Source organism: Kitasatospora sp. NBC_00240, from assembly GCF_026342405.1.
Classification (GTDB): domain Bacteria; phylum Actinomycetota; class Actinomycetes; order Streptomycetales; family Streptomycetaceae; genus Kitasatospora.
In genome coordinates this window covers 398,674-512,036 of sequence record NZ_JAPEMU010000001.1, presented here as the reverse complement: position 1 = coordinate 512,036, position 113,363 = coordinate 398,674, and the positions used below count along the sequence as shown (strand labels likewise).

Here is a 113,363-nt window from a genome sequence, read left to right as displayed (position 1 = left end):
GCTGCCGGTCCGGCTGAACGCCGGGGACAACATCGTGGTCGCCGGCCCGCGGGCCACCGACGGCTCGGCCTGCTGCATCTGGACCAGCTACTTCCACGAGAACTACGGTTCGCAGACGCTGTTGGACGCGGTGAAGGCGCGGGCGGCCAAGGCCGGGGTCAACGTGTACCAGGACACCGGCCCGGCGCCGAAGCTGGCCGTGGTGGCGGTGGGTGAGCCCACCTACACCCACGCCACCGCGTGGACGAAGGAGCAGCCCTACCTGCCGGCCGACCAGCTGGCGCTCATCCAGAAGTTCAAGCAGCAGGGCATCCCGGTGGTCGTGGTGCTGACCCTGCCGCGGCCGATCGTGATCAGCGAGTGGAACAACCTGGCCGACGCCGTCGTGGTGACCTACCGGGGCGGTGAGGAGGTCGGTCCGGCCACCGCGGGCCTGCTGTTCGGCGACTTCACGCCGTCGGGCAAACTGCCGTGGCAGCTGCCACGGAGCCTGGACCAGGTGCTCAAGCCGGGCGGCACCGATGTACTGGCCGACGCCAACGAGAGCTGGGACCTGCCGTACGACCTGGGGGCCACCGCCGCGGAGCGGGCGGACATCCGGGCCAGGATCGATGCCGGTCAGCCGGTGCCGACGACCTACGGCAATCCGCTCTACCCGTACGGAGCCGGTCTGACCGGCTGGAACTGACCGGCCCGGCCCACCGGGCAGGCGCCCCCGTCCCCTTGCCGGGGCGGGGGCGTTCCAGCTGGTCGGCGTCGCCGCCGGTCAGTGCGCTGCCCGGTTCCGCAGCAGGGCGTCGAGGGAATCCAGGATCCACTCCCAGGACTCCTGGGGGTCGACGGCGGTGTGGCTGAAGCCCCCGGCGCTCTCCAGGCTGACGTAGCCGTGGAAGACGCTGCCGAGCATCCGGACGGCGTGCGTCTGGTCCGGCTCCGCCAGGTCGTAGCCGCGCAGGATCGCCCGGGTCATCTGTGCGTGCCGGACGCCGGCACTGGCGGCCGCCGTCTCGGGGTCGAGCCTGAGCCGGGCGGCGGCGTAGCGGCCGGGGTGCTCCCGGGCGTAGTCGCGGTAGGCGTCCGCGAAGGCGGCCAGCGCGTCCTTGCCGGCCCGCCCGGCCAGGGAGGCGGTGACCCGGTCGGCGAGTTCCTCCAGCGCGAACAGGGCGATCCGGGTCTTGAGCTCCTGGGAGCTCTTGAGGTGCGAGTACAGGCTCGCGACCTTGACGTCGAACCGCCGGGCGAGCGCCGAGACGGTCACCTGGTCGAAGCCGACCTCGTCCGCCAGTTCCGCCCCGGCCCGGGTCAGGCGCTCCGGTGTCAGTCCTGCTCGAACCATGACCTTCCTTCCATAGCCTTCACCTCATTCGGCGAGAACAATTATGCATTTGCCTAAAGCCTATAGGCAAATTAGCGTAGTGGTCATGAAGCCGCTGACCGAGCAAGAGATCCGCACCGCGTTCGTGAACTGCACCAAAGGTGAGGCGAAGCGCCTGTCCGTCCCCCGGGACCTGGCCGATCGGCCCTGGGACGACCTGGACTTCCTGGGCTGGCGGGACCCTCAGGCCCCCGGTCGGGCCTATCTCGCCACCGAGCTGGACGGCCGCACGGTGGCGCTCGCCCTGCGCTGCCCCGGCGCCGCCTCCTGGCAGCTGCGGCGCAGCATGTGCTCGCTGTGCCTGACCACCCACACCGGCGGTGTCTCGCTGATGGTTGCCGCGAGGGCCGGCAAGGCCGGGCAGCACGGCAACTCCGTGGGCGCCTACATGTGCAGCGACCTTGCCTGCCCGCTGTACGTACGGGGCAAGGGTGACGTGGGCGTCGGCGCGCGGATCCCGGAGTCGCTCACCTTGGAGGAGAAGATCCGGCGGACGTCCGCGAACCTCGCCGCGTTCATCGCCAAGGTCACCGCGTGAACCGTCCGGCCGGGCATGCCGCACCCGCCGGAGCCCCACCGGGCTGGTGCCGAGGCGGCGAACCGCAAGGCCGGGGCGCCCTTGACGGCGTCGGCTGGGCCGATCTTCGGCCATGAGCATCCGCCCGAACCGCTCGGCCGTGAGGGGGGATCGGCCCGTCGGGCCAGGGCCGTGCGGCCGGCGCGCGCGGCCCGGCCGGTCGTGGATCACCTCTGCCGGGACGCTGCAGTACGTACGCACCACCACCTCGCGGCCTGCGGCGTGACAGGTAACGGTGTGGACCCGGCCTTCGCGGAGGAGGGGCGGGCCGCGCCGTCGACGCGGAGGTGGAGGGTGTCCATCGCCATCGCGAACCGGACGCCGTGGTTGCGCAGTTCCCGGCAGCCGAAACAGCGGTGGACGGTGACCTCGCCGAGCGGCGCCGGCTGATCGGCCAGGTGCTCGGCGAGGCTGCGGGATCCGCTCAGGCGGGGAGGAAGAACCCGGTGATGTCGGCGAGCCGGCCGTCGCGGTGGAGCGCGGTGCTCACGCCCGCCATGGCGGGCTCGCCCTGCTCGCCGAGCTGGGTCCACCGGGCGAGCGACCGGTCGTGGTGTTCGAGCACCTCGTCGATGCGGAACCGGTGACCGGGGAAGGCCCCGGCGAAGCCGGCCATGTAGGCGGCCAGCTCGGTCAGCCCGCCGACCTCCGTGCCCGGGTCCCGGTAGGTGACGTCCTCGACCGCGACCGCGCCGAGCGCGGCAGGCCGCTCGCCGGGGTCGGCCGACCAGCAGGCCGCGTAGTTCTCCCAGAGCTGCTGTGAGTCGCTCATCGCTGTCCCTCTTTCTCGGAGTCGATCGACGCCATCGCGCCGTCGGTGATCATGTGCAGTTTGCTGGCGGGGGTGCCGGCCCGGACCAGCACCAGCAGGCCCTGGTAGAGCGCCAGCAGGTGGGCCGCCGAAACCTCGACGTCCAGATCCGCGGGGAGCAGGCCCAGGGTGCGGGCGCGTGTCAGGGCTTCGGTGAAGCCGGACTCGATCGTCTCCAGGCCCCGGCGGACCCCGTCGGCGGCCTGCGGAACGGTGAAGGACTCCACGGCGGTGTTGGTGAGCAGGCATCCCGGATCGGGGTCGAGGCCGGTCTCGAAGGTCGAGGTGAAGAACGACCGGATGCCTGCCACCGGGTCCGCCGGCTCCCGGAGATGGGCCTGGACGCGGCCCTGCACCACCTGGTCGTTGTAGGCGTCCAGCGCCGCGCGGAACAGGCCGTCCTTGCTCCGGAAGACCCGGTACAGGCTGCCCGGATGCAGCCCGGTCGCCTCCTCGATGTCCCGCAGGGAGGCCCCGAGGTAACCGCGGCGACGGAACAGTCGCATGGCGGAGGTGAGGACCTCCGACTGGTCCCAGAGCTGCTTGCGTCCCATCGGCACTCCCGTAGTTGAACGATTGCTCCCAAAAAATAGCACGCCGGTCCGACCGGTCGCTCCGATGGTTCGGCCGGCCTCCGAAAGGCGACGGGGCCGCACCGCCCGGGTCGGACCGTGGCCCGTGCCGCCGGGGCTCGGAATTCGGGGCCCGGGCGCGAGGATCACCGGCAGTGTTCGAATCAAGGCGGTGCGTCCTTGCAGGTGAAAGCTGGGATGTTCGATCGATTTCTATTAGCTCAAATGTTCGAACAGGCTCTAGGGTGGGTGACAGGTGGGGGCGCCGGAGATCAGGACATGGGGGTCGTGGAGCTGGGAGGCGACCACCGTTGTTCACACGTCCGCAGGTCCCCCCGGGCCCTGCCGCCACCCCCGGGAGCGCAGGATGACCGGTGCCGCCCCCCGGGCGATCCTGCAGGTGCGCGTCGCGGGGGCGTCCTTCGAGCGCTACCAGGAGCTGTTCGCCGTCCTCGCCGACATCACCCCCGTCGTGCAGGCCCTGCCGCCGGACGGCGCGCTGCTGGACGTCACCGGCGCGCTGAAGTTCTTCCGGCGCACCCCGGAAGGCCTGGCCGATCTGCTGCAGACACGGCTCGCCGCCCGGTACGGCGTCCAGGCCGCGATCGGCGGCGGCGGGACCCGCCAGCTCGCCGCGATGGCCTGCGACACCTGCCGGCCGGGGGAGACCCGCATCCTCGACCCGCAGGACGCCCACGCCGCCCGGGCCTTCCTGCGCTCGCGCCCGGTCGAGGCGCTGCCCGGCGTCGGCCCGGCGCTCGCCCGCGGCCTGCAGCGCTACGGGGTCCGCAGTGTCGGCGACCTGGCCGATCTGCCGCTCGCCACCGTGCAGCGGATCGCCGGGGCCGGCACCGGACGGCTCCTGCACGACCGGGCACAGGGGCGCGACCCGCGCCCCGTCGCCGCCGGCGGCCCACCGGCCGGGATCGCGGCCACCCGCCGCTTCGAGCAGGACGTCCTGGATCCCGACGAGGCCCGCCGGGCGCTGCTCGCCCTCGCGGTCGACCTGGGCGCCAGGCTGCGGGCCGGCGGCAAGATCGCCCGCGGCGTCGAGCTGCAGGTCACCTACGCCGACCGCTCCCACACCTCCCGCTCACGGACCCTGCGGGAACCCACCGCGCACACCCCGGCGATCACGGAGGTCCTGTACGCGATGTTCGCCTCATTGGGCCTGCAGCGGGCCCGGATCCGCGCGCTCACCGCCCGCGTCGGCGCCCTCGCCGCCGCCGAGCGGGGCTACGTCCAGCTCACCTTCGACGCCGCCACCGAGGACCGCCGCCGTCTGGAGCCCGTCCTCGACAAGGCCGACCTGCGCTTCGGCACCGGCGCCGTCCGGCCCGCCGCGCTGGCCGGCCCGGGCCCGCACCGGCCGGGGCGGGCGCCCCACTTCGGCCGCGCGCCCGGCCGGGGGCGGGCCTGACCGCACCGGCCGGGGAGGCGCAGGGCCGGCCGAAGCGGCGAGCTCCCGTCGGTCACGGACAGCGGCTGTCCTCGCCCGGGCGCCCCACCGGGGGCGGCCTACGGACGGGACGGGCATGGCCAGAATCACCTATGACGCCACGACAGCGACTTCCTTCCGAGCCGTTCGCGAGATCCCACGCGACGGGCTGGCGGCCTGGGAGGACGCCGTGCGACGGCATCTGGACCCGTCCCCGGGCATGACCGTCGTGGACATCGGCGCGGGCACCGGAGCCTTCGCCGCGGCCTTCTGCGACTGGTTCGGCGCGCGCGTGGTCGCGGTCGAGCCCTCGGAGGCGATGCGGGCCCTGATCCCGGGCCGCCCGGACATCCAGGTCCGCGCGGGACACGCGGCGTCCCTGCCCCTGCCGGACGCGGGCGCCGACGCGGCCTGGCTGTCCACGGTGACCCATCACGTCCCCGACCTGCCGGCGGCCGCCCGCGAGATCCGCCGCGTGCTGCGGCCGGGAGCACCGGTACTCGTCCGCAACGCGTTCGCGGGCCGCTACGAGCGTCTGCGCATCGTGCGCTGGTTCCCCGAGACGGCCAGGGTGCTCGACACCTACCCGTCCGTCGAGGAGACCTGTGCCGCCTTCGCGCAGGCCGGCTTCGCACCGGCCGCCCTGGAACCCGTCCCGCAGGCCGACATCGCGAGCCTGGCCGAACTCCTGGAGCGTGCGGATGCTCTCCGGGACGCCGACACGCTGATGCGCAGCCTCTCCGAGGAGGAGTTCACCCGCGGCAAGGAGCGGCTGCGCGCGGCCGTGGGAGCTCAGGACCCGGCGGCGGACCTGACGTCGTCGCTGGACCTGCTTGTGCTGCGTTGAGCCCGACTCCCGTCCCGGCTCCGCGCCCGGGGGCAGCGACCAGCGGACCGCTTCCCCGGGACGACCGGTGACACGCCCTGGTACGGAAGTCCCTCGGACGCGGCGCACAGGGCCGCCGGCGGTATCGGCCCGCCCGGCGGGCGTACGGACCGCACGTCATCGGTCGCGCGGCTGACCCTGGCTCAGGGCCGTCGCCCGTCTCCACCGCTGAACGCCCATCCGCCCGCAAGGGGCCGCCCCGACGGTGGAGTTGAGGGGGCGTGCCGTATGCGAGAACGTCACGGAAAGTCCTCCTCCCGGTTACACGGCCGACTCCGCACGCATGTCATGCTCCCGGTAACCACTGGTCAACACGCGTAGATCACGGCCCTGTCGAGCACCCGGCCGGGTTCCGGCGCGTGCTCGTCCCCCGGGAAGGGGCACCCCCATGTCCGTTGCACAGACAAGCAGATGGAAGATCCTGGCGGCGACCGTGTCCGCCGTCCTGGTCGGCCTCGCCCTCCCGACGGCAGTCGCGACCCCCGCGAGCGCCACCACCACCGCGTACGACAGTACGTACTACAAGAACGCGATAGGCAAGACCGGTACGAGCCTGAAGACCTCGCTGCACACGATCATCAGCAGCCAGAGCAAGATCTCGTACGACGCGGTCTGGAACGCCCTGAAGGTCACCGACCAGGACCCGAGCAACACCAACAACGTGATCCTGCTGTACAGCGGCACCTCGCGCGCGAAGTCCCTCAACGGCGGCGACCTGGGCGACTGGAACCGTGAGCACGTATGGGCCAAGTCCCACGGCAACTTCGGTGAGGTGACCGGCCCCGGCACCGACCTGCACCACCTGCGTGCGGCGGACGTCCAGGTCAACAGCATCCGCGGCAACAAGGACTTCGACAAGGGCGGCAGCGCGGTCGGCGGAGCGCCCGGCAGCTACACGGACTCCGACTCGTTCGAGCCGCGCGACGCCGACAAGGGCGACGTGGCCCGCATGATCCTCTACATGGCCGTCCGCTACGACGGCGGTGACGGCTTCGCCGACCTGGAGCCCAACGAGAGTGTCAACAACGGCAGCAACCCGTACATCGGCAAGCTCTCCGTCCTGAAGCAGTGGAACGAGCAGGACCCGCCGAGCGCCTTCGAGGAGCGACGCAACCAGGTCATCTACGACACCTACCAGCACAACCGCAACCCGTTCGTCGACCACCCGGAGTGGGTCGAGGCGATCTGGTGACCGCTCGCCCGCAGGCCGGCGGGGCGCGAAGTCCCTTGCGGGGATGAATGGTCGGCGTCACCGGGGGGCTACGGACGGACCTCCCGGGCCGGTGACCTCCCCGGCGGACGGTGCGACGTCGCCGCGCCCCGGGCGGTGCGCGGGCGCCGGGCCGGTCCCGATCCCTGGCCAGGATCGGGGCCGGCCCGCGGTTCGACTCCGGGCCGAGGCGTGAGGGGTCGGAGCGACCGGGGCCGCTGGTGGACATTCCCGAGAATGCGGCCGTATTCTGCACGCGATCTCTGCGTGTGACCAGCACCGCAGGCATGTCGGCGGGGGCGCAGTGAAGTCCGAAGCAAGTCTCAAGGCGCTGCGTCCGCAGGCCATGGCCTACAGCGGGCCGGTCGTCGTCCCCAGGCGCCTCGCCGTGGCCGCGCAGCTGCTCATCGCCGCGCTGACCGCCCTTCAGCTGGCCCTCGCGGTCGCCGGGGGCACAGGGTCCGAGCTCTTCGCCCGGAGCGTGCCGGTCCTGGGGCCGCTGTTCGTCGTCACCGTCGTGGTGTTCCTCTGCTGGTTCCGCCGCTGCCGGCTCAACGCCCAGTGCATCGCCCCCGGGACGCAACACCACTCGGCGGGACTCGCCGTCGGTGCGTGGTTCGTCCCGCTGGCGATGTGGTGGATCCCGCGTCGGATCGCGTTGGACATCTGGCGCGCCGGCAACCCCGCCGGCGGGACCTGGCTGATCGAGGCGTGGTGGGTGGCGTGGCTGGCCAAGACGGTCGGCAGTGTGGCGGTAGGCCGGTTCGGGGTGCGGCCCGCCGGATACTCGGTCTATGACGAGGTGGTCGGCGTCATCGCCGCGGTGCTGGCGATCCTGGTGATCCAGCGGATCACGGACCGTCAGGGCGTCGGTGCCGCTGCCCGTCAGGCGGCCCGGAAGTAGGTCCGGTTCCCGCTCCGCCGGGCCGAACCGCAGCAGCCCGCCGGGCCGAACCGCAGCAGCCCGGCCGGCAGCAGCAGCGCGCCTGGCCGCCGTCGGCCCCCCGGCCGTCGTCCCCGCCCGTCCGAAGATTTTGCCGAACGGTCGACCAACGCGAGGTCGCCCGCGGCTAGCGTCAGGGACATCCATCCCGACGCGAACAAGGTGGTCCGGTGCGCCCGCCGGGCCGCCGGAACGAGGTATGCCGTGACGCTCGTCGACCTGGCGGCGGTCGCCGCCGCCCTCCCCGGCCCCTGGTCCTCCCGGGTGCTCGGCGAGGTGGGCGACACGCAGGTGAAGGTGCTGCGGATGGACGGGACCGGGCTGCCGGCGGAGAGCCATCCGACGGCCGAGGCCCTGCTGGTCCTCGACGGCCGGCTCGAACTGGAGGTCGCCGGCTGCCTTGTCCCCGTGCCGGCCGGCCAGCTGTACGTGCTGCCGGCGGACACCCCGCACGCCGTCCGGGCCGGCAGTCACGGCACTCTGCTGATCGTCGAACGGGGCTGAGGCATTCCCTTTGTCAGTCCGGCGGGTTACAGTCCGAAAGCAGGGAAGATCATCAGGAGGGGCCATGGCCGACAACGGCAACCCGGCGGGCACAGGGCCTGGCCGGCCGCGCGGAGTGCGGGTCGGGGACGACGGGCTCACCGACCGCCAGCGGGCGATCGTGCTGGCGATCCGATCGGCGGTCACGCGCCAGGGGTACCCGCCGAGCATGCGTGAGATCGGCGCTGCGGTCGGTCTGACCAGCACCTCCTCGGTGGCCCACCAGATCCGGACCCTGGAGAAGAAGGGCGTGCTCTACCAGGACCCGCACCGCCCGCGCGCCTACCGCCTGTGGGAGGACGAGCTCCCGGCGCCCGCTCCGGCCCGGACCTCCGGCGCCGGCGTGCAGGTGCCGCTGGTCGGCCGCATCGCCGCCGGGGCCCCGATCACCGCCGAGCAGACCAGCGAGGACATGCTGTCGCTGCCGCGTCTGCTGGTCGGTGGAGGGGACCTGTTCGCGCTCACCGTGCACGGCGACTCGATGATCGGGGCCGCCATCTGCGACGGCGACATCGTGGCCGTCCGCCGGCAGCCGGTCGCCGAGAACGGCGACATCGTCGCCGCCATGATCGACGGCGAGGCCACCGTCAAGCGGCTCAGGAACAGTGACGGCCGCAGCTGGCTCGCCCCGCACAACCCCGCGTACGAGCCGATCCCGGCCGACGGCGCCACCATTCTCGGCAAGGTCGTGGCCGTGCTCCGCAGTCTCTGACCGCACGTCCGTCCCCGAGGGGCGCCCACGCCACGGCGTAGCAGTCCCCTCGGGGACGGGCGGCGCCCCGGCTCGACGCGGCCGCGCCGCCCGGCTCAGGCCCGTACGGTCAGCCACGCCCCGAGGCCGCTGCACCCGCGCGCGTCGTAGCTGGTGCTCCGGTAGCCGGCCGGGACGGGCGAGTAGGGGCAGGTCCAGATGCCGTTGCGGACGAGCTGGTGGTACCAGGCGCCGACGCCGCTGCAGCCCCTGGGGTCGTAGTTGGTCAGGACGTACCCGGAGACGATCGGTGAACCCGAACAGGTCCAGATGCCGTCCCGGACGGGCTGCTGCAACCAGGCGCCGTACCCGTTGCAGCCGGAGATGTCGAACATGGTGATGACGTACCCCGCCGGGACGGCCACGCCCGGGCAGGTCCACCCGCCGACGGCGGCCGAGAGCGCGGCGGGTGCCGGCGGGTCAGCCGCCACCTGTACCGACGGGGCTGCCGACACGCGCGCGGGCACGGGCGCGGCGGTGGCCGTCGCGGTGGCCGTACCGGTGAGGGCGGCCGCGAGCAGGGCCACCACGCCGGCCGCGCGGGCGAGCCTTCGGTGGAGGGGGTTCGTCTTCACCCGGGTCCACCCGGGGCGGAGGTCGCTGGTCATTGCACACCGGTCCGATCGGTAGGTCCCGTCGGCACGTTCCGACGGCCGGCGGGTACGAAACAGCGGGACGAATCGCACCCTAGACCGGACGCTCCGTGGATGGTCGGCGCGGCTGGAATGATCAATGAACTTGACCGGAAACCGATCTGACATGCCATCACAGTCGCTGTCCCGGGGCCCGTCGGCTCCGATTCCGGTTCCGTTTACCCTGGCCCCGCCGCTGCCGGCCCCGCCGGCTCCGGGCCGGCGGGGCCGAACCGGTCAGCCCTCGACCGCGGCCGCGGCGCGCTCGCCGGCCGGGGCGCCGGGGGCGTCCTTCGGCCCGCCCGGGGCCGCGTCGGCCCGGACCGCGGGGATGACGGCCGCGACCGCCGCGGCCACCAGGGCCACGCCGAGCCCGACGAGCAGGCCGGTGCGGAATCCGCTCTCGGAGGCGAAGGTGTGGCCGCCCATGGTGGTGGTCATCTGGGAGAGGACGGTGCCGATGACGGCGGCGCCGACCGAGGTGCCCAGTGCGCGCATCAGCGTGTTGAAGCCGTTGGCGGCGGCGGTCTCGGCGGGCGGGATCGAGCTCATGATCAGGGCGGGCATCGCGCCGTAGGCGAGGCCCACACCGCTGCTGGTGACCATGGTGACCACCATCAGGCCCCAGGCCGAGCCCATCAGCGCCTGCGACAGTCCGTAGCCGGCGGCGATCACCAGTACGCCGCTGATCAGGGTGAACTTCGGGCCGCGGGCGTTGGTGAGCTTCCCGCCGAAGGGGGAGACGATCATCATCATGATGCCGCCGGGCGCCATCCACAGGCCCGCCGCGAGCATCGACTGGCCCAGGCCGTACCCGGTGGCCGCCGGGAACTGCAGCAGCTGGGGAACGATCAGCATGCTGGCGTACATGCCGAAGCCGACGAAGACGGACGCCAGGTTGGTGAACAGCACCCGTGGGCGGGCCGTGGTGCGCAGGTCGACCAGCGGGTCCTTGGTGCGCACCTCCCACACGCCCCAGCCGAGCAGTACGACGACGGCGGTGGCGAACAGGCCGATCGTGGTCGCGGAGGCCCAGCCCCAGTCGGCGCCCTTGGACACCGCGAGCAGCAGGCTGACCAGGCCGACGCCGAGGCCGATCGCGCCGGGCAGGTCGAAACGCTGGCCCTTGGCGGTGGCCGGGACCTCGGGGACCAGGAACCAGATCAGGGCGGACACCGCCATCGCCAGGACGGCCGCGCCCCAGAAGAGCACCCGCCAGTTCGCGTACTGGGCGACGGCCGCGGCGATCGGCAGGCCGAGGCCGCCGCCGATTCCCATCGAGGCGCTGACCAGTGCGATCGAGGAGCTGAGCTTCTCCTGCGGAACGACGTCCCGCAGCAGGGCGATGCCGAGCGGCACCATGCCCATGCCGACGCCCTGCAGTCCGCGTCCGACGATCATCGGGACGACGGAGGAGGCGAGCGCGCACACCACCGAGCCGGCCACCAGCGGCACCGAGCAGACCAGCAGCATCCGGCGCTTGCCCAGCATGTCGCCGAGCCGTCCGGAGACCGGCACGCAGACCGCCGAGACGAGCAGGGTGACGGTGATCACCCAGGCGGCGTTCGAGGGCTTGGTGTCCAGGATCTGCGGAAGTTCCGCGATGAGCGGGGTGACCAGGGTCTGCATGATCGCGGCCACGGTGCCGGCGAAGGCCAGAGTGGCGACGACACCGCCTGATGATGCTGGTCGTTGAGGGGCGGCCATGGGGCACTCCTGATGGTTGGTCGGGGGGCAGAGGAGTGCAGCATACATGCGACATGCATCATGCATATGGCATGCCTGATGCATAATGGTGGAGGGAGGCAGCGGGCATGGCGGAACCAGCGCGGTGCACGCCGGCCACCGGCGTTTGGAGGCGGCAGCACGATGGACAGACCCACCCATGAGGTCGAGTACGAGCAAATGCTCCTCGGTCGCCACGGCCTGCCCGGGCAGGGCGGCGGCCGCCGCCGGGACGGCCTGCTGGAGCGCAGCGCCTACATCCTGCTGAGCCGCATCCGGGTGCAGGGGCCGATGTCGATCGGCGAACTGAGCGAGGCCTTCGACCTCGACGTCTCCACCCTCAACCGCCAGACCACCGCCGCCCGGCGGGCCGGTCTGGTGGAGCGCATCCCCGACCCGGCGGGCGGGATGGCCCGCAAGTTCCGGATCACCGAGGAGGGCGTCCGGATGCTCGACGAGGAGCGAGCCGGGACAATCCGGGCGCTGGACCGGGTGATGGCCGACTGGACGGACGAGGACATCGCCGTCTTCGCCGCCTGCCTGCGGCGCTTCAACGCGGGCATCGAGCGGCTGGGCGGCCGCCCCTGGCCGCGCCCCTGACCCGGTCCGTGCCGACCGCGCGCCTGGCCCGCCCGCCCCTGGCCCGCCCGCGCCTGGCCCGCCCGCCCCTGGCCGCGCCCCTGACCCGGTCCGTGCCGACCGCGCGCCGGCGGACCGTCCCGGGGGTCGTCGAGGGTGCCGGCCGGGTCGCGGGTGGGCGGGAGCCGTCGCCGGGCCTGGCATGATCGATGCATGGTCGAACGAGTCATCGCAGCCTGTGACGGAGCTGCCAAGGGGAATCCCGGTCCAGCGGCATGGGCCTATGTGGTCGCCGACAGCGCCGGGGTCCCCGCCCGTTGGGAGGCCGGCCCGCTGGGGCACAGCACCAACAACATCGGGGAGCTGACCGCGCTGGAGCGGCTGCTGACCGCGACGGATCCCGCGGTGCCGCTGGAGGTCCGGCTGGACAGCACGTACACCCGGGACGCGGCGACGAAGTGGCTGGCGGGGTGGAAGCGCAACGGCTGGAAGACCGCCGCGGGCAAGCCGGTGGCCAACCGCGAGCTGATCCAGCGCATCGACGCGCTGCTGGAGGGCCGCGAGGTCACCTTCGTGTACGTTCCCGCCCACCAGGTGGACGGCGATCCGCTGAACGCGATCGCCGACAAGGCCGCCAGTGACGCGGCCCGTACCCAGGAGGCCGCCGCCGGCACCGCCGCCGACCTCCCCGTGCCGGACCCGGTGTCGGCCTCGGCGTCGCGCAGCGGCCGCCCGGCGGCCGCGTCCGGTGCGGCACGGAAGACCTCCACGTCCTCCTCCGGCGGTGGCGGGCGGACGCTGTCCGCGCGGTTCGCCGGCACCTGCCCGTGCTCCCGTCCGTACGCCAAGGGCGACAAGATCACCAAGGTCGGCAGCAGCTGGGGGCACCCGCAGTGCGCGGGGGCGACAGCCTGACCCGGTAGCCGGTAGCCGGTAGCCGGTAGCCGCGTAGCCCGAGCCGACAGCCGGACACCGCCGGACCGACGGCCGGGGCGGGAGAGTTCCCTGATCACTCTCCCGCCCCGGCCGTCCCGCGTTTCCGACGGGGCATCAGGTCATTTGTCCCGGACTATTGACTCGGATTACAACAGTCGGGATTCTCGTCACATCGTGGACGCGGGACATGACAGGCGGCCGGGCGGCGGTGCTGCCGCCCGGGCGGTCTGCCTCCTCGACCGCGTCGTCCGTCGACGGGAGACGTGAGTGGTGACCATGGCCCGACCCTCGCACAGCAGGCGCAGGCTCATCGCGGTGCTGTCCTTACTGCTCGCCCTGGTGGCGATGGCGCTCGCCCCCGCGCCCCGCGCCTCGGCCGAATCCGGCTGGTGGATCCCCTCCGCCCGGCCGGCGCCCGACTCCGGGATCAACGTCACCGGGGAGCCCTTCAAGGGGACGGACGCCCAGGGGCACGTGCGCGGCTTCGTCGACGCGCACGACCACCTGATGGCCGACGAGGGCTTCGGCGGCCGGCTGATCTGCGGCAAGCCGTTCTCCGAACTCGGCGTCGCCGACGCGCTCAAGGACTGTCCCGAGCACTACCCGGACGGCACGCTGGCGATCTTCGACTTCATCACCAAGGGCGGCGACGGCAAGCACGACCCGGTCGGCTGGCCGACCTTCCAGGACTGGCCCGCCCATGACTCGCTGACCCACCAGCAGAACTACTACGCCTGGGTCGAGCGGGCCTGGCGCGGCGGGGAGCGGGTGCTGGTCAACGACCTCGTCACCAACGGTGTGATCTGCTCGGTCTACTTCTTCAAGGACCGCGGCTGCGACGAGATGACCGCGATCCGCCTGGAGGCGCAGAAGACCTACGACATGCAGGCCTACATCGACCGGATGTACGGCGGGCCGGGCAAGGGCTGGTTCAGGATCGTCACCGACTCCGGGCAGGCCCGCGAGGTGATCCAGCAGGGCAAGCTGGCGGTGGTGCTCGGTGTCGAGACCTCCGAGCCGTTCGGCTGCAAGCAGATCCTGGACGTCGCGCAGTGCAGCAAGGCCGACATCGACCGCGGCCTGGACGAGCTGTACGGGCTGGGCGTGCGCAGCATGTTCCTCTGCCACAAGTTCGACAACGCCCTGTGCGGGGTCCGGTTCGACGAGGGGGCGCTCGGCACCGCGATCAACGTGGGCCAGTTCCTGTCGACGGGCACCTTCTGGCAGACGGAGACGTGCGCCGGCCCGCAGCACGACAACCCCATCGGCCTGGCGGCGGCGCCCACGGCGGAGCAACAGCTCCCGAAGGGCGTGGCGGTGCCCGCGTACGGCGGGGGCGCGCAGTGCAACACCCGCGGTCTCACCGATCTCGGCGAGTACGCGGTGCGCGGCATGATGCAGCGCAAGATGATGCTGGAGGTCGACCACATGAGCGTGAAGGCCGCCGGGCGGGCCTTCGACATCCTGGAGTCCGCGTCGTACCCCGGTGTGCTCTCCTCGCACAGCTGGATGGACAGCGCGTGGACCGAGCGGCTCTACAAGCTCGGCGGGTTCGCCGCCCAGTACATGAGCGGGGCGGAGGCGTTCAGCGCCGAGGCCCGGCGCACGGACGCGCTGCGCGACAAGTACCAGGTCGGCTACGGCTACGGCACCGACATGAACGGCGTCGGCGGCTGGCCCGGGCCCCGTGGCGCGGACACCCCGAACCCGGTGAAGTACCCCTTCCGCAGCACCGACGGCGGCTCGCTGATCGACCGGCAGACCGCCGGGCAGCGGACCTGGGACCTCAACACCGACGGCGCCGCGCACTACGGCCTGGTCCCGGACTGGATCGAGGACATCCGACAGGTCGGCGGCCAGGACGTGGTGGACGACCTGTTCCGCGGCGCCGAGTCCTACCTGCACACCTGGGGGGCCTCCGAGAACCATCGGGCCGGCGTCAACCTCGCGGCGGGGGCCTCCGCCTCGGCGTCCTCCGCGGAGTGGTGGAACCCGTTCGTGAGCTTCGCGCCGGGCAAGGCCGTGGACGGCGACCCGGGCAGCCGCTGGGCGAGCGAGTGGAGCGACGACCAGTGGCTCCGGATCGACCTCGGCTCCTCCCAGCTGGTGCGCCGGGTCACCCTCGACTGGGAGCGCGCGTACGGCAAGGCGTACCGGGTCGAACTCTCCGCCGACGGTGTGAACTGGACGACCGCCTGGTCCACCGACGCGGGTGACGGCGGACTGGACACCGTCCGGTTCGCCGGGACGCCGGCCCGCTTCCTGCGCGTCCACGGGCTGCAACGCGGCACCCAATGGGGGTACTCGCTGCGCGAGGTGGGCATCTACAGCACCTGACGGTGCCGGCTTCGACCCCGGCCGGGGCGGGCGGACCGGTTCGCCGGCCGTCCGCCCCGGCCGTCCCGCTGCTCCCATCGACCCGGGGGAGCCGGTGCGGGCACCGCACCGACCGGAGGGAAGGGATCACCCATGGCACGGATGCCGTCGGCCGAGCGACGCAGACAGCTGACCGAGGCCGCGATCCGCGCGATGACCCGTGACGGCGTCGCCCGGACCACGACCCGGTCGATCGCCGCCGAGGCGGGCGTGTCGCTGAGCGTCTTCCACTACTGCTTCGACTCCAAGCAGGTGCTGCTGGAGTCCGTCATCGCCACGCTCACCGAGCACTACGTGGGGGTGGTCAGGGAGGCGATCCGGCCCAGGGACACCCTCCGGGAGACCGTCCGGGCCGGCTTCCAGGCGTACTGGGACCACGTGGCGGCCAACCCCGGCGAGCACATGCTCACCTACGAGCTCACCCAGTACGCCCTGCGCCAGCCGGGATTCGAGCCGCTGGCGAGACAGCAGTACGAGCGGTACTCCGCCACCTACGCCGAACTCCTGGAACAGCTCCGCCGCGCCATGGGTTTCGAGCTGCGCGTCCCCGTCCCGGTGCTGGCCCGCCACCTGGCCGCCATGACGGACGGGCTGACGCTGAACTTCCTGGTCCTCGGTGACCAGGCGGCCGCGGCGGAGATCCTCGACATGATCACCGACCATGTGACCGGACTCGTCCGCCACGAGGTGCCCGGCGAGGCCGCCCCGCCCCCGCCCTGACGACGCCGGCCCCGCCCGGCCCCGCCCGCTCCGGCCGGCCCGCCGACGCCCCGCCCGGGCCACCTGCCCGGTCGGGCGGTCCGGGCGCCGGCCCCGCCCGGGAGGCGGTACCCGGCCCCGCGGGCAGAGAATCGGTGGTGAGCGAGAGGTGGAGCGCAGTCCGGGGCACCGCCGACGTGAGCGGCGTCCGGAACAGGCAGGGGACAGTGATGGCGGAGAACGGCGAGGCGCCGCGAACGGTGATCCTCACCGTCGACGACGACCCCGGGGTGTCGCGGGCCGTCGCCCGGGACCTGCGCCGCCGCTACGGGGGCTCGCACCGGGTGGTCCGGGCCGAGACGGCGAGCGCCGCCCTGGAGGCGCTGCAGGAGATGAAGCTCCGCGGCGACCTGGTCGCCGTGATCGTCGCCGACTACCGGATGCCGCAGATGAACGGCATCGAGTTCCTGGAACGCGCGATGGACGTCTTCCCCGGCGCCCGCCGGGTGCTGCTCACGGCCTACGCCGACACCGGCGCCGCGATCGACGCGATCAACCTGGTGGACCTCGACCACTACCTGCTCAAGCCGTGGGACCCGCCGGAGGAGAAGCTCTACCCCGTGGTCGACGACCTGCTGGACAGCTGGCTGGCCTCCGACCACCGCCCGGTGCCGGAGACCAAGGTGGTCGGGCACCGGTGGTCCGCCCACTCCTCCGAGGTCCGCGAGTTCCTCGCCCGCAACCAGGTGCCCTACCGCTGGTACCCGTCGGACGAGCCCGAGGGGCAGCGTCTGCTGGCCGCCGCCGGCGAGGACGGGCTGCGGCTGCCGCTGGTGATCACCCCGGACGGCCAGGTGCTGGTCGAGCCGGACGCCCGGGAGCTGGCCGCGCGGGTGGGGCTGGCCACCGCGCCGTCCGCCGACTTCTACGACCTGATCGTGGTCGGCGGCGGTCCCGCCGGCCTCGGCGCGGCCGTCTACGGCGCCTCCGAGGGCCTGCGGACCGTCCTGGTCGAACGCACCGCGACCGGCGGCCAGGCCGGCCAGAGCTCCCGGATCGAGAACTACCTGGGCTTCCCCGACGGCGTCTCCGGCGCGCAGCTGACCGACCGGGCCAGGCGCCAGGCGGCCCGGTTCGGCGCCGAGATGCTGACCGCCCGCGAGGTGGTCGGCCTGGAGGTGAACGGTCCGTCCCGGACGGTGCGCTTCGCCGACGGCTCGGCGATCGCCGCGCACACGGTGATCCTGGCGACCGGCGTCACCTACCGGCAACTGGACGCACCGGGCGTCGCCGACCTGACCGGGCGCGGTGTCTTCTACGGCGCGGCGCTGACCGAGGCGGCCGGCTGCGCGGGCAAGGACGTGTACATCGTCGGCGGCGCGAACTCGGCCGGCCAGGCCGCGGTGTACCTGGCCAAGGGCGCCCGCTCGGTGACCATCCTGGTGCGCGCCGCCGATCTGACCCGGTCGATGTCCCACTACCTCGTCCAGCAGATCGCCGAGCTGCCGTCGGTCACCGTCCGGGCCCGCACCGAGGTGGCGCGGGCGCACGGGAGCGACCACCTGGAGCGGCTCACCCTCCGGGACACCGAAACCGGCGCCACCGAGGAGGTGGACGCCCAGTGGCTGTTCGTCTTCATCGGCGCCGCGCCCCTCACGGACTGGCTGGAGGGCGTGGTGATCCGCGACGACCGCGGCTTCGTGGTCGCCGGGCCCGACCTGGCACCGGGCGGCGAACCGCCGAAGGGCTGGCCGCTGGACCGGGTCCCCTACCACCTGGAGACCAGCGTCCCCGGCGTGTTCGTGGCCGGCGACGCGCGGTCCGAGTCCGCCAAACGGGTCGCCTCGGCGGTCGGCGAGGGGGCGATGGCCGTGATGCTGGTGCACCGCTACCTGGAGAGGCTGTGACGCCATGACCCGACCGGTGGTCCTCTGCAGCCCGGACGAGCTCCGTACGCTCTTCCTCTTCGAGCGGCTGACTCCCGAGCAGCTCGGCTGGCTCTGCCGCGAGGGCCGGGTCGAGCGCTACGATCCCGGCCCGGTGTACGCCGAGGGGGACCCGGCGACCTGCTTCTACGTGCTGCTCGACGGCACCATCGTGCTCTCCCGGCGGGTCGGCGTCGACGACGTGGAGGTGAACCGGACCTCGCAGCGCGGCGTGTACTCCGGCGCCTTCCAGGCCTACCTGGGGGACCGGGTGCCGCAGGTGTACAACAGCTCGCTGCGCGCGGTCGAGCCCTCGCGGTTCTTCGTCCTGTCGGCGGACAACTTCGCGGGGCTGATGCGGGACTGGTTCCCGATGGCGGTGCACCTGCTCGAAGGGCTCTTCCTCGGCGCGCAGGTCGCCAAGGAGGCGATCGGCCAGCGGGAGCGGCTGCTCGCCCTGGGATCGCTGTCCGCCGGCCTCACCCACGAGCTCAACAACCCGGCCGCCGCCGCGCTGCGGGCCACCGCCGCCCTGCGCGAGCGGGTCGCCGGCATGCGGCACAAACTGGGCAAGATCGCGGCCGGCCCCTACCCGCAGGAGGGCCTGGACACCCTGATCACCCTGCAGGACGCCGCCGTGGAGCAGGTGGCGGCCACCAAGGCCGTCTCGCTCGGCCCGCTGGAGGCCGCCGACCGCGAGGACGCCGTGGACGAGTGGCTGGAGGAGAAGGGCATCGCCGAGGGCTGGGAGCTCGGACCGGCCTTCGTCCAGGCGGGCCTCGACCTGGACTGGCTGCGCCGGGTCGAGGAGACCGTCGGCCCGCAGAGCCTGGAGGGCGCCCTGCGGTGGCTGCACTACACGGTCGAGACCGAGCTGCTGATGAACGAGGTCGAGGACTCCACCACCAGGATCTCGGACCTGGTGGGCGCGGCGAAGCAGTACTCGCAGCTCGACCGGGCCCCGCACCGGGTGGTCGACGTCCACGAGCTGCTGGACAGCACCCTGATGATGCTCTCCGGCAAGATCCCGCCGGAGGTGACCGTGGTCCGCGACTACGACCGGGAGCTGCCCAGCGTGCCCGCCTACCCGGGCGAACTGAACCAGGTCTGGACCAACCTGATCGACAACGCGCTGTCGGCGATGGCCGGTTCCGGCCGGCTCACCGTCCGCACCGCCGTCGACCACGACCATGTGCTGGTGGAGTTCGGCGACACCGGGCCGGGCGTGCCGGAGGAGATCCGCAGCCGGATCTTCGAGCCGTTCTTCACCACCAAACCGGTGGGCGAGGGGACGGGCCTCGGCCTCGACATCTCCTGGCGCATCGTGGTCAACCGGCACCACGGCGACCTCCGGGTCGAGTCGGTGCCCGGCGACACCCGCTTCCGGGTCCTGCTGCCGATCACCGATCGAGAGGCGCCGCCGGCCGGGTGACCCGCTCCCGTCCGCCCGGTCACCGCGTCCCGGCCGCCGAACCCACGTCGGCCCCGGCGGGCCGAGGCCTCCGCACGGATCAGATTTCGGCCAGTTGGCCCGGGCCCCACCTGGCCGGCGCCGCTCCGTGGTTGGATGCGAGCACAAAATCACACCACGCGCATGCGCGGTCCGGAATCCGAAACTGTGCGGCGGACAACGGGAGGTCGGCCTGTGACCAACATGGAGGATCCAGCAGCCAACGACAGTGCCGGGCCAGTCCTCTACCAGTGGTTACGGGCGAACGAGGCGGGCAGCCTCACCCAGGCCACCACCGCGCTCGGACTCGACCCGCGTGAAGCCGCGGCGGCCTGGGCCGAGTTACGCGCGCTCCGGCTCGTCCGGCCCGGCACCTCGACCGGCGAGAGCGACCTGGTGGACCCGGACACGGCCCTGCTGAACCTGCTGCGCCACAAACAGGAGATGCTCCGCGCGCAGTGCGAGGAACTGACCACCATCGTCGCCGCCACCGAGTCCCTGCTGGACCGCTACCGGCCCGCCGTCGCCCGGCCCACCGAGCAGGTCCAGGTGGAGGTGATCGTCGGCGCCCGCAACCAGCGGCGGGTGATCCGGGACTTCTCCGACGTCCCCCGGACCGAGAGCCTGACCCTGCACGCCGACCGGGTGCCGTCCCGGACGGTCAGCCAGGCCCTGAACAGCTTCCTCACCGAGAAGAGCCGGATGGTCCGGCGCGGGGTGACCGTCCGCGCCATCTACCCGCAGGGCTTCAACTCCGCACGCTGGCAGTGCAAGTACCTCGCCGAGGTGCAGCGGGTCGGGGTCGAGCTGAGGCTCGCCCCGCAGGTCCCGTTCAGCCTCATCGTCGGCGACCACGACGTCGCGCTGCTGCCGCCCTACTCCGACCAGCCGGACGACGCGCTGATCGTGATCCGCGGCGCCTCCCTCGTCCGCACCTACGTCGCCCTGTACGAGGACTACTGGCTGCGCTCCTTCCCGTACCAGGGGCCCGTGTCCGAGGCCGGCGACGCCGAGACCGACTGGCTCACCGAACAGCACCGCACCTCGCTGCGGCTGCTCGCCAACGGGCTGACGGACGAACGGATCGCCCGCTCGATGGGCGTGTCCGTCCGTACCGTCAGCCGGCTGGTGTCCGAGGTGGCCCGGCACCTCGGGGCGCACAGTCGCTTCCAGGCCGGCGTGCTGGCCTGCGCCCGGGGCCTGGTCTGAGCCGGCCCCCGCCGGGTCGCCCCGAAGGCGCCGAGACACCCCGGGCCGGCTGCTCAGTGCTGCAGAGCGAGCCGGATGCCGAACGCGATCAGCAGCGCCCCGGTGGAGCGTTCGATCCGCTGCCGCACCACCGGACGGCGCAGGAAGGCCCCGAAGCGGTCCACCGTGACGGTGTAGAGGCTGAACCACATCAGGTAGAGCAGCACGAAGACGACGGAGAACTTCAGCGCGCTGCCCAGCGTCCGACCCGTCTCGGGCAGGAACTGCGGGAGGAAGGTGACGAAGAACAGCGCCACCTTGGGATTCAGGGCGTTCGACAGGAACCCCTGCCGCAGGCACTGCCCCCAGGAGAGCGATCGGGCGGGATCCGTGCCCCCGCCCTGCTGCGCCCGCTGCCGGGCGCTGCGCAGCGTCGAGATGCCCATCCACACCAGGTACAGCGTGCCGATCACCTTGAGCGCGGTGAAGGCCGTCGCGGAGGCCACCAGCAGGGCCGAGACCCCCAGCGAGGCCGCGCTCACGTGCACGCTCAGGCCGAGCATGCCGCCCACCATGGTGAAGAGCCCGGCGGACCGGCCGCCGACCAGAGCGTTGCGGGTGATCAGGGCCTGGTCGGGGCCGGGGATCATGATCAGCAGCAGGGCCGCCGCCGCGAAGGTCAGCATGCGGCCGCCTCCACCGTCCGCAGCACCGCCGCGCGCTGCCGCTCACGGAAGTAGAAGTGGCCCCCGGCGAAGGTGCGCTGCTGGATCGGGCCGCGCGTGGTGTGCGCGGCCCAGGCCGCCGACTGCTCCTCGGACACCACGTCCTGCCGGCCGCGCAGTACCGTCATCGGCACCGGCAGCGGTGGCCGGGGGAGCCAGCTGTAGGTCTCCAGGACCCGGTAGTCGGACCGGACGCAGACCGCCGTGAGCCGGCACAGCTCGGGATTGCCCAGCACCTCCTCCGGGATGCCCCCGTGCAGGCGGGCGACCTCCGCCAGCAGCTCGTCGTCGGGCAGCCGGTGCAGCCTGCTCCGCTCCCGCGGCAGGTGCGGCGCCGGGTAGCTGGAGAGGATCAGCCGCTCGGGCAGCGTCCGGCCCGCCGCGTGCAGGGCCTGGGTCAGCTCGTAGGCCAGCAGCGCCCCGAAGCTGTGCCCGAACAGCACGTACGGCGGGGCGAGTTCCAGCTCGTCGACCAGCGTGCCGACGAGCTCGGCCATGCCGGTGTGCGGCGGCTCCTCGTACCGGGAGCCGCGGCCCGGCAGCTGGACCGCGCAGACCGAGACCTTGCGCAGGTCCCGGGCCCACCGGACGTACTCCGCGGCGGAACCCCCGCCGTGCGGAAGGCAGTAGAGCGTCCGGGTGGCGCCGTCCGCGCCGGGCGCGCGGATCGTCCAGCGGGGCGGGGCCGGGGGAGTGGAGAGGGCGTCCACCGGGCTCACCCGACCCGGGCCGGCTCGTCGGAGCCGCTGAGATGGGCGGCGAGCCGCTCGATGGTGGGGTGGTCGAGGATCTCGCCCGGCCGGGTCTCCCGGCCGGTCTCCGTGCTCAGGTCCGCGCTGAGCACCAGGGTGGTGGCCGAGTCGACCCCGAGGTACTCCAGCGGGATGTCGGTCCCCACCTCCTCGGGCGTGATGTCGAGCAGGTCCGCCAGGTACTCCCGCAACCAGTCGGTCAGTTGCTGCCGGGTCATGCGTTTCCCTCGCTTTCGACGGTGCCGGTCGCCGGCTGGTCGTCCAGTGCGGTGGCCGGGCCGAGGATCGGCTCCAGCCAGCTGTCCAGGGCTGCCACCGTGGGGTGCTGCAGGATGATCCCCACCGGTACCTCGGTGCCGAAGGCCCGCTGCAGCGCGGCCGAGATGCGTGCGGCGAGCAGTGAGTCGCCGCCGGCCTCCAGGAAGTCGTCGGCGAGGTCGACCTGGCTCAGGCCGAGCACCGCGCGGTAGATCTCGACCAGCTTCAACTGGCGGTCGGTCTGGGGTGGTTGAACGGCTCGGCTGCGTCCGACCCGGCGCGCCCCGGCCTTGGCGAGGGTGCCGCGGTCGACCTTGCCGGTGCGGCTCAGCGGGAGCCGGTCCAGGGCGAGCAGCCGGGTCGGGACCATGTGCTTGGGCAGCCGCTCGGCCGCGTACTCCCGCAGCGCCTCCCGGTCGAACCGGCGCCTGGTCAGCGGTCCTTCGGCGGTGATCACGTCGAAGCCGACCGAGGCCGGGCCGTCCTCGTCCCGGGTCAGGACGGCGCTGCCGGCGAAGCCGGTCGCGTCGAGCAGGTCCGCCCACTGCGACCGGTCGAGCAACGGGTGCCCCCAGCCGCGCAGTTCGGTGTCCTCGTAGCCGTCGAAGCCCTGCTGCAGGCCCATGGTGAGGTCGAACCACGGGTGGAAGGCGGTCTGTTCGACCATCAGCAGGGTGCCGCCGGGGGCCAGCGCCGAGCGCAGGGTGTCCAGCCCGGGGCCGATCCGGCGGATGTCGTGCAGCACGCTGGCCGCGATAACCAGGTCGGCGGACAGGCCCTCGTGGCCCTGGAGTTCCGGCGACTGGTCGAGGTTGAACAGGCCCGGCCGGAGGAACCCGTACTCGCCGAACACCTCCCGGGCCCGGTCGGTGAAGTAGGGCGAGATGTCGGTGAAGAGGTAGTCCGTGCGGTCGGCCGGCAGCAGCGGCAGCAGGTGCCGGGTGAGGGTGCCGTAGCCGCCGCCGACCTCCAGGATCCGCAGCGGGCGGTCCGCGGGCCAGTCGGCCACGAAGCGGCGCACGGCCTCGGTGGCGACGTGGTAGGCGGGCCCGAACAGCCGGGCGTAGACCTCCGGGGTGCGGTCGGAGGCGTACAGCTCCGCCGAGTGCATCGACTGGGTGAGGATGTCGGCGAGGCCGCCGGCCAGCGACAGCATCCAGTCGATCAGGTCGTCCGGGACGCCGAGGGTGCTGCGCAGGGCCTGCCGGGCGCTCTCGGCGACCGGGTCGGAGATCAGCGCGGGGAAGCTCCGGGCCACCTCCAGCCCCTGCGGCGAACGGCGCAGCAGGCCCCGGTCGCAGAGCACCCCGACGGCGCGGGCCACCCACCGCTCGTAGCGCGGGGCGACCCCGGCGGCCAGCGCGGCGGCCGGGTCGAAACGCGCGCCGGGCGTGTGCGGCAGGCCCAGCGCCCGGAAGGCGGTCGCGGCGGCGGCGACGTACACGTCGTCCATGGCGGCCCAGGCGGTGCGCAGTTCCGCACTGCCGGGGCCGGGCGCCGGCACCCCGGCGGCGTCCAGCAGCGCCTGGCGACATCGGGCGGTCTCGGCCGGGTCGGCGACTTCGGTGTCCAGCAGCGAGCCGTCGGAGCGGTCGGGGACGACGAAGCCGAGCAGCTTGGCGCCGGCCCCCTCCTCAACGGACTTCACGACCACGGCGGATTCCACGCCGGGGTGCCTGGCGAGCACCGCCTCCACCTCGCCGCACTCGATCCGGTGCCCGCCGATCTTGACCTGGCCGTCCCGGCGGCCGAGGAACTGCAGCGCGCCGTCCGGCAGGTAGCGGCCGAAGTCGCCGGTGCGGTAGAGCCGTTCGCCGCTGACGGGGTGCTGGACGAAACTCGCGGCGGTGCGCTCGGGGTCACGCCAGTAGCCGCGGGCCAGCCCGGCGCCCTCGATGTACAGCTCGCCGGCCACCCAGACCGGGCAGGGCCGCATCGCGGCGTCCAGGACGTGGAAGGCCTGGTTCCGCAGTGGCTTGCCGTACGGGATGCTCGGCGCGTCCGGGGCCACGTCGTCGGCCGGGTGCCAGTTGGACCAGATCGAGGCCTCGGTGGCGCCGCCCAGGCTGATCACCTCGGCGTCCGGCCAGAGCGCGAGGATCCGGTCGGGCAGGTCGAGGGGGATCCAGTCGCCGCTGAGCAGCACCAGCCGCAGCTCGGCGGGCACGCTGTCGGCGGGGGCGTCCTCCAGGTGCTCGACGAGCATCTGCATCTGCGCCGGCACCGAGTTCCAGACGGTCACGCCGTGTCGGGCCATCAACTCGGCCCAGTGGGATGGCTCGCGGCGCTTGTCCTCGTCGGGGAGGACGAGCGCGGCGCCGGCTGCCATGCTGCCGAAGACGTCGTACACCGACAGGTCGAAGCCGAGGTCGGCCAGCCCGAAGAGCCGGTCGTCCGGGCCGACGCCGAATCGCTCGTTGATGTCGGCGACGGTGTTGAGCGCGGCCCGGTGCTCGATCATCACGCCCTTGGGGCGGCCGGTCGAGCCGGAGGTGTACAGCACGTAGGCGAGGTCGGCGGGGTCGGCGGCGGCCCGCACCCCGGGGAGCGGGGCGGCCAGGGGGCCGTCCCCGGCGGCGGAGCGGATCCGGGGGAGCCCGGCCGGCCACTCCAGCCGGTCGTCGTGCTCCCGGTCGGTGACCACGGCCAGCGCCTCGCCGCTCTCGAACAGCTCCGCCCGGCGGCGGGTCGGCAGGGCCGGGCCCACCGGGAGGTAGGCGGCCGAGGCGAGCAGCACGCCGTGCGCGGCCGCCACCTGGCCGGGGCCCTTGGGCAGGGTGATGGCGACCAGCCGGTCGCGCAGCGGCTCGTCGGTCAGCCGGCCGATGCCCTCGGCGACGGCGGCCGCCCGGTCGGCGAGTTCGCGGTAGCTGACGGTGCCGGCGCCGTGCAGGACGGCGGGCCGGTCGGGGTGGGCCAGCGCACCCTGGAAGAGGGCCTCGTGCAGCAGGCCCTCGGGGGCGGGGCCGGCGGTGGTGTTGGCGGCCTCGCGCAGCGCGAGCTGGTGTTCCGGCAGCGGGATGTCGAGCCGGTCGTCCCAGGCGGCGGCCCGGGTGAGCCGCTGGACGGTGCCGCAGTAGGCGGCGAACATGTCGTCCAGGACGCCCTCGGGGAACAGCTCCTCGACGGCGTCCCAGGTGAGGTCGAGCGAGCCGGTGACGTCCAGCACCTGGTGGTCGAGCCAGATCTGCGGGGTCTGGCTGAGGCGGTAGGTGATGTCGCCGAAGTAGGCCATCGGGCCGGAGGCGTCCGAGACGGTGCCGAGGCCGCTGGTGAAGACCACCGGCATGCCCTCGAAGCCGGTCTGCAGGCCGCGCCGGCGGCGCTCGCGCAGGGTGTGCAGGGCGCTCACGTAGCGGTGGCGCAGGTCGTGCTGGAGCTGGGTCTGGGTCCGGGCGGCCAGGTCGGCGACGGGGAGGTCACCGGTGGTGTCCATCTCCAACAGGCAGATCGAGGTGAAGTCGCCGACCACGCGCCGCAGATGGGGGTGGACCGTGCGGTGCCCGCGTTCGTTCTCGGCCAGCAGCAGCGGCAGCCGGTTGAAGATGGTGAGGTTGAGGCTGAAGCGCGGGGTGCCGCTCCAGGCCGCCAGCACCTCGGCGAAGACGGTGGCCAGCACCGCGGTCGGTGTCAGGCCGCGCTCCTCGGCGAGCTGCTGGAAGCGCTGCCACTCGTCGGGCGGCAGGTGGAACTCGCGGTGGGTGAACCGGGGTTTGTGGATCTGCACCGGCGGGCGGGCGAGCGGGAGTTCGGGGGGCGGGGCCAGGGTCTCGGCGCGTGAGGCCCAGTAGTCCAGGGACCTCTTGTAGCGGGGTGCGTCGGTGCCCGCCTCGAGGGCCGTCACGTAGTCACGGAAGGTCACGTCGATCGGCGGCAGTTCGACCGTCTCGTCCTGGCACAGCGCACTCCACTCGGTGAACAGCAGGGTGATGCTGGCCAGGTCGACCATCAGCAGGTCGAGGCTGACGTGCAGGCGGTCGTGGTCCGGGAGCCGGCTGATCCGGATGTCGAAGAGCGGCCAGACGGCGGGGTCGTAGACCCGTTCGGACATGTCGGCCCGGATCTCGGCGAGCCGCTCCGCCATCGTGGCCGGATCGGCGTCCGAGAGGTCCTCGAAGCCGACCTCGAAGGGCGGCGCCTCGGGCAGCACCTGCTGCCGGCCGTCCTTGTGGACCACGGCCCGGAGCATGCCGTGCCGCTCCAGCAGGCGGCGCCAGCCGCGGGTGAGCAGCGCGTGGTCGAGCCGCCGGCCCTCCATCTCGAAGTAGGCGTGCGGGGCGACGTTCCCGAGGACGAAGTTGGGCCCACGGCCTACCCAGTACGCGTACTGGATCTCCGTCAAGGGGAAGGCCGCGTGGGCGTCTGATGCTGTCATGCGGTGGCCCGCCTCCAATGATCAGTGGTTGGACACAGTCAAGTGAAGCAACCCGCTGGTTGCGGTTCAATGAATCGGATCTGCAGGAACGCGCCATGACGGAAGCACGCCAACAGCGGGCGGGCGCCCCGCTCCGGGCCGGCCCGGTCGGGCGGACGAGCCCGCGCCACCCCACCGGGATCCGTAGGATCGCCGAGGTGGAGAGGCCCGATTGCCTTGCCGCGATCAGGACTTCGTACGACGAGGTCGCCGACACCTACCTGCGCCGCGTTCCGCGCCGGAGCAGCTGAGCCCGGCGGTTCGTGCGATGCCGACGGCCTTCGCCGAGGGCGTCCGCGGTCCGGGCCGGCGGCCGGTGGCCGATCTGGGATGCGGGCCCGGCCAGGTGACGGCCCATCTCGCCGCCCTGGCTGCCCGGCCCGACCCCGGTGGCCCCGGTTGGCCGAGCGGCCCGCCCACGGACGGGTGACGTGGAGGCACCTGAGGGCGCCGTCCTGCTAGAAGTCTGGCAGCGGAGGAACGACACGGAACGGATCGAGGCCGCAGTGAACGCCCTTGCCGAGGCCAACCTGCGACTGGACGCCGGGCCGGTCGACTACGCCCTGCTCGCCGTCTACTTCGCCCTGGTGCTCGGGATCGGCTCGCTCGCCCGGAAGTCGGTCTCCTCCAGCCTGGACTTCTTCCTGGCCGGGCGGTCGCTGCCCGCCTGGGTCACCGGGCTGGCGTTCATCTCGGCCAACCTCGGTGCGGTGGAGATCTTCGGGATGACCGCCAACGGTGCCCAGTTCGGCATCCCGACCGTGCACTACTACTGGATCGGCGCGATCCCGGCCATGGTGTTCCTCGGCCTGGTGATGATGCCGTTCTACTACGGGTCCAAGGTGCGCAGCGTCCCGGAGTTCCTGCGGCTGCGGTTCGGCCGTTTCGCCCACCTGGTGAACGCGCTCAGCTTCGCGCTGGCCCAGGTGCTGATCGCCGGGGTCAACCTCTACGCGCTCAGTACGGTGGTCAACGCGCTGCTCGGCTGGCCGCTCTGGTCCTCCGTGCTGGTCGCGGCGCTGATCGTGCTGGCGTACACGACGCTCGGCGGGCTGTCAGCCGCGGTGTACAACGAGGTGATGCAGTTCTTCCTGATCGTCGCCATGCTGGTGCCGATCACCCTGGTCGGGCTGCACAGGGTCGGCGGTTGGAACGGGCTGAGCGACCGGATCCGGGCGGTGAACCCCGACGCGGCGGAGCAGTTGAACGCCTGGCCGGCCAGCAACCTCACCGGGATCGCCAACGCCACCCTCTCGGTGCTGGGCATCGTGTTCGGCCTCGGGTTCGTGCTCTCCTTCGGCTACTGGACGACCAACTTCGCCGAGGTGCAGCGCGCCCTCGCCGCGAGGAACATGTCGGCGGCCCGGCGCACGCCGCTGATCGGCGCGTACCCGAAGGCGCTGATCGCCCTGGTCATCGTGATTCCCGGGATGCTGGCCGCGGTCCTCTCGCCGGAGCTGGCGGCGTACAAGGCCGCCGGCGGCACGTCGACCGAAGGTGTGACGTACAACAACGCGATCGAACTGCTCATCCGCGACCTGCTGCCGAACGGCATGCTGGGGGTGGCGATCACCGGGCTGCTGGCCGCTTTCATGGCGGGCATGGCGGCCAACGTCAGCTCGTTCAACACGGTCTTCACCTACGACCTCTGGCAGGCGTACGTGGTGAAGGGCCGGCCGGACGCGTACTACCTTCGGGTGGGCCGCGCCGTCACGGTCCTCGGCTGCGTGATCGCGGTCGGCACCGCGTTCATCGCCAGTGGCTACAACAACATCATGGACTACCTGCAGACGCTGTTCTCCTTCTTCAACGCCCCGCTGTTCGCCACCTTCATCCTTGGGATGTTCTGGAAGCGGACGACGCCGCTGGCGGGCGGGATCGGGCTGATCGTGGGGACGGCGGCCGCCGTGACGGTGGATCAGCTCGTCCGGCACCACGTCCTGCACCTGGCGGGCCAGGGGCCCAGCTTCGTCGCGGCGAGTGCGGCCTTCGTCCTGGACATCCTGGTCAGCGTGGGGGTCTCGTTGGCCACCCGGCCCAAGCCGGACAGCGAACTCGTGGGTCTGGTCTGGTCCTTGACGCCGAGGGACCGGATCAAGGCGGACGACACCGCCGAGGACGCGGGCTGGTACCGCAACCCGGTGATCCTCGGGGGCGGAGCCCTGCTGCTGGCCACCGTTCTGAACGTGATCTTCTGGTGAGAGGGGCGAGGACATGACGGACCGGCCGGCCGGGGACGAACCGGCGGGCGCGCGGGCGGGGCTTTTCGACCTGCGCCGGATCCTCGCCCTGCTGTTCGGCGTCTACGGCACCGTGCTGACGGTGATGGGTGCCACCGTCACCTCACAGGCCGACCTGGACCGGGCGGGCGGGGTGAACGTGAACCTCTGGGTGGGTGTCGGCATGCTGCTCGGGGCGGCGGCCTTCGCCGGCTGGGCGAGGCTGCGGCCGATCCGGCTGCCCCCGGCGTCGGATCCGGGGCTGTCGGATCCTTCAGGGCCGGGTCCGCACTGAGGGGGCACCTGGTTACGAGGTGGCGCGACCGGCGCCGCCTGGCGTCGAAGCGGCCCTCGACAGGCCGGCCGGCCCGGGGCTACCACCAGGACGGGCGTCGCCAGGGCTCCACGGTCACCTGGTCGGCGAGCACGATCACGGCGTTCCGGCGGTGCCGCAGGGCGTCCGGGGTGCCTGCCTTGCGGATGGCCTCCTCCCGGGCCTGGCTGCGACTGTCGGCCCACTCGACGAAGGTCTGGGTGCCGGGCCGGCCGTCGGGGAGGGTCACCGGGACGGTGACGTACCAGGGACTGCTGATCCGCCTGGTCCAGTTGGCGACCGGGCTCGTGCCCGGGGCGGCGCCGAGCGCGGGCGCCGGGGCGGACTCCGGGGACAGGGCGAAGGCGGACGTGTACATGGCTCTCTCCGGGTGTGACGTGCCCGCGGAAGCAGTGCTGCCTTCCGGGTGGCGGGTGCCGTCGCCGAGCGGCCTTTCGGGCCGGTGCTGCTGGGACGGGGCTGGGACGGGGGCCGGTGCCGATACCGGTGCGGGGGCTTGGGGACTCTCGCGGACGACGGTCCGGGTCGGTGGGTCGGGGTGCGTCGACGGGTGGTCCCGTTGGAGCGGCTCGGTTCTCACGGGGGAACCTCCGAGCTTCGGGGCCGTCCGGCTTGCGCCGACGGGCCGAGGGGCGTGCGGACCGGTGGGGTGCGTGGACCGGTGGGTGGCTTCGCCGGTGGATGCCGCCGGGCGGGGCGGCCGACCTGCGGGTGGCCTTGAATCGTGCGGCCGACCTGCGGTGCCGGGAATTCGGCGGATGATGCGGGGCGGCTTCCTCGCGTTTCAACATGTTCAAACGTTCATAAGCAACATAAAACGCCTATTCCGCGCGGGCGTCAAGGGCCTACCTGAGGGAAATGTTCGATTGTGCGCCGGTCCGCCCGGGGTGTGCCGAAAAAGCCGGGAAAGCCGTGTCGGAGAGTGGTGCCGCGATCACCGGGGGAGTGGTCGCGGGGCCGGGTTTCGGCGGGCCTTCCGGAGGTCGCGGCTGCCGGGCGGCCCGGTCCGGGCCTGCCCAGGCGCTCATGAGGCGACCTCGCGCAGGCGGCGGGCGGCGGCCTCGGGCAGTACGTCGTTGACGAATGCGTCCTGGCCGGATTCGACACCGGCGAGGAATTTGAATTTGTTTGCCGCGCGTCGAATTGTGAAGAGCTCCAGATGGAGCGAAAGCTCCTCGCCGCCGTCGCGGGGTGCCTGGTGCCAGGCCGCGATGTACGGGGTCGGCGAGGAGGGTCCGGGCTCCGCGGCGTCCTCGCCGTCTGCGGGGGTGTCGAAGAGGCGGTCGAAGCGGCGCAGCAGTTCGAGGTAGATCCGCGGGAACTCGGCCCGCTCGGCCGGCCCGAGGGCGGGCAGGTCCGGGACCCGCCGGACGGGGTACAGGTGCACCTCGTACGGCCAGCGCGCCGCGAAGGGGACGAATGCCGTCCAGTGCTCGCCGGTGAGCACCAGGCGCCGGCGGTCCAGGCGTTCGGCGGCGAGCAGGTCCTCGGACAGGTTGCGGCCGGTCCGGCGGCGGTACTCGGCGGCGCGGGCGATCATCTTGTCGGTCCGCGGCGTGGTGAAGGGGTAGGCGTAGATCTGGCCGTGCGGGTGCGGCAGCGTGACGCCGATCTCGGTGCCCCGGTTCTCGAAGCAGTACACCTGCCGGACGGCGGGCAGGGCGGTCAGCTCCCTCGTACGGTCGATCCAGGCGTCCAGCACCAGCGCGGCCCGCGACTCCGAGAGGTCGGCGAAGGAGGCGTCGTGGTCGGAGGTGAAGCAGACCACCTCGCAGCGGCCGGTACCCGGTTCGGACCGGAAGAGCGGTGACCCGGAGTCCGGTACGCGGCCGGCCCGGTCCGCGGACAGCGAGGGGAAGCGGTTCTCGAACACCACGACCTTGTAGTCGGCGGCCGGGATCTCGGTGGACCGCCCGGCCCGGGAGGGGCAGAGGGGGCAGTCGCCGGCCGGCGGCTGGTAGGGCCGTCCCTGCCGGTGCGCGGCCACCGTCACCCGGTCGCCCAACACGGGGTCGAGGCGGATCTCCGACCGGACGGCTACCGGCCCCAGGGTGCGCAGGTCGGTGGCGTCGCGGAGCACGTCGCCGTCCGGGTCGTAGTAGATCAGTTCCCGGCCGTCCGCGAGCTTGGTCACCGTCTTCTGCACCGGGGCACCTCCCTTGTGCCGGGCCGCCGATGCGCTGCGCCGGGAGGGCCCTGTGCGGCGCCGGGCTCACAGCCTCAACACAACCGCACACTGACTATCATGATAGTGGACGGGTTCCGACGTGCGCGGGGTCGTCGCGGCGCCACCGCACCCGCGTCCGCCCCGCCGGCCGGCCCCGGGCGCCGCCCCGCCGTACGGCAGGCCGGCTGCCATGATGAAGGTTCGCGGGAGCAGTCGCGAGCGGGCCACGTACAGCCGGAGGACGCCGGATGACCGAGAATTCCCAGCTGCTGGCACCGCAGCGGCGGGCACTGATCCTGGAACGGGTCCGCCAGCACGGCGGGGTGCGGGTGAACGAGCTCACCCGGGAGTTCGGTGTCTCCGACATGACCATCCGCCGCGACCTGGACGCGCTGGCCGGGCAGGGACTGGTGGACAAGGTCCACGGCGGTGCCGTGTCCGCCGAGGAGACCCGGATCCTCGAACCCGGCTTCGAGGCCAAACTCGCCTGGGAGCTCGCGGCCAAGGAGGCCATCGCGGGTGCCGCCGCCGACCTGGTGCGCCCCGGCGCGGTGGTGGCCCTGGGGGCCGGCACCACCACGTACGCGGTCGCCAAGGCACTGGTCAAGGTGGAGCGGCTGACCATCGTCACCAACTCGATCCGGATCGCCGAGGTGTTCGAGCAGGTCGGTGACCAGCAGCGGCGCGCGCCGACCGTGATGCTGACCGGCGGGATCCGGACCCCGTCGGACGCCCTGGTCGGGCCCCTCGCGGACCAGGCGATCCGGGCACTGCACGTGGACATCCTCTTCCTCGGCTGCCACGGCCTCACCGCGGATGCCGGCCTCACCTCCCCCAACCTGGGCGAGGCGGCGACCAACCGGGCCTTCGTCCGGTCCGCCGGCCAGGTGGTGGCCGTGGTCGACCACACCAAGTGGAACGTGGTGGGCCTGTCCACCTTCGCCACGCTGGACGAACTGGACTACCTGATCACCGACCGGGCCGTGCCCGAGTCGGAGGCGGCCGCCGACCGGGTGGGGCGGATCGTGGTGGCGGAGAGCACCCGCCCCGCTCCGTAGGGCGGGCCCGGCCGGACCCGGACCCGGACCGAGGGGAAGGACGGGCCGGCGCCCCGGCTTCACACGGCGGCGGCCTCGTCGGTCCAGAGCCCCTTCGGGTGCTCGTCGACCGGGAGCGACAGGTCGGGCTGGGCGCGGCAGCCCGGGCCGGCCAGCGGGTCCGACGGCCAGCGGTGCTCCCGGTCGGGCCAGAGCAGTTGGACCACGGGGACCGGCACCCGCCGGTAGAAGCCGACGGCCGTGCCGAACAGCGGTCGGTGCCAGCAAGCCTCCACCGGCTGGAGCCGGAGCCGGTATCCCTCGACGACATCGGGGAGCAGGGTGCCGGGCTCGGTCGACGCCCCGTCACGCAGCAGGGCGGCGACGTCACCGACCCAGTGCATCAGCCCGTGCAGTTCCAGGCCGAACATGGCGACCTCCGGGATCCGGTAGGAGTGCCAGAGGCCCACCGTGAACGCCCAGTCGGGGAGCTCCCCGCCGCCGCCCACGCCGACCACCTGCCAGCCCTGTTCGCGGACGCGCGCCATCGTCGGGCCCCAGTGCTTGCGCCGCAGCCGCCGCGCACGAAAGGTCGCGGCGGCGGCCGGATCGCAGAGCACACAGGGGCAGGGGGAAGCCTCGGGCAGGTCGGTCACCCGGGTATCCAAGCAGATCAGAGCCGATGGCCCAGCTGTAGGGGCGGCCGGCGGACGCTCCGCCGGGGGCGGCTCAGCTGCCGCAGGCGCAGCCGGCCTCGGCCCCGGCCGGGGCGGCCTCCAGGTCGCCGCCGCTGCAGCAGGTCTCGCCGGCTTCGGCGCCGGTGGCGCTCCGGCCGAGCCGGTCGGCGTCCGCCTTGACCACGTAGACCTCCCAGGGCTCCTGGCCGGGGCCGGTGACCCAGACCTTGTCCTGCAAGGCGTAGCAGCAGGAGGTGTCGTTCTCCGCGAAGGTCGCGAGCCCGGCCTCCTTGAGGCGGTCGGTGGCGGCGGTGACCTGCTCGGTGGACTCGACCTCGACGCCGAGGTGGTCCAGGCGGGTGTCCTCGCCCGCCGGGCCCTCGATCAGGACGAGCTTGAGCGGCGGCTCGGCGACGGCGAAGTTCGCGTAGCCGGGGCGGCGCTTGGCGGGCTCGGTGCCGAAGAGCTTGGAGTAGAAGGCGACGGAGCCTTCGAGGTCCGCGACGCGGAGGGCGAGCTGAACACGGGACATGGCGGTCTCCCCTTGATCCGGTTGATCCGGGCTTATATCGACGGCTGTCGATATGGCCGAGGTTGTCACCCACATAGATGACTGTCAACATAGACGCATGTCGAATTTGGAACTGCCGGTACTCGGCCAGGACGACCCGGCGGCGTGCTGCTCGCCGATGGTGCGCCAGCCGCTGGGCGAGGAAGCCGCCGTCGACATGGCGAAGATGTTCAAGGCGCTGTCCGACCCGGTGCGGCTCCGGCTGCTGTCCCTGATCGCCTCCCACGAAGGCGGCGAGGCCTGCGTCTGCGACCTGACCGGTCCCTTCGACGTGTCCCAGCCGACGATCTCCCACCACCTGAAGGTGCTGCGCCAGGCCGGCCTGGTCGGCTCCGAGCGGCGCGGGACCTGGGTCTACTACTGGGTGCTGCCGGCCGCGCTGGCCAGGCTCTCCTCGCTGCTGGACGCCCCCGCCCGGGCGGGAGGCTCCCGGTGACGGATCCTGCTCCGGCGTCGACCCCCGTCCCGGCACACCCCCTGGGTCGCCGGACGCTGTCGAGTTCGTCGGGCCGGTCGCCCTCGACGCAACCGGGCGGGTCCTCGGCTGGGCCGCCGTCACCCGGGTCGCGGACCGGTGCGCGTACGCCGGCGTCGTCGAGCACTCGGTCCACGTCCACCCCGGTGCCCGGGGCCGAGGGGTCGTCGCCGCCCTCCTCGCCGCGCTGGTCGCGTCCACGGAGGCCGCGGGGATCTGGACCATCCAGTCCGGGATCTTTCCCGAGAACACCGCCAGCCTTGCCCTGCACACCCGGGCCGGGTTCCGGGTGATCGGCACCCGCGAGCGGATCGGCAGGCACCACGGCCGGTGGCGCGACGTCCTCCTGGTCGAACGCCGCAGTCCCACCGTGTGGTGACCACGCGCGGGCCGCGCCGCCGTCCGGCACGGTGTGCGGCAGTCGGCCGACCCGTGCGCGGGATCGCCCCCGGGCATGCATGCCCCCGGCCCCGGCCCGCCGGTGGTACCGCGGTACCACGCGCCGCGCGATGATCAGCCCGGGGTACCACGGTTCGGGCCGCCGTCGGACCTAGCGTTGCCGGTGAGGCGGTCGGGACGGTCCGGCCCCCGAGGACGTAGGGGTGACCGATGATCGAGGCACACCAGCTGACGAAGCGGTACGGCGAGAAGACCGCGGTCGACGGCCTGGACTTCACCGTCCGGCCGGGGACGGTCACCGGCTTCCTGGGGCCGAACGGCGCCGGCAAGTCCACCACCATGCGGATGATCGTCGGTCTGGACGCGCCCACCAGTGGCTCGGTGCGGGTCAACGGCCGCCGCTACGCCGGGCACGCCGCGCCGCTCCAGGAGGTCGGGGCGCTGCTGGAGGCCAAGTCGATCCACCCCGGCCGGTCGGCCTTCAACCATCTGATGGCACTGGCGCACACCCACGGCATCCCGCGCCGCCGCGTCGACGAGGTCGTCGAGCTCACCGGCCTGCAGTCCGTCGCGGGCAAGCGCGCCGGCGCGTTCTCGCTGGGCATGGGCCAGCGGCTGGGCATCGCGGCGGCGCTGCTGGGCGACCCGGCCACCGTGATGCTGGACGAGCCGGTCAACGGGCTCGACCCGGAGGGCGTCCGGTGGATCCGCAACCTGCTGACCGGGCTCGCCGCCGACGGCCGGACGGTCTTCGTCTCCTCGCACCTGATGAGTGAGGTCGCGCTGGTCGCGGACCACCTGATCGTGGTCGGGCGCGGCCGCCTGCTGGCCGACACCACCGTGCGGGAGCTGGTCCGCCAGGCCGGCGGCGACGTGGTGAAGGTGGCCACGGCCGACCCGGCCCGCCTGCGCGAGGCCCTGGCCGGACCGGGCGTGGAGGTCACCGGCCAGGCCAGCTCCGAGGAGCTCCTGGTCACCGGCCTGACGGCGCGGGCGATCGGTCTCACGGCCGCCGAGCACGGGATCGCCCTGTTCGAGCTGGCCACCCGTACGGTCTCCCTGGAGGAGGCGTTCATGGACCTGACCCGGGACGCCGTGGAGTACCACGGCTCCACCACCGGCATCGAATCCCAGGAGCGTGCCGCATGAGCACCGTCGCACCGAGCCAGGCGCCCGGGCCCACCACCGAGCGGCCGGCCCGCCCGGTCTACAAGGTGACCGGAGTGCGCGTGCTGCACTCCGAGTGGGCCAAGATGTGGTCGCTGCGATCCACCTGGATCACCCTCGGCCTGGGCCTGCTCTTCCTGGTCGCGTTCGGCCTGATCGCGGCCTACCAGTTCAAGTCGCGGGTCACCTCCGGCCGGCCGATGGAGCGCGATTTCGCCGCCGCCACCACCCTCGGCCTCTCGCTGTTCGGCACCAACTTCGCGCAGCTGGCGCTGGGCGTCCTCGGTGTCCTGGTCGCCGCCGGCGAGTACTCGACCGGCATGATCCGCTCGACCCTGGCCGCGGTGCCGCGCCGGCTGCCGGTGCTCTGGTCGAAGGCCGCCGTGTACGGTGCGGTCGCGCTGGTGCTCGGTACGGTCGGGGTGTTCGTCGCCTTCCTCGCCGACAGCCGCATCCTCGCCGGGACCCGGGCCGCGATGACGATCTCCGACGCGGGCGTGGTCCGCAGCCTGCTGGGGGCCGGCCTCTACCTGGGGCTGGTCGGGGTGATCGGCGTCGCGCTGGGTGCCCTGATGCGGTCGGTGGCTGGCGGCATCTCGGTGCTGGTGGCGTCGTTGATGCTCGTCCCCGGCCTGGTCTCGCTGCTGCCGAGTTCCTGGCAGGACGGCATCAGCCCCTACCTGCCGAGCCACGCCGGTGAGGCGATGTTCGCCCTGCAGCACGACGCGACCACACTGTCCCCGACGGCGGGTCTGCTGGTCTTCGCCCTGTGGACGGTGGCCGTGCTGGCCGGTGCGGCCGTCCGCCTGGTGCGCACCGACGCCTGAGCCGCAGCCGCCCGTCCCTCCCGCTCCACCTTTCCTGCCGGCCCCACCCTTTCCGCCAGCCTCTCCCTGCCTCGCGGCGCCCCGTTTCGGTGGGCGCCGCGACGGCCGTTCCCCCGACCACGACGGACAGGTGAGACCCGTGCACCACCAGGACACCGCCGGCCCCGGCCCCGCGCCGGCCCCCGCTCCCGGAACGGCCACCGCGCCGGCCGCCGCCCTCGCCACGGCCACCGCGCCGGCCCCCGCTCCCGGAACGGCCGCCGAACCGGCCGGGGGCGGCGACCCGCTCTCGGGGCACCCGTTCCTCGTCCACCTGGCGCGCGCGGGCCAGCGCCTACGGCAACTGGACCGCGCCCACCCGTGGATCCTCGACGCCGCGGTGGTCGCCGTGATCTTCCTGGTGTTCTGCCTCCCCGACCTGGTGCACGGCGGCGAGGGCCCGCGCGAGCACCGGATCGCCTTCACCCGGCTCCCCCCGGCGGTGATGATCACCCTCCAGGTGGGCCTGCTGCTGCCACTGCTGTGGCGGCGCCGCCGGCCGACCGCGGCGTGTGCGGCGGTCATCGCGGTGTTCACGCTGCAGTGGGCCGCCGGCACGGCGCTCCGCGCGGACGTGGCGCTGCTCGTCGCCCTGTACAGCCTGGCCCTGCACGGACGGCTGCGGCACCTGGCCTGGGCGTGCGCGGCGGTGGCCGGCGCCATGGGCGTGGTGGCCGTCCGGCTCTCCGCCGCGGTGTCCGTCTGGGACGCCCTGTTCTTCCTGTTCAGTGCGGCGACGGCGGCCGTCGCCCTGGGCATCGCGGTCCGGGTCCGCCGGGCGCAGCTCGCCGGGTTGCGGGAGCGTGCGGCCCGGTTGGAGATCGAGCGGGACCAGCGCAGCCGGCTGGCCGCCGCGACCGAGCGCACCCGGGTGGCCCGGGAGATGCACGACATCATCGGCCACAACCTGTCCGTGATCATCACCCTCGCGGACGGTGGCGCGTACGCCGCCGAGGCCTCGCCGGAACGGGGCCGGGAGGCGCTGGTGCTGATCGGCGACGCCGGGCGCCAGGCCCTGGGCGAGCTGCGGCGGATGCTCGGCCTGCTGCGGGTGCGCGGCGACGGCGGCCCGGAGCTGAACCCGCAGCCGGGCGTCGCCGACCTCGACGGGCTGTGCGCGCGGATCCGGGCCGCCGGACCGGAGGTCGTCTACAGTTCCGAGGGTGACCTGGACGGGCTCGACCGCGGGGTGCAGCTGATGGCCTACCGGATCGTGCAGGAGGCACTCACCAACTCGCTCAAGCACGCGGGCCCGGCGACCCGGGCGCGCGTCACGGTGGCGGCCGACGGCGCCCGGCTCAGGGTCCGGGTGGACGACAGCGGGCCGCCCGGCGGATCCGCCGGACCCGGTTCGCCCGGCGAAGGGCACGGGCTCGCCGGGATGCGTGAGCGCGCCGCGCTGTACGGCGGCAGCGTCGCCGCCGGCCCCGGACCGGGCCGGGGATGGTCCGTGCTGGCCGATCTCGACCTCTCGCCCGATCTCGACCTCTCGCCCGATTCCGACCTCTCGCCCGATTCCGACCTCGTGCCCGGTCCCGACCTCGTGCCCGATCTCGGCCTCTCGCCCGATCCCGACCTCGTGCCCGGTCCCGATCTCTCGCCCGGCCTCGACGCGGTGGGTGGTCCGGCGTGACCACGGTCCTGATCGTGGACGACCAGCCCTTGCAGCGGTACGGCTTCCGGATGCTGCTGGAGAGCCAGCCGGGCACCGCCGTGGTCGGCGAGGCCGGGCACGGGGCCGAGGCGGTGCGGCTCGCCGCGCACCTGCGGCCCGACGTGGTGCTGATGGACATCCGGATGCCCGGGATGGACGGCATCGAGGCCACCCGGCTGATCGTCGCCGCCGGCGGGCGCTCGCGCGTCCTCGTGCTGACCACCTTCGACCTCGACGAGTACGCCCATGCCGCGCTGCGCGCCGGAGCCAGCGGATTCCTGCTCAAGGACGCCCGCCCCGAGGAACTGCTGGCGGGGATCCGCGCGGTGGCGGAGGGGGACGCCGTGGTGGCCCCCGCGGTGACCCGGCGGCTGCTCGACGCCTATGCCCGCCACCTGCCCGGGCAGCCGCCCGGCGGCGCCGCCGAGGACCCGCGGATCGCCGCCCTGACCGACCGTGAGCGGGAGATCCTGGTCGCCGTCGGGCGGGGCTGGACCAACGGCGAGATCGCCCGGCGCCTGGTGCTGTCCGAGTCGACGGTGAAGACCCACGTCGGCCGGGTGCTGGCGAAGATCGGGGCCAGGGACCGCGTACAGGCCGTGATCTTCGCCTACGACCTGGGGCTGACCCGGCCGAGCCCGCCCGGCTGAGCGGCTCGGGGCAAGGAAGCCGCACGACGGCTCCGACGCCTGCGGCCCGGCCGGGTACGACCGAAGTCCCGCACTCCGGGGAAAGTGCGGGACTTCGGCGCTACGTCGGCCGGGCGTGGGGCGCCGGCCGACGGGCCTCTGCGTGAACGCCGGGGCCGCCTGGCGCAGCCGACGGCCGACGGCCGACGGCCGACGGCCGTCGGCGTCGGCGACCGCGACGGGTGTCAGGTGGCCAGCCACCGGTGCAGCGGGCCCGAGCGGACGCGGTCCACCAGGCCCCCGCCGTACCCGGCCAGCCGGCCGAGGCCGTAGCCGGCGGCGACGCCGACCACCGCGCCCAGCGCCACGTCGTGCGGGTAGTGCACGCCGACCAGCACCCGGGAGACGCCCATGGCCGCGGCCAGGACGAGGGCCAGTGCCCCGATGCGGCGGTCCACCAGCCACAGCGCGGCCGCGCCGGCGAACACGATGACGGTGTGGTTGCTCGGCAGCGACCAGTCGCCCGGCACCGGACAGGCCTCCAGGGTCGGCGCGGCAGGCAGTACCTGGCAGGGCCGGGGCTCCCGCAGGACTTCCTTGAGCAGGGTGTCGGCCGCGAACGCCGCGACCACGCAGAGCGGCACGGCCAGCGCCCGGGCCATCGCCGTCCCGTCGCCGCGGCGGGCGCGCCACCACGCCGCGAGCATCAGCACCGCCAGCAGGCCCAGGCCGTAGGCGGAGAACGCCGCGACCGCGCTCCGCAGCACGGGCGGCAGGTGCTGCGCCCAGTGGTCCACGGTCAGGTACAGGCCGCCGTCGACGCCGCGGCCGTCGAAGGCGAGGCGGACCGGGCCGGCCGTCATCGCGCCCTCGCCCGACGGCGGGAGCGCAGCAGCTCCAGCGCCAGCGGCAGCAGCGACACCGCGACGACCAGGGCGACGATCGGCAGCAGGTACCGGTCCACGTTCGGCACCGAGGAGCCGAGCCCGAAGCCGGCGAGGACCAGGCCGAAGGTCCAGACGAGGCCGCCGACGACCTGCCAGAGGGTGAAGGTCCGCGCGCCCACACCGAGCGCCCCGGCCAGCGGGTTCAGGACGGTCCGTACGACGGGCACGAAGCGGGCCAGCACGACGGCCTTGCCGTGCCCGTAGCGGTCCAGCAGCTCCTCGGCGCGCACGGCGCCCTCGTGGAGGTGCTTGTTGCGGGAGCGGGCGAGCAGTGCCCGGCCGCCCCGGCGGCCGAGGAGGTAGCCGACCTGGGCGCCGGCGAGGGCGCCGACGGCGGCCGCGGCGAGCACCTGGGCGAGGTCGAGGTGGGGCCCGCTGCCCGAACCGGTGGTGCACAGCAGGCCCGCGGTGAACAGCAGTGAATCGCCGGGCAGGAAGAAGCCGACCAGCAGGCCGGTCTCCGCGAACAGGACCACGGCGATGCCCAGCGCGCCGAACGCGCCGAGCAGTGATCCCGCGTCCAGCGGGTTGACGGCCAGCAGGCTGGACGAGAGGTTCATCGTGTCTGCGCCTTTCCTTGGGATGGGGTGCGGCCCGGGGCCGACGGGAGGACGGGCGGGCACCGGGAGGACGGGCGGGCGCCGGGAGGAGCGGCCGGACGGCCCCTACCGGGGAACGCCGCCGCCGGGGCCGACGGCGGGATCCCGACGACCCGGGGCAGCGTGGCCTCCCGCGCGCCGCCGCTCCGGGGCGGCCCTGCCGGGCCCGCCCGCCGGGTCAGCCGCCGAGGACGGTGTTGCCGGTCACCGTGCCGCTCGCGCCGTCCACGGTCACCACGTGCCGGACCCCGTCCGGCCCGACGACCACGGCCCGCCAGGCCCGGCCGCCGCCCTGCTCCGCGACCGCGGTCAGCGACTCGACCCGGCCGTCGGCGACCGCGGCGGAGGCCTTCGCCACCGCGTCCGCCGCCCCGAGGGACGGCAGCGGCGCCGGTGCGGCCTTCGCGTCGAGGCCGTCCGCCTGCCGTCCGCCGAGTGTGTTCGGGCCGTCCGCCCGCTGCCCGGCGCGGCCGTCGGCCCGCTCGCCGTCCCGGCCCTGGTGCGCCGACCGGCCGTCGAACCGCTCGCGGTCGCCCGCGGCCGACACCCGGTGGTCGCCGCGGCCCTCCTCCTCGTGGTGGATCGCCGCCGCGGCCGCGCCGCCGCCGATCACCACCACCGCCGCACCGGCCGCGACCCAGCGCGCCGACCGGCCGCGCACCCACCGGCCCGCGCGCCCCTTACCCGGACGCTTCGCGCCCGGCTGCTCCTGCGGTTCCCCGACGCCAACGGGCTCGCTCACGCCACCCACCCCGATCTCCGGCAAGGCCCGGGCCTTCCCCGGGCGACACGGCCAGCATGGACGGGCGTTGCTGAAGACCCGCTGAAGACCTGAAGACGCCTTCAGCTTCCCGGCGCGGTGACCTGCCACCCTGGTGGGTATGCGAGTACTGGTGGTGGAGGACGAGCGCCGACTGGCCCTGGCGCTGCAGCACGGGCTGACGGCCGAGGGCTTCACCGTCGACGTGGCCCACGACGGCCTGTCCGGCCTGGCCAAGGCCACCGACCACCCGTACGACGTGGTGGTGCTCGACATCATGCTGCCCGGCCTCAACGGGTACCGGGTGTGCTCGCGGCTGCGGGCGGCCGGCAGCGACGTCGGCATCCTGATGCTCACCGCGAAGGACGGCGAGTGGGACGAGGCCGAGGCGCTGGACACCGGCGCCGACGACTACCTGTCCAAGCCGTTCTCCTTCGTCGTCCTGGTCGCCCGCCTCAAGGCGCTGGCCCGTCGGATCGGCAGCCGCGCCCCCCGGCGGACCGTCCTCGGCGACCTCGTGATCGACTCAGCCGCCCGCACCTGCGCCCGCGCCGGCGCCGCGATCGCGCTGACACCCCGCGAGTTCGCGCTGCTGGACCACCTCGCCCGCCGGGCCGGCGAAGCCGTCCCCAAGCGCGAGATCCTCGACGAGGTCTGGGACAGCGGGCCCGACGGCGACCCCAACACCGTCGAGGTCCACATCAGCGCCCTCCGGCGCAAGATCGACACGCCCTTCGGACGAGCCGCCGTGCAGACCGTCCGCGGCGCCGGCTACCGGCTGGCGGCCGACGGTGGCTGACCCGACCACCTCCCGCACCCGCCGGGCCCGGGCCCAACTGCACAGGCTCACCCGGCACCCCAGGGTCGCCGCGCTGATCGACCGGCTCGCCCCGCGCTCGGTCCGCACCCGCACCACCCTTGCCGCCTGCGCCGGCGTCGCGGTCGTCCTGCTCTGCGCCTCGGCCGCCGTGCTGCTGCTGCTGCGCGTCAACCTCGAACGGACGGTGGGGACGGCCGCGCGCGACCAGGCCGCCACCGTCTCCCGGCTCGCCGCCGAGGGGCACCTCGGCGCGCGGCTCCCGATCGGCCCCGGCGCCGACTTCATCCAGGTCACCGACGCCGCCGGCGCGGTCGTCGCCGCCAGCGAGAACCTCGCCGGCCGCCCCGCCGTCGCCCCCACCACCGAGGACGGCCACAACAGTTTCAACCTGCACGCGCTCGGCGACGAACACCACCAGCGCGTCATCACCGTGACCACTGACACCCCCACCGGCCCGGTCACCATCCACGTCGGGTCCTCGCTGCGCACCGCCGACGCCGCCGAGGACCTCACCACCGCCGCCCTCGCCGCCCTCAGCGGCGTCCTGTTGCTCACCATCGGCGTCCTCACGTGGCGCGCCACCGGCCGGGCCCTGCGCCCGGTCGAGGCGATCCGCGCCGAAGTCGCCGCCATCGGCGACCGCGACCTCGACCGGCGGGTCCCCGAGCCCCGTAGCGACGACGAGATCGCCCGCCTGGCCCACACCATGAACGCCATGCTCGAACGACTGGAAGCCGCCGGGGCACGACAGCGCCGCTTCATCGCCGACGCCTCCCACGAACTGCGCAGCCCGCTGGCCGTCCTGCGCACCCAGCTGGAGGTCGCGCGCACCCACCCCGACCCGGCCGTCCGGGAGGACCTGGTCGCCGGCGCCCTCCAGGACACCGAACGCCTCCAGTCCCTCACCACCGACCTGCTGCTGCTGGCCCGCCTCGACGCCACCGGCCACGACCTGCCCGACCGGGAGGTCGACCTCACCGAGCTGGTGCACACGGCCGTGCACGCGCACGGCTCCCGGCCGCACCCCGTCGCCGTGCACACCGCGCCCGGCCTCACCGTCACCGGCAACGCCCTGTGGCTCGGACGCCTGTTGACGAACCTCCTCGACAACGCGCAGCGCCACGCCCGCGGCACCGTCACCGTCACGCTGGAGCTGGACGGGCCGACCGGCGAGGCCGTCCTGGACGTCAGCAACGACGGGCCGAGGATCGACCCGGCGGACCGGGAGAAGATCTTCGAGCGTTTCGCCCGCCTCGACGACGCCCGCAGCCGCGACGACGGCGGCACCGGCCTCGGCCTGCCCATCGCCCGCGACATCGCCACCATCCACGGCGGCACCCTCACCGTCCTGGACACCCCGGACGGCACCACCTTCCGCACCCGCCTGCCACGCGCGGGGCATCGGCCGGAAGCCTCGTCGCACCCCTGAGGGTCCGGCGCGGCCGGCCGGGCGCGAACAGGGCCCGGCCGGTGACGATGCGGGATCGTCGGGGGCGGGGCCGCGGGGAACGCATTCGCCGCGGCCACCGGCTTCCCCGTGGCCGCCCCGGTCAGCGCGCCAACGATCCTTGCAACGCGGCGAAGAGGTCGCCGAGCTCGGCGGCGTCGACGGGATCCAGCTCCATCTGCAGGTGACACACGGTGTCGTCACCGTTGGGAGTCAGAAACACGAAGAAGGCGAAACCGTCCTCGACAGGTTCCGCGTCCAGCGTCAGCGGGTTGTTGCGGCCGGGCGTCACTCTGGCGGAGAAGCGGGCGCCGGTGGGAGCGCGTAGACCGGAGCGCATCCGCGCCGCGAAGTCCGCGACCTCGTCGTCGTCGAGGTAGGCGGGGAAGTCGGCCGTCAGGGACGAGTACAAGTCGGCGGTGACCCGCCAGTTCCCTTCGCCGGTCCGCAGCAACTCCACCCACGCATGGACACCGCCGAGGCGTATTCGCGCCTGCTCCATGCTCATATCCTCCGACCCGCACATCCTGGGGTGATGATCGTACCGGTCCTGGGCCGTTCCGGTAGGAGGAACCCAGGTCGATCCCGGCGAGGGCCGGCTGCCCTCCGCGCCGGAGCCGGTAGGTCGGTGGGGTCATGACGCGGCGGAACGACACGGACGCTCCGGCCCGCGTCGCTCCGCCGTACCTCGCTCTCCGTCGCACCTCGCGCTCCGACCCCGGCGGCGGCCGCCGCCCGGGCATGGCTCAGGAGTTCAGCCCGACCGCCGTCGCGCGGGGCGGTGTCCGGGGTGCGAGCCCGGCGGCGGCCTCGCTCTTGACCAGCCAGGCCAGGCCGAAGGCGAGCACCGCCACCGACTCGCCCAGGTACGGCAGCGTCAGGGGGGAGTCCCAGGCGAGGTGGAGGACCTCCGAGACGGCGATCGTCGCGATGCAGGCGACGATCACCCAGCCGCTGACGAGGTAGACCCGGTCCCGGCCGGGCCGCGGCCCGGATTCCGGTCGGGAGTCGGTGAACAGCCGCAGGCAGAAGAACGCCAGGACGCCGAACAGGGCGGCCGCGAAGCACAGATGGAGGACGCCGACGACCACCTGGACCCGGCTCGGGTCGGGGACCAGTGACCGCGGCGGTTCGGTCGGGAACAGCGCGACGAGCACGGCGAAGACGCCGGCCACCGTGCTGAGGCGGTCCTCCCGCCGGTCGTAGCGGTAGCAGATGAGGAAGACGCCGATGGCGCAGAGGCCGCCGACGAAGATGTTGCGCATGTGCGTGTAGTACGAGGCGCTCATCGACGCCAGCAGGGCGACCCGGGCGGAGGTGATGCTGTTGCCGATCGGCAGGACGATCGGCAGCAGTGAGCCGATCACCCCGATACCGAGGCGCAGCCGGCGTACCGTCCGGCGGTCCTGGTCGGGTGTCAGGTCAGGTGTGCCCCGGTCCGGGGGGATGTGGTGGGAGTTCAGGTCGGCCATGTGCGGGCCCCTTCAACGAGCTGCGGCGCCGGGCCACTTCGGTCGAGGTGGCAGGGCGGCACCGGTCGCGTACCGTCCGAAATGGGCGGTGACCTGCGATGTACCCGCGCACACGGAGTGTGAAACCGGGCGCGGGCCGGGAGAGGGGTCCGGCGGATGCCGGCCGCCGCGGACCCCCAGGTCCACCCCCGCGCCGCGCGTCCGGCCGGCATCGGCCCGGTGCCCGATGCCGGGTCGCCGGTCGTTGACGGTCCGTCATCGCCGTGCCCCGGACGTCGGACGTACCGGCAGTCGCGCTAGCGTCCCTTGGACGTCATCGTCATCGTCATCGTCGGCGCCGGCCCCCACGCCTGCCGTCACCATCACCAGCACCGTCACCGACCGGGCCGGCCACCGGCCCCCGCACCCGTGAGGAACCGAACCCATGCCCCTCGTCCTGCCACCCGGTGCGACCGTCCTCTTCCAGGGCGACAGCATCACCGACGCCGGCCGCGACCGCTACGCGGACACCCACCTCGGTGACGGGTACGCCGCCCTGGCCGCCGAACGGCTGCGCGCCGCCCGGCCCGGTGTGACCGTCCTCAACCGGGCCGTCTCCGGCGATCGCGTGCGCGATCTGCGGGCCCGCTGGGAGCGCGACACCCTCGCCCACCGCCCCGCGCTGCTCTCCGTGATGGTCGGCGTGAACGACACCTGGAGACAGTTCGACCTGGGCGAGCCGAGCCCGGTCGAGATCTGGGAGAGGGACTACCGGCAACTGCTGACCGGGCTGCGCGAGCGCTACGACACCCGGCTGGTGCTGATCGAGCCGTTCGTCGTCCCGGTCATCCCCCAGCAGTGGGCCTGGCGCGAGGATCTGGACCCCCGGATCCACGCCGTCCGCCGGCTGGCCGCCGAGTTCGACGCCCGGCTGCTCGCCGCCGACGGCCTGCTCAACCAGGCCGCCCGCGCCGCGGGCGGTCCCGAGGCGATCGCCGACGACGGCGTCCACCCGACCCCGCTGGGCCACCGCGTGCTGGCCGACGCCTGGGCCGACCTCGTCCTGGGGTCCTGACCGCACCGATGGGCCGGGCTCCGCGCCGGTGATGGTGGCGGAGCCCGGCCGTGCCCGTCCGTGCGCCGGTCAGGCCCCCGGGTGCAGGGCCGCGCGCAGGGTCCGGACGGCGAGTGCGACGGCGGCCTCGGCGGCGTGCGTCTCGCGCAGCGCGTTGAGCATCACGAAGTCGTGGATGATGCCCTGGAACCGGACGGGACGTGGTCCACGGGCACGTTCTCCACCTCGGCGTCGGTCGGGTGCGGGGCGGCCGGTGCCTCGACCCTGACGGGCCAGCCTTACCGCCGGGCGACCGCGCGGAACGTAGCGACAGGGAACGCGCACACCGTGTCCGCGACTTTCACCTGCCTGCGCCGTTCGGGGCCGGCACCCCGGGGCAGTCGGCGCGCGCCCGGGTCAGACCCGGCCGAGGCGGGCGACCAGCAGCGTCGCGTCGTCGCCGGAGTCGGCGGGCCGGGCCGTCATCAGCGCCTCGCACAGCTCGTCGAGCGGAGCGCCCGGGTCGTGGACCGCGCGGCCGAGCACCGCGATGCGGTGGTCGAGGTCCTCGTCGGTGCCGCGGCCCTCGACCATCCCGTCGGTGTAGCAGATCAGCAGGCTGCCGGCCGGCACGCGGTGCTCGGTGTCCGGGTACACCTGCTGGAGCCCCATGCCCAGCGGAGGTCCGGGCTCGGCGTGCAGCACCCGGACGTCCCCGTCCGGCGTCACCAGCAGTGGTGGCGGGTGACCCGCCAGGGCGAGCCGGCAGCGGCCGGTGCCGGCGTCGTGCACGAGGCACACGCAGGTGGCGGGGAGTTCCTCGTCGTGGCCGAACATGCCGTCCAGGCGGGTGAGCAACTGGCCGGGCGGCAGGCCCAGGGAGAGCAGCGCGTGCACCGAGGAGCGGTAGCGGCCGACGGCCGCCGCGGCCCCGAGGCCGTGCCCCATCACGTCCCCGACGCCGAACCCGACCCGACCGCCGGGGAGGAGCACCGCGTCGTACCAGTCGCCGCCGACCAGGGTGCCGTCCTCGGCGGGGCGGTAGCGGTACGCCGCCCGGAACCAGCCCGCCGACGGCAGGCCGGCGGGCAGCAGGTGCCGCTGCAGCGCCAGCGCCGCGAGCCGTTCGCGGCGGTAGAGCAGCGCGTTGCCGATCGCGGTGGCGGCCCGCGCGGCGATCTCCCGGGCGAGCAGCAGATCCTCGGCGTCGAAGGGCGCCGACCGGCGGAAGGTGACGGCCCCGAGGACGCGTCCGATGGTGGCCAGCGGGACGGCGGCCCCGTACCCGGCCGCAGCCCCCGGCCCGGCCCCGTACCCGGCCCCCTCACCGCCGCGGGCCGCTGCCGCGCCGGTCTCGAACAGCTCCGTCCGGGCGGACCGGACGCAGGCGCCGACCGCCGCCGGTACCGGTCGGGCCGGCGCGAGTTCGTCCTCGGGACGCGGCCGGCCGGGGCCCTTCGGCGGGAGCAGCGGGTGACAGCGCAACGGGCCGGCGTCCCGGTCCCGGGCGGCGCGGGGGTCGCCGGCGCCCGGGACGGCCGTGGCCGCGCCGTCCAGGAGGTCCACGGCCAGGTCGTCGGCGAAGCCGGGCACGCAGGCGGCCCGTAGCTCGGCCGCGATCGTGCGCGGGTCGAGCGCCCGGCCGAGCCGGGTGCCGATCCGGTCGAGCAGCTCAAGCCGCCGCTGCCCCCGGACGGTGTCCAGCAGCTCGCCGTCGGCCTCGCCGAGCGGCTGGACGTAGCCGCCGACGCCGGTCACCGCACCGTCGGCGTCCCGGAGCGGGAACAGCGTGCCGACGACGGCGTACGGCTCGCCGTCCGGCCGGATCGCGGCGGCCCGCAGCCCCTCGACGGTCTCGCCCTCGTCCACCACCCGGCGCAGCACCCGCTCGTAGGCCTGCGGATCGGGCAGGTCCAGGACCTCCAGCACGGAGCGGCCCAGGTGGCCCTCGACCGGGCGGCCGTTCAGGCGGGCGAGCGCCTCGTTGACGAACCGGAAGCGCAAGTCGGTGTCCAGTACGGCCAGGCCGATCGGCGCGGACCGTAGCATGCGGTGGACCGTACCCGCATCGCCGACCCCGTCCGGGTCGGCCGGGTCGCCCGCGACGGCCGTGCCGCCGGCCGCGCCGTCAGCCCGTCCCGGGGTCGCCGCGACGGCGAGCACGCCGGGGCCGGCGGCGGAGTGCACCGCGACCGGGAACCACCTGACGCTTCGGCAGGTGCCGTCGCGGTGCCGCAGCCAGTCGCTGCGCAGGCCGTCGCCGGCCCGGAGCAGCGCGCGGACGAACGCCGGGCCCCGCAGACCCGTCCGATCGCCGAGCAGGGAGGCGTCACGGCCGACGATCTCGTGGGCCGGGTAGCCGGTCAGGGCCCGGGCGCCGTCGCTCCAGAGCTGCACCCGGCCGTCGGCGTCGATGAGCGCGGTGGCCGGTGCGGTCGTCCCGCGGTCGTTCCGTCCGTCGCCCGGGGGCGAGGGAACCTCCATGCGCACCGTCCCGTCCGCTCGGGCACCGGCTCCGGCGGGCGGCGCGGCGGGCCCGGCGCCCCGGTCGGTCTCGTCCCCTCAGGATAGGGCCGCGGGCGGGACGCTGCGTACGCGGCTGATTTCCTTGTGTGATCGTGGCGGCGGCCGTAGTCCTGGCTGCGGCCGGTGCTACCGGCGCGGGTGCGGAACCGGCCGTGCGAGCAGCGGGGCGAGGGCCGGGCGGAGGTCCGACGCCGTGCGGAAGTGCACCGTCGTCATGCCGACGGCCGCGGCGGCCTCGACGTTGGCCAGGCGGTCGTCGACGAAGAGGCAGCGCTCCGGCGCGGCGCCGGCCCGCTCGGCGGCGTGCAGGAGGATGCCCGGGTCGGGTTTGGCGATGCCCACCCGGGCGCTGTTGACGATCCCGTCGGCGAGGCCGTCCAGGTCGATGGTGGCGAGGTCCTGGTCCAGCCACGGGGTGCCGTTGGTGACGATCCACACCGGGCAGTGCGCCCGTGCGGCGCGCAGTAGTTCCACCACCTCCGGGTCGGTCCGGAACGGCGCCCGGGCGAACGCGGCGGCCAGCTCCCGGGCGCGGTCCGGCGGTACCCGGTCGGCGAGGCCGCTCGCGGTCGACTCGACCCAGGCGTCCCTGGTGAGCTGCCCGAGGACCAGCGGCTCTCCGCGGCCGGGGCCGAAGGCGGATCCGGCCGTGCTGCCGACCGGCAGGCCGGCCGCTCGCTCCAGCCGGGTCACCTCGGTGGAGTCGAAGCGCCGGATCACGTCGTCGAGGTCGGAGAGCACGGCGTCGAAGGGCGCCGCGGTCCGCGTGGTGGAGATCGTCATCAGGCCCGTCCGTCCGGATGATCGGCCGCGCCCGTGCGCTCGGCCGCCCGCCGGGACCAAGGGCCCTGGCGGGGCACCAGGGTAGCGGTCCGGGGGGGCCGGGCTCCGGTCGGATCCGGCCGTTCCACTCGAGGGCCCACTGCCCGGCGCCCTGGCCACGGCCTCCCGGGGCCGGTCGGGGGGTGGGTGAACGGTCAGGGCTGATAAGGGAGTTGCCGAACGTCGTAGCAGGTGGTGTACATGTCCGGGACTTGGCTGACCCAGCCGCCGCGGCCGCCGTCGGCGTCGTCCTGCCAGCGGGCGGCGTTCAGGCAGGCGCGGGTGAGACCGGTCGGCGGCGGCGTCGGGACGAAGGAGGCGGGCAGCAGCAGGCCGCCGGCGTCGTAGGGCTGTGAGCGGTGCATGAAGTGCTCGACGCAGGCCCGGGTCGGCCCGCCACCGCAGGACGCCATCGCGTCGGTCAGCCACCTGGCCGCCGCCCAGCCCTCCAACTCCCAGGCCGAAAGCTTCTGTTCGCGGTCGGGGAAGTAGCGGGCCATGGCTTCGCGGAACTCCCGGACGGCGGGTTTCCCGGTGTCCGCGTAGTTCTGGCTGGCGGAGGTCGCCCAGAGGGCGTCGCGACAGGTGGGGGAGGACCGGTAGTCGGTGCGCACCGACTCGGACCAGTTCTGCACAGTGGTGACCTTGGCCGTCAGCCGTACCCCGGCCGGCTCCAGGGCCTGGCAGAGGGCCGAGTTGCCGCGGGCGTCCATGGCATCGAAGAGCAGTTCGCTGCCGTCGGCCTTGATCGCCGCCGCCACCGCCTGGAACCCGGGGAGCGCCAGGTCCACGCTCTGGCTCAGCACCCGGTAGCCCTCGGCGCGCAGTCCCTGCTCCAGCTGCCGTGCGTAGCGGGCGGAATCGGCCTGGTTGTAGGAGACCACGGCCGCGCTGCGGGCCCCGAGTCGCTCCTTGAAGAACCGGTACACCTCGGTGCCCTGGTACAGCGTGCCGTCCCAGCCGACGGCGCGCCCGTCGCGCGGGGCGCCGCTGCCGTAGATCCCGAAGAGGTGCGGCCAGCGTTCGTAGGCGGTGCCGATCGGCTGGCCGCCGATGTCCGGCACGCCCCGGGAGTTGACGTACGGGGCGCCCGCGTAGTCCAGGCTGCTGCCCGCGACCAGGGCGAACACCTGCTCGCGGTCGACGAGGCGGTGGACGCAGTCCTGGTTGCCGATCCCGCTGCCGCCGTCGTCACAGGTGATCACCCGCACGGTGCGGCCGGACAGCCCGCCCCGGTCGTCGAGGGCCTGGAACCAGGCCTGGGCGCCGTAGCGCGGGCCCGCGAAGGTCTCGCTGCCGACCGGGCTGGTGAGCGAGGTGATGATGCCGATCCGGATCTCGCCTGCCGTGACGCCGGTGTCGGTGACCCCGCCGGTGGCGGCCGGGGTGCCGGCGTCGGTGAACTCGCTCTCGGGCAGCCGGCTGCCGCAGCCGGTCAGCGCCAGCAGCAGGGCCGCCAGGCCGGCCGCGCGGCGCAGGCGCCGGGCGGCCGGTCCGCGCGTCCGGGTCAACTGCACCCGGGGATGGCCGTGGCGCCGCTCTGCTGGACCAGGCCGCAGAGCGTGGAGCGGGAGACCTTCCAGGTGCCGTTGTCGAGCACGGCCTGCCCGGTGGCGTCGGGCTGGACCACGGTGCCCTGGAGGGAGAGCGCGTAGGTGACGGTGGCGTCGGTGGCCGAGGTGAACTGCACGTCCGTCACCTGGGCCTTGACCTGGCCGACCCGGGGGTCGCCGGCGAATCCCTGCAGGGCGGGGGCGAGTTGCTCGCCGCCCTGCAGCAGGGCGGCCTTGTCGGCGATCGGGGTGGCAGGGTCGAAGAACTTCTCCCAGTTGGTGGTCACGGCGGTCTTGGCGGCGGCCGGGTCCGCCGGCGCCGTCCCGCTCGCCGCGGCCGTGGCGGACGCGGAGCCGGACGCCGAGGGGGAGGCCGTCGCGGAGGCCGCGGCCGACGGGGAACCGCTGGACGTGCTGCTGCCGCCGCTGCTGCCGCAGGCCGCCACGACGAGGACGGCCAGCAGGGTGCCCGTCAGCCGGACGGTGGTTGCCCGCCGGTGCGGCCGGTTGGGCGCCGGCGCTGCGCCGGGCCGGTGCGGCCGGCCCGATCCGGTCTCGCGGTACTGGTCGGTGTGTGTGCTGGCCATGGCTCTCTCACCGCGTTTCCCGACCGAGGGCCGCACCTCGTCCGTGGCCCCGGTCGCTCGCTCCTGCTGACGGTTCGGTGTCCAGCTGCGGTCCGGTGTACCGCAAGTGAGACTATGAGGGACGATATGCGATCAAAGCGCAATATAGCCGACAGAACAGGAAATTCCGGGCAATGAGCCGGCTCCATGTGCCCCGGACCAGCGGGGCGCTGCAGGCCCTCGGCCGGGCGCTGCGCGAGTGGCCCGGGTGGTTCACCCTGGCGGCCGGAGCCCTGCTCTGCGTGCTCGGCTGGTACGGCGTCTCCGGCGAGCGCCTGGCCGCCCGGCAGCTGCCCTACCTGGCCTCGGCGACCGTGCCCGGGGCGGCGCTGATCGTGGCCGGGGCGGTGCTGATCGCCGCCCGGCAGTCCGACGGGGGCGGCGGCGCCGGGACGGCCCGCCGGGTCGAGCAGCTGCACTCCCTGCTGGTGGGCGAGCCCGGACCGGTGGTCCCGGCGTCCGGGCCGCCCGGCCCGCCGCTCGCGCTGCCCGACGGCACCCTCCACCACCGCCGGGACTGCCCCCTGGTGGCGGGCAAGACCCTGGCCACCCCGGTCGACGCCGCGGCGATCGCCCGGCGGGGCCTGGCCCCCTGCCCGGTCTGCGAACCCGACCCGCCCGACCCGCCCGCCGCGCCGCGTACGGACCCGCCGGCCGCCCCACCCGACCAGCCCACCCCGCCGCGCACGGACCCGCCCGCCGCCCCACCCGCACCCCCCAGCGGCGGCTGACCCCCGTGCCCGGCACCCTGGACCTCAGCGTCGACCTGGCCCTGGCCGGGCTGGCCGTGGGCAGCGCGGCCGCGCTCAGCGGCGTCGGGCTGGTGGTCACCCACCGGGCCACCGGGGTGCTCAACCTCGCCCAGGGCGCGCAGGCGACGGCCACCGCCTACCTGCTGCGCGAGCTGGTCGTGGTGCGGCACTGGCCGCTCGCCCCCGCCGCCGCGTTCTGCCTGCTCGTCGCCGCGCCCGCGCTCGGTGTCCTGCTCGACCTGGCGGTCTTCCGGCCGCTGCGGCGACGCGACGCGGGACCGGCCGAGAGCATGGTCGCCGGGATCGGCGTCTTCGTGCTGCTGATCGGCGTGATCGTGCTGATCTGGGGCACCACCCCGTTCGGCGACGCGCCCGCGCTCGTCCCGGCCACCGTGATGGCCCGGCCCGCCGGGCACCCGCTGCGGCTGGACACCGTGGTCCAACTCGCCGTCGTGCTGGGCCTGGCCGGCGGGGTCGGCCTGGTCGAGCGGCACACCGCGTTCGGGGTCAGGCTCCGCGCGGTCGTGGACGACCGCCGCCTGGCCCGGCTCGCCGGCATCGACGCCGACCGGATCTCCGCCGCCGGCTGGGCCTTCGGCTCCTTCACCGCGGGCCTGGTCGGCGTCCTGCTGGCGCCGCTCCTGCTGCTGGACCCGTACGGGCTCCCGCTGCTGGTCACGGCGACCATGGCGGTGGCCGTCGCGGCCCGGCTGCGGAGTCTGCCCGTCGCGGTGGCCACCGGCCTGGCGCTCGGCGTCGCGCAGAGCGAGCTGGCCCGACTGCGGCCCGGCGGGCAGCTCCTGCCGCTGGCCCAGGCCGTGCAGACCAACCTCTTCGTGGTCGCCCTGCTGGTCGCCGCGCTGCTGCCGTGGGGCCGCGGCCAGGACGGGCCGGGCCTCGCCGCCCCCGGCGGCCGGGCCGGCCGGCGGGGTTCGTCCGCCGCCCGGACGGCCTGCGCGGTGCTCCTGCTGCTGCCGCTGGGCTTCCGCCCGGAGGACCTGCGGCACGCCCTGCTGGTGCCCGCGCTGGCGCTGGTGCTGCTCTCCCTCGTGGTGGTGACCGGGTACGGCGGCCAGGTGTCGCTCGGTCAGGCCGGGTACGCCGGGCTCGGCGCGCTCGGCACGGCGCTGCTGATGTCCGGCCAGGTCCCGGGCGTCCCCATGCTGCCCGCCGTCCCCGCGCTGCTGCTGGCGGTGGCCGCGACCGTACCGCTGGGTCTGCTCACCGGTTGGCCGGCCGTCCGCCGCCGCGGTCTGGCCCTGGCCCTGGTCACCTTCGCGGTGGGGACGGCGCTCAGCCGGCTGGTGTTCGACCAGCCCTACGCCACCAACGGCCTGACCGTCTCCCGGCTCGGGCTGCCCGCCGACGACCGGGGCTTCTACCTGGTCGAACTCGTGCTGCTCGGGGCCGGCCTGCTGCTGGTCCGGACTCTGCACCGGGGCCGGCCGGGCCGCTCGCTGACCGCGATGCGCGACCACCAGGCGGGCGCCTCGGCCGCGGGGGTCGACGTGCCGAGGCTCAAGGTGCTGGTCTTCATGGCCGGCGCCGGCCTGGCCGCGCTCGGCGGCGGGCTGACGGCACTGGCGGAGCAGGGCTTCGACGCCACCGCCTTCGACCCGGTCCGGAGCCTGCTGTGGTTCGCCACCGTGGTGGTCGCCGGGGCGGACAGCGCGACCGGCGCCGTGCTCGCCGCCGCCCTGCTGACCGGGCTGGACGCCGGTACGCTGCCGGGTGTCTCCGCCGTGGTGGTCGGGGCGCTGGCCACGGCGATCGGCCGGCTGCCGGGCGGCCTGGCCGGCCTCGCCCGCCGGCTCGCCGACCGCCCTGCCCCCGGCCTCACCCCGCTCGGCGAGAGGCTGCGGCGGCGGATCGCGGAGCGGTCGCGATGACGGCGGGGGAGCCGCTGCGCCGCCGGGGCCGTGCCGTCGCCGGCGGGCGGCCCGCCGCGGTACCGGGCACCTCGCCACTCGTCCCGGGCGCGGCCGTCCCGCATCCTCCCGTCCCGCGCACCGCCGTCGGGTCCGCTCCCTTGCCGCGCACCGCCGTCGCGCCGGAGGACCGCTGCTCGGACCTTCGGCGCCCCGCCGGGCGGCCCCGGTGAGCGCGGGCCTGACCGCGCGTGGCGTGGTCCGCGGCTTCGGCGGCATCAGGGCCGTCGACGGGGTGGACCTGGCCGTCCCGCCGGGCCGGATCACCGCGCTGGTCGGGCCGAACGGGGCCGGCAAGAGCACCCTCTTCGACTGCCTGGCCGGCGCCACCCGCCCGGACGCCGGGCGGGTCCTGCTCGCGGGCCGCGACATCACCCGCCTGCCCGACCACGCCCGGGCCCGCCTCGGACTGGCCAGGACCTTCCAGCAGGTCGCCGCGTTCCCCGGGCTGACGGTGGCGGAGAACGTCCGGGTGGGGGCCGAACAGCGCCACGGCGCCGCCGCCCGTGCCCAGCTGGGCCGGCCCGCCCCCGCCGCTGCTCACGCCGCCGCCGGCGCCGCGACCGAGCGGGCGCTGCGCCTGCTGGACCTCGACCTGGTCCGCGACTGGCCGGCCGACCGCCTGCCCCCCGGCGCCCTGCGGCTGCTGGAGCTGGCCCGGGCGCTCGCCGCGGCGCCCCGGGTGCTGCTGCTGGACGAACCGGCCGCCGGACTCGACCTCGCCCAGACCGCGCGGCTGGCCGCCGTCCTGCGGGCCCTGACGGCCGAGGGGATGGCGCTGCTGCTGGTCGAGCACGATGTCGAACTGGTCTCCCGGCTCGCCGACACCGTGTACGTGATGGCCGCCGGGCGGGTGGTGGCCTGCGGCCCCACCCGCGAGGTGCTGGCCGACCGGCGGGTGGCGGCGGCCTGGGGCGAGCTGTGAGGCGGCTCCGACGGCTCGCGCGGCGGACGACCGGCCCGGTGCCGCGATGGCCGTAGCCGTGGAGCTGCGGGGCGTCCGGGTCAGGTACGGGCTGCTGGAGGCCCTGCACGGAGTGGATCTCGCCTGCCCGGCGGGCCGGGTCACGGTGCTGCTCGGCCGCAACGGCTCGGGCCGGACGACGGTGCTGCGGGCGCTGGCCGGCGACGTCCCGGTGTCGGCCGGGCAGGTGCTGTGGGAGGGGCGGGACGTCACCGAGCTCGACGCCCACCGCCGGGCCGGGGCGGGGTTGGCGTACGTCCCGGCCGGGCGCGGGGTGTTCGGCTCGCTGACGGTGGCCCAGAACCTCGCGCTGTCCGGTGACGGCCGGGTGGACCGGTACTTCCCCGAACTGGCCGGGCTGCTCCACCGGCGGGCGGGCACGCTCTCCGGCGGGGAACAGCAGATGGTGGCGGTCGGCCGGGCGCTGGCCGCCGGGCCGCGGGTGCTGCTGCTCGACGAACCGGGTCGGGGGCTCGCTCCGGCGGTGGTGGCCCGGCTGCACGGCGCCCTGTTCGAGCTGGCGGCGGCCGGGCCGGCGGTGGTGCTGGCCGAGCAGGCCCCGCTGCCGTCCCTGCGGCGGGCGGCAGTGGTGCACGTACTGCGGCGCGGCCGGGTGGCGTTCAGCGGGGAGCCGAGCGAACTGGGCGCGGCGGGGAGTACGGGTGGGCCGGGCGGTGCCGACGGGACGGACGGCCCTTGGCCGGTCTGAGGGCGTCGGCCCCGCCCCGCTCGGGCCGGCCCGCAGCGCGTCCGCGGCCGGGGCGGGGCGTGCGGGTCAGCCCTGCGGCGGGCCGTCGTTGTCGGCGATCAGCAGCCGGAACCCGTAGTCCACGGTCTCCTGGCGGAGGAGGTCGGCGTGGCGACGGGCCCAGACCCCGGACTCCAGGTCGGCGCGCAGCCGGGCCACGGCGGGTTCGACGACCTCGTCGGGGAGGGTCGCGAAGGTCGAACTGGCCCGGCGGACGGTCGCGTCCAGGTACTGCTCGGGCCGGCGCCAGAAGGCGACCTGGAAGCCGTCCGTGAAGTCGTGCGGGATCGGGAAGGGCAGCACGGTGTGCGCGCCGAGCTCCCGCGCGACCTCGGCGACCGGGAGGAACCGGGAGTTCTCCAGGTCGCGGATCTCCGGCACGTACTCCGAGACGATCCACAGCTCCAGCGGGTGGGTCGGGTCCCAGGTGAGGACCACCTGCCGGCGGGCCACCCGGCGCAGTTCCCGCAGGCCCTGGCGCAGGTCGGTCCAGTGGTGCACGGTCATGATCGCCATCGCGGCGTCGAACTCGCCGTCCGCGAACGGGAGATCCTCGGCCCAGGCGCGGACCTTGCGACTGCCCGGGTGCTGGTCGAGCATCACCTGGGACGGGTCGACGGCCGTCACCTCGGCCTCCGCCGGCTCGTAGGACCCGGTGCCCGCACCGACGTTGAGCACCGTGCCGGCGCCCGCCAGGGCCTGGGCGATCAGCGCGGCCAGCCGCGGGTCCGGGTGCCGGACGTTCCGGTAGCCGGCGCCGATGCGGTCGTAGGTGACCGGCGTGCCGCCGGCGGGGAGAGTGCTCATGATCCCCATTACAGCCGATCCGTCAGGTGCATGACGGTGTTTCGCCGATGCTCCGCGCTCCCGGCTCCCGAGGAGGGAACGCCGACGGACGGCGGGTCAGTCCGCGGCCAGCGAGACCTCGGTCGACTTGATCAGGGCGACGACCTGCGATCCGACGGCCAGGCCGAGGTCGTCGACGGCGTCCCTGGTGATGGCCGCGGTCAGCTCCCCGCCGCCCACGGTGACCTTGACCGCCGCCATCGCGCCGCCGGCCGCGATCTCCGAGACCGTCCCCGCCAGCTGGTTGCGGATGCTGATCCCCTGGACCGGGCCGGTGGCCAGCGCGACCTCGGTGGACTTGACCCTGGCGCACCGCAAACCGGGACAGCTCTCCGGCGGCCAGGCCCAGCGGGTGGCACTGGCCCGGGCCCTCGCCACCCGGCCCCGGCTGCTCCTGCTGGACGAGCCGCTGGCCGCCCTCGACCAGACCACCCGCGCGCACGTCCGGCACACCCTGCGGCGCCACCTCTCCGGGTTCGGCGGGGTCTGCCTGATCGTCACCCACGACCCGGTGGAGGCCGTCTCGCTGGCGGACCGGGTGCTCGTCCTGGAGGACGGCAGGCCGCTCCAGTACGCCCCGCCGGCCGAGGTCGCCCGTGGTCCGAGGTCCCCCTGGGTGGCCCGGATGCTCGGCCGCAACGCCTGGCCCGGGACGGCCACCGGTGAGGGTCTGGCACTGCCCGGCGGCGGCCGGCTGATCGCCGCCGAGGTGCTGGCCGCCGGCACCGAGGCGATCGCGATCATCAGCCCGGAGGCCGTCGCCCTGCACCGGGAGCGCCCCGCGGGCAGCCCCCGCAACGTCTGGCCGGGCCGGATCGGCGAAATCACCGCGCTGGGCAGCCGGCTGCGGGTGCTGGTCACCTCCGACCAGGTGCCGGACCTGGTCGCCGAGATCACCCCCGAGGCCGCCGCCCGGTACGGGTTCGCCGACGGCACACCGGTGTGGACCAGCGTCAAGGCGACCGAGACCACCCTCGTCCCGCTCTGATCCGCCGTCGACAGGACACCCCCCCCGCACGCGCCGGCGCGCCGGTCCGCGCGGGCGTGCTGCCCGAGCGGACCGGCGCTCCCCGGTGCGGGGTTCAAGGCCGGGGCGTCACCCCGGGCGGACTCAGCCGATCGTCCAGCGCTGCAGGGCCGAGCCGGTGTCCGGCTGCTGGGTGACCAGGGCGCCGTCGGTGGCGGCGGCCGCCGTCAGCAGCAGTCCGCTGCTGCGGGAGGCCACGGTCCAGCCCCCGCCGGTGGTGGCGTTCACCAGCCAGCGCTGGTTGCCGCCGCCGGTGCAGGACCACTGGATGATCTGGGCGCCGGCGGCCGTGGAGCCGCCGCTGACGTCCATGCACAGGGTGGAGAGGGCGTTGGCGATCTGGTAGCTGCCGTCCGTCTGCTGGGTGAAGACCCAGCTCTGGTTGCTGCCGCCGTTGGCGCTCCAGACGACGAACTGGGTGCCGGGGGCGGTGGAGTGGTTCGGGTCGTCCAGGGCCTTGCCCGAGGTCAGCATCGTGTGGGTGCCGCTCAGGGCGGGGTTGACGGCCCAGCTGAAGGAGACCGAACCGCTCGCGGTGCCCGAGGACGCGATGACCGTGACGGTGGAGGAACCGCTGGTGGTGGGCGTGCCGGAGATCAGGCCCGAGGAGCTGATCGACAGGCCCGCCGGCAGTCCGGTGGCGGAGAAGGTCAGGGCCTTGCCTGCGGAGTCGGTGGCGCTCAGCTGGAGCGAGACGGCCGTGTTGACCTTGCCCGACTGGTTGCCGGGGCCGGCGACCGTGACGACCTCCGGCGCCGCCCCGGCCGGGGTGAGGGTCAGGACCTGCTCGGCCGCGCCGCGTGTCCCGCCGACGGAGCTGCCGGTGGTGTTGGTCCAGCTGCGGGTGGGGGTGGTCTCGGCGAGCCGGGCGGAGTCGGCGGACAGGCCGATCACCAGGCCGCTCCAGCGGTTGACCAGCCGGTGGCCGCCGGAGCCGGCGATGACGAACCACTGCTGGGCGACGCTCGGACCGCCCGCCCCGGCGGCGGTGACGGTGGGCCTGGCGCCCCAGGCGCGGCCCGCGGTGGAGCCTGCGTCGACGCCCAGCAGCTGGCCGGTCGCGGAGTTGGCGATCCGGTAGGAGCCGTCGCCGTCGGCCGCGAAGGTCCAGTTCTCCAGGCCGGAGCCGGTGGAGGCTGCGGTGGAGGTGGTGGCGGAGCTGCCGGAGACCTGGGCCAGCACCCGGCCGTTGCCGTTGGCGATCCGGTAGGCCTTGCTCAGGTCGACCGGAGGCGCGGCCGGGGCGGAGGAGCCGATGGTGACGTCCACGTACTCGCCGGAGGCACCGTTCGAGCACCCGAAGGAGCAGTAGGAGCGGAAGGACTTGCCGACGATCGTCGAGTTCGTCCGGTTGGCACCGTCCAGGAACCAGCGGTACCAGGAGGCGGTGTGGTAGCTGCCGGTGTCGCCGATCGGGTACCACTTCTGGGTCGACAGGTCGTCGGTGGCGTAGTACCGCTGCGGGGCGTTGCCGCTCTGGTCGACGGCCTGCGGCTCGCCGATGTACAGCCCCAGATAGGCGTTGTAGGTGATGTCCATGACGAACAGCGGCGAGGTCGCGGGCATCTTGCCGGCTGCGATCTGCTGGGCCGCCGTCCCGGTGTTCGCCGGGTTGTACTCCTTGGCCACCGGGGTGTACCCGGTGGTGCTGGAGCCGTCGACGGGCACCATGTTGCTCTCCTGGCCGCCCACGCCGGGCTGCGACCAGGCGCCGTCGTACCACTTCTGCCAGGAGGAGGGCGCCATCTTCTGCGCGATCGGGGCCCGGGCCACGTGCTCGTAGAAGGCCTTCCAGCCACCGCTCTTGTCGAGGATCCGGGAGCCGTAGTAGACGTAGAAGTAGCCCGAGGCGGTGTCCACGAAGAGCCGCTGGTCGCCGTCGCCGTAGGAGTACGTCTGGTTCGGGAACGCGGCCGTGTCCCCGCGGGCGGTGCTGTACGGCGAGGTGAGGACGTGGCTCTTGACGGTCCAGGTGCGGCCCTGGTCCTTGGAGACCGTGTAGTCGATCGCGTCGTAGTGCAGGCCGTCGCCGAAGGGCTGCGGGGTGAACTCGTTGTGCACCAGGCCGTACCAGTCGCCGGTGTCCGGGTCGACCCAGACCCCGGCCAGGTCGCAGTAGTTCTTCTGGGCGTAGCCGGAGCCGCTCGGCGCGTACGTGGCCTCCACCCCGGTCGGGCTGTTGTTGCACCGCCAGGTGGTGTCGTTGTTGCGGTCGTTGCTGTTGGCGGGGTTGACCGCGTTGCTGACCGCGGCCGACCGGGCGGCGGTGTCGAAGTCGGTGCCGGTGAAGAAGTCCCAGTACCGGGGGTCGGTGGCACCGTAGAGCGCGGCGGACTGCTGGAACCAGAACGTCCCGTCCTTGTCGGTGTACGGGGACGCCTGGGTGTCGGTCGGGTGGGTGTACGGCACCGGGGTGCCCACGCCGATGGTGTAGGTGGCGGAGGGCGGGGCCGCCGCCGAGGCCGGCGTGGCGACGCCGCCGGAGAGCGTCAGCAGGGCCGCGGCGAAGGCCGTGGCGATCGATCTGCGCGGAGGGGAGGACATGGGACTCCTTCTGCTCGGCACGCCGCTCGCGCGGAGCGGCGCGGTGGGGGATCGGCGGGAAGGGAACGGCAGGGTGGTGCGCCCGGCGGCCGGCCGGGTGGCAGGCCGCCGGGGAACGGCTCGGGATGTGGGCCCGGGCCGTCGTCGGTGGGGGTCCTCGTCAGTGCGGGGCGTCGGCGCCGAGCATCCGGAAGTCGTACGCGCTCGGCAGCTCCGCCTCGGGCGCGCTCCGCTGCGCGGCGCGATGGGCGAACCAGAGCTCGTGCAGGGAGCCCTCGCCCTCGCGGATGTCGGCGACCTCGATGCCCTCGTGCAGCAGGCGTCCGCAGCGCTCCACGTCCCCGGCCTGGAGGGCGGCACGGGCCTCCGTCCAGCGGACCCGGCCCGTCGCGCGCTGAGCCGCGTCCAGCGCTTCGAGGCGCTCCAGCACCTCCCGCGGGTGCCCGGCGCGGAGCAGCACGCCGGCGCTCTCCAGCACCAGCGGCAGCAGGGCGGGGGCCAGCCGCAGAGCCTCCCGGTAGGCCCGGGCGGCCTCGTCGAGGTCGCCGCTGTGCGCGGCCAGCGCGGCCAGGCTGCGCCAGGCCCAGGCAGTGGGGTGGAGCTCGACGGAGTGCAGCCAGGCCTTCCGGGCGGCTTCGTGGTCGCCGGTGTGGGCGTGCAGGGTGCCGAGGTGGAGCTGGGCGAGCCAGCCGTCCGCCGCGCCCAGCGGTTCCTGCCAGGCGGGGTCGATCTGGTAGGAGGCCGGTGCGAGGCCGGGGTCGGCGGCGGTGATGCTTCCGTGGTCGAGGAGTTCGAGCCAGGGGGCCTGCTCGGGGCCGAGGGCGCGGTCGGGGAAGGGCGCGCCGGGGGTGGTCAGCGGCGCCTCCCCGGCCCGGTGGCGGCGGTGCTGTTCGAGGGCGCCCCAGCCGGATCCGGCCTGCAGCAGTTCGTCCGGCCGCTGGTCCACCCAGCGGGCGGCCGCTTCGAGTTCGGCGTCCAGGACACTCTGCGGGACGAGCCGGTCCAGCCCGGTGCGGGCCGCGTCCTGGGCGGCCGTCCAGTCGTCGCCGTGGACGGCGCCGGGGTCGGCCTCCAGCAGGCCGTAGGCCTCCACCCAGGACCAGCGGGCGCCGGCCGGCATCGGCAGGTGTTCCAGCTGGGTGCGGGCGAGGCCGGCCTGGATCTCCAGGTAGGCGTGGCCGGGTTCGGCGAGCCATTCCTGCCAGTGCCGGCCGCCCTCGCCCTGCCCCCAGAGGAAGAGCTTGCGGCCGCGGAGCCGCTCGGTGGAGGCCTGGACCAGGCCGCGGCCGCCGGCGTCCAGGGCGGTGACCCAGCGCCGCCGGCCGGCCGGGACGTCGAAGAAGTAGTCGGCGGCGTCCCGGGAGAGGGTGGTGCGGCTGAGGTCGGTGCCGTCGGGGGCGGGCAGGCCGACGTGGCGGATCCGGCGGTCGTAGGAGAACTGCCAGGCCGCGTCGGCGGGGGCGAGCACGCGTACGTCGGGGGCCTCGGGGACGGCGATGTTGGACCACCAGTACATCGGGACGGTGCGGTCCAGCGGGTTGGTGATCCGGATGTGCACCAGCAGGACCTGGGAGTCGTCCGGCAGGTAGGCGTCGATCTGGAAGACCACGCCGCGGATCCGCTCGAACTCCCACATCCGCAGCACCGGGGTGCCGTCCGGACGGGTGACGCGGGCGGCGTGCAGGGGCTCGCAGGTGGTGGGGGTGTGGCCGATGGTGCCGATGTTCCACTCGACGCCGCCGGCCAGCCAGGCCCCGCGCAGGGCGAGGTTGGCGGGCTGGAACACCGGGTTGCGGAAGAGGAGTTCGCGTCCGGTCGGCTTGTGGACCAGCGACCACAGCCGGCCGCCGGCGCCGAGCAGGAAGGTGGCCCGCAGCGTCGCGTTCTCCAGCACCGCCACCGGGTGTTCGGCCGGCGCGCGCTCGCGGGTGTAGCCGTCCTGCATCAGGTACGGCATGACGGAGGGCACCCGGCCGTAGCCGATGTTGTGGCGCATCTCCTCGTCCGCCAGGGTGGTGTCCTCGACCTGGTGCAGGTCGGCGCCGCCGAACAGCGGGGGGAGGGGGTTGACCGGGCCGACCGGTGCGGTCGGCAGGGTCAGGGTGGTCAGCCGCAGCTCACTCATCTGTTGCCATGCCTCTTCGGGGTTGTGTGGTGGGCTACTTGACGCTGCCGGAGGTGAGTCCGGCCTTCCAGTAGCGCTGCAGCAGGAGGAACATCACCACGATCGGGATCACGGAGATCAGCGCGCCGGTGATGATCAGGTTGTAGGGGACGGTCTGGCCGCGCTGTTCCTTCCAGGCGACCAGGCCGACCGTGACCGGCTGCAGCCGGTCGTCGGCGAGCATCAGCGAGGGCAGCAGGTAGTTGGTCCAGATCGTCACGAACTGGAACAGGAAGATCGTGACCAGCGAGGGCTGGAGGACCCGCAGGGCGATCGACCGGAAGATCCTGAACTCGCCCGCGCCGTCGATCCGTCCGGCCTCCAGCAGTTCGTCGGGAACCGCGGCGGCGGCGTAGATCCGCGAGAGGTACACGCCGAACGGGCTGACGATGCTGGGGATGAACACCGCCCAGAAGGTGTTCACGATGTGGGTGGCGGAGAACATCAGGTAGAGCGGCAGCGCGAACAGCGGGGCGGGCAGCAGGATGGCGCCCAGCACGGTGTTGAACACCGCCTCGCGGCCCCGGAAGGTGTATTTCGCGAGCACGTAGCCCGCCATCGCGGACAGCAGCGTGGCCGTGACGGCGCCGCCCACCGCGTAGAGCAGGCTGTTGAGCAGCCAGCGCCCGTAGATGCCGTCCTGGACACCCAGCAGGTCGGAGATGTTGTCGACCAGCTCGAAGCGCCCGGCGAACCAGAACCCGTTGCTGGCGAAGAGATCGCTGCTGCCCTTGGTCGCGGAGACGACCAGCCACCACACCGGGAGCAGGGAGTAGACCGCCGCGAGCACCAGGACGGCGAGCACCCCGATGCGGCCGGCGGGACGTGTGGTCCTCATAGTGCCGCTCCGCGCTTGTTGACGAACCGCATGAATCCGAACGAGAGGACGAAGATCACCAGCGCCAGGATCACCGAACGGGTCGCCGCCGCGTGGTAGTTGTTCGCCGCCACCTCGTTCTGGGCCGCCATGATCGGCGTCCAGCTGCTGGAGAGGTTGGGCGCGACGGCCTTCATCACGACCGGCTCGTTGTAGAGCTGGGCGGTGCCGATGATGGAGAACACCGTGGTCATCAGCAGGGCGGGCCGCACCAGCGGGATCTTGACGTGCCAGGCGAGGCGCCAGCCGGTGCAGCCGTCCAGTGCGGCGGCCTCGGTCAGCTCGCCGGGGATGGCCTTGAGCGCGGAGTGGATGACGATCATGTTGTAGCCGGTCCAGCCCCAGGTGAGGATGTTGCCGACCGACCAGGGCAGCCAGCTGTCCGAGGTGAAGTCGACGTGCAGGCCGATGCCGGCGAGCGCGTCGGCGATCGGGCTGACGTCCGGCTGGTAGAGGAAGGACCACATCAGGCCGCCGATCACGCCGGGGATGGCGTACGGCAGGAAGAAGGCCAGCCGGAAGAACCGCTTGCCGGGCGTGCGGCGGGCATCGAGCAGCAGGGCCAGCAGCAGGGCCAGGCCCAGCATCAGCGGTACCTGGACGGCGCCGATCAGCAGCACCCGCACCACCGAGGAGGTGAACGCCTCGTCCGCCAGCGCTTCGGTGTAGTTGGAGAGCCCGGTGAAGACCGTGGTCGGGGGAGTGAGCCCGAGGCCGGAGCGGTGCAGCTTGAACAGGCTCTGGTGGACGGCGTAGCAGATCGGCGCGATGAAGGTGATCAGGAACAGGGAGCCGAACGGGAGCAGGAAACCGAGCGGGGTCCAGCGGCGCCAGTCGACGGCGCGGCCCCGCGGGGCGTCCGGTGGCGGGGTGGCCGGGGCGGGCCCGGTGGGCCGCGCCGGAGCCGTCGTGGTGGTGGTGGGTGCGGGGTGCATGGTCAGCCGATTTCCATGCCCTGGGTCTTCATCTCGGACACGGTCTGGGCCTGGGTGTCGGACAGCGCCGCGTCCAGGCTGGTGCTGCCGGCGCCGGCCTTGCCGAGGCCGTCGCCGAGCGCGCCGGAGGTCTTGGTCATCACCGGGCCCCACTGGAAGCTCGGGTCGACCCGGGCGGCGCTCTCCTTGAACACGTCGAAGATCTTCTGGCCGCCGTAGAACGGGTCCGGCTCGGTGAGGGCCGGGTTGTCGAGCGCGGACAGCGCGGCGGGGTAGATGCCGGTGGCCTTGATCAGGTTGGTCACGCTGGCCTGGTCGGTGCCGAACCAGTGCGAGAACTCGACGGCCTCCTTGACGTGGGCGCAGCCCTTGAGCACGGCGTTGGGGGTGCCGCCGGCGTTGCCGGAGGCGGGCTTGGCGGTGTCCCAGACCGGCATCGGGGCGACCGCCCAGTTGCCGGTGGTCTGCTTGACGCTGTCGGCGAGGATCGGGGTGTCCCACACGGCGTTGACGTCGGAGAGGATGGTGCCCTCGCCCATGCCCTTGTAGAGCGCGGTGTCGAAGCTCGGCACCACCTTGACCAGCTTCTTGTCGATCAGGCCCTGCCAGAAGGCGGTGACCTTCTTCGTCGCGGGGTCGTTCACGTCGACCGTCCACTTGTCGCCGCTGGTGCCGAACCACTTGGCGCCGGCCTGGGCGGCGAGTCCGGCGAAGTTGTAGGCGTCGTTGCCGAAGTAGCCGATGTAGGCGTTGGGGTCGGCGGCGTGGATGAGGGCGGCGTCGGCGGCGTACTCGTCCCAGGTCTTCGGCGCGGTGGTGATCCCGTACTTGGCGAACAGGTCCTTGCGGTAGATCAGGCCCATCGGGGCGATGTCCACGGGCAGGCCGTAGGTGTGCCCGGCGACCCCGGACTGCGCGAAGGCCGAGGGGGCGTACTCCTTGGCGTAGGGGGCGGCGGCAGTGGCGTCCTGCAGCGCCCCGGCCGCGGCGAACGTCGGCAGCGTCTCGAAGCCGACCGACCCCACACACGGCGCGTTGCCCGCCTTCACCGCGCTGAGCATCTTGGTGTAGCCGCCCTTGGAGCCGGGCGAGATCTTGCTGTAGGTGACCTGGATGCCCGGGTGGGATGAGTTGAAGAGCTCCACCGACTTCTCGTAGCCGGGGGCCCAGCCCCAGAACTCGATCTTCACCGGACCGGACGCCTTGTCCGTGGACCCGGCCGACCCGCCGGAGCCGCAGGCGGCGGTGCCGGCCAGCGAGGCGATCGCCACGGCGAGGGTGACGGTTCTGAACGCGCGGTTCTTCATGGGGGAAGGTCCTCTCGGATCGCCGCCGGACGCTCGGCGGCTGCTGCACGGGGGTGGGGCCACGGAACGTACTGGGCCTTTAGTTGAGCTAGTGTGTGAATTAAAGGCAGGATCGTCAAGAGGTTCGGAGGAACGAATCTCCAGCGGTGATCACGCCGGGGGCACTGCTGGGCCTCGTCCGGCGGGCCTCGGTGGCCGACTTCTGGTGTTCCGTTGTGTCAGGCCCAGGCCAGGGGTTATTTTACGTACTGCACCAACTAATATGGCTCGTGTGCGAGGCCCGACACCCTGGGCCGGCGTGGCCGGGACGGGGAGCGCCCGGACGGTCTTGAAGCACCCGAGGGGGACGGCCAGAGTGGTCGCGGGCCCAGCAGGAGGAGAACACGTGCGGCAGGAGCAGCGGAGCACCACGCGCAACGGTGGCGGGAAGTCCAGCTACCCGGAGGCCGCCGACAAGGCGTCCCTGCGCCGGAACAACCTGGGCGTCGTCCTGCGCCATCTGCGCGAGAACGGCGAGCAGTCGCGGACCCGGATCGCCAGCTCCACCGGCCTGCCCAAGGCGACCGTCTCCGTCCTGGTCGCCGACCTGATCCAGCGCGGACTGGTGCGCGAGGGCGAGCTGGACCGAGCCGGCGCGGTCGGCCGCCCGCACCGGATGGTCGACCTCGACGGCCGCTGGATCTGCGGGATCGGCGCCGAGATCGGGGTCGACCACATCACCGTGACGGCGGTGAACCTGCGCGGCGCCGTCGTCCACGAGGGTCGCCGGGCCCTCGACGTGGCCTCCCTGCCGCCGCGCGCCGCCCTGACCGCGGTCGCCGAACTGGTCACCGAGAGCCTACGCGCGGTGGAGAAGCGCGGGATGGGCACCGTCGGCGTCACCCTGGTCAGCCAGGGCTCGGTGGACGCCGCCTCCGGGACGGTCCGGGTGGCGACCAACTTCGGCTGGCACGACGTCCGGGTCGCCGACGAACTGCGCGCCCTGCTCGGGCCCGGCTGCCCGCCCGTCCTGGTCGAGAACGACGCGGCGTCCGGCGCCCTCGCGGAGTACGTGGCCGCCCGGGGCACCGACATCCACGAGCTGGTGTACGTCAGCGGCGGGATCGGCGTCGGCGGGGCCAGCATCTCCGGGGGCACGCTGCTGAGCGGCTCGGAGATCGGGCACATGAAGCTCGACCGCCTCGACCGGCCCTGCGCCTGCGGGCGGACCGGCTGCTGGGAGGTGGCCGTCGGACTCCAGGCCTTCCTGGACGCGGCCGCGGATCCCGCCGACCGGGTGCACGACCGCTCGGTCGACCTGGCCGAGCGCCTGGACGAACTGCTCGCCCGGGCCGAGGCGGGCGAGCCGCGCACCCTCGCCGCGCTGGCCGTGATCGCCGCCGACCTCTCGCTCGGCCTCAGCGTCCTGGTGGACGTGCTGAACCCCTCGCGGATCGTCCTCGGCGGGTACTTCGCGGTCTTCGGCCGGTACCTGGTGGACGAGGCGCAGCAACTCGTCGACGCGCGCCGGATCTCGCCCGCCGCGCCGCGGGTGGTGGTGGCCGCCTCGACGCTCGGACTCTCCAACGCGGCCCAGGGCGGTGCGCAGCTCACCCTCGAACCGCTCTTCAACGACCCCTCCGGGGTCCGGGTACGGGCGACGATCACCCACGAGGAGCCGGGCGCGGAGCAGGTGTAGCCGGACGGCGCCGCCCGGCGCGCCGCGGGCCCGGCCGGGGCTCCGTCAGGCCGGGGCTCCGTCAGGCCTGGGCGGGCACCGGCTTTTTGGCCGGGGGCGGGACCAGCCTGGACGCGGTGACGTGACACACCACCACGGCCACGATCACCAGCGGCATCACCGTCACCCCGTCCGCTCCGAGCAGCAGCGTGGCGAGCAGGACGGCGGTCATCGGCAGCCGCAGCAGCGCCACCGACATCGCCCCCATGCCCATCGCGGCGCCGGTCACGAACGGGAGCCCGGGCAGGTGGGAGAGGGCGATCCCGCCGGCCGCGCCGATGAACAGAGCCGGGAAGATCGGCCCGCCGCGGAACGCCGAGAGGCAGACGCAGTAGCCGATGCTCTTGCAGGCGACCAGCAGGACCAGCGCGCCCGCGGTGTAGCTGTCCGTGTGCAGCAGGAGCTGTGGCAGCTCGCTCTGGCCGGAGAACAGCACCTCGGAGAAGTCCTTGCCGGTCCCCTCGGCGTAGGCGATCGCCACCCCGGCCGTGACCAGGCCCATCACCGGCGTCCAGAACAGCCGGGAGCCGTTCACCCGCTCCTGCAGACGCAGCGCCGTCCGCTGGATCCCGATGCCGAGGAAGGCCGAGGCGACACCGATCACCAGCGCCCAGCCGAACTGGCCCAGATCGGGCCGGCTCACCTCGGGCAGGCTCGGGATCACCAGCGAGCCGTTGCCCACCCCGGTCCAGGAGCCGATGCCGGTGAAGACCAGCGAGCCGACACCTGAGGCCAGCAGGCCCGGCAACAGCACGATGCCGAGCATCGGCCCGCCGAGGCCGGACGCCTCCATCAGCAGGAACGCCCCGAGCAGTGGCGAGCCGAGCAGGGCGCTGATGGCGGCGAAACTGCCGGAGGCCGCCACCACCGCCTGGGTCGTCTTGTCGGCGTCGGGCCTGATCAGCCGGAACAGGTACAGCGCGATGCCGCCGCCGAGCGCGATGAGCGGGGCCTCCGGGCCGACGACCGCGCCGAGGCCGAGGGAGAACATCGCCGCCAGCAGGATGCCCGGGAGGTCCGCCGCCGGCGGCGCGCCCTTGGTGTTCAGCCCCTCGGCCGGCTGGTGTCCGCCGTTGCCCGGCAGGTACCGGACCGTCAGTGCGACCAGGACACCGGCCACCCCGAGGAGGGGGAGCGGCCACCACACCGGTGCCCCGTCGAAGCCGAGGGCCTTCGGCAGGTCCGTGTACACCGCGTCCTGGAGCTCGGTGACCGCCCGGAGGAAGCCGTACGCACCCGCCGACAGGACGACGCCGAGGACGGCGGCCACGACCAGGAGCATCAGATAGCCCCTGCTCCGCAGCGGGCCGAAGGGGTCCGCGAGGAGGGCGGCGGCGGCAGGGTCCGCGGCCGGCCCGTTCGGTGACGTCAAGGTGCTCCTCGGTGCCGTCCCGCCGGTGGGTGCCGGCGCTCGACGGGGATGCGGTGGCTGGGGCTTGGCGTGGGGAGGACCCGGGCGGCGGGCGCCCGGCGTGGCCGGCGACCGGCCGGGCCCTTTCCGATGATGGCAGCAAGTCCGCGCGATCGGCCGTATTCGTCCGTCCGGCGGCGCCGTGCCGGGTGAGCGCCGTCCCCGTACGCGGGCTCGTGTGCTGGGCGTGCGAGGTGTTCCGGTGGCGCGTCGGCCCGGCCGGTGGAGTTGGAGCAACTCGCGGCCCGCTGGGCCGAGCGGCTCCGCCGTGAGGACGGCGACGAGATGACCGACGACGATCCCCCGGCCCTGGTAAGAGCAGTCGCACGGCTCGCCACGAGCGCCGCAGCCACGGGAGGCAACCTCCACTGCTGGTTCCACTGAGCATTCCGGCATACCGGGTGGTCCGGACCTCGGGGCTCGGGGCGCCCGCCTTCGGAGGGAGTCCGCTCACGAAGGCGCCGACCCGGTGTCCTCCACGGAATCCCCTGGCGAGGTGCTCGGCCGGGCGGCGTAGTCGTCGGTGAGGAGGCTGCAGGTGCACCAGTCACCCGTGCACGGCGTGCCGGCCTCCGCACCGTAGGGGCCGAGACCGCTCATGAGGCGCAGCATCTCGGCACGGTCCGGCGCGTCGAGAACGGGGAGCGCCGCCCGTGGTGTCAGCCGCCAGGCGGCGGGGAGGTCGTCGATGTCACCGACGACCGCTGCGTCGACGAACAGGGTGAAGAGGGGATGCTCAGGGAAGTCGTTGAGCCGCAGGACCCACCAGCGTCCGTCGGCCCGGGCGGCGTAGCGGAAGACCGTGCTGCCCGTGTCGTACCAGGCGGCCCCTGCGGGCAGCACGGGGACAGGCGTCATGACCGGAGCGACGGGGTCGACGGGGCGGACGGGAACTGCCCGGAGGGCGTGCCGAGGCGGCGGCCGTGGGCCGGCGCCGCGTCCGGGGAGTCGGCCGGCGGGCCGCCGGCCGGGTTCTCGCCCTCCCCTGCAGCGTGGGCGGGTCCCGCGCGGTGGCGGACCGTCAAGCCGGTCGACCGCGGCCGGCGGGCCCCTGCGTGGTCGTTCGGTCGCTGACGCGGCGAGCGATGGATGGGCGGCGGATTCTTCGGCACCGACCCATCGTGCAGGCTTCCGCCGCTGGACGCCATGACCAGCGTCCTGGTCGGTGCGGGCGGGGGCCGACGGCGGCGGCGCCCGGCACCCGCGGTGGCAGGCCGGGTTCCTGACGCGCTTCCTGCCCGGACGGATTGCTCCGCCGGGTGCGGGTGCGGGTGCGGGTGCGGGTGCGGGCGCGGCTCGGGCGCGTGCTCGGGCGCGTACGACGGGCCGGTGGTGGGTGCCGCGTGAGACGGTGTCGGGAGGGACGGATCCGCACGTCACCGGCCCGGTCCCGCGCCACGCGCCCGAGGTGGTCGACAAGTGCGGCGCCCGGCCGGCGCACCCGACGAGAGGAACGAGCGAGATGGCAGCCTTCGACGCGAGCGGTGCTCCGGGACAGGCCGCGGAGTCCGTGCCGCCGCTGCTGGAAGTCCTCACCGGGATGACGCTGGGCGCCTTCGAAGCATCGGGCCTGGAGGAGGAGAGCTACCTCCTGGTCCGGATCGCTGCCCTGGTCGCGATGGGAGCCGCGCCCGACTCCTATCTGCTGAACGTCGCCGCCGCCCGGGAGAGCGGCATCCCGCCGGAGCGGGTCCGCGGGGTGCTGGTGGCCCTGGCCCCGCTGGTGGGCACCGCTCGCATCGTCGCGGCCGCCCGGAGCATGGAGGAGGCGCTCGGCGTCACGCTTCTCACGCCCGAGCCGACACCGGAGCCGACGCCGGGCCCGGGCCTCGACTGAGAGGCCCTGGCGGCCCCGGACGCACCGGGGCCCCGGGACGGCCGGCCCCGGGCCTGGCCCTCAGGCCGAGTCGCGGATCACCAGCTCGGTCGGGAGGATCACCGTCGGCTGGGTCTCGCCCGCGATCTGGGCCAGCAGCAGCCGGACCATCTCGTGGCTGATCCGGTCCCAGGGCTGGCGGACGGTGGTGAGCGCCGGGCGGGTGGTCAGGGCGGCCGGCGAGTCGTCGAAGCCGCCGACCGCGACGTCCCCGGGGACGCTGCGGCCGGCCCGGTCCAGGGCGGCCAGGGCGCCGTCGGCCATCAGGTCCGAGGCGACGAAGAGCGCGTCCAGGCCGGGCGCCGCGGCCAGCAGCCGGTCGGTGGCCTGCTCGCCGCCGGCCCGGCTGTAGTCCCCGTACGCCACCAGGCTCTCGTCGAAGGCGATGCCGTACTCGTCCAGCACCTCGCGGTAGCCCTGCAGCCGCTCGACCCCGCCGGGGGTGTCCTGCGGGCCGGCGACGGTGGCGACCCGGCCGCGGCCGGACTCGATCAGGTGGCGCACCATGTCCTTGGCCCCCTCCCGGTCGTCGGCCGCGACGTACGCGACCCGGCCGCGCTGGCCGAGCGGCTTGCCGCAGGAGACCATCGGGATCTCGGCCTCCCGCAGGTGCTCGATCATCGGGTTGCCGCGGTGCGAGGAGACCAGCAGCACCCCGTCCACGTGGCCGGCGGCCAGGTAGCGCACCACCCGGCGGCGTTCCGCCTCGTCGCCCGCCGTCATCAGCAGCAGCGGGATGTCGTGCTCGCCCAGGGCGGCCGTGCAACCCCGCAGCAGGGTGGTGAAGTTGGGGTCCTCGAAGAAGCGCTCCTGCGGCTCGGTGAGCAGGAACGCCACCGAGTTGGACCGCTGGGTGACCAGGTTGCGGGCGTGCCGGTTGACCACGTACCCGAGCTTGCCGATCGCCGCGTTCACCGCCTCCATCGAGGCCGGGCTGACGTTGTGCCCGCCCTGCAGCACCCGCGACACGGTGCCGCGCGAGACACCCGCGACCGCGGCGACGTCATGGATGGTCGGTGCGCGCCGGGGCTTGCCGGCGGGCCGACCGTGGGGTGCTGGTTCCGTCATGGTGCTAAGCGTTCCTTGCGGGGGAGCTGCCGACAAGCGCGGCAGTGGCGGACGGTCAGGACTTTACGGCCCCGGAGAGCAGATCGATGCGCCAGTAGCGCTGGAGTCCGAGGAAGAGCAGGATCAGCGGGATCACCGACAGCAGCGCGCCGGTGATCACCAGGGTGTACAGCGCGGGGGCGTTCGCCCCCTGCTGGAGCAGCGAGTACAGGCCGACCGTGACCGGGAACCGGTGGTCGTCGCCGAGCATGATGTAGGGGAGCAGGAAGTTGTTCCAGATCGCCACGAACTGGAACAGGAAGACGGTGACCAGTCCGGGCACCATCATCGGCAGCGCCACGCTGCGGAACAGCCGGAACTCCTTCGCGCCGTCCACCCGGGCGGCCTCGACCACCTCGTCGGGGATCGCGGCGGCGGCGTAGATCCGCGCCAGGTAGATGCCGTACGGGCTGACGATGCTGGGCAGCAGCACCGACCAGTAACTGTCCGCCAGGCCGGCCTGGGCCATCAGCAGGTACTGCGGGACGGCCAGCGTGATCGGGGGCATCAGCACGCCGGCCAGCAGGATGTTGAAGATCGCGGTACGCCCCCGGAACCGGTACTTGGCGAGCGCGTAGCCCGTGACGCCGGAGAGCGCAGCCGACAGCAGGGCGCCGATGCCCGCGTACAGGGCCGAGTTGGCCATCCACCGCCAGTAGACGCCGCCGCGGTAGGCGGAGAGTTCGGCCAGGTTGTCGAAGAAGCCGCTGCCGGGGGAGAAGGTGAAGGTGGTGAACAGCTCGCCGCTGCTCTTGGTGGCGGCCGTCACCACCCAGAGGATCGGGATCAGGCAGTAGACCGCGCCGAGCAGCAGGAGCAGGGTGGGGATCCAGGCCGTGCGGCGGGGCGGGGCGACGGCGTTGCCGGGGGTGGTGCCCGGTGCGGGGGCGGTGCGGCGGCGGGGGGTCAGGGTGGTGCTCATGGCTCAGCTGCCTCCGTCGGAGCGCTTGTTGACCAGCTTGAGGAAGCCGAAGGACAGGACCAGCGTCGCGGCCGCGACGACCACCGAGGTGGCGGCGGCGGAGTGGATGTCCCCCTGGACGAAGGCGTCGCGGTAGACCTTCATCAGCGGGCTCCAGGTCGAACTCATGCTGTTGGTCAGGGGCTTGAGGGTCATCGGCTCGCTGAACACCTGCAGGGTGGCGATCATCGAGAAGAAGAAGGTGAGCACCAGCGAGGGCAGCACCATCGGGATCTTGATCCGCAGGGCGATCTGCAGCTCGGAGGCGCCGTCGAGGCGGGCCGCCTCGTACAGCTCGACCGGGATGGCCCGCAGCGAGGTGTAGATCACGATCATGTTGAAGCCGGTGCCGCCCCAGACCGCGATGTTGGCGAGCGCCACGAACAGTCCGTTGCCGTGCAGCAGGTCCGGCCCGCCGATGCCGGCCTTGTCCAGCAGGAAGTAGCCGGGGCTGACGGTCGGCAGGTAGAGGAAGCCCCAGAGCAGTGAGGCGACGATGCCGGGCACGGCGTACGGCAGGAAGATCGCGAGCCGGGAGAAGGTGCCGAGCCGGACCCGGGGGGTGTCCAGCAGCAGGGCGAGCAGCAGCGCCCCGCCGAGCATGGCCGGGACGAGCAGCCCGCCGTACAGCAGGGTGCGGCCGGCGCCGGCCAGCAGCTCCGGGTCGCCGAGGGCGGAGGTGTAGTTGGACAGGCCCGCCCAGACCTCGGTGCGGGCGTGCGAGCCGAGGCCCAGGCCCTTGACCTGGACGGCGCGGAAGCTCAGGTGGAGGGCGTAGCCGATCGGCACCGCGAAGAAGAGCGTGAACAGGATGACGGCCGGCGTGAGGAAGGCGTACGGGGCGAGGCGCCGGGACGGGCGGGGCTGGTGGGACGCCATGGCGGTCCTAGGGAGTCGGGGGGGATCGGCGCCCGGGGGCCGCGCCGTGCGGCGGGGCCCCCGGGCCGGGCTGGCGGGCGGTCAGCCCTCGGTCTTGAAGCCGTTCTTCTTCAGGTCGGCGACGGTGGCCTGCTGCATGGCGGTCAGCGCGGCGGAGAAGTCGCCCTTGTCCTGGGCGGCCTTGCCGAAGGCGTCCTTGAAGGTGGAGTAGGCGACGTTGACGTTGGGGCCCCAGGCGGCGGGGGCGGTGTTCTTCGCGATCGCGGCGGCCTGGGTGTAGAAGTCCGCCTGGTTGGCGAAGAACTCCGGCGCGGTGGCGAGCGCGCCGCCGCTCTGGGCGGCGGTCGCGGCCGGGTAGATGCCGGCCTCCTTGACCAGCGCGGCGACGGCCTCCGGGTCGGTGTTCAGCCAGCCGGCGAACTGCGCGGCGGCGGCGCCGTGGCCGGCCTTCGCGGCGCCGGTGGTGACGCCCGTGGTGGAGCCGCCCCAGCTGCCGGTCACGGACTCCCCGGCGTTCCACTGCGGGAGCGGGGCGATCGCCCACTTGCCCTTGGTGTCGGGGGCGGAGGAGGTGAAGACGCCGGGTGCCCAGACGGCGGAGACCCAGGCGATCTGGCTGCCGTCGTTCAGCGCCTTGCTCCAGGCCGGGGTGTACATCGGCTGGTTGTCGATCGCCCCCTCCTTCACCAGGCCGCCCCAGAAGTCGGCGACCTTCTTGCTCGCGGCGTCGTCGATGCCGACCTTCCAGGTCTCGCCGGAGGCGGTCCACCACTTGGCGCCGGCCTGCTGGGCCAGGCCGGCGAACAGGCCGGAGTCGTTGGCCGAGAAGGTGGTGAGGGCCTTGGCCGGGTCCTTCTGCTTGAGCTGCCGGGCGGCGTCGGCGAACTCGGCCCAGGTGGTGGGCACCTTCAGCCCGTACTGCTGGAAGAGGTCCTGCCGGTAGTAGAGGGCGAGCGGCGCGGTGTCCTCGGGGACGGCGTACACGGCGTCCGAGCCGAGCGTGACCTGCTGCCAGACCCCGGCGGCGAACTTGTCCTTGACGCCCGCCGTCTCCTTGGCGATGTCGGCGAGCACGTCGTTGCTGACCAGGGTGGGCAGGGCCTGGTACTCGGCCTGGAGCAGGTCGGGGGCGTTTCCGGCCTTGGCGGCGGTGATGGTCTTGGTGACCAGGTCGTCGCCGGAGGCCTGCTTCTGGACGCTGACCTGGATGTCCGGGTGCGCGGCGTTCCAGATCGCGGCCACCTTGTCCATGTTCGGCGTCCAGGACCAGAAGGTCAGCTTGACCGGCCCGGCGGCGGGCCCGGCGGCGTCGGAGCCGCTGCCGCTGCTTCCGCAGGCGGTCAGCGCGAGCGCGGCGCAGAGCGTGGCGGCCGTGGCGAGGGCAAGGCGACGGGGCATGGATCCTCCCGGGATCACGGCTGGGGGAGCGGGGAAGGGTGGGGGGCACGACGTACGGGAGGTGGCCTCCGGTGCTCCCGGGGCCACGACCGTCGCTGTGCACGTTCACAGTACGGAAACGCAGCGGATACTTGTCAATCCCCAGCCTCATACGGTTATGTTGCCGAAACACAGAGCGCCCAAGGCTGTGTACGTTCACAGTTCTTCCCGATGGAGCATCCATGGAACACCCGCTGACCCGCGACAACACCCCGGAGGCGGCCGCCGGGCCCTTGGACCGGCCCCGCCGGCCCGTCGGGCTGGAGACGCTCGCCTACGGCGGGGACTACAACCCCGAGCAGTGGCCGGAGGAGGTCTGGCCGGAGGACGTCCGGCTGATGCGCGAGGCCGGCGTCACCATGGTCAGCGTCGGGATCTTCTCCTGGGCCCTGCTGGAGACCGAACGCGGCGCGTACGACTTCGGCTGGCTCGACCGGCTGCTCGACCTGCTGCACGCGAACGGGATCCGGGTCGACCTCGGCACCCCCACCGTGGTGCCCCCGGCCTGGTTCTACCGCGACCACCCCGAGGCGCTGCCGGTCAACCGCGAAGGCGTCCGGTACGAGTTCGGCTCACGCGGCGCCATCTGCCACAGCTCGCCCGCCTACCAGCAGGCCGCCGCCTCGATCACCGAGCAACTCGCCCGGCGCTACGGCAAGCACCCCGCCGTCGCCCTGTGGCACGTCCACAACGAGTACGGCGTGCCGGTCAGCGCCTGCTGGTGCGAGACCTCCGCCGAGCACTTCCGCCGCTGGCTCACCGAGCGGTACACCACCCTCAAGCAGCTCAACGAGGCCTGGGGCACCACCTTCTGGGGCCAGCACTACACCAGCTGGGACGACATCCGCCCGCCCCGGCTCACCCCCACCGCCGGCAACCCCGCCCAGCAGCTCGACTGGGCCCGCTTCACCAGCGACGCGCTGCTGGACAACTTCCGGCGCGAGCGGGACATCCTGCACCGCCTGGCCCCCGGCATCCCGGTCACCACCAACTTCATGACCGCGCTCTCCCAGTGCGAATCCCTCGACTACTGGGCCTGGGGCCGCGAGGTCGACCTGGTCGCCAACGACCACTACCTGGTCGCCGAGGGCGAGCGGAACCACATCAACCTCGCGATGTCCGCCGACCTCACCCGCTCGGTCGCCGGCGGCCGGCCCTGGCTGTTGCTGGAGCACTCCACCGGCGCGGTCAACTGGCAGCCCCGCAACCTCGCCAAGCAACCCGGCGAGATGGCCCGCAACAGCCTCGCCCACGTCGCGCGCGGCTCCGACGGCGCGATGTTCTTCCAGTGGCGGGCCTCCCGGCACGGCGCCGAGAAGTTCCACTCCGCGATGCTCCCGCACGCGGGCACCGACAGCCGGATCTGGCGCGAGGTGGTCGAACTCGGCTCCGCGCTCGGCTCGCTGGGCGAGGTCCGGGACAGCAGGGTGGTCGCGGACGCCGCCGTCCTGTGGGACTGGCAGTCCTGGTGGGCGCAGAGGCTGGAGTGGCGGCCCAGCGTCGACCTGGACGCCCGCGAGCGGGCCGACAGCTGGTACGCGGCCGCCTATGACCGCCACCTCACCGTCGACTTCGCCCACCCCGAGGCCGATCTCGCCGGGTACCCGCTGGTGCTCGTCCCCGCCCTGTACCTGATGACCGAGGCCGCCTCCCGCAACCTGCGCCGCTACGTGGAGAACGGCGGCACCCTGGTGGTCTCCTGCTTCTCCGGCATCGTCGACGAGCACGACGCCGTGCACCCGGGCCCGCACCCCGGCGCGCTGCGCGAGGTCCTCGGCCTCACGGTCGAGGAGTTCGCACCGCTGCGGGCCGGCCAGCGGGTCAGGCTCACCGGCGACGGGGACGGGGCCGAACCGACCGGCGACGGGGCCGAACTGACCGGTGACGGGGCCGAACTGACCGGTGACGTGTGGTCGGAGTTCGTCGTGCCGCGCGGCGCCGAGACCCTCTGGCGGTACGCCGACGGACCGGCCGCCGGGCACGCCGCCGTGACCCGCCACGCCCTCGGCGCCGGCTCGGCCTGGTACGTCTCCAGCCGCCTGGACGCCGCCGGCCTTGACAGCGTGCTCGCCCGGGCGGCCGCCGAGGCAGGCCTGCCGGAGCGCGAACTGCCCCGCGACGTCGAGGTGGTGGAACGGGCCGGTGCACACGGCCGGTACCTCTTCGCCGTCAACCACAGCGGCGCCGACGCCCGCGTCCCGCTTCCCGGCGACGGCGTCGAACTGCTCACCGGCGCACCCGTGTCCGGCACCCTGGACGTCCCCGCGGGCACCACCCGCGTCGTCCGGCTCTGACTTCTGCCCGGCCCGCCGAGGGTCGGTCCGGGCAGGTGCCCCGCCCCGGCCCGGCGGCCGTCTCCCCAGCGTACGGCCGCCGGGCCGCACCCCCACGGCTCCACCTCCCCCACCCCACCTCATCGCCAAGGACGACGATGCCCCAGGGAACCAGGCGCCTGCTCGCCAGCAGCGCCGCCTCGCTCGTGATCGCCGCCGCCACCACGGTCGCGCTCCCCACCACCTCCGCACAGGCGGCCGTCACCGTCACCAACCCCGGCTTCGAGACCGGCGGCGCCGGCACCGCGACCCCCACCGGATGGTCCACCTACTCCGCCGGCGGCCAGAACGCCGCCTCGTACACAGAGGCCGGCGGCCACGGCGGGTCCTACCGGCTCACGCACTGGTCGGCCACCGCCTACAAGGTCGAGACCTACCAGTACCTCTCCGGCCTCACCAACGGCAGCTACACGCTGACCGCCTGGGTCCGCTCCAGCGGCGGGCAGAACGCCGCCTACCTCGCACTGAAGGGCTGCGGCGGGGCCGAACAGCGCACCGACCTCCCGGTCACCCCGAACGGCGGCTGGATCCGACTGGTCACGCCCGTCTCGGTGACCAACGGCCAGTGCACGATCAGCGTCAACTCCGATGCCAACGCCGGGAACTGGCTGAACGTCGACGAAATCACGCTGACCTTGGGCAGCACCGGAGTGGCCGCCCGCGGCGTCGACGTCTCCACCCTGAAGAAGAGCGAGGACAAGGGCGGCACCTACGCCTACGCCGACGGCACCGCCGCCGACGCCCTGACCGTCCTGCACGCGGCCGGCGCCAACTACGCCCGGCTGAAGGTCTGGGTCGACCCCGCCGACGGCTACAACTCCAAGGCCAGGGTGCTGACCATGGCCGCCCGCGCCAAGGCACTCGGCATGAAGATCCTCATCGACTTCCACTACTCCGACGTCTGGGCCGACCCGGGCGCCCAGACCAAGCCCTCGCCCTGGGCCTCGTACACCGCCACCCAGCTCGGCACCGCCGTGTACAACCACACCTACGACGTGCTGAACGCCCTCAAGGCGCAGGGCACCACCGCCGACATGGTGCAGATCGGCAACGAGATCAACGGCGGCATGCTCTGGCCGGAGGGCTCCACCGCCAACTGGACCAACCTGGCCTCCTTCCTCACCCAGGGCGCCGCGGCCGCGAAGGCCGTCAGCTCCTCCACCCAGGTCATGCTGCACCTCGCCAAGGGCGGGGACGACGCCGGCGCCCGCACCTTCTTCGACAACGCGGTGTCGCGCGGCGTGCCGTTCGACGTCATCGGGCTCTCCTACTACAGCTACTGGCACGGCCCGCTGAACGACCTGCAGACCACGCTCGACGACATGGCCGCCCGGTACGGCAAGAAGGTCGCCGTGGCCGAGACGGCCTACGCCTTCACCCTCGACAACAAGGACTCCCTCGAGAACAACCTCGCCACCACCGCCCAGTTGACGACCGGCTACCCGGCCACCCAGGCCGGCCAGGCCGCCGCGCTGCGCGACGTGCTCAACGTGGTCGAGGCCGTGCCAGGCGGCAAGGGGCTCGGGGCCTTCTACTGGGAGCCGGCCTGGACTGCCGTGCCCGGCAACGGCTGGGACCCGGCCGATCCCGCCTCGGGCAACGCCTGGGAGAACCAGGCCCTGTTCGACTACGCCAACCGGCCGACCGCCGCGATGAGTTGGCTGAACCACCGCTGACGGGGCCGACGCCCGCCCGGTCGTGCCCGGTCCGGTCCCCGTACGGGCCGGGCACGACCGGGATCCGCGTCCGCTCGGGCGCCCTGTGCCCCGCCGTCAGGTGTAGCCGCTCAGCGCCGCTGTCACCACCACGGCGGTGTACTCCATCGTGAACGCGCCGCCCAGGGCGTCGACGGCGGCGCCGACACCGGCCAGCAGCTCGGCCAGCCGGGCCGGCGGGAGCCGGCTGTGGTCGCCCTGGGTGGGCAACTGGTCCAGCCATTCGTCGCGGGAGTACGGCAGGGTCCAGTCGAACCGCCACTGCTCCGGCTCGCCGAAGGCGCCCGCCTGCCGGATGCCGTCGGCGGCCCGGTCGAACAGGGTCGAGTACCCCGCCAGGGCGGGCGTGGGCAGCCGGTAGGCGCGCGCCGCCAGCGATTCGGGCGCGAGCCGGTCGTAGACCGCCGCGAACGCCTCGGCGGCCTCGGCCGGGCTCCGCCCGCAGGTGTCGGCCGGCCTCCCGCTGCTTGCCGAGGCCACCACGATGATCGCCACGTACCTCGCCGCCGAGCGGGAGGCGGGCCGGATCGCCGCGGACGCCGACATCGACACCCTCGCCCCCACTCTGATCGGGGCCGGCCACCTGCTCTTCGCCGGCGCCGCCGGTGCGCAGCCCGAGAGCGAGGCGCTCGGCAGGACCGTCGCCACCGTCCTCGCGGGGGTGCTGCCGCGCCCGGCGGGCTGACCTGCGGGCCGCCGGGCAGGACCGCGGCGGGAGCTGTCACCTGCCGGCACCGGAGTGGCCCGGAGCCGCCCTTCGGTGGTCAGGACGTGCCGTGCACCTGGATCAGGGCGTGCGTGCCGCTGGTGCGCCAAGGGGTGCCGTAGGCGTCCAGATCGGCCACCACCTGCTCGTCCAGGCCCACCACCACGTCCGACTTGAGGGTGCGCAAGGCCGCCACGGGCGAGGGGAAGTGGCCGGCAACCTCGGCGAACGGCGTGATGGCGGGCCAGAGTCGGTCCCCGACCAGCCGGCGGTAGTTGAGATCGCCCTTGAGGATCGTCAGCGCCGCGCCGGCGAACTCGGCCCGCAGATCGGGCGGCATCTCGTGGTACGGCAGCGGCGCGCAGAAGAACGGATGGGTGCGGACCGTCAGCCGACCGGTGGTCATGGCCTGCCGGAGCCGCAGGCCGATCCGGCCGGCCTCGGGCTCGGGGGATGAGCACAACCGCCGCAGCGTGGCCAGGACGTCGGCCATGGTCGCGTCGGACACGTAGTACGGGTACGGCTTCACGTACAGCACGACCTCGGCGGCCAGGGCCTCGGTCAGCAGGTGGTCGACCAGGACGAGGTCCGGCAGCAGTTCGCGGCCGGCATTGTCCGCGACCAGGCAGACCAGGGCCCGCACCGCAGGGTCCGGCGCCGCGAGCAGCAGCCGGCTGTCGTCGGCGACCAGCCCCGCCGGCCGGCCCTCCACCGGGGTGGCCGTGAGACCGAAGCTGAGGTCCGCGCGGTTGCCCCAGAGGGAGGAGGCCAGCAGCGCCTCCGTCCGCTGCTCCACCGCGAGCCCCGGCAGCTCGCCCAGGGCGGCGAGCTCCTCGTCGACCGCAGGGCCGGCCAGCTCGGCGTCCTTGAAGGGGGCGAACGGATCGACACCCCGCCAGGCGCCCGGCCCGAACCAGCCGGTGGCCGCCAGCAGCCGGCGGTAGAAGTAGCTCTCGGCCCAGAGGAACGGCGCCTCGCCCCACGGCGCGCCCCAGACGTCCCGGCCCCACTCCAGCCACAGTTCGTGGTCGTCACCGTCGTCGGTCAGCGGCCGCAGCAGGCCGGTGGTGCTCTCCGCGAGCAGCTCCTCGACCGCCGCCCGCTCGGCGGGCCCGTAGGGCAGCGCGTCGAGCACCTGCTGGACGAGCTTCGGGTGGCGCTCGTGGAAGACGCTCCAGGGGAACGAGCCGGGGACGTCGCTGCGGATGGTGGGCGCCGGTGACACGTGGGTGGCTGTCCTTCGGTACGGGGCTGCCGCGCGGGGATCGCGGGTGGGGCCCAGTCTCGCACCGTCCGGCGGGTGGGCACCGGACCGGCGGGCGGTCGGCCGGGGTGCGGAGGTGTGCGGTCACCCGGTCGGCCTGACGCGCTGGTACCGGGAACGCCGACGGGCGGGGTATCGAGAACACCGAGGGCGCGGGTCACCGGGAGCACGGGTGCCGGGGAACGCCGACGGGCGGGGGCGCCGTGTGTCGCCACACGGCACCCCCGCCCGCCCCCTTCCCCGGATCGGCGGAGGGTCAACTCGCCTCGTCCGTCGCCTCCGTGACGTCGAGGCCGGCCGGTGCTCCGGCTGCCCTCCGGCGGGCGGCCGACGGTTTCACCCGCCGGCCGCCCGCCGGAGGCCCTCCCTCACCCCGGTCCGCGCCGATCCCTGCCGTCCGCCCACTGAACCCCTCTCGGGCGGGCGGCGTTCCGGCCGCGGCTCGTCCCCCAACGGGCCGCGGTGGCTTCGGGCCGGGTCAGATCCGCTGCCAGAGGGCCGGCACGATCGGCGGTTCCCAGCCGGTCTGGGCCTGGTGCCCCTGGAGGCAGCGGTAGCTGATCCCGCCGTAGGTGACGATGTCGCCCGCCTGGTAGACGGTGCCGGCCGCCCACGTCCCGCCGCCCTGGTCGCCGCCGACGACCAGCGAGTAGGTGGTGCTGTGGGTGGCGGAGCCGGTACCGGTCACGGTGATCGTGTAGGTGCCGGCGGCGGTGCCCGCGCCGACCGAGACGGTCATGGTGGCCGAGGAGCCGGACTGTACCGAGGCCGGGCTGAACGAGACGGTGGTGCCGCTCGGCTGGCCGGAGGCGGTCAGGTTCACCGTCTGGGCGCTGCCGCCGGTGGTGGCGGTGGCGACCGTGGCGGTGGTGGAGCCGCCGGCGGTGGTGGTGCCGGTCGTCGGGTTCACCGAGAGGGAGAAGTCGTTGGTGGGGGTGGTGCCCCCGACCGAGGTCTTCCACAGGGTGTACGCGACGCCGTCGGCGCTGCGGTCCAGCACGGTGGCGTTGATGTTGCTGCTGGTGTCGCAGGCCGAGTGGTAGCAGGAGTCGTAGGCCCGGTTCGCGGTGCCGCCCCACTTGGCCGCCTGGTTGGCGGTCTTCACGGCGCTGGCGCCGGCCGCGTAGCCGGAGGTGGGGATGCCCGCCTGCTGGAACGAGTAGTCGTCGGAGCGGCCCTGGCCCTCGACGTTCTCCTCGGGCTGGACGTTCAGCGAGTCCCAGTACGCCTTCATCGGCGCGGAGGCCGCGGAGGTGAGGTTGTTGATGAAGTAGCCGGCGTTGGGCGAGCCGACCATGTCGAAGTTGTAGTAGCCCTTGATGGCGCTGCGCTGGGTGGAACTGAGCTGGTTCACATAGTGCTTGGAGCCCTGAAGGCCCTGCTCCTCACCTGTCCACCAGGCGAAGCGGACGTGCCGGGTCAGGGTCGGGTTCTGCTGGGCGAGCGCGAGCGCGTTCTCCAGCAGGACGGCCGAGCCGGAGCCGTTGTCGTTGATGCCGGGCCCGGCGGCGACGCTGTCCAGGTGGGCGCCGAACATGGTCACCTGGTCGGCGGGGCCGCCCGGCCAGTCCGCGATCAGGTTGTTGGAGACGTAGGTGCAGCTGGTGCAGGACTGCTCGGTGACGGTGTAACCGGCCGCCTGGAGCTTGCCCTTGACGTACGCCAGCGACTGCGAGTGCCCCGCGGTGCCGGCCCGGCGGTTGCCGCCGTTCTGCGAGCCGATGGTGTTCAGCTGGGCGAGGTGGGCCTGCACGTTGGCGACGCTGATGTCCGGTGCGTTGCCGCCGGGGTTGCCGCCGCCCACGGTGAGCGAGTACTGCGCGGTGTGGGTGGCGGTGCCGCTGCCGGTCACGGTGATGGTGTAGCTTCCGGCCACCGCCGTGGCGGAGGCGCTCACCGTCATGGCGGAGGACGAACCCGCCTGCACGGACGACGGGTTGAAGCTGACCGTGACGCCGCTCGGCTGGCCGGAGGCGGTGAGGTTGACGGTCTGCGCGCTGCCCGAGGTGACGGCGGTGCTGACCGTGGAAGCGGTCGAGGCGCCGGGCTGGACCGACCCGGCGGCCGGGCCGAGCGTCAACGAGAAGTCGTTGCTGCCGGACGGGGTGCAGGTCGGGTCGCCGGCCTGGGCGGGGACGCTGACCGCGTCCCAGGCCGCCTTCGCCCGGTTGAACATGGTGCAGCCCGGGTCCAGGTTCTTGGCCGCCGTCAGGGTGGCCGTCCGGTACCGCTTGTAGGTCATCCCGCTGGTCTTGAGCAGCATGCCGCCGTAGAACACCCGGCCGGCGTCGCGGATGCCGATCCCGGTCACGGAGGAGCTGTTGCAGGTCGGGCTGGACGGCTTGCCGCCGCCGGGGGCCGAGCCCTCGGCCAGCAGGTAGAACCAGTGGTTCAGCGGGCCGGCCGCCGCGTGCTCCTCGGTGTTGGGGATCGAGGCCGAGTAGCAGTTGGGGTTGTTGCCGACCAGCGAGGGGTTGTACATGTTCCGGATCGGCCCGCTGCCGACCAGGTTGATCATCTCGCCGACGGTGTAGTCGGGGTTGTCGTACGGGGACGGCTCGGCCGCGTACGCCTCGGTGAGGGCGCCCATGATGTCGCCGGTCGCCTCGCCCAGGCCGGACTCGTTGTTGGCGCCGCCGGGAGTGTACTGGTCGATGCCGTGGCCGAACTCGTGGCCGACGACGTCGATCGAGGCGATCCACTCGTTGGCGTTGTTGTGGCCGATGGATATCGACGAGCCGTCCCAGTAGGCGTTGACGTCGTTCAGGCCGACCTTGACCGGCCAGCTGCCGCCGTTGCCGTTGTGGCCGTTGCGGCCCAGCCAGTCGCGGAGCATGTCCCATTCCTTCTGCGCCGCGAACATCACGTCGGCGCAGCCGGTCTCCTTGCTGGTCGGGTTGCCGGTGCCCCAGGAGTCGCTGGACTTGGAGAAGACCTGGCCGCTGCTGTAGTCGGCGCAGCTCAGCCCGGAGCGGTTCGGGTCGCGCAGCGAGTAGGAGCTGCCGGAGCCCGTGGTGCTGATGGTCAGCGGTGCGGGGCCGTTCCACCGGCTGTTGATGGTGCCGGCCTTGACGTCGTCGTAGCTGTCGATCAGCACGCCCGTCCGGGCGTCGACGAAGACGTGCTGGTGGCTGGGGGCGGTCGCGGTCCGGCCGGTGAGCACGGTCTCCCAGGCGAGCCGGCCCTTGCCGTCCTTGACCCGGACGACCAGCCGGTGCGAGTCGACGGCGTATACGGCCGCGAGGGCGCCGCGGGAGGTCTGCTCGGCCTGCGCCGCGCCGACCACGGGGGTGGTCGGTACCCCGACCGGCCCGGTGGACGCCGACTGGGTGGCCCGGACCCGACCCTGCCCGTCGGCGATCACGACGGCGTCGCCGCCGACCACCGGCAGGCCGCGGTAGCTGCGCTCGTACGCCACCGAGTACATGCCGTCGATCCACGGGGTGACGGTGTGCCGCTCGTAGCTCTCGCCGGGGCCCTTGGCGAGCGAGTCCAGGCCGGCGGCGGCCGCCTGGTCGGCGGCGGACACGGCGGCGGCAAGGGCGCTGGGCGGGGGAGTGGTGGGCCCGCCCGGCTTGGCCGACGCCGATCCGGCGCTGGTGGCCATCATGCCTGCCAGGACGGCCAGGGTTGTCCCGGCCGTCAGCATTCTGCGTTTGGTGGTTCCGTGCTGCATCGAGGCTCCTCGAACGTGGGGGTCCTCGAGCGCGGACGGTGCCGCGGTGGTTCGCCCGGTACGCCGCCGGGGAGGGCGGGTCGTACCGGGGTGTCCGCGCTCGGGTGCCGGAACCCTCACATGTCGTCATGTCCGGAGCAATGGTCTAGTCATGTTCAACGGCGCTTCGGCAAGTTCTGTCAAGCCGCCTGTGCGGCAAAGTGGTTGAGACCATCTCATGTACGGAGCGCCGTTCCTCCAGTACCGTCCTGGCACGGAGGGCGCCCCGACGCGCCCGTCGACCCAGCGACCAGGGGGAGCCGCCGTGCAACGGACCCACGCCGTCACGCGTACCGCCGGGCCTGCCGTCCCCCCGCCGGGGGCCCCGGCTCCCACGTTCCTCACCCCGCTACCCCCGGCGGCGGCACCCCCCGCGGCGCCCGTCGCGGCGCCCGTCGCCGCGTACCCGGCATCCGGCGGCCCCCGGCGGGTGTTCGGCGCCCGGCTGCGCCACTGGCGCCGGAGCGCCGGCCTCACCCAGGCCCGGCTGGCCGCCCTGGTCGGCTACGACCACACGGCCATCAGCAAACTCGAACACGGCACCCGCCGGGCCACCCCGCGGCTGGCCGCCCGGCTCGACGGCCTGCTGGCGGCCGACGGCGACCTGCTCGCCGCCTTTCGCGCGGCCGAGGAGCGCGAGGAGCAGGCGGAGCACGTGGAGCCCGGCCCGGCAGGGCCGGGCGGAGCCGTCCGTCCGCCGCTGCCCGGCTGGCCCGCGCCCGAGCGGACACCCGCCGTATTACCGCCGCTGGACGGCCTGCTGCCCGCCCGCCTCCCCGACTACGGACTGCTCTGCCCGCTGCACGGCGCCACCGGCTGCGCCGTCCCCTCGGCCACCGACATCGCCGCCCTGCACGCCGAGTTCTGCGCCACCGCCCCCGACGGCCCGCCACGGACGGACGCCGACACCGTGCACGCCCTCACCGGCCTGCTCGCCGTCCACATCCGGGCGGGCGAGGAGCATGCCCACCCGGGCATCGCCGCCGCCGTCGAACACACCCTGCGGGTCATCGTCCGGCAGCTGCCGCTGGCACCGGCCGACCCGCGCCGCCCGCTCGCCCGGCTCGCCGCCGAGTACGCCCACGCCGCCGGGGTCCTGCGGATGCAGCGCGGCCGCAACGCCACCGCGATGGCCTGCTTCGACCGGGCGCTCAGCTGGTCCGAACTGGCCGACGACCCGGCCACCCAGGTCGCCGCCCTCAGCGACATGAGCACCCTCGCCCGGCTGGAGGGCGACGCCGCCTCCGCCCTGGGCTACGCCCGCGAGATCACCCGCGCGGCCCCCGGCCGGCACTGGGCCGGCGCCATGGCCCAGGTCTACCAGGCCCGCGCCCACGCCCTGTCCGGCGACGTCCGCGAGACCGTGCGGCACGTCGGCCGAGCCCGCCTGCACCTCGACCACATCGGGTCGAGCGACGAGTCCGACGCCCCCTGGCTCACCATCGCGTCGATGCACCTACGGGTGGAGTCCGGCGCCGCGGCCGCCCTGCGCGACGCCGCCGCGGCCGTCGGCGACCCCAGCCTCGCGCTCCGCGCCCTGGACGCCGCCGGCACTGCCCTGGCACTGCTGGCGCCCGAACAACTCCCGTCCGCGCGGCTGCTGTTCACACTCCGGATCGCCGACTGCCACCTCTGCGCCGACGATCCCCAGGCCGCCGTCGCCCTGCTGCGTCCGGCCCTGGAGGACCCCACCGTCAAGATCGCCGGCATGCCCGCCCTGGTCGGCCACGAACTGCGCGGCCTACGCGACCGGCTGGCCGCCCGCCGCGGCGGCCCGCCCGAACTCGCCGCCGCGGCCCGCCGACTGGACGAACTGGCCCGGTGAAGAGCGGACACCGGGCAAGTCCCTGCGGCGGTCGGGCGGTCGGGCGGGCGGGCGGGCGGCCCGGTCGGGCGGGCGGCCCGGTCGGCTACGCCGGAGGCCGCACCCACGGAGCGAACCGCTGACCGGGGGCGGCGTCCTCCCGCCGGTACCGCAGCACCAGCCCGGGCACGACCTCCAGCCGCTCCGCGGCCACCAGACACACCCTCAGCCCCTCACCTGTGCGAACGGACCGACCGGCTCACTCCCGGCCCGAGCACCCGCCGGGCCTCCGGTGGCGGCAGGCCCGGTCACGACCGGTAGTACTGCTCGACGGGAACGCGCGCCTCGTCGAACAGGGCCGGGCCGTCCTGGGCGACCGTCGGCCAGGCCCCGGACACCGGATTGAGCTCGACGAGCTGCTCGGTGGCGAGCGCGAAGACGACCCGGCCGAGGCCGGAGCGGGCGATGCCACCGGTGCACATGCCGCAGGGCTGGCAGCTGGTGTACATGGTGGTGCGGGCGGCGGTGTCGGCGTCGAGCTCGCGGGCCGCCCAGCGGGCGAGCTTCAGCTCCGGGTGGGCGCTGATGTCGTTGTCGCTGCGCACCGTGTTGTGGGCCTCGACGAGGACGGTCCCGTCCGCAGCGGCCAGCAGGGAGCCGTACGGCGCGTCGCCGAGGGTCACGGCGTTGGCCGCGAGGGCGATCGCACGGCGCAGAAGCTGCTCGTCGGCAGGGGTGATCACGAGGCGGTCCTCCAGAGGTCGGCCACGGTGGCGAGGGCCTGCCAGGCCGCGTGCGGCCGGCGGGTTTCCTCCGGATCCCCGTGGTAGGGGTCGAGCAGGACGGTGTCGGCGCCGAGTTCGCGGAGCTGGTGGAGATCGTCGAGGACCTGCTCCACGCTGCCGGTGCCGGCGAGCCGCCCGGGGTCGTCGATCGGTGCGGGGGTGAGCCGCAGGGCAATGCGCGGTGAGAACCCCGGCAGTGAGTGGTTCGCGAGAACGGAGCGCATCGCCGGGAGGGTGGCCCGCAGCGGGTGCCAGGCGTCCGCGAACCTGATGGCGCGCCGGACGGCGGCCTCGCTGTGGCCGCCGACCCAGATCGGGATCGGGGCGGCGCCGTCGTCGGCCTCCTCGTCCCAGGTCTTGCGCAGGACGGCGAGGTGCTCGTCGGTCAGCCTGCCGCGCGCGGTGTACGGGACGCCGAGCGCCGCGAACTCCTGACGCGACCAGCCGACGCCGACCCCCAGTACCAGCCGCCCGCCGCTGAGCCGGTTGAGATTTCCGGCCATGCGGGCCACCAGCAGCGGATGCCGGTACGGCAGGATCAGCACCGTGGTACCCAGTCGCACCGTGCTGGTGACGCCGGCCAGCCAGGACAGCGTGGTGAACGGCTCGTAGAACGGCTCCGGGTACCGCTCGGCCACCTCCGGGGTGACGGCCACGTGATCCGACACCATGAGGAGGCCGAAGCCGAGCCCCTCCACGACCTGCGCCCACTCGCGCAGCACGCCGGGATCGGTCCCGGGCCCGAAGTTCGGTACGTTCACGCCAAGTTGCATGATCCGAGGCTATCTCGGCGATCATGACGCATGGAAGATTGTTCTCCCGGTGATCCTCGGATTCTGCCGCCGTTCTGCCGGTAGAATCGCGATATGGCCGTGAATCTTGACGACGTGGACTGGGCGATCATCGGTGAGCTGCAGCGGGAGGCACGCATCTCCCTCAGCGAGTTGGGGCGGCGGGTGAGCCTCAGCTCCTCCGCCACCACCGAACGGGTCCGGCAGCTGGAGGCGGCGGGCGTCATCGCCGGCTACCACGCCGTGGTCGACCTGGCGAAGGTCGGCTACCCCGTGCTCGCCGTCGTCCGGCTCAAGTACCCGGGCAACCACCACCAGCCGCTGCGCCGCCTGCTCGCCGAACGGCGGGAGATCCTGGAGTGCCTGCGTACCACCGGCGACGACTGCTACACCCTGAAGGTGGCCGCGACCTCGATGGAGCACCTGGAGACACTCATGGACGAACTGGCCGGCTTCGGCAGCACGACCACCAGCGTCGTCTACAGCCAGACCCTGCCCTACCGGGGACCCGAGCGGCCCTGACGCGCAGCCGGCCCAGCAGAATCCCGTCCGCTCGCCCGCCCACCGGCGGCGGTGAGCCGGGTCCGACCGTCCGTCAGGCGGTGCAGCGCGAGCAGGCACCAGCCACGGTATCCGGTGGCGGCGCTGTTCGAAGTCGGGGCAGTATCACGCACCGGTCGTGGTCGGCCGACGACGGACCGTCCCGGCATCGCGGGCGGACGGATCCCGGTGCCATCGGTGGCCGGCCCCGGTGCTCGTCCAACGGCGCCGACGGCGCCCGACCTTGATCGACTTTCGGCGCAGGCGTCAACCGACCAGACGGCGCCGCCAGTCCAAGGGGGTGACGGTGATGGCACTGCCCGGGTCACCGTCCCAGTCGGTGCGCAGGCCGACCGCTGCGAGCGCCGCGACGACCTCGCGGCCGATGGACGCGGTGGTCTCCGTGGTCCCGTCGAAGCCGCCGTAGAGGAGCGTCAGTCCGTGGCCGGCGGCGGCGGAGTCCGTGCACTGGGTGTGGAAGTAGACGAAACCCCGGGCGTCGGGCCCGCCTTCGCCGCCGATCTCCGCCTGGCCGCAGCTGCGGCAGCAGGTGAAGTGCTCCCGGGCGGTCAGGCCGGACGCCTGCAGGGCGGTGAACGCGCGGGTGAGCCGCTCGGGGTCGGTCTCGCCCTGCCAGTCGGTCTGCTCCGCCACGCGCTGCAGCCACATCCGGTCGGCCAGCGCGTGTGCCTGCTCACGCGAGACCGGCCGACGGTCCTTGGTGACCAGGTATTCCTCGGCGAGTTCGGCCAGTTGGGCGCGGGAGGCGTAGCCGCCGGCCAGCACCTCGCGGACGCGCCTCTCCAGCTCCTCGCGCTCGTCCTCGCCGAGGCTGAGCGGCGGAACCTCGGGGGCCGGTCCCAGGTCCAGCGGCGACCAGTTCTGGGCGGCGTCCCAGCCGGGTGTCCGGGCCGCCCAGCCTTCCAGTGCCGCCGCTACGGCCCCGGGGTCGTCGGCCCTTGCCTCGAAGTGCCGGTCCGCGGCGCCGTCGCGGTGTTGCAGCGTGTAGTCGCCCCCGGTTCTGTGCCAGACCTGGGCGAAGACGTCGGGCAGGTCGGGTATCTGCTGGACCACCAGGAACCGATCGCCCTCAGCACCGATCCGCCGGACCAAGGCGGTCAGCTCCTCGGCCGTGACACGGACGTGCCGCTCCCAGTTCTCCGTCTCCACCACGATCTCGAGCATGCGCAGACTCTGGCACACCCTGCGACAGCGGGCCGTCCCGGGGTACGGCGTCAGGGTTTCGGCGAACTCGCCGGAGCCTGTTCGTCGCCCTCCTTCAGGATCGCCCGGCCCGTTCCGCAGAGCCGGACGATCTCGCCGTGACTGTCCGCCCGCGGGCGCCGGCCGCCGCTGCTGAACGCACAGAAGACAGCGGGTGCGCGTCCCTGTCCCTGGCGCGGTCCCGGCCCGTCGGCCGGGCCCCGACCCCGCTGGTGACAGTACGGACGAGCGCGACGGCGAAGACCGGGAAGGCCGCGATGCACAGGGCCGGTCCGAGCCATGTCGGCACGGTGTACGCCCGGGCACCCAAGCCGGCAGACCGTCATCCATCGGACCGCACTGGGCGACGCCGAAGTCCTGGATGCGGCGTGAGGCCTGCCGCGAGCAGCGGACGATCCAGGGATGCCTGGACGACACCCGCTCTCCCCGGTGGTCCTCGGCCGTCGACCCGCGCCGGGTCCGGCTCGACCCGTCGACGGGCAATCGGGTTACCCCGGCCGTGTCCTGCTTGACTCGGTCGACCGCAGGAAACAGAGTCGACGAGCGGCGCACCCGTACCTGCGCCGGCACGATCTGCGCCTGTGCCTGCCGGGCCCGATGTCCGTCCGGCCTGGCCCCTACCGGAGGGCAGAGATGGCCGAGCGTCGGGGCGGCGGGAGGCGGCAGCCGTACGCCGGGGGCGGGTCGCCCTCGGGCGGGCCCCGGTGCGGAGCGGCGGATTCCGGCGCGACCGTGAAGGCGGTCGGTGGCGATGGTCCTTGATCTTCTCCTGATCGGTACCGGCATCACGCTGGGGCCGCTGCACAACAGCGCTTTCATCCTGCTGCTCTCCTCCGAGCGCGGCGTCCGTAAGGGGCTGGCGTTCATCCTGGCCTGGCTCGCGAGCCTGGTGCTGGTGATCGCCGGCGTGCTCCTGCTGACCGGGGGCACACCCCCGGGTCGGAATACGGCCCCCTCCTCGGCGGCCGAGGCGGTGAAGCTGACGATCGGCATCTCGCTCGTCGTCTACGGCGAGCTCAGGCGGCGCCGGCCCCGGGTCACCCGCCGTCAGCCCAAGTGGATGGCCAGGGTGGACTCGATCTCCGTCTGGACCGCCGCCGGGCTCGCCTTCCTGCTGCAGCCGTGGGGCCTGGTCGGTGCGGGCGCCGCCACGGTGGTGCAGGCGAACCTCTCCGACGCCGCCACCACGGCCCTGCTGTTCGGGTACTGCCTGCTGGCCTCCGCCAGCCTGCTGGTGATGGAGCTGTACACGGCGTTCTCGCCGGTGGCCGCGGGAGCCGCGCTCGGCAGGATGCGCATGTGGGTGGACGGCCACCAGGAGCAGGCGATCGTGCTGATCTGCCTGCTGGTGGGCCTCTGGCTGACCGGCAACAGCATCGACCAGCTCGTCAGCTGAGCCGGGCCCGGCGCACCCGTTCGCCGGGGCGCACCTTTTCGTCGCGGCGCACCCGTTCGCCCCGGCCCACCTTTCCCCCCGGCACACCTTTCCCCCAGGCACACCCCCGTGCACCGGGGTGCGCTCCGGGGGCGGCCGGGGCCCGGGGCGGCGGCGCCCGCCCGCCGGGGGACGGTCCGTCGGCGTCGTCCTCGGTGCGGACCTGGTCCCCGAGGAGCGTCACTGTTCTTTCGACCAGGAATTCAGAACAGCTGTCCGTGATTTCTACAGCTGCTTTTCGGGGAAATGGCCGTCGCCGCAGAATTCTGCCGGGAATCGCAAAACTCCGCACCGCCCCCGGCAGGGAACCGGGTGCCACCGCCGGGGGCTGCCCGTAGCAGTGGGCCGCCAGCCGGAGGGACGAACGGTCAAGGGCTCGATCCGCAGTACCGGTTCGGTCGTTCGTGCCCGCCCGCGCCGGCCCCGGCGCCGGTGGGGTGACGGGTCCGCCCCGGCCGCCGCGCGGGGCGGGGACGTATGCGATGAAGGCATGGCACCTGCGAGCGAAAAGAGCACAATTCACTGGTGGATGCGAGCTGTGGGGGCTGTTAGAGTCCGCATGTGCAATTCGCGGTGGCGCGGCGAAAGGCAGATCCGAACCAGAGGATCTGTCCTCCGTCCTCGGACATCTGCGGTCGGAAACCCGTCGTCGGAAACCGTCGTGCCCGTGCCCTGTCACCCGCGGCGGGACCGCGGCGTACAGCCGCGCGGCCGGCCGCGCCCGCTCCGCGGCGCCCCACCCCACGACGCCTTCGCCTCCGCCACCCCGGGGCCGCGATCCGGTGGGCCACGCCGCGCGCCGCCACTTCGTACCGCCCTGCCAGGTCGTGTTCGACGCCCTGGAACCGGAAAAGGGAGCACATCATGAGAACGGGACTTCTGCGTCGCCTCGGCACCGGAAAGGCACTGGCCGTCGGGGCTCTGCTGATCCTGGCCCTGCCGGGTACCGCCTACGCCAACACGGTCGGTGCGACCGTGAAGACGCCCGGGGCCACCTCCGGGCCCACGCCGACCTTCGCCGAGATATCCACCCACGCGGACTGCTCCTCGGGCCTCGTCTCCGGCGGCGGCGTCAACCAGGCCATCGGCACCGGCATGGTGTCGAACGGCAACCACGTGAACGGGACTTCGCCGAGCCCCGACGGCAGCACCGAGTACACCGGCTCGACCGGTGTGGTCGGCACCGACGTGACGCACTGGCTGGCCATCGGCGGCAGTGGCGGCGCCGTCGACAGCGCCTTCTCCACCACCCCGTACGCGGTCTGCTTCAGCAGCAGCCTGATCAACCACACCCAGGTGGTGATGAACAAGACCGCCGGACCGACCGCGGCCTCGACGGTCGGCCTGGTGGTGGCCACCTGCCCGGCCAACACCCGCCTGCTGGGCGGCGGCGCGCGCACCACCCCGGCCAGCGTCGGCAGTCTCAAGCCGATCGCGAGCTACCCCACCTTCAACAACGCCGGGCACGACTACGGCCAGAAGGCCGCGGCCGACGGGGAGACCAACCCCGACTCCTGGGCCGCCGTGGGCTGGAACGGCGGTGGCGGCGGGGCGAGCAACACCACCTACGCCTACGCGATCTGCAGCGGCAGCGGGATCAGCATCGGCGGTGCCACCGTGAAGGTCCGTCACAGCGAGGTCAGCGGCCCGACCTCGGCGACCTCGGGTGCGACCGTGACGGTCGGCTGCGGCGGCGGGGACGGCAAGCTGATCGGTGGCGGCGCCGGCATCAGCGGCGGCAGCGTCACGACCACCGACTTCACCGGCCCGGGTTCGGGCGGCGACCACCTCAACGGCAGCTTCCCCAGCGACTCGGGCGGCAACCCGGTCGCCGACGGGACGACCACGGCCGCCTACTGGACGGCCTTCACCCACACCGGCGGCGCGAGTTCGCCCGCCACGTACTCCGACGTCTGGGCGCTCTGCGCCGACGACGGGGTCTGATCCCCACCAGCCGGACGGGACACCCGCACGGGTGGGCCGGGCGCGAAGTCTGCCCGTCCCGCCCGCTCCTGGACGCCCCGCACCGCTCCCCGCCCCACCTCCCGCTCCCCGCCCCACCTCCCGCTCCCCGCCCCACCACCGCTCCCCGTACCACCACCGCGTACCACCGCGGGCCGGCCCCTCACCGGCCCGGAGAGGCAGTGTCAACTCCCATGCAGCACAACGAGAACGCTCGAACCGGCAGACCCGGAACCAGGACGATGATGGTGGCCGGCGCGGCCGGACTGCTGGCCGCCGTGCTCGCGCCCGTCACGGCGTCGGCCGACACCGCGACCGCCGGGGCGGCGACCGCCCCGGCGACGGCGGGCGGGGCCACCCCGTGCGGCGCCGGTGGCGTCTTCACCGCCGCGCCGCCGACCTGCACGTGGACCGCGGCGGGCACGGACACCTTCACCGTCCCGGCCGGGGTGACCGCGGTGAGCGTCGACCTGTTCGGAGCCGAGGGCGGCAGCGCGGCGGGCTTCGTCGCCCCGAACCCGCCGAACGCGGGGGCACCCGGCGGGCTCGGCGGCGAGACCCGGGCCACCCTGGCGGTCGCCGCGGGGCAGCGCCTGCAGATCACCGTGGGCGCGGCCGGCAGCTCCGGCAGCTCCCGGCACGGTGAGTTCGCCCGGCCGGGCGGCACCGGCCACGGGGCCGGTGGCGGCGGGGCGCACGGCGGCGGCGGCTCGGGCGGCGGCGGCTCGGACGTGCGCTCCGGTGAGTTCGGCCCCGCCGACCGGATCCTGGTGGCGGGCGGCGGCGGAGGGGCGGGCAACGGCGGCCCCCTGCTGCGCGGCGGCGACGGCGGCGGCCTGGTCGCCGAACCCGGCGGCCAGGGCGGCGGGCCGGAGGGCTCCGGGGTCGCCGGCGGCGGCGGGACGCAGTCGGCGTACGGTTTCGGCAGTCCCAACTCGGCTCTGGGCGGCCCGGGTGTGGCGGGCGGGGACATCGACCCCAACACCGGCCTGGCCAACCCGGGCAGCGGCGGCCCCGGTGGCAACGGCGCCCGCGGCGGCAACGGGGGCGGTGGTGGTGGCGGCGGCTGGTTCGGCGGCGCGGGCGGCTCCGGCGGCGGCAACCCCGGCAACCTCTACGGCGCCGGCGGCGGCGGGGGGAGCAGCTTCGCGACCCCGGTTGCCACCGACCCCGCCCTGCTGCCGGGGGTGAACCACGGCGACGGCAAGGCGGTCGTCTCCTTCCGGTACGGCACGTCGGTCTCGCTCGCCGCGAGCAGCGCCACCCCGCTGTTCGGGCACTCCGTCACCTTCACCGCCACCGTCGGTGCGGCGGACCCGGCCGCCGGCACCCCCGGCGGGACGGTCACCTTCTCGGACGGTCCGACCCCGCTGGCGACCGTCCCGCTGACGGGCGGCCGGGCCGTCCTGACCACCGGGGGACTGCGCCCCGGCGCGCACGCGATCACCGCCACGTACGGCGGCGAGCCGGCCTTCGCGCCAAGTGCGGCGCCGGAGCCGGCCGCCGTCACGGTCGGCTTCAGCCGGCCGTGCGTGACGACCGCGCACCTGGGCCCGCTGACCGTGGACGCCGGCGAGTCGCTGTGCATCGGCCCCGGCGGCAGCCAGACCGGGCCGCTCACCGTACGTTCCGGCGGTGCCCTGTCCGTGTCGGGGGCCGAGATCACCGGGCCGCTGTCCGCCGACGGCGCCCTCGCCGTGGCGATCTGCGCCGCGAAGCTCACCGGACCGGTCACCGTCCGGTGAGTTGCGAGGGCAACGAGCCCGGGCTGCGGCATTCGGGCAACACGGTGGACGGGCCGCGGTCCGGCCAGTGCCGCTGAGGCCAGCGCCATTGAGGCCAGTGCCGTTGAGACCCGTGCCGTTGAGACCCGGGCCGTTGAGGCCGTGCCGTTGAAACCCGTGCCGTTGAGGCCGTGCCGTTGAGTCCCGCCCGATGACCGGGGACGGGCGCCGCCACCACGGCGACGCCCGTCCCCCCGGGGGGCGGCCGGTCCTCCCGGCCGGCCGCACCCCTGCCCCGAGGGTGGGCCGGCCGCCGCCCGGACGTACGGGCGGCGGCCGACCACGACGGACGCGCTCCCGCCCTACCGGAGGGGTGTGCCCGCCGTCGTGCCCTGCTGCGGCGCCGGGGCGTAGCCGGTGGGCCGGGTGGTGAAAGTCCCCCGGCCCTGGGTGCGGCCGCGCAACCGGGTCGCGTAGCCGAACAGTTCGGCCAGCGGCACGGTCGCGGTGATCACCGCGGTGCCGCCCCGGGTGGTCGAGCCGGAGACCCGGCCACGCCGGGCCGCCAAGTCCCCGAGCACCCCGCCCACGGCATCTTCGGGCACCGTCGCCGTGAGCTCGACGACCGGCTCCAGGAGCGCCGCCGCGGCGGCCCGCAGTGCCTCCCGGAGGGCGAGCCGGCCGGCCGTACGGAACGCCATCTCCGAGGAGTCCTTCGGGTGGGTGGCCCCGTCGGTCAGCGTGACCCGCAGCCCGGTGACCGGATGACCCCCGAGGGGACCCTCCGCGAGGGCGTCCCGGCAGCCGGCCTCGACCGCCCGGACGTACTCCTGCGGCACCCGTCCGCCGACCACGGCCGAACGGAACTCGAAGAGCGTCCCGCTGTCGGCGCCGGAGGCGCCTTCGTCGCCGCCTTCGGCGGTTGCCGCCAGCGGCTCCAGGTCGAGCACCACATGGGCGAACTGCCCGGCGCCGCCGTCCTGTTTGACATGCCGGTAGAGCAGCCCGGACACCCCGCGGGTGACCGTCTCCCGGTAGGAGACCTTCGGCCGGCCGACGCCGACCTCCAGCCCCTGGGCGCGGCGGATCTTCTCCACCGCGACCTCCAGGTGCAGTTCGCCCATCCCCGACAGCACGGTCTGGCCGGTCTCCGGGTCGGTGCGCAGCACCAGCGAGGGATCCTCCTCCACCAACCGGGCCAGCGCCGCGGCCAGCTGGTCGGTGTCGGTGCTCCGCCGGGCCTCGACCGCCACCGAGACGACCGGGTCGGCCACCGAGGGCGGTTCGAGGAGCAGCGGGGCGGCGGGCAGGCAGAGGGTGGCCCCGGCGCGGGCGGCCTTCGGCCCGATCACCGCGACGATGTCCCCGGCCACCGCCCGGTCCACCTCCGCGTGCCGGTCGGCCTGCACCCGCAGGATCCGGCTGATCCGCTCGGTGCGGCGAGCGCCCACGTCCAGCACCACCTCTCCCTTGTCGAGCGTGCCCGAGTACACCCGCAGATAGGTCAGCCGCCCGGTGGCGGTGGAGTTCACCTTGAAGACCAGCGCCGCGAACGGCGCCGCCGGGTCGGCGGCCCGCCGCTGCTCGCCGCCGCCGTCGGTGCCGCGCACCGGCGGCACGTCCAGCGGGGAGGGCAGGTAGGCGACCACGGCCGCCAGCAGCGGTTCGATCCCGCGGTTGCGGTAGGCGGAGCCGCAGAGCACCACCAGTCCCTCGCCCGTACGGGTCAGCTCGCGCAGAGCCGTGGCCAGGGTCGGTGCGGAGAGCGCCGAATGCTCGCAGAACTCCTCCAGCGCACCGGGGTGCAGCTCGGCCACCGCCTCCTCCAGGAGGCGCCGGCGCTGCCGCGCCTCCTCCAGCAGCTCGGCCGGCACCGGGCCCTCCAGCGCGCCGTTGTGACCGTCGGCCCAGGTGAGCGCCCGCATCCGGAGAAGGTCCACGACACCGGTGAAGCCGTCCTCCTGGCCGATCGGCAGCTGCACCACGAGCGGGGCCGGGTGCAGCCGGCGGCGGATCGAGTCGACCGCCGAGTCGAGGTCGGCGCCCGTCCGGTCCAGCTTGTTGACGAAGGCGATCCGGGGCACGCCGTGCCGGTCGGCCTTGCGCCACACCGACTCGCTCTGCGGTTCGACCCCGGCGACGGCGTCGAAGACCGCGACGGCGCCGTCCAGCACCCGCAGGGACCGCTCCACCTCGTCCGAGAAGTCGACGTGCCCCGGGGTGTCGATCAGGTTGATCCGGTGGCCGTCCCAGTCGCAGCTGACGGCCGCGGCGAAGATGGTGATGCCCCGGTCGCGTTCCTGCGGGTCGAAGTCGGTGACGGTGGTGCCGTGGTGGACCTCGCCGCGCTTGTGGGTGGCGCCGGTGAGGTAGAGGATCCGTTCGGTGACGGTGGTCTTGCCGGCGTCGACGTGGGCGAGGATGCCCAGGTTGCGGACGGCGGTCAGGACGGCGGCGGTCGCCTGGGTGCCGGCGGGGCGGGTCCGGGGTTCGGTACGCATGGCCGATGGCCTTTCGGGATGATCCGGGAAGGGGGCGGCGCGATTCCCGGACGAAACGGCCCGGAGTTCCAGGCCGGGTCGGACCCCTGCTGCGGTGCGGCCCGCCACGGCGCGGCCGGGGCCGGTCGCGCAGCTGGTCGGGCGGGCCCGGCAACGGCCGGGCAGGGGTCAGGTGTTCGTCGCGGACATCCGGTTCCGGCCGCGCAGCCGGAACCGGGCGCACGAAGACACCAGGATCACCTCGAACCGGGACGGGGGCACGACGACAGCGGTGCGGTAGCGCACGGCCGGTCTCCCCTCACTCGTCACGGGTGCGCACCGCGTGGTTCACGGCGGTGCGCGCTTCGTCGGCGAGTGTAGGCGGGCCGGGAGCGGCCGTGCACCCCATTTGAATCCGGCTGACGCTCCGCCCGGTATTCGGCTGACGCTCCGCCCGGCATCCGGCTGAAGCGCGGCCCGCGGCCGGTTGACGTGCCGTCCGGACGGGCCGCCCGGCGGGGTGTTCAGCGTCCGAGCGCCGCCATCGCCGCGTTGTGCCCGGGGATCCCGCTGACGCCGCCGCCCCGGATCGCGCCGGCCCCGCACAGCAGCACGTTGGCGTGGGCGGTGGCGACACCCCAGCGGTCCGACGGGTCCTCGCCGTAGGGGAACCGCAGGTCGCGGTGGAAGATGTTGCCGCCCGGCAGGCCGAGTTCGCGTTCCAGGTCCAGGGGTGTCTTCGCCTCGATGCAGGGCCGGCCCCGCTCGTCGTTGGCCAGGCAGTCCGCGAGCGGTTCGTCGAGGTGGGCCTCCAGCGGCGCGAGGACGGCCCGCAGGGCGGCCTCCCGCCGCGCCGACTCCTGCCCGGCGTCCCCGTCGTCCGGGAACAGTCGGGCGGGCAGGTGCAGGCCGAACAGGGTCAGGGTGTGGTAGCCCCGGGTCACCAGCTCCGGGCCGAGGATCGACGGATCGGTGAGGGAGTGGCAGTAGATCTCGGACGGCGCGGCCGCCGGGACGCGGCCGGCGGCGGCCTGCCGGTACGCCGCCTCCAACTGACTGTAGGACTCGGCGATGTGGAAGGTCCCGGCGAAGGCCTCGCGCGGGTCCACGGCGCGGTCCCGCAGCCGGGGCAGTCGGCGCAGCAGCATGTTGACCTTCAGCTGCGCGCCCTCCGGGGCCGGGTCCGCAGGGGTCTCGCCGAGCAGCCGGGCGAGCACCCGCGGGGCCGCGCCGCAGAGCACCTGGCCCGCGCCGACGGTGTGTTCGGCCCCGCCGGACCGGAAGCTCACCTCGGCGTCCTTCCCGTCGGTGGCGACCGCCGTCACCTCGCAGCCGGTGCGGAGTTCGGCGCCGGCCGACCGCGCGGCGTGGTCCAACGCCCGGGTGAGTGCGCCCATCCCGCCCACGGGTACGTCCCAGTCGCCGGTGCCGCCCCCGATCACGTGGTAGAGGAAGCAGCGGTTCTGGCGCAGCGAGGGGTCGTGGGCGTGGCTGAAGGTGCCGATCAGGGCATCGGTGAGGACCACCCCACGGACCAGGTCGTCGCTGAACGACCGCTCCACGGCCTCGCCGATCGGGCGCTCGAACAGCGCCTCCCAGGCGGCGTCGTCGCCCACCCGCGCGCGCAGTTCGGAGCGGGACGGCAGCGGCTCGGTGAGGGTCGGGAAGACCCGCTCGGCGACCTGCCCGGTCATCCCGTAGAACGCCTGCCAGGCTTCGAACTCGCCCTTCGAGCCGGTGAGTTCGCGGAAGGCGGCGGCCGTCCTGACGTTGTCCCCGACGTCGACCAGCAGGCCGGTCGGGCGCCCGTCCCGGGTGGTCGGCGTGTACGAGGAGATCCGCCGCCGGCGCAGTTCGACCTTCAGGCCCAACTCGGTGACGATCTTGCGTGGCAGCAGGCTCACCAGGTACGAGTACTGGGACAGCCGGGCGGCCACGCCCGGGAAGGCCTGGGTGGAGACGGCGGCCCCGCCGGTCCGGCCGAGCCGCTCCAGCAGGAGCACGCTGCGCCCGGCGCCGGCCAGGTAGGCGGCGGCGACCAGGCCGTTGTGCCCGCCACCGACGATCACCACGTCGTAGGAGGAGCGGGCCGGGAGCTCGGGTGCCGTGTGCATGCCGCCGTCCTATCAGGGCCGCGCCGGTGTTGGCCAGAGCCTTGCGCCGATCGGGGCGCGGCGCCGCCCCCGCGCCTGCCGATGGGGTCGTTCGCCCCTCGAAGCGCCGGGGGTGACCCCGGACGAGGTCACCCGCCCGGTCACCCACACGGCCGCACGCCCGGTCACCCACCCGGCCGCACGCCCGGCCGCACGTCCCGGGTCGGGCGGGGTGCGGCCCGGTGCTCAGCCGAGCGTGAACTCCTTCTCCTGCAGCGCGTCCAGCACCCGGGCGTACATCCGGGTCTTGATGGTGCCCACGGTCGGGCCGGCCTTGGCGGTGTGCGCGGCGGCGATCCCGACGGCCGTCCGGCGGACGGCGTCCTCGTCCGCGGTGCGGTCGACCACCCCGGCGGCGAGCGCGTCGTGGCCGCCGTAGCGGCGGGCCGTGACCATGGCCTCGTGCGCGGTCTGCGGGGTCAGCCGGGCCTGGATCAGCGCCGACATACCGGCGGTGAACGGGATGTTGATCTCGGCCTCGGGCAGGCACCAGAAGCCCCGGTCGGCTCGCATCACCCGGAAGTCGTGGGCCAGCGAGAGCATCGCTCCGGCGGCGAAGGTGTGCCCCTGCAGGGCCGCCACGGTGACCATCGGGAGGGTCAGCACCCGGGCCAGCAGGGCCTGGACGCCGCCGACGTACTCGTTCGCCCGGTCCGCGTTGGCGAACAGCCACTCCAGGTCCAGGCCGTTGGAGAAGAACTTCCCGCTCGCGGCGGTCACCAGGGCGCGCGGTCCCTCGGCGTTCTCGACCTCGTCCAGCAGCGCGTTGACGGAGGCGAGCCAGTCGGGGTGGAAGCGGTTCTCGGTGGCGCCGATGTCCAGGACGAAGACGCCGTCCTGGCGGTCGAGCGTGGGCATGACTGCTCCTTCGTCCGGGGCGGTGGGCGCGGCGGCCGCACCGTGGTTACCGATGGGTAACCATGTTGAACGGCATCGTACATAACCGCGCCCCCGTTGTCCCCGGTCCGGCCGGCGGGAGGCAGAACCCGGGTGCGGCGCCGAACGGAAGCCCTGGCCCCGGGGTAGGGCCGGTGTCCGCCTCACGGCCCGTCGGCGGCCCGGACCTCCTGCAGCAGTCCCCAGGTGAAGTCCGCCGTCAGGCCGCGCCGCACCCCCGCCGGATCGGGGGCGGCGAAGTCCAGCTGCCACCGGGTCGGCGCACTGCCCTCCCGCGGCACGGCCGGCGGGAAGGCCTCGGCCACGTCCGACACCACGCAACTCCACGGCGTCAGGTCGGCCAGGGTCCGCAGGCCGGGCGGCGCCGAGCCCTCGGCCCGCACCAGCCACTCGTTCAGGACCGGCGCGCCCCCGCCGCCGGTGCTCGCCGGGCCGAGCAGCACCTCGAAGCGCAGCTCGGGCCAGAGCGGGAGCACCCACTGCTGGGCGGTGCACCGGAGGTCGCCGATCCGCAGCGGGCGGCTCGACCCCGGAGGCCCGAGCACCAGCGCGAACCGGCTAGCCCCGCGCGGGAAGCGAGGTGCGCGGATCATCGCCTGCCAGCGCTTGTTCGCCTCCCGCAGCTCGGCCCGGGACGAGCCGAGCCACCGCACCGCCTCGTCGACCAGCCCGGGGTTGAAGTCGGCCATCCGCCGCAGCAGCACCAGCTGGAACTGCGTCGTCCCGAAACCCTGCAGTGCCATCCGGCCAGGCTAGCCATCCCGGCGCGGGGACGCCCGGGTACCCTCCCCGGCACCCGGCTGCGCCCCGGCCGTCCGGGCCCGGCGCCGACCGGCCGGGCACGGGCCACGGTTACGGCAGGATGGCGTCCACGTACCCGCCGTCTACCCGTACGGCCGCACCGGTGGTCGCGGAGGCCTGGGGCGAGCTGAGGTAGACGACCAGGTTGGCGATCTCGGCCGGTTCGATCAGCCGGCCGAGCAGCGACTGGGGGCGGTACTCCCGCATGAACTCGCGCTGTGCCCGCTCCCAGGGCAGGTCCCGGTCGACCAGCGAGTACACGAAGTCCTCGATGCCCTCGGTCCGGGCCGGGCCGGCGATCACGGAGTTCACCGTCACCCCGCTGCCGGCCGCCGCCTTCGCGAAGCCGCGCGACACCGCGAGCAGGGCGGTCTTCGACATGCCGTAGTGGATCATCTCGGTGGGGATCACCACGGCGGAGTCGCTCGCGATGTTCTGGATCCGGCCCCAGCCCCGCTCCGTCATGCCGGGCAGGTAGGCCCGGATCAGCCGGACGGCGCTCAGCACGTTGGTCTCGAAGTACTCGCGCCACAGGTCGTCGTCGATGTCCAGGGCCGGTGTCGGGCCGAAGATGCCGAGACTGTTGACCAGGATGTCGGCCTGCGGGACGGCCGCGCACAGCTGCTCGGCGCCCTCGGCGACGGTCAGGTCGCCCGCCACGGCGGACACCTCGGCCGCCGGGACGGCGTCACGCAGCCGCTCCGCCGCCCGCCGCAGCCGCGCCTCGGAACGCCCGGTCAGCACCACCCGTGCGCCGGCCCCGGCCAGGCCGGTCGCGACGGCCAGGCCGATGCCCTGGGAGGAGCCGGAGACGACCGCGGTCCGGCCGGCCAGATCGATCTGCACACATACTCCTCGGGCGGGCGGGGCCGGGGAGACAGCTGCTCCCACTGTCAGGATCAGTGTGATCACCCGAGGCCGGGATCGCGCCGCGCCGCGCCGCACCCGGGGTGCCGCCGGTCAGGTCCGACTCCGACCGGGGACCGCCGCCGAGGTCCCCGGCGGGCCGGGGAATCTCGGCCCGGGTGCTTGCGTGATCCGGCGGGCGGAGGGATGGTGGAAGGAGCTGATCAGCGCGCTCCGCAAGGACGGAGCCGACCCGGTCGCCCGCTGGTACGTGGCCGCCGAGGTCTGTACGAAGGCAAGAAGAAGGTCTGAACGAAGAACCGATGCTCCGCCGAGGCGGAGCCGCGCCGGACATCCAGGGCGGGAGCCCGCAGCTCCGGCAGGGACCGCTGTCACGGCCCCGAGATCCCATCTCCGCCGGGGGCGGAGAGGTCCGAAGGCCCGGCCGGAGAGCCGGGCCTTCGCCTTGTGTTCGGGCGCCCCGGTGCCCGCGCGCCGCCGGCCCTTCTTCGCGCCTGCGGGTCCCCTTCGCGCCTGCGGGCCCGGCTGGGCCCTTCTGCCCCCGTGCACCGCGCCGCCGGCTTCTCCGCGGCCGCGGCGCCGGGCGCGGATTACCGGATCGGCCCGGCAGTCGACAGGATGGGGGCATGACCGAGATCCACACCCCCCGACTCGTCCTCCGCCGCTGGACCGACGACGACCTGGTACCCATGGCGGAGATCAACGCGGACCCGGAGGTCATGCGCTGGATCGGCGACGGCTCCCGGTACGACCTGGAGCAGACGGCGGAGGCGATCGAGCGCTGGGAGGAGGACTGGGACGAGGAGGGCTTCGGCCTCTTCGCCGTCGAGCTGCTGGCCTCGGGGGAGCTCGCCGGCTTCACCGGCCTCTCGGTCCCCGAGCACCTGCCCGAGGTGCTGCCCGCGGTCGAGATCAGCTGGCGGTTCGGGCGGCAGTTCTGGGGCCAGGGGTATGCCTCGGAGGCCGCGCACGCCACGCTGGAGTTCGCCCTGGAGGACCGGGGCCTCGACCGGGTCGTCGCCGTCGTCCGCTCCGGCGACGAGGCCTCCCGCAACGTCCTCGACAAGCTCGGCATGGAGCTGGTGTCCGAGACCAGGGACCCGGTACTCGGCCACCCGCTGCAGGTGCACGCGATCGACCTCACCGAGTACGCCTGACCCGCCCGCCCGCCCGCCCGCCCGCGCCCCCGGCACACCTGTACCGGGTCGGGTCGGGTGTACCGGGTCGGGTCGGGCCGGGGTCGGTGAGGCGCGTCCCCCGTCACCCGTTCGCTGCGGCGACCGGGCCCCGGAGGGCCGGAAGGCCGGCGAATCGGGCCGCACCGACGTGTCCTCCTTGACTCGGTCGACCCGGGCCCGCACGCTCCGGAGAAGGCGTCCGGGCCGGCCGGGCCACCGCCGGGCCGGGCCCGCGTCCGCCCCGGCCGGTTCGTCCGACCACGCGGGGGCGGAGGCCCTACGTGACCACCGACGAGGTCCTCATCGGTGTGGGCCTGACCCTGGCACTGGCCGTCGGGTCGCAGATCCTGGCCGGCCGGCTGCGGGTCCCCGCACTGGTGGTCCTGCTGCCGGTGGGCTTCGCGGCAGGCGCCCTGTTCGACGACCTGGACCCGCAGCGGCTGCTCGGCACCGCCTTCTCGCCCATGGTGTCGCTGGCGGTCGCGGTGATCCTCTACGACGCCGGCCTCGGCCTGGACCTCCGGAAGCTCAAGGGACACATCCCGCGGGTCGTCGTCCGGCTGATCTGGGTCGGTGTGCTGGTCACCTGGCTGATCGGGACGGCGGTCGCGATGCCGCTGCTCGGGATGGACCGGCGGTCCGCCGTGATGCTCGGGGCGATCCTGGTGGTGTCCGGGCCGACCGTGGTCGGGCCGCTGCTCGCCTTCGTCCGCCCCAAGGACCGGCTGCAGCACATCCTGGTCTGGGAGGGCTCGCTGATCGACCCGGTCGGCGGCATCCTCGGTGCCCTGGTCTTCCACGTGGTCGCCACCGGGACGGGTGTCCGGCTCCGCACGGGAGCGCTGCAGTTCCTCGCCAGCGTGGGGATCGGGCTGGCCGGCGGCGTCGTCGGGGCCGCCCTGCTCTGGGTGCTGCTTCGGGTGCTGGGGCTGGGCGAGGTGCTCGGCACCACGGCGCAGCTCGCCGCGGTGATCGGGGTGGCCGCCGTCAGCGACGTCCTGCGCGACGACACCGGGCTGATCACCGCGGTGGTGATGGGCCTGGCCGTGGCCAACATCAGGGCCTTCGACGGCCCGGTCCGGCGGCCGTTCTTCGAGACCCTGGTCAGCCTGATCCTCGGGCTGCTCTTCATCTCGATCTCGGCCACCGTCACCCCGGACTCGCTGCGCGACGTGGCCTTCCCCGCGTTGCTCCTGGCCGTGGTACTGGTCCTGGTGGCCCGGCCGATGGTGGCCTTCCTGTCCACGATCGGCACCGATGTACCCGGCGCCGAGCGGGCCTTCATCGGCTGGATGGCACCGCGCGGCATCGTCGCGGCGGCCACCGCCTCGACCTTCTCCGCCGGGCTGGTGGCCAAGGGGCTCGACGGCGCCCAGCGGATCCTGCCGGCCACCTTCGTGGTGATCGTCGCGACCGTCACGCTGTACGGGCTGACCGCCTCCTCCGTCGCGCGGCGGCTGCGGGTCGTCCGCCCGTCGCGTTCGCGCCCGCTGCTGGTCGGCGGCGATCCGTGGGTGGTGGACCTCGGACTGGCGCTGCGCTCGGCCGGCCTGGAGGTGCTGATGTGGGCCGGCCTGGAGCAGCAGCGCGAGCGGATCGGACGGGCCGGCCTGGAGCTCGCGCCGGGAGAGCTGCTGGCCGCCGCCACCGGGGAGGGCGCCGAGCTGGAGGGCATCACCGCGGTGTACCTGCTGACCACCGAGGACGACTTCAACGCGCTGGCGACCGCCGTGCTGCGGGCGAGCGTCGAGGGCTCCGTGCACCGGGTCGGCGCGCCGCGCGACAGCCTCGGCGTGGTGGCGCCGTTCATCGGCGGCGAGGTGCTGTTCGGTGCCGATCTGACGGCCTCGGCGCTGACCCGCCGGCACGAGGCCGGGGCGGTGGTGGTGACCAGGCAGGCCGGTCCGGAGGTGCCGGACGGGTGGGACGTGCTGTTCGTGGTGCGCCGCGACGGCCGGCTGGACCCGGTGACCGAGGCGAACCGGCCGCTGCCCAGGCTCGGCGACGCGCTCGTCCTGCTGGGTCCGGCCGCCGATGATCAGGTCGCGCCGCGGCCTTGACCCTGTCCGCGGCCCTGCTCCCGATCACGACTCCCGCCCCGGCCACGACTCCCGCCCCGGCCCCGACCGGGGTCGGCGCCGGTCGGTGGCCCGGTGGCCCCCCGCGCCGGCGGCCCGTCCAGCTGTCGGCGCAGGGCCTGCGCGAGCCGGTCGGCCTCCTCCCGATCGACGGCGAGCACCCCCTGCGTCCCGGTCATCAGCGCGTGGTACTCCTGCCGCTCGTACGGGATGCCGGGCGGCAGGGCCGCGACGTGCCAGTGGACGTGCGCGTGGCCCTGGTTGCTGCCCAGGCTCAGCAGGTACAGGCGCTCGGCCGGGACCACCCGCGCCAGCGCGGTCGCGACCCGGTGCACGATCAGCTGGAGCGCCAGGTAGGCCTCCTCGGTGAAGCCGCCGACGGTGTCCTCGATGTGGGTCCGGGGCGCGACCAGCAGCTTGCCCGGCAGGGTGGGGTAGCGGTCGAGGAAGGCGACGTGGGTGCCGTCGTCGTAGACGATCCGGTGCTCGAAGCCGGGCTCGCCGGCCAGCATCGCGCAGATGAAGCAGGGCCCCGAGCGGGCCCGCTCGCGGTACGCGACCGGGTCGAAGTCCGCCCTCGGCCACGCCCCGGGCGGCTGGGCGCCGGGGCCGTCGCTCACACCGGCCACCCGGGCGCCGACAGTGCCCGGCCGAGGGCGATCTCGCCCAGGGCCCGCACCGTGTACGGGACGGTCTGCTCCGGCAGGCCGTCCAGCGGCCACCAGCGCAGCTCGTGGCACTTCTCCGGCTCGCGGTTGCTCACCTGCCCGGTGTACACCACCGGACGGAAGAACAGCTGGAGCCGGCCCTCGGTGTCGCCCGCGTCGAGGAGGTGCAGGACGTGCTGGAGTTCCAGCCCGGCGGGGTCGATCCCGATTCCCAGCTCCTCCCGGGCCTCGCGCGCCATGCCGGCCGCCACGCTCTCGCCCGGTTCGAGGTGGCCGGCCGGCAGGTGCCACCACCCGTCGGCGAAGGTGGTGTTGCGCCGCCGGCCGAGCAGGACCATGCCGTCGTCGACGAGCACCAGGTGCAGGCCGACCATGGAGCGGCTCGGCCCGGCCGTCGCCGTCCGGGCCGCCGGCAGGACGGTCGCAGGTTCGTCGGCGGGCGCCGCAGGGTTTTGGTCTGATGAGATGGACAATTGTTCCGCCTTCGTACGGGAGTTGTGGTCGGACCTCGTCACCGTAGGCAGCGCGCGGGGCCCGCCGGAACGCCCGGCCGGACCTGCCACACGATCAGGTGAGCCGGCCCGAGCGGCTTGACCGGCCTGGGGCGGCCTGGTGGACCGGCCGGCCGGACGGAACCGCCGGGCCCGTTCCGTCGCCCGATTCGTCGTGGGACCTGCCCCCGGGCCGGGGCCGCGATGTAGTCTGGACCTTCGTCGTAGCGGCAGTTGAGACAGGTCGATCCATGCGAACTCGCGCGCAGCGCTTCGAGCGGGCCCCCTTCGGGCACCCGTCGCCGCCGCACGCCGTGACCGCTCGTCCGGCTGCCCGCCCCCGCCGCTCCACCGCGGGAACGGCGCTCGTGCGCCGGCGCTGGATCGACGGGGTCGGCTCACCGACCGGCCTCTGTCGCCCGTGACGCTCCGTCACGTCTTCACCGGGACATTCCGCTAGCGAGCTCCGCCGCGTCCGCCGAGGGCCCACGCCCCGGCGCGCAGCGTCCGCCTGCCCCGACCGTCCGGGCCGCCGCCGATCCGTCGGGGCCGGGCCACGTCGTCGGGACCGCGGAGCCCGGAACCCGGCGCCCGCACCAGATCGAGGAAGAAGTCCGCATGCCTGCTCCCGACGCGCTCATCCCTGACGCGCTCATCCCCGACCCACCCCTGTCCGGGCGGCCCGCCGCCGACCCGCCCCACCCCCAGGGCGGTTCACCGGAGCGCCCCCCGGCAGGGCGGGCCGGCGCCCACCCGCTCGACAACGCCGTCCGCGCCGCCCTGCTCGGTCCGCACGCGCACCTCGCGCAGCGGCAGGGCGAGGTGGTGCGCTACCCGCCCGACGTCTCGCCGTTCATCGCCCTGCCCGACCACCCCGACGCGTCGGTCTGGCGGGACGTCGCCACTCTGCTCGGCCCGGGCGCCGTCGCGTTGGTGACCGGGGTCCGCGGCACGCCGCCGCCCGACTGGGAGATCCTCATGGACGGCGCCGGGGTCCAACTGGTGGACGAGGGCATCGCCGCTGCAGCTGACGCCGAGGCCGTCCCGCTGGGCTACGCCGACGTGCCCGAGATGCTGGACCTGGTGGCGCGTACCCAGCCCGGCCCGTTCCTGCCCCGCACCGTCGAACTCGGCACCTACCTCGGCATCCGGCGCGGCGGCCGGCTGGTCGCGATGGCCGGCGAGCGCCTGCACCCGCCGGGCTGGACCGAGATCAGCGCCGTCTGCACCGACCGGGAGCACCGGGGTGAGGGCCTCGCCACCCGGTTGGTGCACGCGGTCGCCGCCGGCATCCGGGCCCGCGGCGAGACGCCCTTCCTGCACGCCGCCGCGAGCAACACCGACGCGATCCGGCTGTACGAGTCCCTCGGGTTCCGACTGCGCCGCACCACCACCTTTCTCGCCGTCGTGGTCCCAGGCGCGCCGACCGGCTGAACCCGGCGGCCCACCCGCACGGCAGGGCCCACCCGCACGGCAGGGCCCACCCGCACGGGAAGGCCCACTCGCACGGAAAGGCCCACCCCAACCGCAGGGCGGACCCGTTCACCGCGCCGCGTTGTCGGGCCCGGCCCGCCGGAAGGCCGCCCCGGCACCCCCAGGCAGTCCCTTTCGAGCAGGAGGCACCAGATGAGCCCCACACCGCGCTACGCCGACGCGGTCGACACCACCACCCACGGTGAGTACCGGATCAACCGGGCCCCGGGCGACGAGCGGCCGCTCTACCGCTTCACCGGGCGGATCACCGAGGACGGCAGCAGCGGGTTCCGCGCCGAGCCCGGCCGCTACCACCTGTACGCGGGCTGGTTCTGCCCCTGGGCCCAGCGGGTCACCGTCCAACTGGAGCTGAACGGGCTGCAGGACGTGCTCTCCGTCTCGTACGTCGACGGCGCGCGGGACGGCCGCGGCTGGGCCTTCCGCGAGACCCACGGACCGGACCCGGTGAACGGCTTCACGCTGCTCAGGGAGGCCTACGAGGCGACCGAACCCGGGTTCGACGGCCACGTATCGGTGCCGACCCTCTGGGACCGGGAGACCGGACGGATCGTCAGCAACGACTTCGCCGGCATCGGGATCGACCTCGCCACCGAGTTCGGGCGGTGGAGCAACGGCGCGGACCACTACCCGTCGGAGCTGCGCCCGCGGATCGAGGAGCTCGACTCCTGGCTCGGCCCGGCGGTCAACCGCGGGGTGGGCGCCGCCGCGGGCGAGGGCCCCGCCGCCGAGGCGGCCCGGGCCGATCTGCTGGCGGCCTTCGCCGAACTGGACAAGCTGCTCGGGCGGCAGCGCCACCTGCTCGGTGAGCGGCTCACCGAGGCGGATGTGCGGCTCTGGGTGACCCTGGCCCGCTACGACGTGGCGGCGAACGCCCGCGGCGCGGTCGGCCCGGGCCTGGACGCCTACCCGAACCTCTGGGCCTACGCCCGGGATCTCTACCAGCGGCCGGCCTTCACCAGCACCACCGACTTCGCCACCTTCGCCCGCCCCGGTGCGGCGCTGCCCGACTGGAACGCCGCGCACGACCGCGACACCCTGGCTGCCGCCGGGGTCTGACCGGCTGTCGGCGGTTCCCGGTCATCCGCCGGGGGCCTCCGGCACGGCCGGCATCAGTCTCCTGGGCCGCTGCCTGGTCGCCGTCAAGGCCGGCGGCCGGGGTGAGGAACGCCGAGCCGGGCCCGGCACCGGCTCACGACCTCGCGGAGCCCTGGAGGGCATCCTCCTGGACAGGCTCCCGGGATTCCGGGCGGTCTCGATCATCGGCCGGGGCGGCGGCCCGCAGCGCCGCCTCGACCCGGCGGTTGGTGGTCATGGTCGACGTGACGGCGGTCATGGCGAGGAGGAGGCCGGCGGCGGTGTAGAGCGGGGTGCGGACGTCGTAGGTGGTGGCCAGCCAGCCGCCGAGGAAGGCACCGAACGGGGCGGCGCACATGGCGAGCATGCGGGAGGTGGAGGCGACCCGGCCCATCAGGTGGGCGGGGACGATCGCCTGTCGGAGGGACGGGCCGAGCACCATGGTGGCGCCCATGCCCGCTCCGCAGACGGCGAGCGCGAGGCCGGCGATGTACGGGTTCGGGGCGGCGGCGAGGCTCAGGATGGCGAGTCCCTCGACGGCGGCCGTGCAGGTCAGTGCGGTGCCGGTACCGAGTCGTCGGCCGAGGAAGGAGGCGATGCCCGCGCCGAGCAGACCGCCGGTGGCCTCCGCCGTGAGGAGCAGGCCGAAGCCGAAGGTGGTGACGCCGAGACGATCGTGCGCGAAGAGGGCGAGTACGGTCTCCACGGCGAGGAAGGCGATGTTCCCGACCGCCGGACGCAGCGCGAGCCCGAGCAGCAACTGATTCCGGAACACGTACGAGGCGCCGGCCCGCGCCTGCCGCAGCAGCGACTCACGGGCCTGCGGCACGGGTCGGGGTACGGCCGGCAGTGACCGCACGAGCAGGGCGGAGAGTGCGAACGACACCGCGTCGGCGAGCAGTGGAACCGCCCGCCCGAGGGCGAGCAGGGCACTGCCGGCGGGCGGCCCCGCGAAGCCGGACGCGGCGGTCTGGGTGCCGCGCAGAAGGGCGTTGGCGCGCTCCAGGTGGGCGGGGTCGCGGCCGAGCAGATCCGGCAGATAGGCGGTGGCGGCCGTGTCGAAGAAGAGCCCGCCGAGGCCGAGCAGGAACGCGACGGCCGCGAGCAGGGGAATGCTCAGCGCGTCGAGGGCGGCCGCTGCCGCCGGTATCGCGAGCAGCACCGCACGCGCCGCGTCCGTGATCCACATCGTGCGCCGGCGGTCCCAGCGGTCCACCAGCGCACCGCCGAGCACCCCGAAGAGCAGCCACGGCAGCGTTCCGGCGGCCGTGACGACGGCGAGCGCCATCGGATCCCGCGTCAACGTCAGTGCGAGCAGCGGCAGTGCGGCGTGCGTCACCCCGTCGCCGAGCGAGGACACCGTCTGCGCGGTCCACAGTCGGCCGAATCCGGTCGGCAACTTCCTGATGTCCGAGATCACTTGGCCGCTCCTTCGGTCTGCCGACGGGGTGCCGGGTGGAACAGTGCGAAGACGAGTGACGCGTCCGGCAGCGACGGATCGGACAGCTGCCGGTACTCGTCCGCCAGTGCCTCCAGCCGCGTCCCCAGTTCCGCGAACTGCTCCTCGGTGAGCCGTAGATGCGCCATCCGTACGTGCCGCTCGCCGTCCACCGGCGCTGCCTCCAGGTCCGCCACCGCATGCCGCATCAGCACATCCGGCCCTCCCTCGCCCGGATCCGGCAGCACGATCGCCCGCGCGGCCATGGCGTAGTACCGCTCGGTGACCCCCCGGACCTTCCGCGTCCGTACCACCTTCACCAGGCCGGCCCGCTCCAACAGCCGTACGTGGTAGCTGGAACTCCCCTTCGCAAGGCCCACTCGCTCGGCGATCTGCGTGATCGTCGCGGGTTCGAAGCGGAGCACGGCCATGATCCGGTGGCGCGTGAGATTGGAAACGGCGCGCAGCTGCTCGTCCGTGGTGACGTGGAACGTCTCGGGGACGTCATCGGTTGGCATGTCCGCAATGGTCAACGTTTCTTGACCATTCGTCAAGCTGGTTTCGTGCGGAGCCTGCGAAGTCGGCTCTTCGGCAGTTGAGGCCTTTGCTCCCGCGCCCTCCTTCTCGATCGCGCATGACCCGCGCCCGGGCGACTCCGTCCGTTCGTCGCGGGAGTTCATCCGCACCCCCTCGGCCTCCAATCCCTGACCGTACCAGGGGAGTTCATCCGTGGACCCGTCCTCCGGGGCGCCCGCCAGGGCCTGCCTGCCGCCCGTCTCCGCGATCCTCGACCACCCACAGCCGGGGAGCCCCGCGAGTTCGCGACAATCGAGGGGCCCCGGCGGGAGCCCGCGGCTCTGTCGCGATGCCTCGCGACGGGGAGTCCGTGGGTTCACGGTGAAGTCACGGGGTCGAAGCGCGGACGGCAGCGCGCGGCCGGAGCGGGTCGTGACCAGGATGCCGGTAGCCGTGCGGCCTGACGCACGGGGTGGCGTACGGTCAGTGGATCGTTGTCGGCCCCGCCCCCGGTCCGGCGGTGGGGGCCAGCAGCGGTGAGCTGCTGCCGGCCAGCATGACCCGGGCCACCAGCTCCGGGTCGTCGCCCATCGGGACGTGTCCGCAGTTCACCAGCGGGACGAAGCGCGCCGCCGGCAGCAGCCGGCGGGCCCGGCGGCCCTGGCTGTTGGGCAGCAGGCGGTCGCGGGTGCCCCAGGCGAGGGTCACGGGGACCTCCGGCGGGAGGTCGGTCGGGAACCGCGAGGCCAGCTCGCCGCCCCCGGCGTGCAGGGTCCGGCGGAAGCCCGGGGCCTCCAGCAGTGCCCGGGTGTCCAGCAGCAGCTCGCGTGGGTCGAGCAGCTCCGGCCGTCCGTAGATCATGCCGAACATGGCCTTGCGGCCGAGCGGGTGCGCCGCGAGCCCCGCCCGCAGCGATTCGGGCGTCCGGGCGGCCAGCCGGTGCAGGTTGAGCATCCCGGACGCGTACAGGAGGCCGGGGCGCTGGAAGAAGCCGGCCGGTGAGAGTGCGGTGGCCGAGGAGGCGAGCCCGTGCCGTACGGCGTGCAGGGTGAACAGCCCGCCGAGCGAGTTCCCGGCCACGTGCGGCCGGTCGACCCCGATCGACGCCAGGAAGTCGCGGAGCACCGTCATCGCACTGTCGACGCTGTAGGGCATACCGGCGGGCAGCGGCGGCGAGGCGCCGAAGCCGGGCAGGTCGACGGCGATCACCTCCCGCTCGCGGGCGAGCAGGTCGAGCACGGGCTTCCAGCCCTGGTGGCGGTGTCCGATGCCGTGCAGCAGCAACAGGGGAGGGCCGTCGCCGCGGCGCTCGTGTACAAGGTCCATGACGGGGAGCCTAGGGCTGAGTTACCGGCGGGTCACCCCCATTGTGAGAAATATCGTCAACAGCGACCCGCTCCAGAGTCCGGGCCGCTCGCCGCACCGTGCGGGGCGAAGGACCGCGTGATCCCGCACCGTGCGGGGCGAAGGACCGCGTGATCCCGCACCGCGGCCGGGGGAGTGGAGCCTTGAGGCCGAAACCGGCCCGGTGGCCCGCCACTGACGCAGCCTCAAGTACCCGGGCAGCGGCCCGAATCACCGGAAACCTCTCCTTCATGCCGGGGGGACCGGCCGGAAACACCAGCTGCCTAGCGTTCCCGCCAACAGTGCGGCCCACGTCCGGGCCGTCCCAGGGTGTGGCGCGGGGAGGCGCGCTCATGACGGAACGTCCGGGCCGTGGCCGACCGCCACTGTGGCGATCGGCCGGCCCGGGCGCCCGGTCCGCGCCGCCGGTCCGGCCGCGCCTGATCATGGAACCGGTCCGCGACGACCGCCCGGCCCGGGCGGGGCCCGCGTACTCCGCAGCAGAAGACCACGGCACCCCAGGAGGCCTGGCATGCGCACCGAGCCACCACCGACCACCACGGACAGCGGCCGAGGGTCCCGGCGGGCCGGGGCGGCCGCCGACGAGACGCTCGACGACTACACCCTGCGCTTCGCACCCCGCAGCTACCGTCGCTGGACGCCCATGGTCGTGGCGACCACCGCCCTGGGCGGCATCGCGTACATGGCCGACTTCTCCATCGGCGCGGGCATCGGGCTGACCCACGGCACCGGGAACGCGCTGGCCGCGATCCTCGTAGCGGCGCTGGTCATCTTCGTCACCGGCATCCCGCTCGCCTACTACGGCGCCCGGTACAACATC

General features: G+C 73.9%; 95 protein-coding genes and 6 pseudogenes (2 of these 101 only partly in view). 49 read left to right on the top strand and 52 right to left on the bottom strand.

Annotated features, from left to right (window positions below; translation table 11 throughout):
- Positions 1–688 carry the end of a discoidin domain-containing protein gene (locus tag OG689_RS02155; RefSeq protein WP_266317001.1) on the top strand. Its footprint begins 2,828 nt before the window's first position, so 688 of the gene's 3,516 nt are visible here — the last part of the coding sequence; the start codon falls outside the window, past its left edge; the stop codon is at positions 686–688.
- A gap of 78 nt (positions 689–766) precedes the next feature.
- Here the strand turns inward: OG689_RS02155 and OG689_RS02150 are convergent, their stop codons facing one another.
- On the bottom strand, positions 767–1,336 hold the full coding sequence (locus tag OG689_RS02150) for a TetR/AcrR family transcriptional regulator (RefSeq protein WP_266317000.1): 570 nt from the start codon (positions 1,334–1,336) through the stop codon (positions 767–769).
- Positions 1,337–1,421: 85 nt separating this feature from the next.
- On the opposite strand from OG689_RS02150, the gene OG689_RS02145 reads away from it, so the two are divergent.
- Positions 1,422–1,913, top strand: a complete 492-nt coding sequence (locus tag OG689_RS02145; RefSeq protein WP_266316999.1) for an FBP domain-containing protein — start codon at positions 1,422–1,424, stop codon at positions 1,911–1,913.
- A 463-nt stretch (positions 1,914–2,376) separates the two neighbouring features.
- On the opposite strand, the gene OG689_RS02140 is transcribed toward OG689_RS02145, so the two are convergent.
- Together OG689_RS02140 and OG689_RS02135 are read right to left on the bottom strand one after the other, a co-directional pair.
- Positions 2,377–2,724 carry a nuclear transport factor 2 family protein gene (locus OG689_RS02140; RefSeq protein WP_266316998.1) on the bottom strand — a complete coding sequence of 116 codons (348 nt, stop codon included), beginning with the start codon at positions 2,722–2,724 and terminating at the stop codon, positions 2,377–2,379.
- Positions 2,721–3,317, bottom strand: coding sequence for a TetR/AcrR family transcriptional regulator (locus OG689_RS02135; RefSeq protein ID WP_266316997.1), 597 nt, complete (start codon positions 3,315–3,317; stop codon positions 2,721–2,723). Before OG689_RS02135 ends, OG689_RS02140 begins: the two co-directional genes overlap by 4 nt.
- Positions 3,318–3,702: 385 nt before the next feature.
- On the opposite strand from OG689_RS02135, the gene OG689_RS02130 reads away from it, so the two are divergent.
- The 6 genes from OG689_RS02130 to lexA all read left to right on the top strand — a co-directional run bounded on the left by OG689_RS02130 (position 3,703) and on the right by lexA (position 9,067).
- A complete protein-coding gene (locus tag OG689_RS02130) occupies positions 3,703–4,755 on the top strand; it encodes a hypothetical protein (RefSeq protein ID WP_266316995.1) in 1,053 nt (350 codons plus the stop codon).
- Positions 4,756–4,870: 115 nt separating this feature from the next.
- Complete coding sequence (locus OG689_RS02125) at positions 4,871–5,620, top strand: class I SAM-dependent methyltransferase (protein WP_266316994.1); 750 nt, start codon at positions 4,871–4,873, stop codon at positions 5,618–5,620.
- Between the two features lie 427 nt (positions 5,621–6,047).
- Positions 6,048–6,851 carry an endonuclease gene (locus tag OG689_RS02120; RefSeq protein WP_266316992.1) on the top strand — a complete coding sequence of 268 codons (804 nt, stop codon included), beginning with the start codon at positions 6,048–6,050 and terminating at the stop codon, positions 6,849–6,851.
- Between the two features lie 322 nt (positions 6,852–7,173).
- A complete protein-coding gene (locus OG689_RS02115; protein WP_266316991.1) occupies positions 7,174–7,773 on the top strand; it encodes a DUF4328 domain-containing protein in 600 nt (199 codons plus the stop codon).
- Between the two features lie 243 nt (positions 7,774–8,016).
- Positions 8,017–8,316, top strand: coding sequence for a cupin domain-containing protein (locus OG689_RS02110; protein ID WP_266316989.1), 300 nt, complete (start codon positions 8,017–8,019; stop codon positions 8,314–8,316).
- A gap of 64 nt (positions 8,317–8,380) precedes the next feature.
- The gene (gene lexA / locus OG689_RS02105) at positions 8,381–9,067 is read left to right on the top strand and encodes a transcriptional repressor LexA (RefSeq protein ID WP_266316988.1); all 687 of its coding nucleotides are present in this window, start codon (positions 8,381–8,383) and stop codon (positions 9,065–9,067) included.
- A gap of 95 nt (positions 9,068–9,162) precedes the next feature.
- On the opposite strand, the gene OG689_RS02100 is transcribed toward lexA, so the two are convergent.
- On the bottom strand, positions 9,163–9,681 hold the full coding sequence (locus tag OG689_RS02100) for a hypothetical protein (protein WP_266316986.1): 519 nt from the start codon (positions 9,679–9,681) through the stop codon (positions 9,163–9,165).
- 294 nt (positions 9,682–9,975) lie between these two features.
- The gene (locus tag OG689_RS02095; protein WP_266316985.1) at positions 9,976–11,445 is read right to left on the bottom strand and encodes an MFS transporter; all 1,470 of its coding nucleotides are present in this window, start codon (positions 11,443–11,445) and stop codon (positions 9,976–9,978) included.
- Between the two features lie 162 nt (positions 11,446–11,607).
- On the opposite strand from OG689_RS02095, the gene OG689_RS02090 reads away from it, so the two are divergent.
- The 7 genes from OG689_RS02090 (at position 11,608) to OG689_RS02060 (ending at position 20,637) form a co-directional block, all read left to right on the top strand.
- Positions 11,608–12,063 (top strand): MarR family transcriptional regulator, encoded by a 456-nt coding sequence (locus OG689_RS02090; RefSeq protein WP_266316984.1) that lies wholly within the window; start codon positions 11,608–11,610, stop codon positions 12,061–12,063.
- Between the two features lie 192 nt (positions 12,064–12,255).
- A complete protein-coding gene (locus OG689_RS02085) occupies positions 12,256–12,957 on the top strand; it encodes a ribonuclease H (RefSeq protein WP_266316983.1) in 702 nt (233 codons plus the stop codon).
- Between the two features lie 297 nt (positions 12,958–13,254).
- Entirely contained in the window at positions 13,255–15,315 is a 2,061-nt protein-coding gene (locus tag OG689_RS02080; RefSeq protein WP_266316982.1) for a discoidin domain-containing protein, read from the top strand.
- 132 nt (positions 15,316–15,447) lie between these two features.
- Entirely contained in the window at positions 15,448–16,074 is a 627-nt protein-coding gene (locus OG689_RS02075; protein WP_266316980.1) for a TetR family transcriptional regulator C-terminal domain-containing protein, read from the top strand.
- A 209-nt stretch (positions 16,075–16,283) separates the two neighbouring features.
- On the top strand, positions 16,284–17,960 hold the full coding sequence (locus tag OG689_RS02070) for an FAD-dependent oxidoreductase (protein WP_266316978.1): 1,677 nt from the start codon (positions 16,284–16,286) through the stop codon (positions 17,958–17,960).
- A 4-nt stretch (positions 17,961–17,964) separates the two neighbouring features.
- On the top strand, positions 17,965–19,410 hold the full coding sequence (locus OG689_RS02065) for an ATP-binding protein (protein ID WP_266316976.1): 1,446 nt from the start codon (positions 17,965–17,967) through the stop codon (positions 19,408–19,410).
- Positions 19,411–19,632: 222 nt separating this feature from the next.
- A complete protein-coding gene (locus OG689_RS02060) occupies positions 19,633–20,637 on the top strand; it encodes a LuxR C-terminal-related transcriptional regulator (RefSeq protein WP_266326798.1) in 1,005 nt (334 codons plus the stop codon).
- A 53-nt stretch (positions 20,638–20,690) separates the two neighbouring features.
- Here OG689_RS02060 and OG689_RS02055 read toward each other — a convergent pair whose 3' ends face one another.
- From OG689_RS02055 to OG689_RS02040, 4 genes are read right to left on the bottom strand one after another with little or no spacing between them, the layout of a single operon-like run.
- Positions 20,691–21,302 (bottom strand): LysE family translocator, encoded by a 612-nt coding sequence (locus tag OG689_RS02055; RefSeq protein WP_266316975.1) that lies wholly within the window; start codon positions 21,300–21,302, stop codon positions 20,691–20,693.
- Positions 21,296–22,051, bottom strand: a complete 756-nt coding sequence (locus tag OG689_RS02050) for an alpha/beta fold hydrolase (protein ID WP_266316973.1) — start codon at positions 22,049–22,051, stop codon at positions 21,296–21,298. The genes OG689_RS02055 and OG689_RS02050 overlap by 7 nt, the downstream gene beginning before the upstream one ends.
- Positions 22,052–22,056: 5 nt before the next feature.
- Positions 22,057–22,311, bottom strand: a complete 255-nt coding sequence (locus OG689_RS02045; protein ID WP_266316972.1) for an acyl carrier protein — start codon at positions 22,309–22,311, stop codon at positions 22,057–22,059.
- Positions 22,308–26,726: an amino acid adenylation domain-containing protein gene (locus OG689_RS02040; protein ID WP_266316971.1), complete on the bottom strand. Its 4,419-nt coding sequence runs from the start codon at positions 26,724–26,726 to the stop codon at positions 22,308–22,310. The genes OG689_RS02045 and OG689_RS02040 overlap by 4 nt, the downstream gene beginning before the upstream one ends.
- 95 nt (positions 26,727–26,821) lie before the next feature.
- Here OG689_RS02040 and OG689_RS44705 point away from each other — a divergent pair, with 95 nt between their 5' ends.
- The 3 genes from OG689_RS44705 (at position 26,822) to OG689_RS02025 (ending at position 29,279) form a co-directional block, all read left to right on the top strand.
- Positions 26,822–27,016 carry a hypothetical protein gene (locus OG689_RS44705; RefSeq protein ID WP_323189242.1) on the top strand — a complete coding sequence of 65 codons (195 nt, stop codon included), beginning with the start codon at positions 26,822–26,824 and terminating at the stop codon, positions 27,014–27,016.
- Between the two features lie 255 nt (positions 27,017–27,271).
- The gene (locus OG689_RS02030; protein ID WP_266326796.1) at positions 27,272–28,966 is read left to right on the top strand and encodes a sodium:solute symporter family protein; all 1,695 of its coding nucleotides are present in this window, start codon (positions 27,272–27,274) and stop codon (positions 28,964–28,966) included.
- Between the two features lie 13 nt (positions 28,967–28,979).
- Positions 28,980–29,279, top strand: a complete 300-nt coding sequence (locus OG689_RS02025; protein WP_266316969.1) for a hypothetical protein — start codon at positions 28,980–28,982, stop codon at positions 29,277–29,279.
- Positions 29,280–29,358: 79 nt separating this feature from the next.
- Here the strand turns inward: OG689_RS02025 and OG689_RS02020 are convergent, their stop codons facing one another.
- Together OG689_RS02020 and galT are read right to left on the bottom strand one after the other, a co-directional pair.
- Positions 29,359–29,676, bottom strand: a complete 318-nt coding sequence (locus OG689_RS02020) for a hypothetical protein (protein WP_266316968.1) — start codon at positions 29,674–29,676, stop codon at positions 29,359–29,361.
- Positions 29,677–30,342: 666 nt separating this feature from the next.
- The gene (galT, locus tag OG689_RS02015; protein WP_266316967.1) at positions 30,343–31,464 is read right to left on the bottom strand and encodes a galactose-1-phosphate uridylyltransferase; all 1,122 of its coding nucleotides are present in this window, start codon (positions 31,462–31,464) and stop codon (positions 30,343–30,345) included.
- 269 nt (positions 31,465–31,733) lie between these two features.
- On the opposite strand from galT, the gene OG689_RS02010 reads away from it, so the two are divergent.
- On the top strand, positions 31,734–32,543 hold the full coding sequence (locus OG689_RS02010; RefSeq protein WP_266316966.1) for a DeoR/GlpR family DNA-binding transcription regulator: 810 nt from the start codon (positions 31,734–31,736) through the stop codon (positions 32,541–32,543).
- Positions 32,544–32,602: 59 nt separating this feature from the next.
- Here the strand turns inward: OG689_RS02010 and OG689_RS02005 are convergent, their stop codons facing one another.
- Both OG689_RS02005 and OG689_RS02000 read right to left on the bottom strand, forming a co-directional pair.
- Positions 32,603–33,178, bottom strand: coding sequence for a DUF4262 domain-containing protein (locus OG689_RS02005; RefSeq protein ID WP_266316965.1), 576 nt, complete (start codon positions 33,176–33,178; stop codon positions 32,603–32,605).
- Between the two features lie 73 nt (positions 33,179–33,251).
- A complete protein-coding gene (locus OG689_RS02000; RefSeq protein WP_266316964.1) occupies positions 33,252–33,731 on the bottom strand; it encodes an ArsI/CadI family heavy metal resistance metalloenzyme in 480 nt (159 codons plus the stop codon).
- Between the two features lie 97 nt (positions 33,732–33,828).
- On the opposite strand from OG689_RS02000, the gene OG689_RS01995 reads away from it, so the two are divergent.
- The 6 genes and pseudogenes from OG689_RS01995 (at position 33,829) to OG689_RS01970 (ending at position 38,981) form a co-directional block, all read left to right on the top strand.
- Positions 33,829–34,206, top strand: coding sequence for a metalloregulator ArsR/SmtB family transcription factor (locus OG689_RS01995; RefSeq protein WP_266316963.1), 378 nt, complete (start codon positions 33,829–33,831; stop codon positions 34,204–34,206).
- Positions 34,207–34,285: 79 nt separating this feature from the next.
- Positions 34,286–34,624, top strand: a pseudogene (locus OG689_RS01990) (N-acetyltransferase family protein); the annotation flags it as partial.
- Between the two features lie 230 nt (positions 34,625–34,854).
- On the top strand, positions 34,855–35,793 hold the full coding sequence (locus OG689_RS01985) for an ATP-binding cassette domain-containing protein (RefSeq protein ID WP_266316962.1): 939 nt from the start codon (positions 34,855–34,857) through the stop codon (positions 35,791–35,793).
- Positions 35,790–36,638, top strand: a complete 849-nt coding sequence (locus OG689_RS01980; RefSeq protein ID WP_266316961.1) for an ABC transporter permease — start codon at positions 35,790–35,792, stop codon at positions 36,636–36,638. Before OG689_RS01985 ends, OG689_RS01980 begins: the two co-directional genes overlap by 4 nt.
- A 313-nt stretch (positions 36,639–36,951) precedes the next feature.
- The gene (locus OG689_RS01975; protein WP_266326794.1) at positions 36,952–38,310 is read left to right on the top strand and encodes a histidine kinase; all 1,359 of its coding nucleotides are present in this window, start codon (positions 36,952–36,954) and stop codon (positions 38,308–38,310) included.
- On the top strand, positions 38,307–38,981 hold the full coding sequence (locus OG689_RS01970; RefSeq protein WP_266316960.1) for a response regulator transcription factor: 675 nt from the start codon (positions 38,307–38,309) through the stop codon (positions 38,979–38,981). Before OG689_RS01975 ends, OG689_RS01970 begins: the two co-directional genes overlap by 4 nt.
- A 224-nt stretch (positions 38,982–39,205) precedes the next feature.
- Here the strand turns inward: OG689_RS01970 and OG689_RS01965 are convergent, their stop codons facing one another.
- From OG689_RS01965 to OG689_RS01955, 3 genes are all read right to left on the bottom strand, one after another.
- On the bottom strand, positions 39,206–39,823 hold the full coding sequence (locus tag OG689_RS01965; protein ID WP_266316959.1) for a phosphatase PAP2 family protein: 618 nt from the start codon (positions 39,821–39,823) through the stop codon (positions 39,206–39,208).
- Entirely contained in the window at positions 39,820–40,467 is a 648-nt protein-coding gene (locus OG689_RS01960; protein ID WP_266316958.1) for a DedA family protein, read from the bottom strand. Before OG689_RS01960 ends, OG689_RS01965 begins: the two co-directional genes overlap by 4 nt.
- A gap of 217 nt (positions 40,468–40,684) precedes the next feature.
- Positions 40,685–41,248 carry a hypothetical protein gene (locus tag OG689_RS01955; protein ID WP_266316957.1) on the bottom strand — a complete coding sequence of 188 codons (564 nt, stop codon included), beginning with the start codon at positions 41,246–41,248 and terminating at the stop codon, positions 40,685–40,687.
- Positions 41,249–41,387: 139 nt separating this feature from the next.
- Between OG689_RS01955 and OG689_RS01950 the strand changes: the two genes are divergently transcribed.
- Both OG689_RS01950 and OG689_RS01945 read left to right on the top strand, forming a co-directional pair.
- Complete coding sequence (locus OG689_RS01950; protein WP_266316956.1) at positions 41,388–42,065, top strand: response regulator transcription factor; 678 nt, start codon at positions 41,388–41,390, stop codon at positions 42,063–42,065.
- Positions 42,058–43,515: a HAMP domain-containing sensor histidine kinase gene (locus tag OG689_RS01945; RefSeq protein ID WP_266316955.1), complete on the top strand. Its 1,458-nt coding sequence runs from the start codon at positions 42,058–42,060 to the stop codon at positions 43,513–43,515. Before OG689_RS01950 ends, OG689_RS01945 begins: the two co-directional genes overlap by 8 nt.
- Before the next feature lie 121 nt (positions 43,516–43,636).
- Here OG689_RS01945 and OG689_RS01940 read toward each other — a convergent pair whose 3' ends face one another.
- Together OG689_RS01940 and OG689_RS01935 are read right to left on the bottom strand one after the other, a co-directional pair.
- A complete protein-coding gene (locus tag OG689_RS01940) occupies positions 43,637–44,035 on the bottom strand; it encodes a hypothetical protein (protein ID WP_266316954.1) in 399 nt (132 codons plus the stop codon).
- A gap of 244 nt (positions 44,036–44,279) precedes the next feature.
- The gene (locus tag OG689_RS01935) at positions 44,280–45,005 is read right to left on the bottom strand and encodes a hypothetical protein (RefSeq protein WP_266316953.1); all 726 of its coding nucleotides are present in this window, start codon (positions 45,003–45,005) and stop codon (positions 44,280–44,282) included.
- Positions 45,006–45,429: 424 nt separating this feature from the next.
- Between OG689_RS01935 and OG689_RS01930 the strand changes: the two genes are divergently transcribed.
- Entirely contained in the window at positions 45,430–46,059 is a 630-nt protein-coding gene (locus tag OG689_RS01930) for a GDSL-type esterase/lipase family protein (RefSeq protein WP_266316952.1), read from the top strand.
- A gap of 69 nt (positions 46,060–46,128) precedes the next feature.
- Here OG689_RS01930 and OG689_RS01925 read toward each other — a convergent pair.
- The 5 genes and pseudogenes from OG689_RS01925 to OG689_RS01905 form a co-directional block, all read right to left on the bottom strand.
- Positions 46,129–46,254, bottom strand: a pseudogene (locus tag OG689_RS01925) (esterase); the annotation flags it as partial.
- Between the two features lie 201 nt (positions 46,255–46,455).
- Entirely contained in the window at positions 46,456–48,522 is a 2,067-nt protein-coding gene (locus OG689_RS01920; protein WP_266316951.1) for a SpoIIE family protein phosphatase, read from the bottom strand.
- 168 nt (positions 48,523–48,690) lie between these two features.
- Positions 48,691–49,347 (bottom strand): HAD-IA family hydrolase, encoded by a 657-nt coding sequence (locus OG689_RS01915; protein ID WP_266316950.1) that lies wholly within the window; start codon positions 49,345–49,347, stop codon positions 48,691–48,693.
- A gap of 194 nt (positions 49,348–49,541) precedes the next feature.
- Positions 49,542–50,903 carry an ABC transporter substrate-binding protein gene (locus OG689_RS01910; protein WP_266316949.1) on the bottom strand — a complete coding sequence of 454 codons (1,362 nt, stop codon included), beginning with the start codon at positions 50,901–50,903 and terminating at the stop codon, positions 49,542–49,544.
- A complete protein-coding gene (locus OG689_RS01905; protein ID WP_266316948.1) occupies positions 50,894–51,526 on the bottom strand; it encodes a hypothetical protein in 633 nt (210 codons plus the stop codon). The genes OG689_RS01910 and OG689_RS01905 overlap by 10 nt, the downstream gene beginning before the upstream one ends.
- Positions 51,527–51,735: 209 nt before the next feature.
- Between OG689_RS01905 and OG689_RS01900 the strand changes: the two are divergent.
- The 4 genes and pseudogenes from OG689_RS01900 to OG689_RS01890 all read left to right on the top strand — a co-directional run.
- Positions 51,736–52,176 (top strand): annotated as a pseudogene (locus tag OG689_RS01900) (hypothetical protein); the annotation flags it as partial.
- Positions 52,177–52,301: 125 nt separating this feature from the next.
- Positions 52,302–54,206, top strand: coding sequence for an ABC transporter permease (locus tag OG689_RS01895; protein WP_323189241.1), 1,905 nt, complete (start codon positions 52,302–52,304; stop codon positions 54,204–54,206).
- Between the two features lie 208 nt (positions 54,207–54,414).
- The gene (locus OG689_RS44700) at positions 54,415–55,170 is read left to right on the top strand and encodes an ATP-binding cassette domain-containing protein (protein ID WP_323189240.1); all 756 of its coding nucleotides are present in this window, start codon (positions 54,415–54,417) and stop codon (positions 55,168–55,170) included.
- A gap of 46 nt (positions 55,171–55,216) precedes the next feature.
- The gene (locus OG689_RS01890; protein ID WP_266316947.1) at positions 55,217–55,918 is read left to right on the top strand and encodes an ATP-binding cassette domain-containing protein; all 702 of its coding nucleotides are present in this window, start codon (positions 55,217–55,219) and stop codon (positions 55,916–55,918) included.
- Between the two features lie 66 nt (positions 55,919–55,984).
- Here OG689_RS01890 and OG689_RS01885 read toward each other — a convergent pair whose 3' ends face one another.
- Both OG689_RS01885 and OG689_RS01880 read right to left on the bottom strand, forming a co-directional pair.
- A complete protein-coding gene (locus tag OG689_RS01885; RefSeq protein WP_266316946.1) occupies positions 55,985–56,764 on the bottom strand; it encodes a class I SAM-dependent methyltransferase in 780 nt (259 codons plus the stop codon).
- 96 nt (positions 56,765–56,860) lie between these two features.
- Positions 56,861–57,112, bottom strand: a pseudogene (locus OG689_RS01880) (TOBE domain-containing protein); the annotation flags it as partial.
- Here OG689_RS01880 and OG689_RS01875 point away from each other — a divergent pair.
- Positions 57,108–57,791: pseudogene (locus OG689_RS01875) on the top strand (ABC transporter ATP-binding protein); the annotation flags it as partial. The pseudogenes OG689_RS01880 and OG689_RS01875 sit on opposite strands and share 5 nt — an antisense overlap.
- A gap of 123 nt (positions 57,792–57,914) precedes the next feature.
- Here the strand turns inward: OG689_RS01875 and OG689_RS01870 are convergent.
- The 5 genes from OG689_RS01870 to OG689_RS01850 form a co-directional block, all read right to left on the bottom strand.
- Positions 57,915–60,374 carry an RICIN domain-containing protein gene (locus OG689_RS01870; protein ID WP_266316944.1) on the bottom strand — a complete coding sequence of 820 codons (2,460 nt, stop codon included), beginning with the start codon at positions 60,372–60,374 and terminating at the stop codon, positions 57,915–57,917.
- Between the two features lie 160 nt (positions 60,375–60,534).
- Complete coding sequence (locus OG689_RS01865; protein ID WP_266316943.1) at positions 60,535–62,499, bottom strand: DUF5107 domain-containing protein; 1,965 nt, start codon at positions 62,497–62,499, stop codon at positions 60,535–60,537.
- A gap of 34 nt (positions 62,500–62,533) precedes the next feature.
- Entirely contained in the window at positions 62,534–63,376 is an 843-nt protein-coding gene (locus OG689_RS01860) for a carbohydrate ABC transporter permease (RefSeq protein ID WP_266316942.1), read from the bottom strand.
- On the bottom strand, positions 63,373–64,350 hold the full coding sequence (locus OG689_RS01855) for a carbohydrate ABC transporter permease (RefSeq protein ID WP_266316941.1): 978 nt from the start codon (positions 64,348–64,350) through the stop codon (positions 63,373–63,375). Before OG689_RS01855 ends, OG689_RS01860 begins: the two co-directional genes overlap by 4 nt.
- 2 nt (positions 64,351–64,352) lie before the next feature.
- Positions 64,353–65,657, bottom strand: a complete 1,305-nt coding sequence (locus tag OG689_RS01850; RefSeq protein WP_266316939.1) for a sugar ABC transporter substrate-binding protein — start codon at positions 65,655–65,657, stop codon at positions 64,353–64,355.
- Between the two features lie 385 nt (positions 65,658–66,042).
- Between OG689_RS01850 and OG689_RS01845 the strand changes: the two genes are divergently transcribed.
- The gene (locus OG689_RS01845) at positions 66,043–67,335 is read left to right on the top strand and encodes an ROK family transcriptional regulator (RefSeq protein ID WP_266316937.1); all 1,293 of its coding nucleotides are present in this window, start codon (positions 66,043–66,045) and stop codon (positions 67,333–67,335) included.
- A gap of 61 nt (positions 67,336–67,396) precedes the next feature.
- Here the strand turns inward: OG689_RS01845 and OG689_RS01840 are convergent, their stop codons facing one another.
- A complete protein-coding gene (locus tag OG689_RS01840) occupies positions 67,397–68,656 on the bottom strand; it encodes a chloride channel protein (protein ID WP_266326792.1) in 1,260 nt (419 codons plus the stop codon).
- A 351-nt stretch (positions 68,657–69,007) separates the two neighbouring features.
- Here OG689_RS01840 and OG689_RS01835 point away from each other — a divergent pair, with 351 nt between their 5' ends.
- Positions 69,008–69,169 carry a hypothetical protein gene (locus tag OG689_RS01835; RefSeq protein WP_266316936.1) on the top strand — a complete coding sequence of 54 codons (162 nt, stop codon included), beginning with the start codon at positions 69,008–69,010 and terminating at the stop codon, positions 69,167–69,169.
- A gap of 66 nt (positions 69,170–69,235) precedes the next feature.
- Here the strand turns inward: OG689_RS01835 and OG689_RS01830 are convergent, their stop codons facing one another.
- Positions 69,236–69,643 carry a hypothetical protein gene (locus OG689_RS01830; protein ID WP_266316935.1) on the bottom strand — a complete coding sequence of 136 codons (408 nt, stop codon included), beginning with the start codon at positions 69,641–69,643 and terminating at the stop codon, positions 69,236–69,238.
- Between the two features lie 604 nt (positions 69,644–70,247).
- On the opposite strand from OG689_RS01830, the gene OG689_RS01825 reads away from it, so the two are divergent.
- Positions 70,248–70,622 (top strand): carboxymuconolactone decarboxylase family protein, encoded by a 375-nt coding sequence (locus OG689_RS01825; RefSeq protein ID WP_266316934.1) that lies wholly within the window; start codon positions 70,248–70,250, stop codon positions 70,620–70,622.
- Positions 70,623–70,682: 60 nt separating this feature from the next.
- Here OG689_RS01825 and OG689_RS01820 read toward each other — a convergent pair whose 3' ends face one another.
- The 4 genes from OG689_RS01820 to OG689_RS01805 form a co-directional block, all read right to left on the bottom strand.
- On the bottom strand, positions 70,683–71,729 hold the full coding sequence (locus tag OG689_RS01820) for a LacI family DNA-binding transcriptional regulator (protein WP_266316932.1): 1,047 nt from the start codon (positions 71,727–71,729) through the stop codon (positions 70,683–70,685).
- Positions 71,730–71,784: 55 nt separating this feature from the next.
- The gene (locus tag OG689_RS01815; protein WP_266316931.1) at positions 71,785–72,690 is read right to left on the bottom strand and encodes a carbohydrate ABC transporter permease; all 906 of its coding nucleotides are present in this window, start codon (positions 72,688–72,690) and stop codon (positions 71,785–71,787) included.
- Positions 72,691–72,693: 3 nt separating this feature from the next.
- Entirely contained in the window at positions 72,694–73,608 is a 915-nt protein-coding gene (locus OG689_RS01810) for a carbohydrate ABC transporter permease (RefSeq protein ID WP_266316930.1), read from the bottom strand.
- Positions 73,609–73,689: 81 nt separating this feature from the next.
- Positions 73,690–75,006, bottom strand: a complete 1,317-nt coding sequence (locus OG689_RS01805; protein WP_191291552.1) for an ABC transporter substrate-binding protein — start codon at positions 75,004–75,006, stop codon at positions 73,690–73,692.
- 221 nt (positions 75,007–75,227) lie between these two features.
- Here OG689_RS01805 and OG689_RS01800 point away from each other — a divergent pair, with 221 nt between their 5' ends.
- Together OG689_RS01800 and OG689_RS01795 are read left to right on the top strand one after the other, a co-directional pair.
- Complete coding sequence (locus OG689_RS01800; protein WP_266316927.1) at positions 75,228–77,339, top strand: beta-galactosidase; 2,112 nt, start codon at positions 75,228–75,230, stop codon at positions 77,337–77,339.
- 137 nt (positions 77,340–77,476) lie between these two features.
- Complete coding sequence (locus OG689_RS01795) at positions 77,477–79,054, top strand: arabinogalactan endo-1,4-beta-galactosidase (RefSeq protein ID WP_266316925.1); 1,578 nt, start codon at positions 77,477–77,479, stop codon at positions 79,052–79,054.
- A 96-nt stretch (positions 79,055–79,150) separates the two neighbouring features.
- On the opposite strand, the gene OG689_RS01790 is transcribed toward OG689_RS01795, so the two are convergent.
- Entirely contained in the window at positions 79,151–79,588 is a 438-nt protein-coding gene (locus tag OG689_RS01790; protein WP_266327771.1) for a hypothetical protein, read from the bottom strand.
- Here OG689_RS01790 and OG689_RS01785 point away from each other — a divergent pair.
- Positions 79,548–79,778, top strand: a pseudogene (locus OG689_RS01785) (TetR/AcrR family transcriptional regulator); the annotation flags it as partial. The gene OG689_RS01790 and the pseudogene OG689_RS01785 overlap by 41 nt on opposite strands.
- Positions 79,779–79,857: 79 nt before the next feature.
- On the opposite strand, the gene OG689_RS01780 reads toward OG689_RS01785, so the two are convergent.
- Both OG689_RS01780 and OG689_RS01775 read right to left on the bottom strand, forming a co-directional pair.
- Entirely contained in the window at positions 79,858–81,024 is a 1,167-nt protein-coding gene (locus OG689_RS01780) for a damage-control phosphatase ARMT1 family protein (RefSeq protein ID WP_266316923.1), read from the bottom strand.
- Between the two features lie 517 nt (positions 81,025–81,541).
- Positions 81,542–84,739 carry a M28 family peptidase gene (locus tag OG689_RS01775; RefSeq protein WP_266316921.1) on the bottom strand — a complete coding sequence of 1,066 codons (3,198 nt, stop codon included), beginning with the start codon at positions 84,737–84,739 and terminating at the stop codon, positions 81,542–81,544.
- 304 nt (positions 84,740–85,043) lie between these two features.
- Between OG689_RS01775 and OG689_RS01770 the strand changes: the two genes are divergently transcribed.
- Complete coding sequence (locus tag OG689_RS01770; protein WP_266316920.1) at positions 85,044–86,603, top strand: helix-turn-helix transcriptional regulator; 1,560 nt, start codon at positions 85,044–85,046, stop codon at positions 86,601–86,603.
- Between the two features lie 287 nt (positions 86,604–86,890).
- On the opposite strand, the gene OG689_RS01765 is transcribed toward OG689_RS01770, so the two are convergent.
- Positions 86,891–87,325: a nucleoside deaminase gene (locus OG689_RS01765; protein ID WP_266316919.1), complete on the bottom strand. Its 435-nt coding sequence runs from the start codon at positions 87,323–87,325 to the stop codon at positions 86,891–86,893.
- Positions 87,322–88,140, bottom strand: coding sequence for an LLM class flavin-dependent oxidoreductase (locus OG689_RS01760; protein ID WP_266316918.1), 819 nt, complete (start codon positions 88,138–88,140; stop codon positions 87,322–87,324). Before OG689_RS01760 ends, OG689_RS01765 begins: the two co-directional genes overlap by 4 nt.
- Positions 88,141–88,233: 93 nt before the next feature.
- Between OG689_RS01760 and OG689_RS01755 the strand changes: the two genes are divergently transcribed.
- Positions 88,234–88,680, top strand: a complete 447-nt coding sequence (locus OG689_RS01755; RefSeq protein WP_266316916.1) for an Lrp/AsnC family transcriptional regulator — start codon at positions 88,234–88,236, stop codon at positions 88,678–88,680.
- Positions 88,681–88,965: 285 nt separating this feature from the next.
- Here the strand turns inward: OG689_RS01755 and OG689_RS01750 are convergent, their stop codons facing one another.
- Positions 88,966–89,883: a hypothetical protein gene (locus OG689_RS01750; protein WP_266316915.1), complete on the bottom strand. Its 918-nt coding sequence runs from the start codon at positions 89,881–89,883 to the stop codon at positions 88,966–88,968.
- A gap of 790 nt (positions 89,884–90,673) precedes the next feature.
- Here OG689_RS01750 and OG689_RS01745 point away from each other — a divergent pair.
- From OG689_RS01745 to OG689_RS01735, 3 genes are all read left to right on the top strand, one after another.
- Positions 90,674–91,318: a GAP family protein gene (locus OG689_RS01745; RefSeq protein ID WP_266316913.1), complete on the top strand. Its 645-nt coding sequence runs from the start codon at positions 90,674–90,676 to the stop codon at positions 91,316–91,318.
- A gap of 903 nt (positions 91,319–92,221) precedes the next feature.
- Positions 92,222–93,301: a hypothetical protein gene (locus OG689_RS01740; protein WP_266316912.1), complete on the top strand. Its 1,080-nt coding sequence runs from the start codon at positions 92,222–92,224 to the stop codon at positions 93,299–93,301.
- Between the two features lie 212 nt (positions 93,302–93,513).
- Positions 93,514–95,064: an Ig-like domain-containing protein gene (locus tag OG689_RS01735; RefSeq protein WP_266316910.1), complete on the top strand. Its 1,551-nt coding sequence runs from the start codon at positions 93,514–93,516 to the stop codon at positions 95,062–95,064.
- 341 nt (positions 95,065–95,405) lie between these two features.
- Here the strand turns inward: OG689_RS01735 and fusA are convergent, their stop codons facing one another.
- The 5 genes from fusA to OG689_RS01710 all read right to left on the bottom strand — a co-directional run bounded on the left by fusA (position 95,406) and on the right by OG689_RS01710 (position 102,220).
- Positions 95,406–97,544, bottom strand: coding sequence for an elongation factor G (gene fusA / locus OG689_RS01730; RefSeq protein WP_266316908.1), 2,139 nt, complete (start codon positions 97,542–97,544; stop codon positions 95,406–95,408).
- A 503-nt stretch (positions 97,545–98,047) separates the two neighbouring features.
- A complete protein-coding gene (locus OG689_RS01725; RefSeq protein ID WP_266316907.1) occupies positions 98,048–99,637 on the bottom strand; it encodes an NAD(P)/FAD-dependent oxidoreductase in 1,590 nt (529 codons plus the stop codon).
- A gap of 225 nt (positions 99,638–99,862) precedes the next feature.
- A complete protein-coding gene (locus tag OG689_RS01720; protein WP_266316906.1) occupies positions 99,863–100,534 on the bottom strand; it encodes an enoyl-CoA hydratase-related protein in 672 nt (223 codons plus the stop codon).
- A gap of 182 nt (positions 100,535–100,716) precedes the next feature.
- Positions 100,717–101,316, bottom strand: coding sequence for a hypothetical protein (locus tag OG689_RS01715; protein WP_266316904.1), 600 nt, complete (start codon positions 101,314–101,316; stop codon positions 100,717–100,719).
- Between the two features lie 109 nt (positions 101,317–101,425).
- Complete coding sequence (locus tag OG689_RS01710; RefSeq protein WP_266316903.1) at positions 101,426–102,220, bottom strand: SDR family oxidoreductase; 795 nt, start codon at positions 102,218–102,220, stop codon at positions 101,426–101,428.
- Between the two features lie 647 nt (positions 102,221–102,867).
- Here OG689_RS01710 and OG689_RS01705 point away from each other — a divergent pair.
- Together OG689_RS01705 and OG689_RS01700 are read left to right on the top strand one after the other, a co-directional pair.
- The gene (locus OG689_RS01705) at positions 102,868–103,398 is read left to right on the top strand and encodes a GNAT family N-acetyltransferase (RefSeq protein ID WP_266316901.1); all 531 of its coding nucleotides are present in this window, start codon (positions 102,868–102,870) and stop codon (positions 103,396–103,398) included.
- A gap of 302 nt (positions 103,399–103,700) precedes the next feature.
- Positions 103,701–105,479, top strand: a complete 1,779-nt coding sequence (locus tag OG689_RS01700) for a cation:proton antiporter (protein WP_266316899.1) — start codon at positions 103,701–103,703, stop codon at positions 105,477–105,479.
- Here OG689_RS01700 and OG689_RS01695 read toward each other — a convergent pair.
- Together OG689_RS01695 and OG689_RS01690 are read right to left on the bottom strand one after the other, a co-directional pair.
- The gene (locus tag OG689_RS01695; protein ID WP_266316897.1) at positions 105,458–106,117 is read right to left on the bottom strand and encodes an HIT family protein; all 660 of its coding nucleotides are present in this window, start codon (positions 106,115–106,117) and stop codon (positions 105,458–105,460) included. The genes OG689_RS01700 and OG689_RS01695 overlap by 22 nt on opposite strands.
- Positions 106,114–106,638 carry an NUDIX domain-containing protein gene (locus OG689_RS01690; RefSeq protein ID WP_266316895.1) on the bottom strand — a complete coding sequence of 175 codons (525 nt, stop codon included), beginning with the start codon at positions 106,636–106,638 and terminating at the stop codon, positions 106,114–106,116. Before OG689_RS01690 ends, OG689_RS01695 begins: the two co-directional genes overlap by 4 nt.
- Before the next feature lie 636 nt (positions 106,639–107,274).
- On the opposite strand from OG689_RS01690, the gene OG689_RS01685 reads away from it, so the two are divergent.
- Both OG689_RS01685 and OG689_RS01680 read left to right on the top strand, forming a co-directional pair.
- Complete coding sequence (locus OG689_RS01685) at positions 107,275–108,090, top strand: GNAT family N-acetyltransferase (RefSeq protein WP_266316894.1); 816 nt, start codon at positions 107,275–107,277, stop codon at positions 108,088–108,090.
- Between the two features lie 192 nt (positions 108,091–108,282).
- Positions 108,283–109,206 (top strand): glutathione S-transferase C-terminal domain-containing protein, encoded by a 924-nt coding sequence (locus tag OG689_RS01680; RefSeq protein WP_266316892.1) that lies wholly within the window; start codon positions 108,283–108,285, stop codon positions 109,204–109,206.
- 133 nt (positions 109,207–109,339) lie between these two features.
- Here OG689_RS01680 and OG689_RS01675 read toward each other — a convergent pair whose 3' ends face one another.
- From OG689_RS01675 to OG689_RS01665, 3 genes are all read right to left on the bottom strand, one after another.
- The gene (locus OG689_RS01675; RefSeq protein WP_266316890.1) at positions 109,340–110,644 is read right to left on the bottom strand and encodes an MFS transporter; all 1,305 of its coding nucleotides are present in this window, start codon (positions 110,642–110,644) and stop codon (positions 109,340–109,342) included.
- Entirely contained in the window at positions 110,641–111,180 is a 540-nt protein-coding gene (locus tag OG689_RS01670; protein ID WP_266316889.1) for a winged helix-turn-helix domain-containing protein, read from the bottom strand. Before OG689_RS01670 ends, OG689_RS01675 begins: the two co-directional genes overlap by 4 nt.
- A gap of 481 nt (positions 111,181–111,661) precedes the next feature.
- A complete protein-coding gene (locus OG689_RS01665) occupies positions 111,662–112,504 on the bottom strand; it encodes an alpha/beta fold hydrolase (RefSeq protein WP_266316888.1) in 843 nt (280 codons plus the stop codon).
- 550 nt (positions 112,505–113,054) lie between these two features.
- Here OG689_RS01665 and OG689_RS01660 point away from each other — a divergent pair.
- Positions 113,055–113,363, top strand: the 5' end (the start) of a protein-coding gene (locus OG689_RS01660) for an allantoin permease (protein WP_266316887.1). It continues 1,356 nt past the right edge of the window; 309 of the gene's 1,665 nt are visible here — the first part of the coding sequence; its start codon is at positions 113,055–113,057; its stop codon lies off the right edge, out of view.

Excerpts from the sequence above, each read along its gene's own strand:
- OG689_RS02150 (WP_266317000.1), bottom strand. The coding sequence starts at position 1,336 with ATGGTTCGAGCAGGACTGACACCGGAGCGCCTGACCCGGGCCGGGGCG.
- OG689_RS02145 (WP_266316999.1), top strand. The coding sequence starts at position 1,422 with ATGAAGCCGCTGACCGAGCAAGAGATCCGCACCGCGTTCGTGAACTGC.
- OG689_RS02140 (WP_266316998.1), bottom strand. The coding sequence starts at position 2,724 with ATGAGCGACTCACAGCAGCTCTGGGAGAACTACGCGGCCTGCTGGTCG.
- OG689_RS02135 (WP_266316997.1), bottom strand. The coding sequence starts at position 3,317 with ATGGGACGCAAGCAGCTCTGGGACCAGTCGGAGGTCCTCACCTCCGCC.
- OG689_RS02130 (WP_266316995.1), top strand. The coding sequence starts at position 3,703 with ATGACCGGTGCCGCCCCCCGGGCGATCCTGCAGGTGCGCGTCGCGGGG.
- OG689_RS02125 (WP_266316994.1), top strand. The coding sequence starts at position 4,871 with ATGGCCAGAATCACCTATGACGCCACGACAGCGACTTCCTTCCGAGCC.
- OG689_RS02120 (WP_266316992.1), top strand. The coding sequence starts at position 6,048 with ATGTCCGTTGCACAGACAAGCAGATGGAAGATCCTGGCGGCGACCGTG.
- lexA (WP_266316988.1), top strand. The coding sequence starts at position 8,381 with ATGGCCGACAACGGCAACCCGGCGGGCACAGGGCCTGGCCGGCCGCGC.
- OG689_RS02095 (WP_266316985.1), bottom strand. The coding sequence starts at position 11,445 with ATGGCCGCCCCTCAACGACCAGCATCATCAGGCGGTGTCGTCGCCACT.
- OG689_RS02090 (WP_266316984.1), top strand. The coding sequence starts at position 11,608 with ATGGACAGACCCACCCATGAGGTCGAGTACGAGCAAATGCTCCTCGGT.
- OG689_RS02085 (WP_266316983.1), top strand. The coding sequence starts at position 12,256 with ATGGTCGAACGAGTCATCGCAGCCTGTGACGGAGCTGCCAAGGGGAAT.
- OG689_RS02080 (WP_266316982.1), top strand. The coding sequence starts at position 13,255 with ATGGCCCGACCCTCGCACAGCAGGCGCAGGCTCATCGCGGTGCTGTCC.
- OG689_RS02075 (WP_266316980.1), top strand. The coding sequence starts at position 15,448 with ATGGCACGGATGCCGTCGGCCGAGCGACGCAGACAGCTGACCGAGGCC.
- OG689_RS02070 (WP_266316978.1), top strand. The coding sequence starts at position 16,284 with ATGGCGGAGAACGGCGAGGCGCCGCGAACGGTGATCCTCACCGTCGAC.
- OG689_RS02065 (WP_266316976.1), top strand. The coding sequence starts at position 17,965 with ATGACCCGACCGGTGGTCCTCTGCAGCCCGGACGAGCTCCGTACGCTC.
- OG689_RS02060 (WP_266326798.1), top strand. The coding sequence starts at position 19,633 with ATGGAGGATCCAGCAGCCAACGACAGTGCCGGGCCAGTCCTCTACCAG.
- OG689_RS02055 (WP_266316975.1), bottom strand. The coding sequence starts at position 21,302 with ATGCTGACCTTCGCGGCGGCGGCCCTGCTGCTGATCATGATCCCCGGC.
- OG689_RS02045 (WP_266316972.1), bottom strand. The coding sequence starts at position 22,311 with ATGACCCGGCAGCAACTGACCGACTGGTTGCGGGAGTACCTGGCGGAC.
- OG689_RS02040 (WP_266316971.1), bottom strand. The coding sequence starts at position 26,726 with ATGACAGCATCAGACGCCCACGCGGCCTTCCCCTTGACGGAGATCCAG.
- OG689_RS44705 (WP_323189242.1), top strand. The coding sequence starts at position 26,822 with ATGACGGAAGCACGCCAACAGCGGGCGGGCGCCCCGCTCCGGGCCGGC.
- OG689_RS02025 (WP_266316969.1), top strand. The coding sequence starts at position 28,980 with ATGACGGACCGGCCGGCCGGGGACGAACCGGCGGGCGCGCGGGCGGGG.
- OG689_RS02020 (WP_266316968.1), bottom strand. The coding sequence starts at position 29,676 with ATGTACACGTCCGCCTTCGCCCTGTCCCCGGAGTCCGCCCCGGCGCCC.
- OG689_RS02010 (WP_266316966.1), top strand. The coding sequence starts at position 31,734 with ATGACCGAGAATTCCCAGCTGCTGGCACCGCAGCGGCGGGCACTGATC.
- OG689_RS02000 (WP_266316964.1), bottom strand. The coding sequence starts at position 33,731 with ATGTCCCGTGTTCAGCTCGCCCTCCGCGTCGCGGACCTCGAAGGCTCC.
- OG689_RS01995 (WP_266316963.1), top strand. The coding sequence starts at position 33,829 with ATGTCGAATTTGGAACTGCCGGTACTCGGCCAGGACGACCCGGCGGCG.
- OG689_RS01985 (WP_266316962.1), top strand. The coding sequence starts at position 34,855 with ATGATCGAGGCACACCAGCTGACGAAGCGGTACGGCGAGAAGACCGCG.
- OG689_RS01980 (WP_266316961.1), top strand. The coding sequence starts at position 35,790 with ATGAGCACCGTCGCACCGAGCCAGGCGCCCGGGCCCACCACCGAGCGG.
- OG689_RS01965 (WP_266316959.1), bottom strand. The coding sequence starts at position 39,823 with ATGACGGCCGGCCCGGTCCGCCTCGCCTTCGACGGCCGCGGCGTCGAC.
- OG689_RS01960 (WP_266316958.1), bottom strand. The coding sequence starts at position 40,467 with ATGAACCTCTCGTCCAGCCTGCTGGCCGTCAACCCGCTGGACGCGGGA.
- OG689_RS01950 (WP_266316956.1), top strand. The coding sequence starts at position 41,388 with ATGCGAGTACTGGTGGTGGAGGACGAGCGCCGACTGGCCCTGGCGCTG.
- OG689_RS01940 (WP_266316954.1), bottom strand. The coding sequence starts at position 44,035 with ATGGAGCAGGCGCGAATACGCCTCGGCGGTGTCCATGCGTGGGTGGAG.
- OG689_RS01935 (WP_266316953.1), bottom strand. The coding sequence starts at position 45,005 with ATGGCCGACCTGAACTCCCACCACATCCCCCCGGACCGGGGCACACCT.
- OG689_RS01930 (WP_266316952.1), top strand. The coding sequence starts at position 45,430 with ATGCCCCTCGTCCTGCCACCCGGTGCGACCGTCCTCTTCCAGGGCGAC.
- OG689_RS01920 (WP_266316951.1), bottom strand. The coding sequence starts at position 48,522 with ATGGAGGTTCCCTCGCCCCCGGGCGACGGACGGAACGACCGCGGGACG.
- OG689_RS01915 (WP_266316950.1), bottom strand. The coding sequence starts at position 49,347 with ATGACGATCTCCACCACGCGGACCGCGGCGCCCTTCGACGCCGTGCTC.
- OG689_RS01905 (WP_266316948.1), bottom strand. The coding sequence starts at position 51,526 with ATGGCCAGCACACACACCGACCAGTACCGCGAGACCGGATCGGGCCGG.
- OG689_RS01890 (WP_266316947.1), top strand. The coding sequence starts at position 55,217 with ATGGCCGTAGCCGTGGAGCTGCGGGGCGTCCGGGTCAGGTACGGGCTG.
- OG689_RS01885 (WP_266316946.1), bottom strand. The coding sequence starts at position 56,764 with ATGAGCACTCTCCCCGCCGGCGGCACGCCGGTCACCTACGACCGCATC.
- OG689_RS01870 (WP_266316944.1), bottom strand. The coding sequence starts at position 60,374 with ATGTCCTCCCCTCCGCGCAGATCGATCGCCACGGCCTTCGCCGCGGCC.
- OG689_RS01865 (WP_266316943.1), bottom strand. The coding sequence starts at position 62,499 with ATGAGTGAGCTGCGGCTGACCACCCTGACCCTGCCGACCGCACCGGTC.
- OG689_RS01860 (WP_266316942.1), bottom strand. The coding sequence starts at position 63,376 with ATGAGGACCACACGTCCCGCCGGCCGCATCGGGGTGCTCGCCGTCCTG.
- OG689_RS01855 (WP_266316941.1), bottom strand. The coding sequence starts at position 64,350 with ATGCACCCCGCACCCACCACCACCACGACGGCTCCGGCGCGGCCCACC.
- OG689_RS01850 (WP_266316939.1), bottom strand. The coding sequence starts at position 65,657 with ATGAAGAACCGCGCGTTCAGAACCGTCACCCTCGCCGTGGCGATCGCC.
- OG689_RS01840 (WP_266326792.1), bottom strand. The coding sequence starts at position 68,656 with ATGCTCCTGGTCGTGGCCGCCGTCCTCGGCGTCGTCCTGTCGGCGGGT.
- OG689_RS01830 (WP_266316935.1), bottom strand. The coding sequence starts at position 69,643 with ATGACGCCTGTCCCCGTGCTGCCCGCAGGGGCCGCCTGGTACGACACG.
- OG689_RS01825 (WP_266316934.1), top strand. The coding sequence starts at position 70,248 with ATGGCAGCCTTCGACGCGAGCGGTGCTCCGGGACAGGCCGCGGAGTCC.
- OG689_RS01820 (WP_266316932.1), bottom strand. The coding sequence starts at position 71,729 with ATGACGGAACCAGCACCCCACGGTCGGCCCGCCGGCAAGCCCCGGCGC.
- OG689_RS01815 (WP_266316931.1), bottom strand. The coding sequence starts at position 72,690 with ATGAGCACCACCCTGACCCCCCGCCGCCGCACCGCCCCCGCACCGGGC.
- OG689_RS01810 (WP_266316930.1), bottom strand. The coding sequence starts at position 73,608 with ATGGCGTCCCACCAGCCCCGCCCGTCCCGGCGCCTCGCCCCGTACGCC.
- OG689_RS01805 (WP_191291552.1), bottom strand. The coding sequence starts at position 75,006 with ATGCCCCGTCGCCTTGCCCTCGCCACGGCCGCCACGCTCTGCGCCGCG.
- OG689_RS01800 (WP_266316927.1), top strand. The coding sequence starts at position 75,228 with ATGGAACACCCGCTGACCCGCGACAACACCCCGGAGGCGGCCGCCGGG.
- OG689_RS01795 (WP_266316925.1), top strand. The coding sequence starts at position 77,477 with ATGCCCCAGGGAACCAGGCGCCTGCTCGCCAGCAGCGCCGCCTCGCTC.
- OG689_RS01775 (WP_266316921.1), bottom strand. The coding sequence starts at position 84,739 with ATGCAGCACGGAACCACCAAACGCAGAATGCTGACGGCCGGGACAACC.
- OG689_RS01760 (WP_266316918.1), bottom strand. The coding sequence starts at position 88,140 with ATGCAACTTGGCGTGAACGTACCGAACTTCGGGCCCGGGACCGATCCC.
- OG689_RS01755 (WP_266316916.1), top strand. The coding sequence starts at position 88,234 with ATGGCCGTGAATCTTGACGACGTGGACTGGGCGATCATCGGTGAGCTG.
- OG689_RS01750 (WP_266316915.1), bottom strand. The coding sequence starts at position 89,883 with ATGCTCGAGATCGTGGTGGAGACGGAGAACTGGGAGCGGCACGTCCGT.
- OG689_RS01745 (WP_266316913.1), top strand. The coding sequence starts at position 90,674 with ATGGTCCTTGATCTTCTCCTGATCGGTACCGGCATCACGCTGGGGCCG.
- OG689_RS01740 (WP_266316912.1), top strand. The coding sequence starts at position 92,222 with ATGAGAACGGGACTTCTGCGTCGCCTCGGCACCGGAAAGGCACTGGCC.
- OG689_RS01735 (WP_266316910.1), top strand. The coding sequence starts at position 93,514 with ATGCAGCACAACGAGAACGCTCGAACCGGCAGACCCGGAACCAGGACG.
- fusA (WP_266316908.1), bottom strand. The coding sequence starts at position 97,544 with ATGCGTACCGAACCCCGGACCCGCCCCGCCGGCACCCAGGCGACCGCC.
- OG689_RS01725 (WP_266316907.1), bottom strand. The coding sequence starts at position 99,637 with ATGCACACGGCACCCGAGCTCCCGGCCCGCTCCTCCTACGACGTGGTG.
- OG689_RS01720 (WP_266316906.1), bottom strand. The coding sequence starts at position 100,534 with ATGCCCACGCTCGACCGCCAGGACGGCGTCTTCGTCCTGGACATCGGC.
- OG689_RS01715 (WP_266316904.1), bottom strand. The coding sequence starts at position 101,316 with ATGGCACTGCAGGGTTTCGGGACGACGCAGTTCCAGCTGGTGCTGCTG.
- OG689_RS01705 (WP_266316901.1), top strand. The coding sequence starts at position 102,868 with ATGACCGAGATCCACACCCCCCGACTCGTCCTCCGCCGCTGGACCGAC.
- OG689_RS01685 (WP_266316894.1), top strand. The coding sequence starts at position 107,275 with ATGCCTGCTCCCGACGCGCTCATCCCTGACGCGCTCATCCCCGACCCA.
- OG689_RS01680 (WP_266316892.1), top strand. The coding sequence starts at position 108,283 with ATGAGCCCCACACCGCGCTACGCCGACGCGGTCGACACCACCACCCAC.
- OG689_RS01670 (WP_266316889.1), bottom strand. The coding sequence starts at position 111,180 with ATGCCAACCGATGACGTCCCCGAGACGTTCCACGTCACCACGGACGAG.
- OG689_RS01665 (WP_266316888.1), bottom strand. The coding sequence starts at position 112,504 with ATGGACCTTGTACACGAGCGCCGCGGCGACGGCCCTCCCCTGTTGCTG.